A 93,735-nucleotide genomic window follows, 5' to 3' on the forward strand; every position below is an offset into this window, starting at 1 on the left:
GCTGGCTGGACCGCGTGAACCCGGTTTCGTCGAAGCGCATCACTTCGCTATCGGCTTCGACAGGCGCCGGTTCCGGTCTCGAAAACAGCTTTTTCAACAGCCGCCACATAGAGAGTCCCGCCAAGTCTATGGTCCCGCCTGTTTCGCGGGGGAATGGGTTCAGTCTGCCAGAGGGTGGTGCTCCGTGACAAGGCGGTGCAACCGTTCCTCCATGACGTGGGTATAAATCTGGGTCGTTGAAATATCCGAATGACCCAGCAATTGTTGGACCGCACGCAGGTCCGCGCCATTCTGCAGGAGATGGCTGGCGAAGGCATGCCGTAACACGTGCGGCGAGATTGCTGAAGTCACAAGTCCGGCACGAGCAGCCAAGCCTTTCAATTCGCGGGCAAAAACCTGCCGCGCCAGAAAACCGCTTTCGGAGATGGCCGGGAAAAGCCAGGGATTGCCGGCAAGGTTCGGCAGGGCATCGCGCACGGCGAGATAGGTGGTCATTGCCGTGCGGGCCTTGCCGGAGAGCGGGACCATGCGGTCCTTCGAGCCCTTGCCGCGCACCATCAGAAAGCGGTGATCGGAGCGGGCAACCGTCACCGGCAGCCCGACCAGTTCGGAAACGCGCAAGCCCGTCGCGTAGAGAATTTCCAGCAGCGCATGCAGGCGCAGGGCGCGCAGATGATCGCCCGCCGGGGCCTCTGCATCCAGGGTTTCCAGTTCGGCCCGCCCCAGCAGTTTCTCGACATCCGCCTCGCTGAGGATTTTTGGCAGCGAACGGTCCTTCCTTGGCGCGTCCAGCGTGCCCGTCGGGTCGTCGGTGCGGATATTTTCCGTATAGAGAAAACGGAAGAACTGGCGCAGCGCGGACAGGCGCCGTGCCTGTGAGGTCGCGGCATAGCCGCGTCCGGCGATATCGTCGAGATAGGCGCGGATTGTTGCGGGCTCCGCCATGGTCAGCTGCACGCCGGCGGCGCTGGCAAAACCCGCGGCATCCTCGAGGTCGCGGCGATAGGACTCGAGCGTGTTCTGCGCTGCGCCCCGTTCGGCGCTCATCATCTCAAGAAATGTCTCTATCGCTGCTGCTGCACGCATGGCTCTACTTTGGATTGCCGGGTTTGACATTGAGCTTTTCCGCGGGAATGCGGATGGTCAGTTCCGTCTGCGTCGGATGCACGAAGGTCACGAGCGCCAGCATTCCCGCATAGACGAGCCCGGCGAGAACCGCGAGGGTGATGATCAATCGGGTCAGTGTGGGCATCAAATCGACTTTGCAAGCTGGCTTTCCATGTTCCATAATCCTGCAACGGAAACTCTTATGAATTGATGAAGGCCAGACATAAGGACAACCCCACACTTTGCTTGACGAAAGCCCGGTTTTCCTGTCGAAACGCATTTATGAACAGCATTGACGATATTCTTGGCACAGCCCAGGTTCCGGAGTTGGCCCGATCCATCCGGGAGCGCCTGGGGCACCGGTCTATTGTGCTCGTCGGTTTGATGGGCGCAGGCAAATCCACCGTGGGTAAAAAACTGGCTTCGCTGGTCGAACTGCCGTTTTTTGACGCCGACAACGAGATTGAAAAAGTCTCAACCATGACCATTCCCGAACTGTTCGAGGCCTATGGCGAAGCGGAATTCCGCGATCTGGAGCGCCGGGTTATCGCGCGCATGCTCGAAGAAGGCCCCATCGTTCTGGCGACCGGCGGCGGCGCCTATATGAACGAGCAGACGCGCGGTGCCATCGCATCCGAAGGCATATCGATCTGGCTGAATGCGGAACTCGACGTGCTGATGAACCGCGTGGTGCGCAAGCAGAACCGGCCGCTCCTGAAAAGCGACAATCCGCGCGCCGTCATGGAACGGCTGATGAGCGAGCGCTATCCGGTCTATGCGCAGGCGGATCTGACCATTCTCTCACGCGAGGAAAAGAAAGAAATCATCGCGCTTGAAGCGATGCAGGCCGTATCGCAGCATCTGGACAACAAGGAATTCCCGCGATGAGCGCCCTGACGACAGTTCCGGTCAAACTCGGAGACCGTTCCTACGACATTCTCATCGGCGCTGGCCTGATCGAGCGCGCCGGGCAGGAGATTGCCGGGCGCACGGGCGCAGGACGGGTGGCCATCGTCACCGACGAGAACGTTGCCGCGTTGCATCTGCAGCGCCTGGTGGACAGCCTGAAGGCCGGCGGCATCGAATCGACGCCGGTTCTCGTTGCCCCCGGTGAAAAGTCGAAAGGTTTTGCCACGCTCGAAACCGTCACCAATGCCATCCTGGCCGCCCGGCTGGAACGGGGCGATATCGTCATCGCCTTTGGCGGCGGCGTGATCGGCGATCTCGCCGGCTTTGCCGCAAGCATCGCCCGGCGCGGCATGGGCTTCGTGCAGATACCGACCTCGCTGCTGGCCCAGGTGGATTCATCCGTTGGCGGCAAGACCGGCATCAACACGGCGCATGGCAAGAACCTCGTCGGCGCTTTCTACCAGCCGCAATTGGTGCTGGCCGACACGGATGTGCTCGACACGCTCAGCCCGCGCGAATTTCGCGCCGGCTATGCGGAAGTTGCCAAATACGGGCTGATCGACCGGCCGGATTTCTTCGCATGGCTGGAGACGAACTGGCAGGGCATTTTTGCCGGCGGGCCGGAGCGGACCCACGCCATTGCCGTATCCTGCCAGTCAAAGGCCGATGTCGTGGCGCGCGACGAGCGCGAAACCGGCGACCGGGCGCTGCTCAATCTCGGCCACACATTCGGCCACGCGCTGGAGACAGCCACGCACTACGATTCCGCCCGTCTCGTGCATGGCGAAGGCGTTGCCATCGGCATGGTCCTCGCCCACCAGTTTTCGGTCAAGATGAATCTGGCGAGCGCCGACGACGCCCGGCGGGTCGAAGCGCATTTGCGGCAGGTCGGGCTGCCGGTTTCCATCGGCGACATTCCCGGTGCCTTGCCGCCGGCGGAGAGGCTGATGGAGTATATTGCCCAGGATAAGAAGGTGACGCGGGGCACGCTGACCTTCATTCTCACCCGCGGTATCGGCCAGTCCTTTATCGCCCGGGATGTGCCGCCATCGGCCGTTCTCAGCTTTTTGCAGGAGAAACACCCAAAATGAACCTGGAACTCTGGATCTTTTGCGGAATCATTTTCCTTCTGATCCTGATGTCTGGTCTTTTTTCAGGATCCGAAACTGCGCTGACCGCCGTGTCGCGCGCCCGGATGCACCGGCTCTCGAAGCGCGGCGATGACCGTGCAACGGTTGTCGAAGGTCTCATCGAAAAGCGCGACCGCCTGATCGGTGTCATGCTGATCGGCAACAATCTCATCAATATTCTTGCGTCATCCCTGACCACGAGCATGCTGCTCAACCTGTTCGGACAGGCGGGCGTTGCCTATGCCACCGCGATCATGACCGTGCTTCTGGTGATCTTCGCCGAGGTGCTGCCGAAATCCTGGGCGATTTCCAGCCCCGACCGCAATGCGCTGGCGCTGGTGCGGTTCGCACAGGTTGCCGTGTTCATCTTCGGCCCGCTGTCGGACCTCATCAACTGGATCGTGCGCCGCATCCTCGGCCTGTTCGGCATCGATCTCGGTTCGGTGAAATCGATGCTGTCGGCGCAGGAGGAACTGCGCGGCGCCGTCGATCTCCTGCACCGGGAGGGTTCGGTGGTGAAGCGCGACCGCGACCAGATCGGCGGTCTGCTCGACCTGCGTGAGCTCGAAGTCTATGACGTCATGATCCACCGGACGGATATGGATTCGATCAACGCCGATGATCCGATCGAGGAGATCATCGGCCAGATTCTGGCGAGCCACCACACCCGCATTCCGGTCTGGCGCGGCGACAACGACAATATCGTCGGTGTCGTGCATGCCAAGGACCTGGTGCGGGCCATCCGCGATTCCAACCGGGATTTCTCCAAGATCAACATCATGAAGGTGGCGACCAAGCCCTGGTTCGTGCCCGATACGACAACCCTGCAGGACCAGCTCAATGCCTTCCTGCGCCGCAAGGCGCATATCGCCATCGTCGTGGATGAATATGGCGACGTGCAGGGGCTGATCACGCTCGAAGACATCCTTGAGGAGATTGTCGGCGATATCGCCGACGAGCATGACATCGACGTTCAAGGCTGCCGCCCCCAGCCGGATGGGTCGGTACTGGTTGATGGCTCGGTTCCGATCCGCGATCTCAACCGGGCGCTCGACTGGAACCTGCCGGATGCGGAGGCCACGACCATTGCCGGTCTCGTCATCCACGAAACCCAGAGCATCCCCACGGAAAAACAGGCATTCACCTTCCATGGCAAGCGCTTCACCGTGCTGAAGCGGGAAAAAAACCGCATTACCCGGCTTCGTATTCGACCTTTGGAGGATGACGAAAAGGGCAAAACCAGTTAAGCTGCCGCCACTGGTTCGATAATTTTAAGATATTGTTTTTTCAGACGCTTTCCTGCGCATAAGCTAGGGGCTGCATGCATATTGTTATTGCCATTTTAAGTGGAATTGCGGCGATTTTTTACTGGATGTTCCGGCTGCAATGGGCCGCTCGTTCCATTCGGGATCTGGACAGAAATACGCCTCGTCTGAGAAACAGGAGCAAGCGGGCATTCGACCGTATCGTTGGTTCGCGCCACAGCCGGATCCGTGATCCACGGCTGGCGGCAACCGTGCTGATGATCCAGCTCGTGCGCACCGGTGCGCCGCTGACCCATGCTGAAAGACGGCAGATCATCGCGCTGTTGGCCGGTCCGCTGGGGATCGGCGATCCGGATGCGATGTTTCGCAAAGCCTGGCGCTATACCAGGCGTCGGGGTTCGTTCCCATCGATGGCTGACGATATGGTGCCGATGCTGCGGGCGCGCCTGAGCGTGGACGAGCGTTTTCAGCTGATCGGCATGCTGTGGCAGACTGCCGCCGCCTATGGCGGGGAGAGCGAGTTGCAGGCGCAGATGATCGCCCGCCTGCAACGGCAACTGATGCAAAGCGATGATGTTTAGGCAGGAAAGCCTCTAGCGGCGTGTCGCTTCGCCGGGAGCAGCCGGTTCCAGTGCGAGCGCGTGGACGCTGCCGGCCAGTTCGTCCTTCAGCACCTCGTTGATCGCCCTGTGCCGCGCGACGCGCGACAGGCCCGCAAAAGCTTCTGCGACAATGCGCACGCGAAAATGCGTTTCACCCGAACCGTCGAATGTGGCATGATGCCCGCTGTCTTCATGATGGTGGCCGGCGTGAAGGTGGCTCTCGTTGATAACGGTCAATGAAACAGGATGAAAAGCCTGCGTCAGTTTGTTTTCGATCGCTGACTGAGTGGACATTTCGTTCTCCTGCGCCCATATGGTAGTTTCATTTGGCAAACCCGTACATGATCACAAATTTACCGCCATTTCAGGCGTTAGGTTGATCCATGGGCAATTGTCAATTCTTGTCTTGTAAACCAATCCGTTGATAATCGTACGCAATGACCTCAAATTCGAAATATTTTGACAGCATCCGCATCCGCCCGAAAAAGGTGGAAGAGGAGAAATCGCGCATTCCCGTGTGCCAGTGGGATGGCTGCGACAAGCCGGGTCCGCACCGTGCACCGGTTGGGCGCATGAAGGAAGGCGAGTTCTTTCACTTCTGCATCGATCATGTCCGTGAATACAACAAAGGCTACAACTATTTTTCCGGTCTCTCCGACGCGGAAGTCGCGCGTTATCAAAAGGAAGCCCTGACCGGCGACCGGCCGACCTGGACCGTCGCAGGCCTGCCGGGCAGCGGCGCTGGCGCCAGCGCGGCGGCCGCAGCGTCTGGCGGTGCGAAGACGTCGCCGGACTTTTCCAAGCTGCGTTCGGGCCGGGCTGCCTATCAGAACCGTTTCCGTGATCCGAACAGCGTGTTCGGTGATGCACGGCCGAGTGCGCGCCTGCGTAAGGCCAAGCCATTGGAGGCAAAAGCGCTGGATACTCTCGGTCTTGATGTGAAAGCCACTGGCGAAGACATCAAGTCGCGCTATAAAGAACTGGTGAAGCGCCATCATCCCGATGCAAACGGCGGTGATCGGGCTTCCGAGGATCGTTTCCGCGACGTTATCCAGGCTTATCAATTGCTCAAACAGGCTGGTTTTTGCTAAGGACCATGTTTGGCTGAATTCGAAGCCTCCCGTCGAGGCTTCATGGGTGTGACTATCTTATTGCGTCTGCGCGTGCAGTCGCGCTGGAGGCATGATGAATAAGGTTGATCGCGATATTGCGAATTTGCCGGATACTACGGTTTCTGCCGCAAAGCTTTTCGGATTTGATACCGACATGATGGTCCCTGCCTACAAGGCAGGCGATGCATACGTGCCGGAGACCGATCCGGATTATCTGTTCGACAAGCAGACCACGCTGGCCATTCTGGCCGGGTTTGCCTTCAACCGGCGCGTCATGGTGTCCGGATACCACGGAACAGGCAAGTCGACCCACATCGAACAGGTCGCCGCCCGCCTCAACTGGCCGTGCGTGCGCGTCAATCTCGACAGCCATGTCAGCCGTATCGATCTCGTCGGCAAGGATGCCATCGTCGTCAAGGACGGCATGCAGATCACCGAATTCCGCGACGGTATCCTGCCATGGGCCTATCAGCACAATGTGGCGCTGGTGTTCGACGAGTATGATGCCGGCCGTCCGGACGTGATGTTCGTGATCCAGCGCGTGCTTGAATCGTCCGGCCGCCTGACCCTGCTCGACCAGAGCCGCGTGATCCGTCCGCATCCGGCGTTCCGCCTGTTCGCGACGGCCAACACCGTCGGCCTCGGCGATACAACCGGCCTCTACCACGGCACGCAGCAGATCAACCAGGCACAGATGGACCGCTGGTCCATCGTGACGACGCTCAACTATCTGCCGCATGACAACGAAGCCGCCATCGTTCTGGCCAAGGCCAAGCACTACCAGAACAAGGAAGGCAAGGAGATCGTCTCGAAGATGGTCCGCGTTGCCGACATGACCCGTGCCGCCTTCATCAATGGCGATCTCTCCACGGTGATGAGCCCGCGTACGGTCATCACCTGGGCTGAAAATGCCGATATCTTCAAGGATGTCGGCTTCGCCTTCCGTCTGACCTTCCTCAACAAGTGCGATGAACTGGAACGTCCGATCGTTGCCGAGTTCTATCAGCGTGCGTTCGGCAAGGAACTGCCGGAGTCGACGGCCAATGTGGTCATAGGCTGAGCGTCATCAGAGCATGGCGGGCCCGGGAGACAATTCACGCACAAATCCGAAAGGCCCGGTTGATTCCGAGCCCTTCAAGCGCGCGGTTACGGCCTGCATGCGGGCCATTGCCGGTGATCATGAAATGGAAGTCGGGTTTGGCAATGATCGCCCGGCCCTGACGGGGCATCGGGCGCGTCTGCCCGACCTGCCCAAGCGTCCGACGGCGAACGATATCGCGGTTACCCGCGGCATCGGCGATTCCATGGCGTTGCGCAAGGCGTGCCACAACGACCGCATTCATGCGACGCTGGCGCCGGAAGGCAAGCAGGCGCGTGCCATTTTCGATGCGGTCGAACAGGCGCGCGTCGAGGCAATCGGTGCCCTGCGCATGGACGGCATGGCCGAGAATCTCAGTTCGATGCTGTCGGACAAATATTCCCGCGCCAATTTTCCGGCCATCACCGACAAGGCCGAAGCACCGCTGGAAGAAGCGATTGCGCTTGTGGTGCGCGAGAAGCTGACGGGCCGCAAGGCGCCCGAATCCGCCGGCAATGTCGTCGACCTCTGGCGTGACTGGATCGAGGAAAAGGCAGCGGCTGATCTTGAGCATCTCGGCGACAAGATCAACGACCAGAACGCCTTTGCCCGCGTTGTCCGCGAAATGCTGGCTTCCATGGAGATGGCCGAAGAGCTGTCGCAGGAAAGCGAGCAGGACGAGGACCAGGAAAACAACGAGGACACGCCGGAGCCCGAAGAGAACAACGAGGGCGGTTCCGACGAAGACCAGGGCAGTGACGCATCCGAGGATGATGATTCGGAAAGCTCCAGCGACGACAGTCAGTCGGGCGAGACCGAGGCCGCCGATGCTTCCTCCGACGAGATTGACGACGACGCGGATACGGATGCGGAAATGCCCGGCGAGGCACGCCGTCCGAACCAGCCGTTTTCCAATCTCGGCAGCGAAAGCGGCTACAAGGTCTTCACCCAGGAATTCGACGAAACCACCGATGCGGAAGAACTGTGCGACGATGCGGAGCTGGAGCGCCTCCGGGCTTTCCTCGACAAGCAGCTCGCCAATCTTTCCGGTGTCGTGGGTCGTCTCGCCAACCGCCTGCAGCGGCGCCTGATGGCGCAGCAGAACCGGTCCTGGGATTTCGATCTGGAAGAGGGCTATCTCGATTCGGCGCGTCTCGTGCGCGTGGTCATCGATCCGACGCAGCCGCTGTCCTATAAGCAGGAGCGCGATACGGATTTCCGCGATACAATCGTCACCCTGCTGATCGACAATTCCGGCTCCATGCGTGGCCGTCCGATCACGGTCGCGGCGACCTGCGCCGACATTCTGGCGCGCACGCTCGAGCGCTGCGGTGTGAAAGTCGAGATTCTCGGCTTCACCACCAAGGCCTGGAAGGGCGGGCAGGCGCGCGAGGCCTGGCTGGAGCGCGGCAAGCCTGCCAATCCCGGCCGCCTCAACGATCTGCGCCATATCGTCTACAAGCGTGCCGATGCCCCGTGGCGCCGTTCCAGGCGCAATCTCGGGCTGATGATGCGCGAAGGGCTGCTGAAGGAAAACATCGACGGCGAAGCCCTGATCTGGGCGCATCAGCGTCTGCTGGGTCGGCCGGAACAGCGCAAGATCCTGATGATGATTTCCGACGGTGCGCCGGTCGACGATTCCACCCTGTCGGTCAACCCGGGCAATTATCTCGAACGGCACCTGCGCGCCGTGATCGAAGAGATCGAGACACGCTCGCCGGTCGAGCTGATCGCCATCGGCATCGGCCATGACGTGACGCGCTACTACCGGCGTGCGGTGACCATTGTCGATGCGGAAGAGCTGGCGGGTGCGATGACCGAGCAGTTGGCATCGCTGTTTGAAGAACAGGAACAGCGCCGCGCCGCAGGTAAATCTGCCGCCCGCAGACATTGAGATGAACCGTAGGGCGCTGCTTGGTCGGCGCATGCGGTTCATTCTTCTTCCGGTTCTGCCGCCCGCAGCCGTCGCGGCGGCCGATTCGATCCCGCAGAGAAATCTTTATCTGGAATTCCGGTTGGCCGAATAGATCGCCGGCGCGAAGACGGCAAGAATGGCGCCGTAGGGCACCAGCATCACCACGGCCATGACAATCTTCACCATCAGGTCGCCGAAGCCGAGCGACATCCACAGCGGGATATCCTTGCCGAGGAAAGGCACCAGCATGGCGAGCGATGAGTCGGTGCGACCCGTCGCCAGATCGATCCAGGCGAATTGGGCGGCAAAGGCGATGGAGAAAAACAGCAGTGTATCGAGCAGCGAACCGAACACGGCGGACGCGAACGGCGCTTTCCACCAGGTCAGCTGGCGCAGCTTGCTGAAAACGGTGACATCCAGCAGCTGGGCGCAGAGAAACGCCGAGCCCGAGGCGATGGCGATGCGCGGCGTTGCCAGCCAGACCGACAGAATCACCGCGATGACGAAACCGGCATAGACGACCTTGCGGGCGAATTGCGGTCCGAAACGGCGGTTCGACAGGTCATTGACGAGGAAGGCAACGGGATAGGTGAAAGCGCCGTAGGTCAGGATTTCGTTCAATCCAAGATGATTGAACGGGTACTGCACCAGAATATTGGAGGCAGCCACGACCAGGCACATGGCGAGGACGGGGAAAATGAAATCCGACAGGGAATAGGCGCGCGAAAGCGGCATTTTTTTATCCTGGGTAATGGAACCAGCAACAATAAGGCCAGCATGCGCTGGCCTCAAGCGATTAGGATGTCAGAACCGTGTCGGCCGATCAGGCAGCAACCGGCGCTTCAGCCGACTTCTTGGCGATCTGACGCTTCAGGAGGCGGGCACGCTGTGACAGCTCCTTCTCGTCAGCCTTGTTCAAGAATGCATCCAGACCACCGCGATGTTCAACGGTGCGCAGGGCATGGGCCGAAACACGCAGACGGAAGCTCTGACCGAGAGCTTCGGAGATCAGCGTAACGTGGCAGAGGTTCGGCAGGAAGCGGCGGCGCGTTCTGTTGTTCGCGTGGCTCACATTGTTGCCGTACTGTACCGATTTAGCGGTCAATTCACATGTGCGGGACATTGGGTCTCACCTTCAAAATTCATTACCTATAGCCCGAATGTTCTTGTTACCATCACACGTCGCCGTGCAGCGGCGCGCATATCGGACAGGCGGCCTATTGGGAAGTCGCGTTTCTATAGTGATATGAGCCGCGCGCGTCAAGTGTGCTTCTGCTCCGGTTTTGTGTATTTAACGGACTTGTCGCAATGTTTAACACAACTTTGCCTGCTTTGTACGGTCTCACCACAGGCAATTCACACGTGCGTGATGCAATTTGAAGGAGCGGGACATGACTGGTCTCATTCGGCGGCCCGGCTGCGGATATGCTGCGATTGCCGCAGGGATACTGCTCGTTGCGGGGGCGCTCCCGGCACGCGCCGAGGAAGTCTACAAATCCGATTACCGGGTTTCGCTGCTCGGCCTGACGATTGCCAAGGCAAATTTTTCAACCAGTGTCTCGGGCGGCGCCTATACGGTATCGGGTGGCCTGAGAAGCTCGGGCCTCGTGACCGTCTTCGACGACACCAAGGGCAATATCGATGTCAAAGGCCAGTTTGGCAAAACCGGCCCGCTGCCGAACTCCTATCTGGTCAAGTACCGGCACGGCAAGAAGGACAAGAGCACGTCTATTGCCTTCGCCAATGGCAATGTGACGGAAACCACCAATGTCCCGCCGGTCAGGAAGAAGGACAAATGGGTGGAGCTTGAGCCCGCGGCGCTGCAGGGCGTGACCGATCCGATCTCCGGCGTCATGGTTGCGGCGGACAGCATCGGCCAGGTCTGCACCCAGACCCTGCATCTCTACGACGGACAGACGCGGGTGGATCTCCAGCTCTCGCCATCCGGGAGCCCGCAGCCGTTCTCCACCAAGGGTTTCAAGGGCGATACGGTCACGTGCTCGGTCAAGTTTATTCCGGTCGGCGGCTACCAGGCGGGGCGCGATGCGATCGAATATCTGAAAAACAAAAGCAAGATCAGTCTCACCTTTGCATCCCTCGGCAAGTCCGGTATCTATTCGCCGGTGCAGGCGAAGATCGGCACGCAGATCGGAACGGTGACGGTTTACGCGACCCGTTTTGAAAAGATGCAATAGAAGCGGCGGGGGCGCCGCTCTTTCGAATGGGGGCGGCGCGTGGCTACATCAGTCGGGTTTCTTGCGGTTATCATGTGGGCGATGCTCGCGCTGTTCACCGATGTCTCCGGCAAGGTGCCGCCGTTTCAGCTGACGGCCATGACCTTCGCCATCGGCGCCTGCCTTGGCCTGTTGTCCTGGCTCTGGCGGCCGGGCGCGGCACAGCACCTGCGCCAGCCGGCAAAGGTCTGGGCTCTCGGGGTTGTCGGCCTGTTCGGCTATCACTTCCTGTATTTCACCGCCCTGCGCAACGCGCCGGCCGTTGATGCCAGTCTCATCGCCTATCTCTGGCCGCTGTTCATCGTGGTCGGCTCGGCGCTGATGCCGGGTGAACGCCTGCGCTGGTTCCATGTGCTGGGAACCCTTTTGGGACTGGCCGGTACGGTGCTGATCGTCACCAAGGGCGGCAGTGTCGGCTTCGAGGCGCAATATGCCTTCGGTTACGCCATGGCCGGGCTTTGCGCTCTGACCTGGTCCGCCTATTCGCTGCTGTCGCGGCGTTTTGCCAGCGTGCCGACGGATGCGGTGACCGGCTTTTGTGTCGCGACATCGGTTCTGTCGCTGATTTCGCATCTGGCGCTGGAGCAGACCGTCTGGCCCGAATCGCTGACGCAGTGGCTGGCCGTGCTGGGGCTCGGGCTTTTCCCGGTGGGCGCGGCCTTCTATGCCTGGGATTTCGGCGTCAAGCGCGGCAATATCCAGGTGCTGGGTGCATCGAGCTATGCGGCGCCGCTGCTGTCGACGCTTGTGCTGATCGCGGCGGGGGCCGCCGAACCGACGGTGCGTGTCCTGCTGGCCTGCCTGCTGATCACCCTTGGCGCTGTGCTTGCCGCCAAGGAAATGATTTTCCGGAAAAGGGTTTAGGGTTCCCAGCCCGGTGCGGCCAGCTCGAACTGGGCGAAGTCGAAACCTGGCGCGACCGTACAGCCAACCAGCGTCCAGTCGCCAAGGGATTTGGCTGTCTGCCAGTGTCCTGCGGGAACAATGCCCTGCGGCCGCTCGCCGGCCATGATATCCATGCCGAGCCGGTGGACCTCATGCGGCGCGCCTTCGGTTGCAATGGTCAGTTGCAGCGGTGCCCCGCCATACCAGTGCCAGACCTCGGCCGCGTCTTTCACCCGGTGCCAGGCGGAAACCTCGCCCTTCTCGAGCAGGAAATAGATGGCGGTCGAATGGCCGCGCCCGCCCACCGGCCAGCCGTTCTGGTTGTCGCGAAACATCTGGATATAGGCGCCGCCCTCGGGGTGCGGCTGCAGCCCCAGCGCGGCGCGGATCTGTTCAGCGGTCAACGTCATCAGAAATTGTCCTTACGCTTGCGGATTTCGGTGAAAACGGCTTCGTCGCTGGCGTTCTCCAGCTTAAGGTTGCGGCGGATCGCCGGGTCATGCCAGCGCAGGAACGGGTTGGTTGCCATTTCGCGCAGCAAGGTGGTGGGCAATGTCGGCAGGCCAGCCTCGCGCAGGGCAAAGATCTCCCTTGCGCGTTCCTTCAGCGCCGAATTGTCAGGATCGATCGACAGGGCAAACCGCGCATTGCTTTCGGTATATTCGTGCCCGCAATAGATCTGCGTGTCGACCGGCAGCTTGATAAGGTGGTTGAGCGATCGGAACATGGTTGCCGGCGTTCCCTCGAACAGGCGCCCGCACCCGAGCGAGAACAGCGTGTCGCCGGTGAAAACAACTTTGGCGTCGGGGATATGATAGGAAATCTCGCCGGCGGTATGGCCGGGCGTGGAAATGACGAACACGTCGAAATTGCCGAAGCGGAAGCGGTCACCGTGCTTCAGCGTGCGGTCGATGCCGGGTATATTGGCCTTTTCCGCGTCCGGACCGAGGATTTCGAGCTTGAACCGCTTTTTCAGCGCAAGATTGGCGCCGACATGATCATTGTGGTGATGGGTCGAGAAAATGTGGGTCAGCGTCCAGCCGCGGAGCTTGAGCGCGTCGAGCACAGGCTTTTCTTCCGGGGCATCGATGGAAGCGGTGAGATTGGCATCGGGGTCGTGGATCAGCACGCCGAAATTGTCGCTGAGCGCGGTGAACTGTTCTATCTGCAGATTTGACATGGGGCCTGTCCGGTTTGTGCGTTGCGATCAGGATAGCCAGCTGTCCGGCAGGCGCAACCCGTCTCCAAGCCATTTTCTTGATGTTATGATTTGCCGTGTTAGCTTGAATGCATGCATCTCGATATCATCGACCTCCGTGCCTTTTATGCTTCCACCCTCGGCCACCTGACCGAGCGGGCGATTACCATGGCCCTTGCGCCGATCTGGCCGAAACTGCCGGGCGAACGGCTTGTCGGTCTTGGCTATGTCGTGCCCTATCTCGACCGGTTTCGCGGCGATACGGAGCGGACATTCGCCTTCATGCCTGCCGGGCAGGGCGCGGCGAGCTGGCCGCCGGCGGAAGCGTCGTCGACGGCGCTGGTGTTCGAGGAAGACCTGCCGCTGCCCGACTCTGCCGTGGACCGCATTTTGATGGTGCATGCGCTGGAACATGCGGAGGACCCGCGCGAGACGCTCAAGGAAATGTGGCGGGCGCTTGCCCCGAACGGGCGGCTCGTCATCGTCGTTCCCAACCGGCGCGGCCTGTGGGCGCGCTTCGAGCACACGCCCTTCGGCAGCGGACGGCCCTACAGCCGGGGGCAGTTGATCCGCCTTCTGCGGGAAACCAATTTCACGCCGGGTCCGTGGGCCGAGGCGCTGTTCTTCCCGCCATCGTCGCGGCGCTGGATCATGCGCCCGTCCAGCCTGTTCGAGCGGGTCGGACGGCGTTTCTGGCCGGTGTTCTCCGGTGTTCTCATCGTGGAGGCGCAAAAGCGCATCTATCAGGGCCTGCCGGTCGCCCAGCGGTCATCGCGGCGTGTCTTCGTGCCGGTGCTCTCGCCGCAGGGCACGGCGATGCGGCGGGACGGGCCGGACGAGAATTGAGCGTCAGCGCCGCAGCAGGAACACCGCCTGCTGGCCGAAGAGGTTCCAGAAACCCCAGGGCATGTTGAAGCCGATTCTCTGGCCGAAGGCATTGAGCGCCACGGCCGTTTCCACCTGCGCGCCGATCTCCCTCGTCATGTCGACAAAGTCGTTGATGGTGCAGAAATGGATGTTGGGCGTGTCGTACCAGCTGTAGGGCAGCTCTTCCGTCACCGGCATGCGGCCGTTGACGAGCAGCGAGGCGCGCATGCGCCAATGGCCGAAATTCGGGAAGGAGACGATGGCCTTCTCGCCGATGCGCAGGAGTTCGGTCAGGACATTCTTCGGGTTGCGCGTCGCCTGCAGCGTCTGCGACAGGATCACGTAATCGAAGCCCGCATCGGGATAATATTTCAGGTCGCTGTCCGCATCGCCCTGGATGACCGAGAGACCGCGCGCCACGGATTCGTTGACGCCCTTCTGCGACAGCTCGACGCCGCGTCCGTCGACATTCTTGGTGTTCTGCAGGAGTTCGAGCAGTTCACCGTCGCCGCAACCGACGTCGAGCACCCGCGCGCCGGGGTTGACCAGCGAGGCGATGACGTCGAAGTCGACGCGCGAAGTGGTGTTCACGCTCATGGCTGCAGGAGCCCCCTGGCACGCGCCGCAGAGCGGATGAAACCGTTGATGGCCGAGAACATTTCCGGCTCGTCGAGCAGGAAGGCGTCATGGCCGCGGTCCGTTTCGATCTCGACGAAGGAGACGGAAGCACCGGCGGCATTCAGCGCGTGGGCAACGGTGCGGCTTTCGCTGGTCGGGAACAGCCAGTCGCTGGTGAAGGAGACAATGCAGAACCGTGTCTTCGATCCGGCAAAGGCATCGGCCAGCCGTCCCTCATGCTCCGCTGCCAGATCGAAATAATCCATGGCGCGGGTCATGTAGAGGTAGGAGTTGGGGTCGAAGCGCTCGACGAACGACATGCCCTGATGACGCAGATAGCTTTCGATCTGGAAATCCGCGTCGAAACCGAAGGTCACGTTCTGCCGGTCCTGCAGGTTGCGTCCGAATTTGCGGTGCAGGGCGGTTTCCGAGAGATAGGTGATATGCGCCGCCATGCGGGCCACGGACAGGCCTTTGCGCGGAATGGTACCTTCTTCCAGATAACGGCCTTCCCGCCACTCCGGGTCCGCCATGACGGCCTGGCGGCCCACTTCATGGAAGGCGATGTTCTGCGAGGAGTGGCGCGCGCCCGTGGCAATGGCGACGGCGGCAAAAACCCGGTCGGAATGGCTGGATGCCCATTCCAGAACCTGCATGCCGCCCATGGAGCCGCCGACCACGGCGAAGAGCTGCCTGATGCCGAAATGATCGACCAGCATGGCCTGCGCCCGCACCATGTCGGCAATGGTGATGATCGACAGGTCGAGCGCGTAGGGCTTGCCGGTTTCGGGATTGATCGAAGCCGGGCCGGTCGAACCGAGGCAGCCGCCGAGCACATTGGAGCACAGGACGAAGAAGCGGTCCGTATCGATGGGCTTGCCCGGGCCAACGAGGGTTTCCCACCAGCCATTCTTGCCTGTCACGGGATGCACATTGGCAACATGCTGGTCGCCGGTCAGCGCATGGCAGATCAGGATGGCGTTCGACTTGTCGGCATTGAGCGTGCCGTAGCTCTGATAGGCGATACGGAACGGGGAAAGCACGACGCCGCTGTCGAGATGCAACGGCTTGTCGGCGCCAAACTCCACCACGGGGCTGTGGGGATTTGTCGCTTCCTGGCTTCTCTGATCGGGACTGGCGGACGGGTTGCTGAATTTCGTCATTTTCGCGCGATTTTAGCTTTGTGGGCGGTAGCTATGGTCGCACAACCGGCAAAGTCAATGGTTTCTTTGATTTTCCGGACTTGGCGCCGCAAGTTTGGCTCGACATCGCGTCTGTTGGCGGCTATGCCCCGTGGCTTGAGCCATTGCCTGCGATGACCATCGATTTCAACGATGTTACGGATCTTGTGAATCATGACAACGACATTGAAAGACACGCGCCCCACACCCAAACCCGGTGTTCTCGACATTGCCGCCTACGTCCCCGGCAAGGAATCGGCCCCCGGCGTTGCCAAGGTCTACAAGCTCTCTTCGAATGAAACCCCTCTGGGCGCGAGCAAGCACGCGACCGAGGCCTATCACGCCGCATCCGCACGCCTCGAAATCTATCCCGACGGCCAGGCCACCCAGCTCAAGCAGGCGATTGCCGACGTGCATGGGCTGAATGCCGACAACCTGCTGTGCGGCAACGGCTCGGATGAACTGCTCGGCCTGTTGTGCCAGACTTACCTCTCGCCCGGCGATGAGGCGATCTACACCGAGCACGGTTTCATGGTGTACAAGATCTACATCATGGCGGCCGGTGCGACGCCTGTCGTGGCCAGGGAAAAGAATGAGCAGGCGCACGTCGATGCCATTCTCGCTGCTGTCACGCCGCAGACCAAGATCGTGTTCCTGGCCAACCCGAACAATCCGACCGGCACCTACATTCCGTTCGAGGAAGTGCGCCGCCTGCATGCGGGCCTGCCGAAGAACGTCCTGCTTGTTCTCGATGCGGCCTATGCGGAATATGTGCGCCGCAACGACTACGAAGCGGGTATCGAGCTCGTCTCGTCGTTCGAGAACGTCGTGATGACCCGCACCTTCTCGAAAATCCACGGCCTTGCCGCCCTGCGGATCGGCTGGATGTTCGCGCCGGCGCATGTCATCGACGCGGTCAACCGAATCCGCGGGCCGTTCAACCTGAACTCCGCCGCCATAGCGGCCGGTGCCGCCGCTGTCCGCGACCGTGCGCATGTCGACAAGGCTGTTGCCTTCAACGATACATGGCTGCCATGGCTGACCGAACAGCTGTCGGCGCTGGGCCTGCGCGTCACGCCGTCGGTCGGCAATTTCCTGCTCGTGCATTTCCCGGACGATGCGGCGAAATCGGCCGACAAGGCAGACGCCTATCTGACCAGCAGGGGCTATATTTTGCGCCGTGTTGCGGGCTACGGATTCCCCAACGCGTTGCGCCTTACCATTGGATCCGAGGAAGCCAATCGCGGCGTAGTCGCTGCACTCTCCGAATTCTTGAAGTAAACAATGTCCAAAATCCATTTCGATACCATTGCGCTGATCGGCATTGGCCTGATCGGTTCGTCGCTGGCGCGCGTCATCAAACGCGAGGGCCTGGCAGATCACATCGTCATCTCGACCCGCAGCGAAAGCACGCTGCAGCGCGCCGAAGCGCTGGGTCTGGGCGACAGCTATGTCCTCGACAGTGCGGAAGCGGTCAGGAACGCCGATCTGGTCATCATTTCCGTGCCCGTCGGCTCGTCCGGTGACGTTGCCAGGCACATTGCCGGATCGCTGAAAGCCGGCGCCATCGTCACCGATGTCGGTTCGACCAAGGGATCGGTCATCGCGCAGATGCAGCCGGAACTGCCGGCGCATGTGCATTTCATCCCCGGCCATCCGCTCGCCGGTACGGAATATTCCGGACCCGACGCGGGTTTTGCCGAGCTCTTTGCCAACCGCTGGTGCATCCTGACACCGCTTGATGGCACCGATCCGGTTGCCCTCGACCGGCTGACAAAATTCTGGGAAGCCTGCGGCTCGCGGCTCGATACAATGGACCCGGTGCATCATGACCGGGTGCTGGCCATCGTCTCGCATCTGCCGCACATCATTGCCTACAACATTGTCGGCACGGCGAGCGACCTGGAAGAAGTGACCAATTCGGAAGTGATCAAATACTCCGCCTCCGGTTTTCGCGATTTCACCCGCCTTGCCGCGTCGGACCCGACCATGTGGCGTGACGTCTGCCTGCACAACAAGGATGCGATCCTTGAAATGCTGGCGCGGTTTTCCGAGGATCTGGCCTCGTTGCAGCGGTCAATCCGCTGGGGCGACGGCGATGCGCTGTTCGATCTCTTCACCCGCACCCGTGCCGTCCGGCGCGGGATCATCGATGCGGGTCAGGAAGTGGACGCCCCCGATTTCGGACGCCAGAAGGCGGGTGCCAAGAGCGCCTGACAGCACTGCGCCAGCTGTACTTGCCCTCACAGCGAGGGCAGGCGGCCGATGCTGATGAAGCCGACCGACATCTTGCCGTTCTTGACCGAGACGGGAAGTGTCGGCGCGCCGCTTGCATCCTTCGGCACGAAGGCCATGGCCTGCAGCACGGATGAAATGATCTTGTCCTGACCGGGGAAGATGCTCTTTGCCGTATTGGCAACGCTTTCCGGGTTGCGCAGGGTGATCTTGAAGTCGCCGCTGATGCGTCCGTCGTCCGCCACGGAGAAGGGCCCCGATAGGGCGATGCCGCTGCCGTCGGGCAGGGCGAGATCCACGTTGCGCAACAGGCCGGACTGTCCGCGCAGGATGCTCAGATCACGCTCCGTCTTGCCGATCAGGGCAAAGCCGTTTGCCATCTGGATATCGGCGGCGCCGGTCAGTTCGGGCAGCGGCTTGTCATAGACCGTGTTGTCGGCAACCTTCAGGCTGCTGAAAGACAGCGCGATATCCATGACCGGCTCCATGGCGCGGAAATGCAGCTGGCCGTCCTTCAGGGTGGCAAACGGTGTGCCGGCACCGGACGGGTTGTGCTGGGTGACGACGATATTGCGGCCCTGCACCGACAGGCGTTGCGGAATGGGCTTGTCCAGCCGCACGCTGGATTTCAAATTGTCCCAGTTCAGGTCGAGCGGCGGCATGCCGGGAGCGCTGACGGCAGCCGGGCCGTCGATCTCGCTCACGATGTGGAAGGGTGCATAGACCTGCGCGGCGGAGCGGAAGGCACCGGCACTGACGGAAACATTTTTCGCCTGGTCGACCCATGACACCTTGGAGCAGTTGAGGCCAAGGCGGAAGGGATAGCCGCTGGCCGCCGCATTGTCGCAAGCGGCGTTGATGCCCTTGGCCTGCAGGCCGGCAATATTGGCGGCAACCCGCGTTTCCAGCATGTTGGCCACGTAGTACCACCCGCCCGTATAGAGCAGGCCGACGAGGACGATACCTGCGGCCAGGAAACGGATACGCCGTCCGGCATTGTAAGGTTTGTCGGCAGTGCTTGACGTCATGGTCCGGGTCTCGCTATCGGTCAGGGAAGAAGCTTCGCAATGAAGTACAGCTATCAGGACGGATATGGGCGATTTTTGGGTCTTTGGCTATGGTTCTCTGATGTGGAAGCCAGGCTTTGCACATGTTGAAACCATGCATGCGCGCCTGCACGGCTACAGGCGGGCGCTGTGCGTGCATTCCTACGTGCATCGCGGCACGCCGGAACGGCCGGGGCTTGTGCTCGGTCTCGATCATGGCGGTTCCTGCCTTGGCCTGGCCTTCCGGGTTCCCGGCGAGCTTGAAGACGAGGTCGTCGCCTATCTGCGCGAGCGGGAACTGGTCACCAATGTCTATCTGGAGAAGCGGCTGGCCGTCCGTCTGAGCGATGGCCGCAAGGTCGAGGCACTGACCTATGTGGTCGACCGCAGGCATGTTCAGTATGCGGGGGCGCTGACGGTTGAACAGGCTGCCGCCACCGTGCGCGGCTCGGTTGGCCAGTCCGGCCGCAACGAGGATTACGTGCACAATACGCTTGAACACATGCGCAAGATGAATATCCGCGACCACTGGTTCGAGACCCTGGTCGCCGCCATCGACCGCAATCCCGGCTAGGGATCAGGTTGTAATTTTTCCAGTTGCAGCAGCTGCCGTGCGTGGTTCGACAAGCTCACCATGAGGGAGGTGGTTTAGCTGCATTGCTAATCACAAACGTTGCAGAATGCAGCTCTCTGCAACCCTCACCCTCCCTCATGGTGAGCTTGTCGAACCACGCACTATGGGTGTTGCGGACCCCGGAAATCTCAGACCGTTACCCCGAGCTCCTTCAGCCGCTGCACTGCCGTCGGCGGCAGGGGCGGCGGGTTTTCAGAACGGGCCGCCTCGATCAGCAGTTCATCGCATGCGGCTTCCGTCACTTCCTGCAATTTTTTCAGGAAGCTCTCGGCGTCGAGGCCCGGCTGGATCGGCGGCAGGATGCGGCAGCGGATCGTGCCGGGAAAGCGGCGGAACTTGCGGCGCGGCCAGTATAGACCGGCGACATGGGCGATCGGCAGCACCGGCACGCCAAGCTCGGTATAGATATGCGCCACGCCATATTTATAGGCGGGCGGTGCACCCGGTGCGGTGCGGGTGCCTTCCGGATAGATCATCAGCTGGCGGCCCTGGGAAACGGCGTCCCGCGCCCCCCGGATCGCCGTCTTCATGGCGACCGAGCGTTTGCCCCGGTCGATCGGCACCATCTTCATCTTGAGGATGTACCAGCCGAACAGGGGAATCCACATCAGCTCGCGTTTGAGAATATAGACGGGATCGGCGATCTGCGGCAGGAAGGCATAGGCATCCCAGAACGATTGATGTTTGGGCGCGCAGATGTAGGGACCATCGGGAATGTTCTCGATACCCTCGATCACGTGATCCGTGCCGGCCAGAACCTTCTGCAACCAATGGTTGGACCTTGCCCAGTTCTTCGGCACGCTCCAGGCATTCCTGCGGGAGCTGAGGAAGTAATAGGGCGTGAAGATGATCATCTGGATGATCAGGTTGAGATAGAAGGCGATATTGAAGACAATTGATCGGATGATCGTCATCGGGGTCCCGGTCATGGCGGTTGGTCAGGCCTTCGTTATACCAACTTGCGCGCGCCGTGAACTCCCAATCAGCCGCCCCTGATCCATCGAACGAAGGTTTGTGTCCCCGCCGACAGGCTGTCGGGCAGGGCAGAGCGTATGACCGCGCCGAGATATTTCACATATTCGACGACAAGCACGCGCACCACCTGGCCGCGGGCCAGCCAGTCGCCATTGCGCAGATCGCTGTTGACTATGGGGTAGGGGATGAACTCGATCTCCTGCGAGGCGCGCCGCAGCTCCACCAGTGTCCGGGGCATGTGGTAATTGTTGGTGACGACAATGATGCGCGTGTAATGGTTGGCCTTGGCCCACTTGATGCTCTCGGAGGCATTGCCGATCGTGTCGAGCGCCGAGCGGTCGATGTCGACACAGCATTCAAACAGCGTGGCATCGCCGCGCGTTACCCGCTGCAGCTCGCCGCGCTTGGTCGAGGGATGGACCCCGCTGATGAAAAGCCGCTTGCCACGCTTGTTCTTGAGCAGGTCAAGCGCGCCTTCAATGCGCGAATAGCCGCCCGTCAGGACGACGATGCCATCAGCCGGTTCAACCAGTTCAGGCGTCTGCATGGTGCTGACATGATCGCTGAAGACAATGAACCCGCCGAGGAACAAGCCGAGCGCCAGAACGCCGAGCAGGAAGAACGGGCGGGCAACACGCTTGCGCAATGCAGACGCAAGTCCGCGCGGGCGGGCTTCGGCGCCTGCCGGCGGTTGGTTGCTGCTGTCGTCCGTGCCGTCCATTTTCTGATCACGCGTTGCCTTGTTCGAGAGTCGTGCCACCGGGAGTGTATAAGCCTTGCCGGCAAACCTCCCATGAATTTTATGTCGTCAAATTGAATCGAAATCGCTCAGGTATCGTGACTGTCGCCTGCGCGCCCGTCGACCTGGCGTAAATGCGCTATGACTGTCATTCGTGTTGTAATCATGGTCAAAACACTGACTGCGAGAATGATCAGCACGACCCCGGTATAGCCGCCTGACCCGATGGAAAAATTGCCGAACAGGGCTGTGGCCTGATCGGCTTCCGGCGTTGCCAGATTGCGGGACGACCACCAGCCAATGAGCAGAAAGATCAGGATGGCCAGCGCGCCGCCGCATAATGCGCCTTTCAGGGCGGTCCAGAAAAAGTGCCGTTCGAACTGCCGGGCGACGAATTTCTGTTCCGCGCCGATAAAATGCAGCACTTCGATGATGTGACCATTACCAGCCATGGCGCCGCGCGTGGCAAAAATCACCGTGAGAACCGTGGCGGCGATGACCAGCCCGAGCACCGTCATGCCGATCAGCACGGTGGAACGGGCCATGGACACGAGCCGGTCGACCCAGGTGCGGTGATCGTCGAAACTGGCACCCGGGATGTTCTTCACGAGTTCGCTGCGCAGCAAGGCGAAATCCGGTGGGGAGGCCTCGTCGAGCGTGACGACGACCAGCCGCGGCACCGGCAAATCATCGATGTTGAGCCCGGTGCCGAGCCATGGCTCCAGCAGACGGGCCGTGGCCGCCCGGTCGATGACGCGGGTGGATTTGACCCCAGAAAAGCCCTGTGCAAGCTTGCCGGCCTGAACGAGCAGCGCTTCCATGTCCTGGCCCTCGACCGGACGGATCTGGATGGTGGCTTCGGTCGAAATCTGGCTCTGCCATGTCGCCGCGGTCGACTGGACGAGACTGACCGCCCCGATGGTCAGGCAGGCGAGGAACGTCATGATGGCGATCACGATCATCAGGGCATGGCCGACGACATTGCCGGCGGGCACGATGGGCGCCTGGCCGTTCTTGCCACGCACAAGCTGGATGGCGCGACCGGTCAGATCCGCGGCCAGCTCCCTGAGGCGGGCGGCGTCAATCATAGATGTCGAGCCTCCCCTGATCGAGAATCATGCGGCGCGCATTGACCTGATCCATCAGGGTAAGATCGTGGGTGGCTATGACCACGGCGGTACCGGAACGGTTCAGTTCGCCGAACAGGCGCAGCAAGCGCCGGGCAAGGGGCGGATCGACATTGCCGGTCGGCTCGTCGGCCAGCAGGATTTCCGGCTGGTCGATCAGGGCGCGGGCAATCGCGGCACGCTGTTTCTCGCCGCCTGACAGCACCGGCGGCAGCACGTGCATGCGTTCGCCCAAGCCAACCCAGTGCAGCAATTCCTCGACTTCCGCGCGATAGGTGGCTTCCTCCTTGCCGCGCACCCGCAGCGGCAGGGCGACATTCTGGTAGGTCGTCATGTGATCGAGCAGGCGGAAGTCCTGGAACACCACGCCGATCCGGCGGCGCAGCAAAGGCATTTCCTTGGAGGAGATGGTCGCGATGTCCTTGCCAAAGACGGTGATGAGACCGCGCGTCGGCTTCAGCGTCATGAACAGCAGGCGCAGCAGCGATGTCTTGCCCGCGCCCGACGGGCCGGTCAAAAACTGAAACGAGCGGGGTGAAATATGGAGGCTGACATCACGCAGAACCTCCGGGCCCATCCCGTATCGCAAACCGACATTCTCAAAACGAATCAAGCTGACTTTCCAAGTTTCTTGTCCACGCGTGTTTTATTCAGCGCGGACGGATTTGACCACCCATCAATCGCTGCATCCGTTCGGCGAAACATTAATTATTGGGCGATAGGCTGCCACAATGATTCGGAGGATCATGACTGCAACATGGCAGAACGACCGGAAAACACGTGATTGCACGGTTTAAAACGATGAGCGGCGAAACTGTTTCGCATATTGTCCCGGCGCTCCACTTCGACAAGGGCGGGGCGGAAGACGCAATCTATGAATCCATGTCACCCCCTTCCTCCCGGCAAAGCCTGGACGCACATTTCCCCGTAAACGCGCGCATGACAATTCTCCAAAAGTCGCAGGAGGCGCAGGCGCGCATGCCCGGCTTCGCCTATTGGCTGCTGGTGCTTCTGGTTGCGGCGTCGACGTTCTGGATCTGCGGCGGGCATGTGCTTTTCAGCCAGCGGCATGCCGCCGGTTCCCACATGCCTGGCATGAGCGTGTCCGCGCCCGCAGGCAACGCGATCCGTTGACCGGCGCCGATTGACCGGTCGAAAAAACGCTGAGGTTTTGCTTTTCCGGCCGATATCGGGCTATAGAGCCTTTCAAACAGGAAAGGCTCCAGGAGCCTTGCTTACCGGAAAATCAGGAAGAGTTGCATGCCGAAAGTTGGCGAGAAGAATATCGATGTTCTATTCAGTGCGCAGGAGATCGCCACGCGCAATCTGGAACTGGCGCAGGACATTGTGGCAAAACGGTTTGACAACCTGCTGGTGATCTCGATCCTCAAGGGATCGTTCATCTTCGCGGCGGACCTGATCCGCGCCATGCACGACGCGGGCGCCGAGCCTGATGTCGAGTTCATCACCGTGTCCAGCTATGGCAAGGGCACCGAGAGCAAGGAAGTGCGGCTCCTGCGCGACATCGACAGCGATGTGCACGGCCGCGACGTGCTGTTGATCGACGATATCCTGGAATCGGGCAGGACGCTGAAATTCACCCGCGAACTGATGCTGGAGCGCGGCGCGCGCAGCGTGTCCATCGCCGTATTGCTGGACAAGAGCGTGAAGCGGAAAACCGATATCGAAGCGGATTTCAAGGGCTTCGAATGTCCCGACTATTTCGTCGTCGGCTATGGCATGGATGTCGGGCATTCCTTCCGGCAGCTGCCCTATGTCGGTGTCGTCCGGGACTGAGGCTCTAGTGGAACGAATTTCACATCACGCGCAGCATGCGAATGTCAGAATCGGACGACTAGCCTCAGTTGAATTTCAGCAGGCGCTCCAGATAGTCTTTTTCCATCTGCGGGCTTAGCGCATTGCCGAGCCGCTCGCGGATGGCATCGAGGATTTGCCGGGCGCGCTGGATATCGGCCTGCCCGGGCAGCATGTTCCGGTCCGGCCCGAAATCGGTGCCGCTGTCGGATTTGGACGGCCGTCCCAAGGGGTCGCGGTCACTCTGCTGTGGACCGCCCGGCTTGCCCGCCCGGCCCATGGCCTGCATCTGCTTCATCATGTCCTGTCCGCCCTTGCGCAGGGAATCCAGCGCATTGCTCTGCTGGTCGAGCGCTTGTCCGCCATCAGCCTCGCCGAGGGATTTCTGGGCATCTCCCATGGATTTTCCGGCGTCACCGAAATCCTTGTTGGGCGTAACGCCCTGGCCGTTCAGATCGTCCATCAGCTGCTGCAGGTCGGATTGCAGCTTGCCCTGGCCGTCCTGCAGGCCCTTCAGCGCCTTGGCGATATCTTCCTCTGACATCTGGCCCTGCTGGCCGTCCTGTCCCATCTGGCCGCCGAACTGGCCATTGTCCTGCATCATGCCATTCTGGCGCTGCTGTTCCAGCCTGTGGGTCTCGTTCATCATTTTCTGCTGGCGCCGCATCAGATCGCCGAGCTTGTCCATCTGCTGTTTCATCTGGTCGCCCTGGCCGTTCTTGCCCTGGGCCTGGCGCATCTGCAGATTGTTCAGCATGTCGTTGAGCTGCGAGAGCAACTGCTGGGCCTGCTCCTTCGAGCCCTGCTTGGCCAGTTCCTCGATCTGCTTGAGGATGCGGTCGATATCCTCCTGCCGCAATTCGCGGGCGTTGGGATCGGGCGCCTGCGCCATGTTGGGATTGCGCTGGGCCTGCTGGGCAAGCTCGCGCATATATTTGTTCATGGCCTTGCGCAGGTCGGCCATGCGCTTGTCGATTTCTTCGGGACTGGCATTCTGCTCGATCGCCTGGCGCAGCGCCTCCTGGGCTTCGCGCAGACTGCGCTCGGCGTCGGACAGGGCGCCGTCTTCGATGCCGCGCGCCACCTGCCACATATAGGCGACGACATCGCGCAGCTGGTCATCGCTCTTCGCAAGGTTGAGCCGGGAGCGGATGCTGCGCAGACCCAGATAACGGGCCGGATTCCGGATGGTCTCTTCCGGCCACAGGGTAATGGCATCCAGCATGTTCAGCACATCCGGCTTGGCATTGGCGTTCAGCGCCAGCATGCGCCGCTGCTCCACCACCGCGCGCGCCAGCGGATTGGCAAAGGGACGTTCCGGCATGACAAGGGTTTTGGTCTCGCTCCTGCCTTCCTGCCCGGCATCGTCAACCGCGACAAGCGTCATGCGGATTTCCGATCCGGCCCAGACATGTTCGGTCAGGTCCCGCGTCGTTTTGGTCTCGCCGCCGTCCGCGCCGCGCTTCGGCAGGCTGAGGGGGATTTCCGGGGCCTCGAACAGCGGCCTTGCATCCTTTGCCGGCGGCTGGACCTGCTCGACCTTCGCCTGCGCGCTGGCCGCACCATAATCGTCCCTGATTTCATAGGTCAGTTCCATCGTGCCATTGACGGCGCTCGATGGTTCCCTGGTGAAGCGGATGGTGGGCGGCTGGTCCGGCAACACCGCAAACGCCCATTCGGAATGTACGGTGCCGTTGTTGATCAGTCCCACTGTGGCGTTGGTATCGAGGGTCAGCTCGTAATTGCGCGGCTGGTCTTTTGCCGGGGCGGTGTCGGCCGTCTTCGCGTCCTGCTTGACCGGAACGTCGGCGGGCTTGCCGTCCGGCAGGGTCTGCGTCACCCGTTCGGTTCCGTTGCCGCCGATGATGCGGATGGTCAACGTACTGTTCTGCGGGACGGTGAACTGTTTTTCCTGGTCATTGGCCGCCGAGGTGAGGAAAACCGGCGGGCGGCCCGTATAGCGCGGCGGGGTGACCCAGGCGTCGATGCGGGGCGGCAGCGCATTGCTGCTGCTGTGGCTCTGGAATGCATCGCCGAGACGTCCGCCGAGCGGACTGCCGGAAAAGGCGAAGGCGATGACGAGAAGCAGCCCGATCACGGCCCGCAGACCCCAGGGGTCGATTTCCGGGATGTTTGTCCGGGGCAGGCCGGTTTTCAGGCCTCTGATGCGTTCGGCCATGCGCTTGCGGTGCTCGTCCCACAGGGCCTGGGCAAAGGGATCGTCCGTGCTGGTCGCCAAGATTTCCGACTGGACGGCAATCGGCTGGTGATCGAGCGTGTTGACGTCTTCGATGCGGCGGCTGACATCGGCATGGTCCGGCAGGCGGAATCTCAGCAGAGTGTAGAGGCACACCGGAAGCGACAGGACAAACAGCGTCAGCAGGCCGAGACGGACCAGATCCGGCATCATGCGGAACAGGCCGAACCAGGCGACGATCACGAACAGTGCAGCGACAAGCAACAGCGGCAGAACCCGCGGCCATAACCGCTCGAAGGCCAGGGTCAGCCACGCGGACAAGCGGAGCCGATCGATACTCTTGAAAATATCGAACCTGACCCTTTCAGCGTCCCGCTCATCGGGGTGTTGACCGGTCATCCCTGCTCCATCTCGTCACCCTGCGATTCCATCATGACCGCATTGACGCTGGTCAAGAATACCACTCATCGTGGCAAAGGCGAGGCCTTGGCGCAAAAAGCCGTTCACCGTTCTGTGTGCCGGCTGGTTTCAGAGCCAGTCCGGTATGGAATCGAGACCGATGAGTTCCTCATAGGTCGTCCGCGGGCGCACCACGTGAAAGCGGTCGCCGCTGACAAGCACTTCCGGCACCAGCAGGCGGGTGTTGTAGGTTCCCGACTGAACCGCGCCATAGGCACCGGCCGTGCCGATGGCGATCAGGTCGCCGGGGGCTGGACGCGGCAGGTCGCGGTCAAGACCGAGATAGTCGCCGGTTTCGCAGACCGGGCCGACGACATCGCCGCGAATGCGCGGATGCGACGCTGATGGCTCCTTGACCGGACGGATCGTATGGAACGCGTCATAGAGCGTCGGGCGGATGAGGTCATTCATCGCCGCGTCGACGATGATGAAATTGCGCGCGTCGCCTTCCTTGACGAAGATCACTTCGCTGACCAGGATTCCGGCATTGCCGACGATCAGGCGGCCCGGCTCGAAAATGGTCTTGAGCCCGAGCGGCTTGATATGCCGGGAAACGATCGCCGCATAGGCGTCGGGCAGGGGCGGCGGATTGTTGTCGAAGTGATAGGGAATGCCGAGGCCGCCGCCGAGATCGACATGCTTGATATCGTGGCCGTCAGCCTTGAGGTCGCCGACGAGCTGGGCAAGCAGGGCGAAGGCATCGTCAAACGGCTCCAGATCGGTGATCTGGCTGCCGATATGCATGTCGATGCCGGACACCTTCAGGCCGGGCAGCCGCGCCGCGTGGGCGTAGACGGACCGTGCCTTGGCCAGCGGAATGCCGAACTTGTTCTCGGACTTGCCCGTGGAAATCTTCTTGTGGGTCTTGGCATCGACATCGGGATTGATGCGCAGGGACACCGGCGCAATCTTGCCCGCCGCCACGGCGCGGCTGGACAGGAGTTCCAGCTCCGGCTCGGATTCGACGTTGAAGCAATGAATGCCCGCTGCCAGGGCAAAGTCCATTTCGCCCGGCTTCTTGCCCACGCCGGAAAAGACGATCTTGCTTGCGGGAATTCCCGCGGCCAGGGCACGGCGCATCTCGCCTTCCGATACCACGTCGGCACCGGAGCCAAGACGCGCCAGGGTCCTCAGGACGGCCTGATTGGAATTGGCTTTCAAGGCGTAGCAGACCAGCGCATCCATTTCGGCAAAGGCCGCAGCAAAGACCTTGTAGTGCCGTTCGATGGTGGCCGTCGAATAGCAGTAGAAGGGGGTGCCGACCGCCCTGGCGATATCGGGAATGCTGACGTCCTCGGCATGGAGAACGCCGTCCTTGTAATCGAAATGATTCACGAAAAATCTGCCTAGATGATGGAGTCGAGGAAAAAGCGCTTGTCTTGAACGGGCGGTCTGGCCGGTTTCGGCTCGCCCGGTGCCGGTGCGGTCACCGATGCCGGCGGCAACTCGAGCGGGCCCTTGCGGCCGCAGGCCGACACCGCGCTGACGATTGCAACCGCCATCAGAATTGTCGTGAGGTAAGAACGGCTTGTCATCGATTTAGATCCTGTCGTCCGAAAGTATGTTGTCCTGTCTAACGCATGGAGGAACGCTTTGCATCCCCCATCGTCGGACTTACGATTTCGTGATGCGTTTTTGCCAGAACCTGATCTGCTTGCGCACCTGCTCCGGCGCCGTGCCGCCATAGGATTTGCGGCTGCGCACGGATTTGTCCACGGTGAGGTAGCCGAAGACGGCCTCGGTGATGCCGGGGTGAATGCCCTTGAGGTCATCCAGCGTCAGCTTGCCCAGTTCGCTCTTCTTCTCTTCCGCCAGCGCGACGGCGCGACCGGTGACATGGTGCGCCTCGCGGAAGGGCAGGCCAAGCTCGCGCACCAGCCAATCCGCCAGGTCGGTGGCGGTGGAATAGCCGGAACCGGCGGCCTTTTTCATGGCCGCGGTGTTGATCGTCATGTCGCCGACCATGCCGGTCATGGCGGCCAGGGCGAGCTCAAGGGTTTCGGCCGCATCGAACACGGCTTCCTTGTCTTCCTGCATGTCCTTGGAATAGGTCAGCGGCAGGCCCTTCATGACGGTCAGCAGGCCGACGAGCGAGCCGGTGATGCGGCCGGTCTTGGCGCGCACCAGCTCGGCGGCATCGGGGTTCTTCTTCTGCGGCATGATCGACGAGCCGGTGGAGAAGGAATCGGACAGGCGCACAAAGCCGAACTGCGGCGTCGACCAGATGACGATTTCCTCGGCCAGCCGGGAGAGATGCGTGGCGGCAATGGCGGCCATCGACAGGAATTCCAGGGCGTAGTCGCGGTCAGAGACACTGTCGAGCGAGTTGCGGGTGGGTTCGCGGAAGCCGAGTTCCTTCGCCGTCATGTGCCGGTCGATGGGAAAGCCGGTTCCCGCCAGCGCGGCGGCGCCGAGCGGCGATTCATCCATGCGCTCGATCGCGTCCTTTACCCTGCTGAGATCGCGGCCAAACATTTCCACATAGGCCATGCAGTGATGGCCGAAGGTGACGGGCTGCGCGGTCTGCAGATGGGTAAAGCCGGGCATGAGGGTTGCCGCATGTTCCTCGGCGCGCTTCAGGAAAGCCTCGATCAGCTTTTTCAGTGCGGTTGCCGTGCGCTGGAATTCCTCCTTGACCCACAGGCGGAAATCGACGGCAACCTGATCGTTGCGCGACCGCGCCGTGTGCAGGCGGCCTGCCGGCGCGCCGATCAGCTCAGCAAGGCGGGACTCGACATTCATGTGAATGTCTTCAAGTTTGCGTGAGAAAACGAACTTTCCGCTCTCGATCTCTGACAATATCGTGTTCAGGCCCTTTGCGATCTTGTCGTGGTCGTCCGCCGCGATTATGCCGGTTTTCGCAAGCATGGCAGCATGGGCAAGTGAACCGCGAATGTCCTGGGCATAGAGTTTCTGGTCAAACCCGATGGAAGCGTTGATTTCTTCCATGATGGCGGCCGGACCTGAGGCGAAACGGCCTCCCCACATTTCGTTGCTGTTTTTCTTGTCGGACATTGTAAGCCTTGGGTAAACCGGGGTGGATAGACGGAAAGTGTAAGATATGGACAACGGCAACGAAACACAGAAAACCACTTCAGGCGGCAGCAGGAAAATTATTGTTCTTGCCGCGCTCGCAGGCATAGTCGCCGGTGCGGTTGGGGTATACGTGATGGAGCGGCCTTCTGGCAATATTGTTGCCGGAACAAACACGACCGATCAATGCACTGCCAAGACCGACACGGCGAGGAAGATCGATGCCGCCGCCACGGGCGCCGTTGCGGCCATGCGCGGGGCTGAGAAGCCGCAATCCATGTCCGCACTGTCCTTCACCGGACCCGACGGCAAGCCGATGCGGCTGGCGGATTTCAAGGGCAAGACCGTCCTTGTCAATCTCTGGGCCACCTGGTGCGCGCCCTGCCGCGAAGAGATGCCAGCGCTCGATGCGCTGCAGACCAAGAAGGGCGGCGACAATTTTCAGGTCGTGACGATCAATATCGATACGGGCGACGACCAGAAGCCGAAAGGTTTCCTGGCGGATATCGGCGTGAAATCACTGGCGCTCTACCGCGATCCGACCATGGGTGTGTTCAATGAGCTCAAGCGCAAGAACCTGGCGTTCGGCCTGCCGGTGACGATGATCGTCGACAAGGAGGGCTGCCAGATTGCCGCCATGAACGGTCCGGCGCCGTGGGAAAGCGATGACGCCGTGCGTCTGATCGATGCCGCCATCGCGGCGCAGTGATTGCTTGCAATGCGGCGGGCCGTTGCCACGCCCGCTGTCGCGTCTGGCTGTTGAGAAGGTGGGAAAGACGGGCGGTCCATCGGGAGCGCTGAAGTCTTTGGTTGGTGTTGCGGTTGTTGCGATCCCTTGGACCACCCGCCCCGGCACCCGGTTTCGTCCAACATCGCATCATTGGACTGAACCTTCCCGGCCTGGGGGTCTCCCACAGGCCGAAACGCAGGTCCTTTCCCGACTTTCGAAAGTTTCCGGAAGCATTCCCGCCGGAAAGGACGAGTGGTAGGATAAGGGATGTTTTGGTGTGTTGGATAAGTCGGCAAGATTCTTTTGAATAGGTGGATAGCAGAGCCATTTTTGCGTGGTTCGACAAGCTCACCATGAGGGCGATGGAGGATTGCAGGGAGCCAATTTCTGCTAGATTGCCGCAAACTGCATGTTCCGATTAGCTTTGCAGCCAGCCCCTCTCCCTCATGGTGAGCTTGTCGAACCACGCGCCATGCATGTGCAAAAAACCCGCCGGGATTTTCATCCGCGGCGGGTTCATTGTTCATTCAATCCGAAGATCTGATTATTCCGGCTGACCGGCTGCCGCCTTGCGGGCCTTCTTGGCCTTGTACTTGTCGAAGCCGGAGGGATCGCCGGGCTTGCGCTCCTTGGGCTTCTTCACCTTTTCGGGTTTTTCCGCGGTCCAGCCTTCCGGCTTGGCCTTGGCGGGCTTGGCTGCCCAGTCGGCTTTCGACTTGTCGTCACGCGGGCGGTCGTCGCGGGCGCGGGGCGGCTTACGGTCGTCCCACTCGCGCTTTTCGCCAAAGCTCTTCTTCGGCTTGAAATCGCTGCGCGGGGAGGAGAAGCCTGCGGCCTCGCTGCGGGTGATGTTCACGCCTTTTTCGCCGGTGCCGTACTGCTTGATGCGGGCCAGAAACGCGTCGGCCTTGCTTGCAGTGATTTCGAAGCGGGTTTCGGTCTCGAGAATCTTGATCGAACCGACGTCGGTCTTGGTGATGTCGCCGGCCTTGCAGATCAGCGGCAGCAGCCAGCGCGGCTCGGCGCGCTGCTTGCGGCCGACGCTGAGCGAGAACCAGGCGCCGCTCTCGAACTGTTCGAAACGGTCCGAACGCGGCGCGCGCTCGGCGCGGTCACCCCGGTCGCCACGGCCGGGCCGGTCATCATAGCTGCCCTTGCGGATCGGCTCGAGAACGTGGGCTGGCGTGTTCGACAGTTCTTCGGGTGCAGGACGCGCGGCCATCTGCTGGCGCAGATAGGCAGCGGCAATCTGCTCGGCGGAATGCAGGCCGAGAAGCTCGCGGACATATTCGCCTTCCTCGTCGGTCATGACTTCGGTCAGTGACGGATCGTTGAGGATGCGGTCATGATTGCGCTTGTTGATGGCAGCGGCATCCGGCGGCGGCACCATCGTGGTGCTGAGCTTTGCCATCTGCAGCAGCCGCTCGGCCGAACGGCGGCGCGAAGCCGGCACGATCAGCACGCAGATGCCCTTGCGGCCTGCACGGCCGGTACGGCCACTGCGGTGCAGCAGCGTGTCCGGGTTGGTCGGCAGGTCAGCATGGATGACGAGATCGAGATTAGGCAGGTCGATGCCGCGTGCAGCCACGTCGGTGGCCACGCAAACGCGGGCACGGCCGTCGCGCATGGCCTGCAGCGCATTGGTGCGCTCGGCCTGGCTGAGCTCGCCGGAGAGCGAAACAACGGAAAAGCCGCGATTGGACAGGCGGCTGGTCAGATGCTTGACCGCTTCGCGGGTCGCACCGAAGACGATGGTGTTCTGGGCATCGTAAAACAGCAGCGCATTGATGATCGCATTTTCGCGCTCACGCGGCGCCACCGGCATGATGTGATATTCGATATCGCTGTGCTGGGACTTTTCGCTGGTCGCGGTGATGCGCACCGCATCGTTCTGGAACTGTTTTGCCAGCTGGGCAATCGGTTTCGGCACCGTGGCCGAGAACATCAGCGTGCGGCGGTCCTTCGGCGCTTCGCCGAGGATGAATTCGAGGTCTTCGCGGAAACCGAGGTCAAGCATTTCATCGGCTTCGTCAAGCACCACGGCGCGCAGTTCGGTCATGTCGAGCGAGCCGCGGGTGATGTGGTCGCGCAGACGGCCGGGCGTGCCGACAACGATATGGGCGCCGCCCTGCAATGCGCGGCGTTCCTTGGTCATGTCCATGCCGCCGACGCAGGAAGCGATGCGGGCGCCGGTCTTCTCATAGAGCCATTCCAGCTCGCGGCGCACCTGCAGGGCGAGCTCGCGGGTCGGGGCAATCACCAGCGCATAGGGTGCGCCGATCGAGGTGAAGCGGTCTTCGCCTTCAAGCAGGGTCGGTGCGATGGCAATGCCGAAGGCAACTGTCTTGCCGGAGCCGGTCTGGGCGGAGACGAGAAGATCCGCACCGTCCGCTTCCGGAGCAAGCACAGCTGTCTGCACCGGCGTCAGGGTCTCGTAACCACGGGCTGCCAATGCACCGGACAGCGCCGGGGCGATAGAATCGAAAATAGTCATTAATGAACTTTCAAGTACGTGTTTGGGCTGGTGTTTTCGGCTCGGCATATGTTGGGGCACGAGCGGCACGCATATAGCTTTGTTGCGCTCTCGTAGAGGTTATCGCTCATTTCGTCAATGGCAGGGCATGGGGAGCCAATGCAGGGGAGCCGTGCAAATTCGTTGTGGGTAGGCCGGGCAACCACGCGTCTTGCCCGTGCCCAAGCAATGTCAGACAGCAAATCCGGCCCGTTTCAGGCGGACGATGGCCAGATCCAGCGCGGAGAGAAAGCTCGAGCGGTCCTTGGGCGAAAATGGCCGCGGACCTCCGGTGATCTGGCCGGCCGAGCGCAGTTCGTCCATCAGGTTGCGCGTGGCCAGCGTGTTGCCGATGGAGGCCTCGGTGAACGCGCGGCCGGTCGGCGAGATGGCGTCGGCCCCTGCCTTCACGCAGCGGCTGGCCAGCGGAATGTCGGCTGTCACCACCACATCGCCGCGCGATACCCGTTCGGCGATCCAGTCATCGGCCGCATCGAAACCGTCGCTGACGATGACGCGTTCGATCATCGGATCGCGCGGAATGGTCATGAAGGAATTGGAAACAACGTAGACCTTGACGCCATAGCGCTCGGCAACGCGGTAAATCTCGGCTTTCACCGGACAGGCGTCGGCGTCGACATAGATGGCGATGGTTTTCTGCTCGTTCATGCTCAACCGAAGATGTGGAGGGCGGCCAGACCGACGGAGGCGGCCAGGCCGATGGCAAAGCCGATGGCGAGCGCGGCCACCAGAAAGCCGGTGCCAAGCCATGCGCCATCCTGTTCGCCGAGGCCGATGCTGAGCAGGATGATGCTGAGCGCCGGCAACTGATTGATGAGCGGAACAGGCAGCACAACGATGAGCGCCATGACCAGCGCTGCAAGGCTGACGATCCGCTCCATGACGACCTGCGGCAGCAGCCAGTAGCGCGGGCGGGCCAGCCGTTCGAAACGGATGAGCAGCGGTTCAAGCTTGCCGACAAAACGGCGATAGGTTTCAGTGCGCAGGGATTTCTTCCGCAGGAAGGCCGGAAACCACGGATTTTCCAGGCCGATCAGCATCTGCAGCGAAAGAAGGATCAGGGGAATGCCGAAGATCGTCGAAGACCCCGGCGGCAGCGGCACCAGATTGAGTGCTGCAAAGAGGATCAGCAGCGCGCCGAAGCTGCGTTCGGAAAGCGCGGACAGGATGTCGTCAAACGAAACCCTGTCCGCGTCTGTTTCACCGATCTTGACCAGAATGCTGGACAGACGCCGTTCCGCAGGGTCACCCAAGGGGTCCCAATGATACGGTTTTCCGTCAGCGTTCATTCGTCTTCTCCATCGATGCAATTATGCTTTCGTCGTTGTCTCGGCGATAGAGGGTGTCGAGGCAGGTTTTGCATCTATCGTTAATTCGGGTTCCGGCGCGTCGTTGCGTGTCTTCCAGAGCGAACTGAAAATGCCGGCGGCAAGGATGCCGAGCGTGATCGAGAGTGACCACATCGGCGGTATCTTTGCCAGCCCCAAAGCGTCAGCCACGAAAATCTTTCCGCCGATGAACACCAGTACGAGAGACAGTGCGTATTTCAGATAGACGAAGCGATGGATAAGGCTTGCGAGGGCGAAATACAGCGCACGCAGGCCAAGGATCGCGAAGATGTTCGAGGTGAAGACGATATAGGGATCGGTGGTGATGGCAAAAATGGCCGGGATGGAATCCACCGCGAAGATCACATCCGCCAGTTCCACCATGACGAGTGCCAGAAGCAGCGGGGTAATCCATGTCTTCGACTTGCCCGTATGCGGGTCGGTGCGCCGGATCATGAATTTCTGCCCGTGCAGCTCTTCGGTGACGCGGAAACGCTTGCGCATGAACTTGAAGACCGGATTGGCCGAGACGTCGAACTCGTCGTCGCCGGCCATGAGCATGCGGATGCCGGTGATGATCAGGAACGCGGCAAAGAGATAGAGGACCCACTCATATTGTTCGACAATGGCCGCACCCGCCGCGATCATGATGCCGCGAAGAATGACGACACCGAGAATGCCGTAGACGAGCACCCGGTGCTGATATTGCTTGGGAATGGCAAAATAGCCGAAAATCATGGCGATGACGAAAATATTGTCCATCGCCAGGCTTTTCTCGACGACGAAGCCGGTGAGGTACTGCATGCCGGACTCGCTGCCCAGCTCCCACCAGATGAAGCCGCCGAAGGCGACGCCGAGACTGATGTAGAACGCCGAGAGCAAAAGGCTCTGGCGCATGCCTATATCGTGATTTTTTCGGTTGAGAACGCCCAGGTCGAGGACGAGAAGCACAAGAACAAGGGCAAAAAAGCCAAGCCACATCCATAGGGGCTTGCCCATGGCATCAACAAACAGAAGCTCCATGTGAAAAATGATCCGCCGGCATCGGTTCCAGATTACAGCTCCGACATCACGAGAGAGCCGGTAACTCTCGCCAGAGGGGCCCGGTGCTGCAATTCTGCCTGAATTGGGGAGCGGCAGGGGTCAATGCAAGGGTTTGAATGAAATAAATAATCCGTGGCCGCCGTATTGAACGGCGCTTGGCGCCCTCAGCGGGTCGGAACAGGGTTCTCGCCGCGATAGTCGTAGAAGCCGCGCCCGGCCTTGCGTCCCAGCCAGCCGGCTTCGACATATTTGACCAGCAACGGGCAGGGGCGGTATTTCGAATCCGCGAGCCCATCATGCAGCACCTGCATGATCGACAGGCATGTGTCGAGGCCGATGAAATCGGCAAGCTGCAACGGGCCCATCGGGTGATTGGCGCCCAGTTTCATCGCCGTATCGATGGCTTCGACTGAACCCACGCCCTCGTAGAGCACGTAGATGGCTTCGTTGATCATCGGCAGCAGGATGCGGTTGACGATGAAGGCCGGGAAATCTTCGGAGACCGTAAGCGTCTTGTCGAGGCTGGTAACGAATTCGCGCGCGATCTCGAACGTGACGTTTTCCGTGGCAATGCCGCGAATCAGCTCGACCAGCTTCATCACTGGAACCGGATTCATGAAGTGGATGCCGATGAAGCGCTCCGGACGGTCCGTGGTGGCGGCAAGCCGCGTGATCGAGATGGAGGAGGTGTTGGTTGCGAGGATCGCTTCCGGATTGAGGTTGGGGCAGAGCTGGGCAAAAATCTTGCGCTTGACCGTTTCATCCTCTGTCGCGGCCTCGATGGCCAGATCGACACCGGCGAGGTCTTCGATACGCAGGGCCGGACGGATGCGCGACATGCCCTTGACACGCTCGGCTTCCTCAAGCTTGCCGTGGGAAACCTGCCGGGCCATGTTGCCGTTGACGGTGGCGATGGCCTTTTCCAGCTGGTCGGCTGACTGGTCATGGATCAAAACATCATATCCGGCCAGTGCACAGACGTGAGCGATTCCTCCGCCCATTTGTCCCGCACCAACAATGCCTACAGTTTTGATCGAGCCAGCCATGTTTCCATCCGTTTCTTTTCTTTGTAGCACCAAACTAAATGGCCGGGGTAGCGTTCGTCTACCCCGGCCATGCAGATTCATTTCAATCTTGCGATGAAATTCAAAGCGCTTTTTCGAGTTCCGGCAGAATGACGAAAAGATCGCCGACCAGGCCGTAATCGGCGACCTGGAAAATCGGTGCTTCCTCGTCCTTGTTGATGGCAACGATGACCTTGGAGTCCTTCATGCCGGCCAGATGCTGGATCGCACCCGAAATGCCGACGGCGATGTAGAGATCAGGGGCTACCACCTTGCCCGTCTGGCCAACCTGCCAGTCGTTCGGGGCGTAACCGGCATCGACGGCGGCGCGCGAGGCACCAACAGCCGCGCCGAGCTTGTCGGCCACGGGCAGGATGACTTCCTTGAACTTCTCGTTGGAGCCGAGGGCACGGCCGCCGGAGATGATGATCTTGGCCGAGGTCAGTTCCGGACGGTCGCCGCCGGAAAGCTTGGCTTCGATGAAGGTGGACAGGCCCGGATTGGCGGTGGCCGCAACAGTCTCGACCGGAGCCGAACCGCCTTCGCCGGCGGCCGCAAAGGTGGCGGTACGCACGGTGATGACGCGCTTGGCATCGGTTGCCTGGACGGTCTGCAGGGCATTGCCCGCATAGATCGGGCGCTTGAACGTATCGGGCGCAATGACCTCGATGATGTCCGAGATCTGCATGACGTCCAGCAGGGCGGCAACGCGCGGCAGGATGTTCTTGCCGTTGGTGGTTGCGGCGGCAATGATCGTGTCATAATTGCCGGCGATCGAAACGATCAGCGCCGCAGTGGCTTCCGCCAGGCGGTTGGCCAGATCGTCGCTGTCGGCGAGCAGGACCTTCTTGACACCGGCAAGCTTGGCGGCCTGGTCGGCAACACCCTTGGCGCCCTTGCCAGCAACCAGAACATGCACGTCGGAACCGATGGCGAGCGCTGCGGTCAATGCCTTGGCGGTCTGGTCGGAAAGGGTTTCATTATCGTGTTCGGCAAAAAGAAGAATAGCCATGGTAAATTCCTTTCCTGATCCTTAGAGAACGCCGGCTTCGTTCTTCAGCTTGCTGATGAGCTCGGCAACGTCCTTGACCTTGACGCCTGCCTTGCGGCCGCCCGGCTCCTCGGTCTTAAGAACCTTGAGGCGCGGCTTGGTGTCGACGCCGTAATCGGCTGCGGTCTTTTCATCCAGCGGCTTCTTCTTCGCCTTCATGATGTTCGGCAGCGAGGCATAGCGCGGCTGGTTGAGGCGCAGGTCCGTCGTGACGATGGCGGGCAGCTTGATTTCGATGGTCTGCAGGCCGCCGTCGACTTCGCGGGTAACCTTGGCGGTATCGCCGCCGAGTTCGACCTTGGAGGCGAAGGTGCCCTGGCTCCAGCCAAGCAAAGCGGACAGCATCTGGCCGGTCTGGTTGGCATCGTCGTCGATGGCCTGCTTGCCGAGAATGACCAGCTGCGGCTGTTCGGCTTCGACAATGCCCTTGAGGATCTTGGCAACGGCAAGCGGCTCGACGATGTCGTCGACCTTGACCAGAATGCCGCGGTCGGCACCCATGGCAAGCGCCGTGCGGATGGTTTCCTGCGCCTGTGCAGGTCCGATGGAGACAACGACCACTTCCTCGACCTTGCCGGCCTCTTTCAGGCGCAGCGCTTCCTCGACCGCGATTTCGTCGAACGGGTTCATCGACATCTTCACGTTGGCAAGCTCAACGCCGGAACCGTCGCCCTTAACCCTGATCTTCACATTGTAATCGACTACCCGCTTTACCGGTACGAGGACTTTCATGGGGACTCCCTCTCATAAGAACTGCAGACAGATTTAACTGCCGGGCAATGGCACCCGCTTGCCGGATGCCGACATTGAGGTGAAAAAAACGACACATTAGTGGAACGAATTTGACATTCGCATCCCGTTGGACATCACGCGAGAGATGCGAATGTCAAATTCACAAGTTCCACTACAAGCATACATTTGGCCGTGGTCCTTTGATTCTGACATTTGCTTGAACGGCCTGTATCAAAGGGGTGCAAATGTCAGAATCGGACCGCGGCTGTGTCAGGATCGTGCGGGACCGTAAATATGACTAACGTAAAGGTCAATCATCCAGTTTGCTGTTATTGGGGCTTAAACGATTGAAACTTGCGGGATCAACGGCCCCATCGGGGTGAAGGCGGTTCGGGTGGCGTTTGCGGCGGCTGCTTGTCGACGATAACGGCGCGCGGCGAGACAATCGCCCGGTCAAACAGCGGCACGCTGCGGCGTTTGAACGGGATGAGGAGCAGGGCGCCGGCAATGATGCCGCCGACATGGCCGGACCAGGAAATGCGGTCTTCGCCATGGGTGACGAGCATGACGAACTGGAGCCCGATCCAGAGGACGAGCGGATAGAGCGCGGGGATGCGCAGGGGTATCCGGCCGAAAGCCAGCACCCAAACCCGCACACGCGGATGCAGCATCAGATAGGCGGTGATCACGCCGGCAATGGCGGCCGATGCCCCGATCAGCGGCCCCTCGGAAGACGGATCGAGCGTACCGTGCAGGAAAGCGCCGGCGGCGGCGCAGAGCAGGTAGAAAATCAGGAACCTGATATGGCCCATGGCGTCTTCGACATTGTCACCGAAGACCCAGAGGAACAACATGTTGCCGCCCAAATGGAAGATATCGGCATGGAGGAAGGCGTAGGTGACATAGGTGAAAGCGGGCGGCACGAAATCATATCGCGGCGGCAGCACCGTCATATGGTGCGCCACCGACGGGATATAGCCAAAGCCGATGGAGGCGGTCTTTGAATCTGCCCCGGCAAGGCTCGTCAGGCCGAAGATGATGACATTGAGGGCAATCAGCGCCAGGGTGACATATTGCAGCTTGATGTATTTGAGGCTGTTGGCGTCGTAGAGTGGAATGAACATCGGCGCCGTTCCCCCGTTCAGCGGTTCTTACCGGGCACCCATAACACGTCCTTCGCGCCATTGTCATTGACGGCGCGCGCGGCGACGAAGAGAAAATCGGAAACGCGGTTGATGTATTTGAGTGCGGCTGGTGTGACGACCTCATCAGGCCTTTGCGCCAGCGCCACCATGTGCCGTTCGGCACGCCTTGCCACCGTGCGCGCCAGATGCAGGGCAGCGGAGGCTGCCGATCCGCCCGGCAGGACGAAGGAGCGCAGCGGCGCCAGCTTTTCATTCAACAGATCGATATCCGCCTCGATGCGCGCGACCTGGGTGTCGATCATGCGCAACGGTTCGTATGCGAGCTTTTCCCCGGTATCGGGTGTGGCCAGATCGGCGCCGAGATCGAACAGATCGTTCTGGATGCGGGCGAGCATGGCGTCGATTTCCGGAAACTGCTCCGCCGTATGCAGCCGCGCCAGTCCCACGCAGGCATTGGCTTCATCGACCGTGCCATAGGCTTCGACGCGCAGGTCGTGCTTCAGACGGCGCTCGCCGCTGCCGAGCCCGGTGGTGCCGTCATCGCCGGTCCTGGTGTAGATCCTGTTGAGCTTGACCATGGCCTATCCCGCGGTCAGCTGGCGGCGCGGTGAAAGTAAATCGCGCCGACGATGAGAATGATCGCCACCAGCTGCAGGAAAATGCGCAGCTGCATCATCTTGTTGGAAAAGTTGGCATCGCCGCCCTTCATCATGTTGCGCAAACCGATCAGAAGCACGACGGTGACGGCGGCAATGGCAACGACTGCCAGAAACTTGAAGATGATATCCATGGTTTTTCCTTTTCAGGCCGGAGCGCTTTCAGGACTGGCCGGCAAGCATGCGGTATAGCGCACGCGACGACAGAAATCTGCGGGCAAGAACCGCAAATTTCGCGGGGCGCGTGACGAGATAATGCGGTTTGGGATGCGGATTTTCCAGCGCATCCTTGAGCACGGCGTAGACCGCTTCCGGGCCAAGCTTGGAGCGGGACTTGGTGCCGCCCTGCGACAGGCGGGCGATCTGCTTCTGATAATCCGCCCGATGCACCGAATTCTCGACATCGATATATTTCTCGATCTGCTGCAGCGCATTGTATGTGAAGCGCGAGGCAATCGGTCCCGGCTCGATCAGCGACACGTGGATGCCGGAGCCTTCAAGCTCCATGCGCTGGACCAGCATCAGGCCTTCCAGAGCGAATTTCGACGCGACATAGGCCCCGCGCCACTTCATCGGCACGAGCCCGAGAATCGACGAGCAATGCACGATCCGCCCATGGCCCTGACGGCGCATCACCGGGACGATGTGCCGGGTCAGCTCATGCCAGCCGAAGAAATTGGCATCGAACTGTTCGCGCAAGCCTTCGATGGGCAGGTCTTCCACGGCGCCCGGCAACGCATAGGCGCCATTGTTGTAAAGCGCATCGAGTGTGCCGCCGGTCGCGGCGAGCACATTGTCAACGAGCGCCCGGATGGAATCCGGCTCGCGATAATCGAGATAATGGGCCGAAAGGCCGTCGGCTTGAAGCGCTGCGATATCCTCGGTTCGCCGCGCCGTGGCAAAGACCTGCCAGCCATCCGCCTTGAGGGCGCGGGCGCAATGGGCGCCGATGCCGCTGGAACATCCTGTGATCAAAATCGTTCTGGAACTGGTCATTCTTTTCCGATTGCTGCAAACCGAATGGTAAAATCAAAAAAAGACTTCACATATTCGCCCGCGCCTTGCAATGTCACGAGGGGTCGGACCCGCACTAAAGGGACAAACCATTTTCAATGCGTAGAGTATATGTTTTTCTCCGGCGGGTGACCTTCGACACATTGAGGCATTTCAGCACGGATGACGGCTGGGCTCTCGCCAGCCACGTGGCGCTGTCGGGCATCCTGGCGCTGTTTCCGTTTCTGATTTTCGCCACCTCGCTTGCCAGCTTTCTCGGCGCCAGCGCCTTTACCGATACGGCGGTGCATGTGGTGTTCGACACCTGGCCCGAGGTGATTGCCCGGCCGATTGCGCAGGAGGTGCGCAATGTTCTCAACGTCCAGCGTGGCGGGCTCCTGACCATCAGCGTGATCGCCGCCGCCTATTTTGCCTCCAACGGCATCGAAGCGCTGCGCATTGCACTCAACCGCGCCTACCGGGTGGTTGATACGCGCTCGATCATCTATTGCCGCCTGCAAAGCCTGGGCTATGTGATCGTGGCCACCGTCGGCATCATGGCCATCAGCTTTCTCCTGGTGCTGGCGCCGCTGGCGGTACGGATTGCCAGCAAATGGGTTCCCGAGCTTGACGTTCTGTCCGGCACCATCGGCTTCTGGCGCTACTGCATTGCCTCTGCCGTGCTGATCGTCGGGCTGCTGGTGGCGCATCTGTGGCTGCCGGCGGGGCGGCGCAAGCTCATCGATATCCTGCCGGGCATCCTCGTGACCCTGCTGGCGTGGATCGTCGGCGCATCGATTTTCGCGAGCTATCTCGAGACGTTCGCATCCTATGTGTCGACCTATGCAGGACTGGCCTCGATCATGGCGGCAATCGTCTTCCTCTATATCATCGCCGCAATTTTCATCATCGGCGCCGAGGTCAATGCCGCCATCATCCACTATCGCGAGGGCAGGGTCGCCAAGCGCTTCTGACCGGTCGACAGCGCGACACCGAGGGTTGCCACCACCATGCCGCACAGCTGGAACAGCGTCAGTGTTTCGCCGAAAAGCACATAGGCCATCAGGGCGGTCACGCCGGGTACCAGATAGAACAGCGAAGCAACCTTCGACACGGCGCCCTGATTGATCAGGACCATCAGCAGCAGCACTGCGCCGATCGACAGCACGAAGACCAGCCAGAACAGCGCGAAGCCGAGAGGCGCGGCCCAGATCACCGCGTGGGTTTCGAACAGCAGCGAAAAGATGCCGGTGAGCACGGCCGCGCCGAGATATTGCAGCGTCGTACCCGCCTTCAGGTCGATGGTGCCGACAAAGCGTTTCTGCCAAACGGTTCCAGCACTGATGGCCAGCACCGAAAGGATCGACGCGCCGACGGTTGCCGGCGTGATGCCATCGGCGGAAATCGACAGTTTTGGCCAGAGCACCATGGCGACGCCGACAAAGCCGACCGCCAGCCCGGCCCAATGACGCGGCTGGATTTTCTCGCCGAGAACGGCTCCGGCAATCAGCGCCGTGATCAGCGGCTGCAACCCGACCACCAGCGCCGACATACCAGCGGGCAAGCCTCGGTGGATCGCCCAGAACACAGCGCCGAGATAGACGCCGTGGATCAGGCAGCCGGCGATGATCGCGTGCATGGCGCCGCGCCCGCTCGGCCATTGGTTGCCGGCCAGCACGACCCAGGTGCCGAGAATGGCCCCGGCAATAACAAACCGGATCGTCAGGAACAGGAAAGGCTCCATGTAGGGCATGGCATAGCGGGCGCCGATGAAGCCGGTGGCCCACAGGAGGACGAACAGGGCGGGAAAATAACGGACGGGCATGATGGGGACCGGATCACGGGATGAGTTGTGATGCAGGTTTATACGAACGCCCGTGCTGCAGCCAGATGTTGTTTTAAGGTTGTGGTGTCAATCCGGCCAGGCCGATGATGTCCTCACGTGTCACCCCTGCCGCGCGCAAGGAGCGCAGTGAGGTATCCCTGCGGCTCTTGGACAGCTTTTGGCCGTCGTGATCGAGGATCAACCTGTGATGGTGATAGATCGGCGGTTGCAGTCCGAGAATGGTCTGCAGCAGGCGGTGGATGCCGGTGGCCTGGAACAGGTCCCTGCCGCGCACCACATGACTGACGCCCTGCAGCGCATCGTCAATGACGACGGAGAGGTGATAGCTGGTCGGCATGTCCTTGCGGGCGATGATGACATCGCCCCAATCCTGCGGCCGGGCTGCGATATCGGACCCGCCATCGGCCGTTTCATGCCATAACAAAGGTTCCCCCACATGCGCAAGCGCGCGGTCCATGTGGAGCCGCCATGAAAACGGCTGCCCGTCATCCATACGCCGCTGGCGCTCCCGTTTGGAAATCGTACGGTCGATTGCGGGATAGAGCGCCGCGCCGTCCGGATCGTGCGGCCATACCAGCCCCTTGGCCGTGGCTTTCTGCATTTCCCGTTTGATGTCGCCGCGGCTGAGGAAGGCGGGGTATACCAGGTCCATGCGGATGAGGCGGTCGAGCACATCGCGGTAGACGCCGAAATGCTCGGACTGGCGGCGCACCGGCGTTTCCCAGTCAAGTCCGAGCCAGTGCAGATCCTCCTGCATGGCGGCTTCGAGTTCGGGCGTGCAGCGTTCGCGGTCGATATCCTCCATGCGCAGCAGAAGCCGCCCGCCGGCCGCCTGCGCCATCTGCCGGTTGAGCAGGGCGGAATAGGCATGGCCGAGATGCAGGTGGCCATTGGGACTGGGAGCAAAGCGGAAAACCGGGACAGTCATGAACTGGGATTCTTGCGTGAGGACCTTGTCGATTGATACGGTGTTTGTTCCGAGATGAAAAGTGAACGGTTCCATGCGCAGAATAGACACGCTTGACGATGTTGCGGAAGGGCTGACGGCCCTCCTGGCGGCACACCCCGAACTGGCGGCGATTGCCGAGCGGGCAGGGCCGTTGCCGCTGCGGCGGCGGGCGCCGGGTTTCGAGAGCCTTGCCTCGGTCATCGTCTCGCAGCAGGTATCGAAGGCCAGTGCCGATTCGATCTGGAAGCGGCTGATCCAGCATGTCGATCCGCTGACCCCGGAAAACTACGTCAGGGCGGGGGAGGAGGCCTGGCGTCTGGCGGGTCTTTCGCGCGCCAAGCAGGCGACGCTGGCCCGGATCAGCGAGGCGATCATGGCCGGAGAGCTTGATCTGTTCGACCTGTGCGACCGCCCCATCGATGAAGCCATGACCGTCATGACCAATGTGAAGGGCATCGGGCCGTGGACGGCGGAAGTTTATCTCCTGTTTTCGGCCGGGCATGCGGATGTTTTCCCGTCCGGCGACGTTGCCCTGCAGCACGCCTATGCCCATGCCTATGCCGAATCAGTGAAACCTGATTCGAAATCCCTGCGCCTTTTGGCGGAGCGCTGGTCGCCGTGGAGGGGTGTCGCGGCCCGGCTTTTCTGGGCTTATTACGCCGCAACCCGTGGCCGGGATGGCACACCGGTTGGATGAAGTTGAAATAACGGGGTTTTTCGCAGCCTGAGATGCAATGGCGCTTCACATTCCTGTCACCTCGAGCTTACAATAATGGGGCCTGATGGTTGGACTGGGAGGTGATTCCTTGACAATAGCCGTCTCGCCGGACGGGTTACCGGCCCTGGTACTCAATGCGGACTACCGTCCGCTCAGTTATTATCCCTTGTCGCTGTGGTCCTGGCAGGACGCGATCAAGGCGGTCTTCCTTGACCGTGTGAATATCGTTGCCGAATACGAGTATGAGGTTTCCTCCCCCTCGTTCGCAATGCGGGTACCGAGCGTCGTTTCCCTCAAAACCTACATCAAGCCGTCGCGCACGCCTGCCTTTACGCGATTCAATGTTTTCCTGCGCGACCGGTTCGAATGCCAGTATTGCGGGTCGGAGGATGATCTGACCTTCGATCACGTGACGCCCCGTTGCGCCGGTGGTGCCACGATCTGGGAAAATGTCGTTGCAGCCTGTTCGCCCTGCAATCTGCGCAAGGGCGGCTTGATGCCGGACAAAGCCAAGATGTGGCCGCGGCAGAAGCCCTATGCCCCGACGGTGCATGACCTGCACAACAATGGCCGGCTGTTCCCGCCGAACCATCTGCATGAAAGCTGGATGGATTATCTCTACTGGGATGTCGAACTGGAGCCATAGGACCCCAGTTCCATTGTATCCGGCAAAGGCGGCGTCAGGCCGCCTTTTTTGCGCCGCGAAAGGCGATGAGCGCGAGGATCAGGCTGGCAATCGCATTCCAGCCGGCAAAGGACAGGCCAAGCACACGCAGGGCCGCCGTATCGCATGCGGGCGGATGGATCGCATTCATGTCATTCAGGAGGTTTCCAGCATTGGTGGTGATCGACATGCTGACCGCCGTGCAATCGGTCGGTCCCGGCCAGAACTTCCATTCGACACCGGAGTGGAACACCGCAAGGCCGAGCCCGATCAGCATCAGGATGCCGCCGAGCGCCAGAAGCATGCGCGTGAGAGCCGCAGGCCAGCGAAAGGCCGCCGCAAGCACGGCGAGTGCCATCAGCGGAATGCCCGCATAGTAGGGAAAGCGCTGCTCAAGGCACAATTTGCAGGGGAGATAGCCGCCGATATACTGGAAGCCAAGCGCCGAGCCCACGGTGACGATCATGGCAAGGAGCAGGAAAACCGCTGTCTTGAGATGCGGCGAAGAGCGGGTCGTCGTCATGATGGGTCTGACATCCTCATTCAGGTTGGATCGTTCAGGAGCTGTAATAGTGCAGTATGGCGTAAAGCAGGATCAGCACGGCCGCCGCCGCCGCCGCGATCAGGCCCAGGCGCTTTTCGATGAAATGGCGGATCGGTTCGCCGTAACGGCGCAAAAGCCAGGCGAGAAAGAAGAAGCGGGCGCCGCGTGTGATCACTGCGGAAACGATGAACAGCCAGATGTTGACGTTGGCCGCGCCGGACAGGATCGTTACGATCTTCATCGGCGGCAAATGGGCAAGGCCGGATGTGATCAGCAGCAGGAGGATCATGTCGGCGCTGGTCGAGCCGCGCATCTGCTCGAAGGCGTCGAGCTTGCCGTAGAATTCGAGCACGGGCTTGGCCAAGGCTTCATAGGCGTAATGGCCGAGAAACCATCCGGCGATACCGCCCAGCACCGAGAAGATCGTGGCAACAAGCGCGTAGCGGTAGGCGCGTTCAGGCCGTGCCAGCGCCATGGGCAGGTAGAGCACGTCGGCAGGAACGACGAAGACCGAGCTTTCGACAAAGGCAATGAACGCCAGCCAGACCTCAGCCGATTTGCGCGCGGCCAGTGACATTGTCCAATCATAAAGTCTGCGCAGCATGGCGTGATTCCTGTGGGTGTCGGTTCGATAAAGCTGGCGATCCTTACCCCATGCCCGGGAAAAACGGAATCGTTTCTATGGAAATTGTGTGCGGTTGACGATCTGGCATGCTGCGGCCGTGCTTTCCGGGCTGCAAATCGGCTGTAGCGGGCGGTGTCCGCCTTCGCAACACACAGACATGTTATCCCGGCAGAAAACGTTGGAATGGTGTTGACCGGCGTGGGGTCTGCCTGTATTTGGCTTTGACGGCTGTGGTTCGCCCGCGGCCGGTGCACATTGCGGCCCCCTTGGCGGAATTGGTAGACGCGCCTGACTCAAAATCAGGTTCCGAGAGGAGTGCTGGTTCGATTCCGGCAGGGGGCACCAACAAAGGCTTAAACAGCCAATCAGCAATTGATTTCATTAGACAATTCGTCCTTTTGGTACTGTCCGGGGTACTGACCAAGGACCAGAAATGAAGACGATTATCTTGAAATACATGACCCGAACGAAGACAGGTAGCTTCGAATATAGGCGGCAAGTGCCTAAGGAATTGCGGGATATTGTCGGCAAGTATGAATTTAAGAAGGTGCTTGGCCTTACTGAGACAGCGGCAATCAAGGCATGGCCGACGTATAATTCATGGGTAGAGCGGCAAATTGCCGATGCGAGAAAGCCGAAGACAGCAACCGCTGAGGCCATCAGCACAGCGAGAGAAGACTTTAGCGAAGCGCTTACCCGTCTCCAAAAGCTAGGCATTGACCCCACGGAACCTCTCTATAGGGAACCGGGTGAGCTTATTGAGGCTGACATAGTTGCTGAAAACTTCCAAGTCGCTGACAAGATCGACAGCTTGGCCGTTGGTATGTTGAACGGCAGCGGGAACGTTCGCCCACCGATGGCGACCTTCGAAGATGCAAAACGTCTTTACATCAAGGCAAAGGTTGAGGGGGAGGACAACGAGAAGATAAAGCTTCAACGGGTGGGCAGGGTTGCCGATTATATGCAGACGGCATTGGGTAAAGATTTGCCACTGGACAAACTGACCAGATCACACGCCCGTGAGGTCATAGCGCATATGCTTAGTTTGGGCATTAGTCCCGCCACGGTTCACCGTTACGCCAATGATATTCGGGCAATCATCAACTACGGCATTACCGAGTTTGAATTGGGGAATGTCGCTTTCAATCCATTCATAAAGATTGAAATTAAAGGCCTCAAGACGACAGGCAAGAGCGACCGCGATGAGAGGAACCCTTTCTCACCAAAGCAGCTTGAGCAGACCAGAGCGCGGGTTATAGAACATGCTGGTGCTGACCTTGGAATTATATGGCGCTTGCTAGAAGGAACCGGCGCGAGGCTTTCGGAGATAGCGGGCCTTGAGGTGCAAGATGTTGTCGTGGACGGCACGGCGACGCCCCACATTGACATACGTTTCAACGCTCTGAGGCGGCTCAAGAATAACGCAAGCGTCAGGAAAGTTCCTTTGGCAGGGGACGCACTGGCCGCGGCAACGGAAGCCTTGAGCGGTAAAGTCGATGGGCCATTGTTCAAGCGATATGGGCGGGACCGTGGTGGGGACGCTGCCTCAGCCGCCTTGATGAAATCCGTTCGGAAGATTGTCAGCGATAAGCGCGTTACCGTCCATTCCCTGCGGCACAACATGCAGGATCGAATGATCAAGGCCGGTGTCAGCGAACATGATCGAAAGTTGATCCTAGGTCACGCTATAAACGGCGAGGGTAATCGGTACGGTTCCGACGCGGCTCGATTGGAGGTCACAACAGCGGCCATGCGGTTGACCGTGGGCGTTACTCAGTAGCAGAGCAAGGAAAATCTTCCTCAATGCGGTCCGGCAATCTTCGAAACGGTTGTGTTTCGTCTCTAACCTTCGCCCTATCGAAACGTGTTCTTTACGCGTTTAGAAATGAGAACGTAGCAAATGCCGATGATACATATTGTCGTGTTGAAAATAGCCTTGACTAAGACCGGATAGATAACATGACGTTTGGTGGCATAATCGGACGAAAGCGAGGCCAATTCAAAGGCATTGTAGACATCCGATGCCCTTGAGATTAGTGCCAAGACCATAAGACCGACGAGTAGTTTCGGTGCCCTGCGGTCATTATCAAAGAGCAATTTCAGGCTCCAAGACCCCACAATCAGCCAAATCAAATTAATGAAAACGCCCACGATTATTTGTTGAACGATAAGAGCATATCCAACACCAAATCGTTGAGGCCCGATTTCCGACCTAAGAACAAGAGTGCCCCAACTAATCAAATCAAACCCCGATTTGACGACAGCATAAGAAAAGATAGCGATTACCGGAACCAACCACCCTCCAATCTTGAGGCGCGGGAGGGCCGGAGAAGATTGGGTCAACACTATTTCGTCTGTCAATTCGGCATTGCCCCTGTTCAACGCTTCCAAATGGTCGGGGTATCATGTCGCGGCTTTGCGTGAATTTGCAAGGCGGTTTGTCTCAGCCCATAAACCCTGCGCTCTTCAATACCGCACCCACTACAAACACGGTGAAACCAACGGCCACCCATATGCCAAGGTCAGTCCGTTCTTTCCAAATGACATAGATAAACCATGCAGCGATAGCCAACCCTAGGCAACCAGCGGCAATTTCGATGATATCAAATATCGTGTCCATTCAGCCCGCTATCACTTGGTTACCTTGGCTGTCCATAGCGTTGATTATGCTGGCATTAGTTGTCGAATGTTTTGCTGTAGAAATCTCAGGTGGTTTGATAATAGATAAAGCCGCCGCCAGAAATCCTCTGTAACCCCTCGGTTTCCTTTGGCGTGGATGATAGGTCGCGCTCTGTCCGTCGTAGATATCCACATGGTGTATCCAAGTCATGACAATGATGCTCTTGGACAAGACTTTTACATTTACTTTCGGGTAATCGCCCCTAAACTGCTTTTATTTCGTGGCGCTATTTTTACAAGTTTTGGGGGGATAGATTGGCATTCATTAGAGCGACCTGTCCGCGATGCGATACCGTCAATTCTACTTTCGAGGTGCGGGGACAGAATTATCTAGGTAAATATCAAAGCAATTGGCAACGTTCGTTTGAAGTATTCAGTGTTTGTGGGCACTGCCATAAAGCCATGATCCATCTTGTGGTGCAAACATCATATGCCTACGAGCATTTTTTTGCTAACGAACTCAATTGTCTTACGGCATTTGGCGGGTACATCAACGATATTGTTGATTACGAAGGTTACGTTAATTTATCAGATTTAGCGCAACAACAGCCACCCGAGCATCTCCCTGCTGATATCATCATTGCTTTTCAAGAGGCCGCCACGTGTCAAAGCGTGCAATGTTGGAACGCTTCCAGCGCGATGTATCGGGCCTGTCTAGATTTAGCCACGAAACCGCTAATGCCACCAGAAGGTGAAGAGCCTAATAGGAACATTCGGCGGTCCCTAGGTCTAAGGTTAAAGTGGCTGTTTGAAAACGGAAGGATGGCGAAATCTCTTGAGGAATTATCCCATTGTATTCAGCAGGACGGTAACGACGGTGTCCATGACGTCAATCTAACGCAAGCAGTAGTTGACGACATCGCTGATTTCACCGTTGAAGTGCTTCAGACACTCTACACTGTTCCGGCGCGGTTGAGACTTGCACAGGAGAGACGTGAGCAGCGTAGACAGACTAATGTCAGCTAGTGGTGCACAAAGAAGGCGTAGCAGGACCAAAATAGCTCATGCGGGTTGCCGAATGTTTTGCTGTAGAAATCTTAGGTGGCATCATGAGAAAAGACTGCTGGGATTTACCCCCGTGCCACCCGCCACTCCTTGCAGTAAACAATAGACCGCCCTTGCCGGAGTAGCGCGCCGCTTTCGACCGCGCCGTACGGGCCAAAGCTGACGAGGGGTCCGGCGCTGGGGTGGCCGCATGAGCGCCGCCAACATCTTCAAATTCAACACATCTCAAATCCGCGCAGTGGATATCAAGGGTGAACCTTGGTTCGTAGCTACTTATGTTTGTAAGGTCCTCGGCATGGCCAACCCAACAATGGCGCTGAGGCCTTTAGGTCATGACGAGAAATGCCTCAGTTCTTTTGAGACAGTTCGTGGCACCTACCAGATCAAACAGCTTCGCACGGATGAAAAGGGTATTACTGAAACTAACACCCTTGGCGGAAACCCTAACTCAAATTCAGGGTCAGAGACGGCTAAATCAGATTTAGGGTTAGCGAGCCGTGTGTGGACTGTCATACTAGGTACGAACCCCGGCAAGGCCATTCTCTTGACCACTTCAGTCACGCATTTGCTGACCATACGCCACGGTCACAACCACAACGGGGATCGCAGGACAACCGTTCTCTACGACCTCACCGGTAAGCCCGCCTGTACGACGCTCGCCGGACACTTGAACCGCCATGCTGTCGAGGCCTCGCTGCAATGGTTCCGCAACAACGATATCAACCGCAAGGGTAAATTAGCATGACAACGCGTAGCCCTGTCAGCATCTTCAAATTCAATACCTCTCAAATCCGTGTAGTCGATATCAAGGGTGTTCCTTGGTTCGTCGCGGCTGACGTTTGTAAGGTTCTCGGTATGACAAATACCACGGTGGCGATACAGCCCCTAAGTTCGGATGAGAAGGGACTAAGTTCAACTGAGACCCTTGGTGGAAACCAGCGGCTAAACACAGTTTCAGAAAGCGGCCTCTACAAGCTAATCTTGCGATCAAGAAAGCCGAACGCTGCGCCCTTCCAAGATTGGGTCACCCGCGTAGTCCTCCCGGCCATCCGTAAGGACGGCGGTTACATCCTAGGTGAGGAGAAGGTTGCCACTGGCGAAATGTTTGAATTTGCTAGCGCGTTGGTGTTCCTTGATGAAACCGACGCTTCCACACCCTGTTAATACGGATGGGGTGGCACGAGGATATCTTGTGGAACGCCTTGTCGATTTACGTTTTCTTTCGGTTAGCAAGCACGATTTCTGCCGTGCTTCGAATGTATGTCTGCTCCATACGCTGTTCAAATCGCAAATGCTGCTCATACGTGAGGGCAGGCTCAACGGTACTCATTGAGGCGCGTTTCTCTTGAGAGCACGATGGTTGAATAACCGTTGCTACTACAAGCGGATTTGTCGTCCCGTCATCATAGGTTTTTACGGCCTTGCTTATGCAGTCCAACCAAGCTTTAAGGGTTAAGTCTTGTCTAGCTTTAGTCTCCGGTGTGGTTTGAGAAGCACAAGAACTCAATATTAATGCAAGCGAGGTGAATGTTATAATTCTGAATATATTCATTTTTTGCCTCGCGATAATTGAAATTTATTTCACTATGTTCTCGACGTTATTGCGCATGGACCCGCGTACAGTGGGTGGTTCACGTTCACGTTACTTTATACTTGATCTTCTCATAAGTCTTGAGACCAGAAAAGGGGCGATGATATCGCAGGAACCTGCTTTATGTCTCGAAATGTATACCTCTGAGACTTTTTGTTGAGAGCCATTATTGACTGTGTCTCATCTATGTCTCATAAGTGTGTTCTCACAAATACTAAGACCTTGGAGACATGCGAGATGACTTTGGTAGCCTATGCCCGTGTATCGTCTACGGGACAATCGCTGGACGTGCAGCTTGAGAAGCTAGAGGCACTGAACCCGAGCAAGGTGTTCCAAGAGAAGGTCTCGGGAGTTGACCGTGATAGACCAGAGCTAGCTAAGGCTATCGAATATTGCCGCGAAGGTGATACTTTCGTTGTCACGAAGATTGACCGTCTGGCCAGATCGACACGCGACTTGCTCAACATCATTGATGAACTGGCCGCGAAAGGCGTGGAATTTAAAGTTCTGGATCAGAGCATCGACACGACCACGCCCACCGGTAAGCTTACCTTGCAGATATTGGCCAGCGTTGCGGAGTTCGAGAACAACATCCGTAAGGAGAGACAAGCGGACGGGATCGCCAAGGCCCGGAAGGACGGAAAGCAGTTGGGCCGTTACCCAAAGATGACCGATGACACCATAGGGCAGATTAAGGCGCTGAGAGGTCAAGGCGTTTTGATCAAGGACATCATGGTACAGACTGGTATGTCGAAAGCCTCGGTATATAGAGCCTTGCAGCCCGAACAGTGAGTAGTATTAGATTAGGTGCCGTCCTAGCCTGACACATCAGACCGCCCCATTTATCTCCGCTCCGCTGATACCCACCGTCACCACTTTATGGAACCGTAGCCAACCACTGTGGGCTCAAGTGGGCGTTAGGTTGTCGCCTAGCTTTATATCTCGCAATCGTTCCTTTCGCAGGACCGTAGCCGACCGTTGCGGACAATAGCGGGCGTTAGGTCGCCCCCTAGCATCATCATTTTTTGAAATGTTGACCTTAGCGCTCCCGTCAGAACTGCCGTTGCCTCCCGGTGGAACGATGGTCGAGCGCTGAGGTGAGCCTTTCTAGATCGTTCAGCCGAGTTACGGGCTAATCCGATTGGTTCATGTCTTCGGTCGTTTGAAGTTCGTGTTTCGCTATCGGTTCCGCAGGGACGTGAGCAAGACCGCCCATCAACAACTTAGGAGGACAATGCCGTTTGACTGCACAGCCATCGGAAAGGGCTACCTTCCGCGACCTAAACACCGCCCACGTCACTTTAGCAAGGACCGTGGAGCCGCAAGAGAAACCGGCATATTGTTACCAAGGCTACCCGGAGCGGCATCAGTATAAGACCATATCGCACTACTGGACTGCCCGTCCGGGAACCGAAGTGCTCAATCGCGCAACCGGAGAAATCACGGTTGTTCCTGAATATTTATTCGCTTCTGGCAAGTCCCTGACCATCTCGAAATTTGCAACGAAGCTTGGAAAAGGCCCACGGGAAACCAGAGCAATCCTTGCGGAACTTGGCGTGCTCCATTCGGAAATCAGAGTGAAAATGGTCCCCGCTGTAATCGCCTTCTGTAACGGTTCCCCTGAAATGTGGGGGCAGTCTGCGCAATCCAAGCCGAAGTATGAAGAGACCCTGCGGTTGTCCGAATGGGCGGTGAAGATGAGATATGGCTGTCGGGTCCCTACGGTTACGGGGCATGACTGCGATATCCTAACCGCGTCCGGAATGAAGTGGATTGAAGAAATTGTCAGTCTTGTAGATCGGCAGACAGAACCCAAGCCCCCAACTAAAGCCGCCGACATCATCGAGGGATTGCTCAAGTTGGACCCCGCTGTAACTCCGGTTGCCATCATCGAGAAGACCGGGCTTCCTAAGATGACCGTATATCGGAATTATAAGAAGCTCAGGGAAATGGCCTGAGTACCACTTTCTGTCCTTGCCCATATATAACGAGCGTTACACCATGGTTTGCCTGACAACCAGCCAGAACAATGTCCTTCGGGGAACCATAGCTTCATTCGCGAACCTCAATCCATTTCTTAGGTTGCCTACGGTGGATCGAATGTTTCTATGGCGGGACCATGGTCAAGGGGACTAGCCCTGAAAGGGGACCCCCTTTGTAAGGTCATCTAAACGATCAGCCAAACAACGTCCTTCGGGGAACCGTAACCCTTTGTGTCGCAACGGGCGAAGGCCCCTTTGGTCTGGCCATGGTCAAGGGCTGCGCCCGTACAGAATTGGGGTCTCAATAATTCAGACCTACCAACATTGGCGGTAGTCTTACCTTAGTGTGCCGGTCCCCGGATTGGCTAAGGGCCACTACCGTTCCACCTAAAGATAAACGCATCAAGCAATCATTGGCTCGAAGCAATTCGGGCCTTTTCTATTTGAAAGGAGAATTAAAACAATGAGAACCGACACCCGCTCGCACATAGACGCGACGGTCCGCAGAACACAGCCTAACTGGTTCGTTGAGTGTCTAAGGATAGGCGTGCCGCTGGCAGCATTACCGGAAACACCTCCCCACGACGCACCTTACGCCGACAAGTGTCGTTACACGTGGAAACTTCGGAAACTATGGGAGCAGCGGGCAGGCCGCAGGATCGAACGTCTGACGCCTCCCGGCTACCATGACAAGCTTACTACAAAGCGTAAGGCGACCAGATTTAACGAGCGCAGCATTGCCCAGGAACATAAGGAATAGCATGAGCGAAACTAAATCAGCCCTAGACGTCATTAAGGGTTTCGAAGGTTATTCAGATAAGGCCTATTGGGATGTCAATCACTTCCGCGCCGGTTACGGTTCCGATACGACAACCCTAGCAGATGGCACAGTACAGCCAATCTCCCGTGAAAGCGTTGTCAACCGTGACGACAGCGAGCGGGACCTTGCCAGACGGGCGGCCGATTTTGCTAAAGGCGCGTCTGACACTATCGGCGCTGATAAGTGGAACGCCCTCCCCGGCAATGTACAGGCGGCGCTAACGTCCACCGCGTACAACTATGGTTCCCTGTCGAAGGTCCCGGCAATCGTCCGTGCAGCACAGGCCGGTGACATTGAAGGCATCGCGCAGGGTCTTGAAGGTGTCAAGGGTCATAACGACGGTATCAACTCTGGCCGTCGTCAGAAGGAAGCCGACATCGTTCGTGGTGCTGGTGGAACCGGTGCCGACTATACCTACACCGCAAGCACCGAAGTCCCCCTTACGCCGACCGCAGCCGTCGCCGGTACTCCTAGGGTTACGCCTGAGGAAGGCCCCGGTTGGGTTGATACCGCTATCGACGCTTGGCAGCAGAACAGCCCTACGGCGAACATCCTACGCTCTAGCCCTCTTGCCGATGACCCCAATTGGCAGAAGCCGAACGTACAGAAGCTAGAGGCTGACCTGAAGGCCGCTAATCTCGACCCGGAACGCTATGCTAAGTTCCTTGGCAGTTCCACTTCAGAGGCCGGTTATATGCGTCAAATCCAGTACGCACAGGCCGACCGCGACCGTATGGAACGGCTTGCTCAAGCAGGTCTCAAGGGTATTGTCTTGGACTTCGCTACTCAGGCTTTGGACCCCGTTAACATCGCCATTGACGGCGCAACAGCAGCCGTAGCCCCTGAGGTCATCCTAGGGAAGTATGGCTACAAGGTTGGTCGTGTATTGAGTGCCGCCCTCGCCGGTGGTGCCGCAGGTCTCGCACAGTCGGCGGTAAACTATGGTTTCAACCCCAACTCAACTCAGGAAGACCTTCTGATGGGAACGGTTGTTGGCATGGGCCTTGGTGCGGTCGTAGGTCGCCTCAAGTCCAACCCCGCGACAGCTAGAGAGGGCCAAGGTCTACAGGACATCGGTCACCAGATAATCGCAGAACATGAAGGTGTTGCTTATGTTCCCCGTGGCTCCATGGGTGCAGCCTATAAGGGTGATGGTAAGTTCTACATTGACCATGACGCCTTGAACGCCCTTGAACATGGCGACATCCCCACTACAGCCTTCCGGGCCGTTCGTGGTGACTTGTCTGCCCGTGGTGACGCCTCAATCAACCCCGGTACTCGTGCAGTTATGGGCGGTCTCGTTCAGGACGGCACCGGTAAGGTTGGTGGCGCAATCAACGGTATGGCGGCATCTGAGGACAAGCTGCTCCTCGAAAGCGAACACATGGCGGCTTTCCATCGGACCTATCAGCCCATGCGCAAGCAGTTCATTGACGCGGGTGGCACTAAAGACGACTTCAATAGTCGTGTATTTAGCTACATTGAAGACCGCCGCATCAACCGCAATGACTTCTATCCTGAAGAGGTACGGAAGGCCGGTGATGCCTTTGCCACGGTCCGCGCAAGTGAGCTTAAGCTGCAAAAGAACGCGAGGGTCCGCGAAGGTGGCGAAGCCCGTCCTGTACAGGGTGCAGACCTTACGCCTGAGAACAAGAACTATGTCCCACACGAATGGGACACGGTGAAGGTCAATCTGCTCAATGAACACCTAGAGGAAGACGCCGTCCGGCTGACCCTGAAGGGTGGATTGCGCAAGGCCAACCTTAACGCGGACGAGGCCACGTTGGACCGTATCTCTGCCGGTATGCTCAAGACGCTGTCCGGGCGTGGTGCTGGTATCGATAAGAACGACTTCATAGCCCGCGTATCGGGTGCCGACGTTGAGGACGCCCTGAAGGCACTGGTTGAACATCACGGTATCTCTGAGGAAGACAGTAAGGCGTTCTTCGCAGCATTTAAGAAGCAGAAGGCCGCTAAAGACGACGCCGGTAACCCAACGCCGTTCAAGACCCGTGCGCTTATTGACGTTGATTATAAGCTACCCTACCGGCCTAAGGTCCGCGATACGGGTGTTGAATGGGATCGAGACTTGACCCTCAAGGACTTGCTCAACACGGACATTGAACACCTCAACAACAAGTACACCAACCGCGCGGCGGGCAACATCGCCTTGGCGCGTATGCACATCATCAATCCGGCCACCGGTGAGACGATTGTAAACGGCGTGACGTCTAATGCTGAATGGGCTGGATTGCTGAGGGACCTTGCTAAGAAGGGTGCAAACAGTGGTCAGACAGAGGCACAGATCGCCATGGACGCCAAGCGACTTAACTACGCCTACGAAATGATCAAGGGGACGTATCAGCATGATATGTCAAGCAATGGCTTCGGTAAGTTTCTCCGGGTAGTCCAGAAGTTCAACTTCATTCGCGTTATGAACCAAGTGGGTCTCGCACAGATACCGGAACTTGCGAACAACGTGGGCAGTGCCGGACTTACGGCGACCATGCAGCAAATGCCGGGGTTCCGTCGCATCGTTGGGCGTGACGGTGTCATGCACCTTAAGGATGGCTTTGGGGATGACCTAGAGGCTGTCTTCGGTCACGGTTTGGATCATTGGACACGCACCGCTGAAGAACGACACGACGCCGCATTAGATGCCATTAAGGCGTCGAGGGGTCAGACGTTCGAGGCTCGCTACCAGAAGCTTAACGGCATCTTGGATAAGGGCGCACGGATCACAAACATGATGTCGGGCATGCACGGTATCGACACCATGTCGCGCCGTTGGGCCTACAAGGCAATCGTCCAGAAATTTGCTAATGCCGCCGCAGGTCGCGCAAGCTTTTCCGAGAAGCGTTTAGCAGACATGGGGTTGTCCCCGGAAATGTTCACTCGGGTTAAGGTCGAACTTAAGAACGTCGATAATGTTTCCATGGACGGTAAGAAGGTGACCGGCCTTAATCTCGATAATTGGCAGGACAAGGAAGCCTCTGAAGCTTTCCGCCGCGCTGTCCATCGCAAGGCAAACGAGGTCATTCAGAAGAACGACATTGGCAACATGGCTATGTGGATGGGTACGCCGCTCGGCAAGACGCTTATTCAATTCCGCTCATTCATGGCAGCTTCCTACGTGAAGCACACCCTGAAGGGCCTGTATATGCATGACCCTGAAGTCATGATCAATGCCGCTATTGGTATGGCCGTGGCGGCGGGTGTTTATGAAGTGCAGACCCGCATCAACGCTGTTGGACGTTCGGACGCCGATAAGTACCTCAAGGATCGCTTGTCCCCCGATAAGATTGCCCTAGCGGCCTTCTCAAAGGTTGGCGTGTCGTCGGTTGTTCCTATGCTGGTCGATACCGCGATCACGCCTATGGGATACAAGCCTCTATTCTCCTATTCCCGTACATCTGGTCAGGCGTCAGACTTGTGGTTAGGCAACCCAACCAAAGGCTTTGTTGACGACATTGGTATGGCCGCAGGTGCCGCCCGTGGTATTGTTGCGGGCAACCCATCGCAGCAAGAGCTTCGTTCTCTCAATAAGCTTATGCCTTTCAACAATGCCTTCGGCTACCTTCAGCTATTCAACGCTAGTTTCTCGGGCTTTTCAGAGCGGACCCCGAGTGACCGCCGCAAGCAAACTGAAATCTTCCAATAATCAAATCTATGGTGGGGCTTAAGAGCCCTGCCATTCCTAGAGTCATACAGCGCCGTTTGCAGTGAGATGGGGAATTATATCATCCTTCCCGCTGAACGCGCCCCTACACCCCAAGGGGAGAGAAATAGTACACATGAGCATTGAATTAACGGGGCGGTATATCCTCGTCCATACCGACGGTTCCTGTATCGGCAATCCCGGTCCGGGTGGTTGGGCCGTCGTCCTGCAATCCATGGACGGCAGTCTGCAATTGAACCAGAAGGAACTCTCAGGCCACGTTCCTGATACCACGAATAACCGCATGGAGTTGAGTGCAGCCATCGCAGCTTTGGAGGCCATCAAAAACAAGGAACTCCCCGTCATCATCCGCACTGACAGTTCGTACCTCGCGAATGGAATGACCAAATGGCTCGAAGGCTGGAAGCGTCAGGGCTGGAAGAACCGAGACGGAAAGCCAGTACCAAATTGGGACCTATGGGAACGTCTGGATATTTTGAATGACAGCCGCGTTCATTGGCAATGGGTTAGGGCGCATGACGGAAACGAGCTTAACGAAGTAGCCGACAAACTAGCCAAAGCGGCGGCGCACAGCGCTCCTTAAGTGGCGGGCTTCGCTGGAAAATGAAAAAGGCCACGGTCTGCATCACCGTGACCCTTATTCAAACCCTCTAGCACAAGGGGGCTTCCGGTCGAAAGGCTGGAAGCTTCCCGCATATTATCCTAACTACCGGCGACGACGCAAGGCTATTTCTTGTGTGTGGTGAAGATTTATTATTCTGTCTTCCGGAATATTTGCGCTATTGCAATAGTTCTACTTTGGTAACAATTGCGGAAACGCAAGTAAATAACATTAACTCATGTGTAAATTACTATTGACGACTTGGCGCAAATCAGCGCATGACGCCTGTGTATGTAAGTCGTAGTTAAAAATCACATGGAAGGACTTAGAAATGCTCTTCAAGACTGCTCGCTTTGAAATCGAGATTAGCCGCTATGACCTATACCTCCGGGTTCGCCTGTTCGGCAGAACCTTTGCGACGTTTCGCGATTGGTCGGGCCAAGGGCTTAGCTCCTCAGACGTAACAAAATAACGACCAGCCACGGGGTACTAATTTCTATCAGCTTGAGGTACTGTACCAACGAACAGACAGAGCGGGCGGATTGCTCTAATAGATTGATATTGCGGTAGTTTCGTCGCTTGCCGGATAGGTTCGATTAATGCGATCTGGACCGGCAGGGGGCACCATCCCAAAAATCACCCATTGTTTTTACCGCGTTTTTGAGTTGGGCTTTTGGAAGCCTCGTTTTCCTCCAGCATAAGCTGTGCATCTGCTTTCCCACAAGCAAGGGTTGTTTTCCCAAATCCAATGGGGCCGGCAAACGAATTTCGATAGCAGTCCATAAGTAGTCGTACGCATAGAAAGCTTGTGATTTCCGTGGTTATCTTGACTTGCATCCTCATATTTTTTTATGCGGCTGTGGCGATGACAAGGAGAGGTATTCTTATGCGCGCGTTGACCGAAGCTGAAATTGAAATTGTTTACGGTGGTTGCGGCCCTGGAGGATCACCGACAAAAGACACTGCCGCGACCTGCCAAGGTGTTTATGGTGCAAGAGCGGGGTTCAGTGGTGCTACTAAAGGCGGCCCAATTCCGACCGCATACCCAGGGACACATAGTATCAGCCCACGCGAGGGTGTTGCGGGAATAGGAGTAGCTGCGGGAACGGCAGCATCTGTATTGGTTGGTTGGCCAAAAGCTGTGGCAACAGGCATCGCCTTAACAGCAGCGGCTGTTGCAGCGGGCATGGGTAAAGGTGGCTGAATGCCTTTCGGCTTTAGTTGAAAGGTTCAGTTCATTGAAATTATCGGGCTTGATATGAAATTCAACGTCATAAGAATAGCTTGTGAAGTGGCGAGTATTATTTGCTATATTTTGTTAATATTGCTATTTGGCGGTACGTGGCAAATGATAATATTTAAGATAATTATGTTGCCTCTATGTGTTATGTCTGGATTATATTTGCAGTATTTTAAAAGTTTACCACATTATTCCAATATTTATTATGCGGTAAAATCGATTTTAAATTCACTTTTAGCTACATGTGTACTTTGTATTTTTATTTGGAATCCAAGTGTGTCTGTTGTTGATATTCTTATAATAACATTTATGTCACTCGCAATTTGTTTTACATTGTCAATGATATTTCAAATTGACATGATGAAAAAGTAATCACTCCTCACATCTCATAAATATAATCGTTGCGTCGAGCAAACGTGAAATTGTTTGATTAGTCCGGCGATGGTTGTTCTAACGATTATCCATCCGTTGCAAGATGCAGCCAGGACAATGGAAGTATATTGCATGCAGGAACCACCCGCAGAGAAAAGTGATAACGAGAAACAAAATCGTATAATCAATGGAATTGGCGGGGGCGTAGGTGCACTGGTGGGCAGCCTAAGCGGATCTTTCATTTTTCATAATCTGATGATTGGCATCGCAGCAGGCGCCCTGGTGGGCTGCTGCGTCGGTATCGTTCTTAATTGGGTATGGCGTAGATAGATAATGACAATGCGCGGGCTGGCAGCGGTTCTTAACGTGTCAACCGAAACAAAAAGACGACGAATAGCTTCTGCAGGGGCAAGCATTGGTGCAGGGGCTGGGAACATCATGGGTAGCGTTGGTTACGGGTATCTCACCATCATGGTGGTCGCCGTCAAAACTGCGGCCACTGCCCATTTCCTCCTGTCTGTATTGATCTCTCAAAAATGGCCCATACGTCTGCCCGGTTCTGTAGATTGACCGGAGCAGACGATAAGTCTCATAGCCAAAATCACTGACGTGGCATGTCTGCGTCCCGCCGCTTCATCGTCATAAATACAAAGTGAAACGTCACGGAATTGTTGCACCCGGCGGAATATGGTTAGGTCCGCAGGCGTCGACCGGACGTTGAACTTTGGCTCGGCGTGCCATTTTTGATTGCTTTTTGAATCAAGGGAGAACGCTGATGCCACAGACTCCGACAATCATTCTCGTGCATGGATTTTGGGGTGGGGCCGCCCACTGGAGCAAAGTCATTGTAGAATTGAAGCGGCTTGGCCATGCATCGCTGAAAGCCGTTGAATTGCCATTGACGTCCCTGGCGGATGATGCCGAGCGCACCCGCAAGATGATCGCGCAGGAAAGCGGTCCGGTGCTGCTGGTGGGCCATTCCTATGGCGGGGCCGTCATCACGGAAGCCGGCAACCATCCCAAAGTGGCGGGCCTGGTCTATATCGCCGCCTTTGCGCCTGATGCCGGTGAGAGTCCGGGCGGGATCACCCAGAAGAATCCGCCGCTCGGCGCCGCCAATCTCGCACCCGACAGCGACGGCTATCTCTGGGTAAAGCAGGACAAATTCCACGAAAGCTTCTGCCAGGACCTGACGGCGGATGAGGGGCTGGTGATGGGTGTAACCCAGAAGGCGCCGCTCGCCAGCACCTTCGGCGATGAAATCACCAATCCGGCATGGAAGTCGAAGCACAGCTGGTACCAGATTTCGAGTGACGACCACATGATCCATCCCGCCAATCAGGCGTGGATGTCCGGCCGTCTCGGGGCGAAGAAGGTGATTACGCTGAAGGCAAGCCACGCATCGCTGGCCTCGAAGCCGGTCGAGGTCGCGGCGCTCATCGATGAGGCTGCAACGTATCAATAGACTGAACTGTCGCGCGTGCCAGCCTCCGCATCCCCGTCGGAATGCGGAGGCTTTTGCATTCTATGCACGGCGCTTGCAACCCCTTATAATCGATGCAAGGACCAACCACATAAGCCTTGGCGTTCCGATCTGGCGGCCGTGCCGTGGTGTCGTCATTCCAGGTCGTGTGCAGACGTGATCATGACGGGGTATTGCAATGCAATCTTTGGTGAATTTGAAAGTGACCTCGCCCGGTACGGGCGGCGGCACCTGGCCGGCTCAACGCAGTGAACTGCTCGACTGGCTGATGATCGAGACGCGCAATCAGCGCTTCATCGACAATATCCTGGTCGAGATGGGCGAACGGCTCGTGGATGCGGGCGTGCCCGTTGCCCGGATGTCGCTGCATCTGAGGATACAGCACCCGCAATGGCGCGGCGCCCGCATCCTGTGGAGGCGCGGTGCCGCCGAGGCGGAAATCCGCACATTCGAATATGGGGCCGAGCAGACTGCCGAATATCTGAACAGCCCGCTCAACGACATTTCCGAGGGAGCCGATGAAGTCCGGTTGCACTTTGACCAGGCCGGCGACACCGGGCAGGAATATTCGGTGGTGGGCGAACTGCGCGCCGAGGGGCTGACAGACTACGTGGCCTGGCCGCTGGAGCACACCCTTGGCAAGCGGCATGTGGTGACCTTCGCCACGGACCGGCCGGGTGGCTTCGGCGATGATCATATGGCTGTTCTGGCGGACCTGCTTCCCGCTCTGGCGCTGGTCAGCGAGATCCGGCTCAAGAACCGCTTCGCCCGCACGCTGCTCGAAACCTATGTCGGGCCGCATGCCAGCGAGCAGATTCTTGCCGGTGCCACCACCCGCGGCAGCGGCGTCACCGTGGGCGCAGCGATCCTGATCTGCGACCTGCGCGATTTCACCGCGATCTCGGACGCCTGGCCCCGCGACAACGTCATCGAGCTGCTCAATGGCTATTTCGATGCGATGTCGGAGCCCATCGAAAAATATGGCGGGGAAATCCTCAAATTCATGGGCGATGGCCTGCTGGCCATCTTCCCGCTGAGCAATCCGAAGGCCTGTACCGATCTGCTGCATGCTATCGCCGAAGCGCAGGCGGCCATGACCGCGTTGAATGCCGACCATGTTAGGGAAGGGCGCAAGCCGTTGGGTTACGGCATCGGCGTTCACGTCGGGGATGTCATGTACGGCAATATAGGCTCGCGCAAGCGGCTGGATTTTACCGTCATCGGACCCGCCGTGAACATTGCCTCGCGCCTGGAAAGCCTGACCAAGCAGGTCAAACGCCCGGTTCTGCTGTCGAAAGCCTTCGTCGATTTGGCCGAGGTCGAATGCAACATGGAGAATCTGGGCTCCTATGCGCTCCGCGGGCTTGATGAACCCATTGATGTCTTTGCGTTCTCCGGTGATTGCCTTACTGTGGCAGAGATTCCAGCCTGATGTGGTGATTGGACATAACGAGGAGAATGCACATGGCCAATCCCCCGCGCCGACCGGTAAACCCGATGGCAGCCGCCGAAGCACTGTTCAAGCCGGTTGCCAAGAAAATTGTTCTCCCTGTGCGTGAGACACCGGCAGTGCCCCATGCCAAGGAGCTCGTTTCGATCCGGATCGATCGCGCCGTGCTGGAACATTTCCAGGCGGATGGGCCCGGATGGCAGGATCGCATCAATGATGTCTTGCGGGCTGCCATTCAGAAGAAGACCTGAAGCGGGTACGCGGTACGCGCCAAACTGCCAAACCGGATATGCCAAGGTGAGATGATGAATGACTTTTATATTGGCCAGAAGGTCGTTTGCATCGATGACAAGTTTAAGAATGTCAGCATCGATCAACTGATCCGCAAAGGCCAGATTTACACGGTACGCTGGGTCGGCATGTACAAGCACTATGTCGATGGCGAGTTTGTCGGCATCAAGGTCGAGGAAATCCATCGCGGCAATGATGATGGCCCGGAGGGCTATGGCGCGGCCGACATGCCCTATCGCGCGACGCGCTTCCGGCCGCTGGTCAAGGACAAGATCGGTTCCCTACGCAAACTTCTGGCGCCCAAGCCGGATGCACCGGTCGAACCGGAAAAGCCTGCGCCCGTGAAAAAGAAGGAAAAGGTATAGGCCTTACGCAGGCCTGCATCATTTCCGTCCGGTCAGTCCGCGCAACCGTTCGCGGACGATACGGGCAATGTTCTGGGTGCGCCGGTAGAGATGGATCTGCGAGGCGGCCTGGCGGGCAGCGCGATCCGATGCCGGGGTCAGGCCGATCACCAGCGTGCCGATGCTTTCGCGCTCCTGAAACAGGCGGGATGCGACGGGATGATCGGGAACGGCGCAGGAATCGGTGCGATCGATGTTCGGATCGTCCAGATGGTTCTTCAGCATCTCGATCATCAGGAGAACGCCGGGCGAATAGGCGGCAAGGTTTTCATCATAGGCCGTTTTCCAGGTCCACGCCTGTCCGGCCTCGACGAAGACCACCAGAACGGCAATCGTCCGGCCATCCAGCTCGAGTGTGTGGATGCGGGCGAGATCGCGGCCCGCGAGATTGTTGACGGCTTCGCGGGCGAATGCCGCGCGGAACCGGTCGACCGCCATGGCCGAGCCGCGCTGGCCTTTCCAGCCGCTGGCTTCCACCGCGAGGAAATCCTCGAGCCGTGCGCGGATATCGTCTTCCGTGCGGCTGACCGTGTAGGTCAGCTTGCCCTGCTCCGCCAGACGCCGCCACAACCGCCTGTATTCCTTGGCGTGCCGTGTTCCCAGCGCTTCGCGCAGATAGGCGTCGCCCTCCTGCGTGCTTTCCAGAAATGGCCGCTCCACAGTGCCAATGGTGGTCGTGGGCAGGTTGCGGTCAAGCGCGACCGAACGGAAAAGCTGGGCGACGGGACGATTGAGGAGAAGATCGGGCAGCACCAGAACTTCCGGAAACTTGAGATGCTTGCGCGCAAGCATATCGAAGAGGTCGTTGAGGACGCCGACTGGGTCGTCGCGGTCGATCAGCGGGGTGCCCTGCGGCCCGAACGGCGTTGCCCAGGCCCGCAGGATCGATGCGGAAAAGGTAAAGCCGGGACGCTCGATCGTATAGGGCATCAGGAAGCGCAGGCGGCTCTTCACGTCATTCTCGTCGCGCACGACCATGAACCGCACCTGACGGTCATCGAGGCGGGGCATGGCAGGCGCCAGGAAACGCGGATTGAAGAAGACGTTGGGTTCGATGGTCCGGTAGGCGAGGTGTTCCAGCTCCTCCGAAAGATCGAAACCGGCGGAAGCGGAATAGACGGACAATTTGCGCGGCACGCCGCGGCTTCCCAGGGTTTCCTCGATCTGCTTGGCCGCATCGCGCGATTCAAAGCCGGCCAGCTGCGAAATGATCTGCGAGGACGGGCCGCCGGCCAATTCTTCGAGAAGCGGTATTGCAGCCATCAGATCTCTTCCTTGGCAGGATTCCTGCCGGCGAAAACAAACATTGTGATGTTGAGACGGTTGTAAACGGTCAACGCCAGAACAAGCGCTTCAAACACCATCGAGGCGGCCGTGGCGCAGGCTGCGCCTGCAAGGCCGTATCGTGGTATCATAAAAATGCTAAGGCAAATATTAACGACCAGGGTAATCGCGTAAACGATGGCGCAGATTTTCTGTTTTCCCGCCATGTTCAAAAGACTTTCGGCCGGTCCGACCGAAGCGCGCGCCACCACGCCGATCACCATGATGAACAGCAGCGGATAACCTTCGGTGAACTGTGCACCGAAAAGCCAGAGCAACGGCTCACCCAGAACCAGCAGGACAATGGCCATGGCCAGCGACGGCCAGAACGTCCAGCGCGCCGTGTCGCGGGCAAACTGTTCGAGCCGGGTATGGTCGAAATTCTGCATCAACTCCGAGTAGCGCTGGGCCGCGCCCGCCTTCACCGAGAAGTAGACGAAATGCACCAGGGCAAGCAGCTTGACGGTGGCATAATAGGTGGCGACCTTGTCGGGATCCATGTAGCGCCCGACCATCAGGACGTCGGCATTGGTCAAAAGAAAAAAGAACCCCTCGACCAGAAAGATCGGCAAGGACACGGCGAGCCAGTCGCGGAAATGGATGGCGCGGGGCCCGGGCGGCACGACGCCGCCGAAGCGCTTGCGCACGGCAAAGAACTGCAGAACCGACGTCACGTAGGTCGCAATAACGGCGGAGCCGAGAGCCGTCATGGCCGTCGGCGCCAGACCGCTGATATGGGCGATGCTCATGACTACGAGGGTGAGGACGGGACGGATGATATAGGTCGGGGTCAGGGCAACCAGCACCCATGAGCGCGAACGCGCCGTTCCATCAAGCGTATCGCCGAGGGCAATCATGGGCAGGCATATCAGCCCGACGAGGAACGGCGCGATGTAGTAGGTCTCGATCAGGTCACGCAACGCGTAGATGAGAACGGCACCGGCGAGCGCAATGCCGGTGGTCATACTGACCGCAAATGTCTTGCTGGTGAACAAAATCCCGCGCAAAAGGTCGTATTGCCTGCGCTCCAGATATTCCGGCACGAAGCGGATGACGGTGGTTTGGAAGCCGAGGCAGGACAGGTTCCCGAGGATGACGACCGTCACCCATACGAGAACGAAGATGCCGTATTCGAACGGGCCCATCCAGCGGGCAAAGATCACCTGGGAAATCAGGGCAATGCCGGCGCTGATCACGCGGACGAGGAAGGCAATCAGGGAGACGCGCTGGGCAACGGCGTGTTCGTTCGAGCCGTCAAGCAACTGATCCAGGCGTGATAACCAGGGACGAAGACGCAGTGACAGCTTTTCCGGTAAAAATCGGTCTGCAGTCGTTACCGCAGAAAATCGCACGCGCAGCTCCACCTGTTGGCATTCCAAGGAGATATAGTCCGTAAACGTTTAAAAAACGTTCGGCCAGACCGACAGTTGCAACGGGTTCGAAAAAAGCAAAAGGCCGCGTCGTTGAACGCGGCCTTCCGTGGGTGTGTCAGGCGAACGAGCCGTGACAATGCTTATATTTTTTACCCGATCCGCAGGGGCAGGCCTCGTTGCGGCCGATCTTGCCCCAGGTCTTCGGATTGTTCGGATCGCGTTCCTCCGGGCTCACGACGCGCAGGTCTTCGAGCACGGCCGTATCGCCGAAATCATCCTCGCCGGTCAGGCCGTCAAAATGATGGACTTCCATGGGCGGCAGTTCCGGCGACGGCGCGTCGGCAGCCTCGCGCACGATCTCGACGCGCATCAGCTGCGTCGTCACGTTCTGGCGAAGATTGGTCAGCATCGTCTGGAAGAGTTCAAAACCTTCGGTCTTGTACTCGTTGAGCGGATCGCGCTGCGCGTAGCCGCGGAAGCCGACGACCGAGCGCAGGTGGTCGAGATTGACCAGATGTTCGCGCCACAGCGCATCCATCGTCTGCAGGATGACCGACTTCTCGACATAGGCCATAATTTCCGGGCCAAAACGTTCGGCACGGTCGCCAGCAGCCTTTTCGACGGCTTCAAACAGCCGTTCGCGCAGGTCGTCCGGGGCAATATTGTCTTCGTTCGCCCACTCGGTGATCGGCAGGTCGAGATTGAGGATGGTGCGGACATCCTCATCCAGCTGCTTCACGGTCCACTGTTCGGCATAGGCGCCTTCCGGGGCATGGCGCTGGATCAGGTCATCGACCACGTCTTCGCGCATTTCCGCGGTGGTCTGGCTCAGATCCGTGCCGTCCATCAGTTCGAGACGCTGTTCGAAGATCACCTTGCGCTGATCATTCATCACGTCATCGTATTTCAGCAGGTTCTTGCGGATGTCAAAGTTGCGGGCTTCGACCTTCTTCTGCGCCTTTTCCAGGGCCTTGTTGATCCAGGGATGGACGATGGCCTCGTCTTCCTTCAGGCCCAGCTTCTGCAGCATGCCGTCCATACGCTCGGAACCGAAAATGCGCATGAGATCGTCCTGCAGCGACAGGAAGAACTTTGACCGGCCCGGATCGCCCTGACGGCCGGAACGACCGCGCAGCTGGTTGTCGATACGGCGGCTTTCATGGCGCTCGGTGGCCAGCACGTAGAGACCGCCGGCGGCAAGCGCCTTCTCCTTGAGGCGGGCGATATCATCGCGGATGGCGGCTTCCTTGGACTTGCGCTCTTCGCCCTCGGCCATATCCGCCAGCTCGTGCTTGACGCGCATCTCGAAATTGCCGCCGAGCTGAATGTCGGTACCGCGGCCAGCCATGTTGGTGGCGATGGTGATGGCGCCGGGGACACCGGCCTGGGCGACGATATAGGCTTCCTGCTCGTGATAGCGGGCGTTCAGGACCTGGAAGTCCTTGAAGCCTTCCTTGCGCAGGCGCTCGGCCAGCTGTTCCGATTTCTCGATCGACGTGGTGCCGACGAGAACCGGCTGGCCCTTGGCGCGGGCTTCGTGGATGTCACGAACGATCGCCTTGTATTTTTCCTCGACCGTCCGGTAGACCTCGTCATCCTCGTCAATGCGCTTGACCGGATTGTTGGTCGGGATTTCCGTGACTTCCAGGCCGTAAATATTGCCGAATTCTTCCGCTTCCGTCGATGCCGTACCGGTCATGCCGGCCAGCTTGTTGTACATGCGGAAATAGTTCTGGAAGGTGATCGAGGCCAGGGTCTGGTTTTCCGGCTGGATCGTCACATGTTCCTTGGCTTCCAGTGCCTGGTGCAAGCCTTCCGAGAAACGGCGGCCCGGCATCATGCGGCCGGTGAACTCGTCGATGATGACGATTTCGTCGTTGCGGACGATATAGTCCTTGTCGCGCTGGAACAGCTTGTGGGCGCGCAGGGCATTGTTGACGTGATGGACCACGGCAACGTTCTCGATGTCGTAGAGACCTTCGCCCTTCAGATGGCCGGCGGCCTTCAAAAGGTTTTCCAGCTTTTCCGTGCCTTCTTCGGTGAAGATCGCGGTCTTCTGCTTCTCGTCGATTTCGTAATCGGCCGGTTCAAGCGGCAGAATGAACGTGTCGATGAGATTGTAGAAATCCGAGCGGTCATCGAGCGGGCCGGAAATGATCAGCGGCGTGCGGGCTTCATCGACAAGAATCGAATCCACTTCGTCGACGATCGCGTAGTTGTGACCGCGCTGCACCATCTGCGCGCGCTCATATTTCATGTTGTCGCGCAGATAGTCGAAGCCGAGTTCGTTGTTGGTGGCGTAGGTGATGTCGGCAGCGTAGGCGGTGCTGCGCTCCTCGTCATCGAGGCCATGCACGATGATGCCGTAGCTGAGCCCGAGGAAGTTGTAGAGCTGGCCCATCCACTGCGCGTCGCGGCTGGCGAGATAGTCGTTGACCGTGACGACGTGAACGCCCTTGCCTTCCAGCGCATTGAGGTAGACCGGCAGGGTCGCAACCAGCGTCTTGCCTTCACCGGTGCGCATTTCCGAGATGCCGCCGCCGTGCAGAACCATGCCGCCGATGAGCTGCACGTCGAAGGGGCGCATGCCGAGAACACGCTTGGCCGCTTCACGCACAACGGCAAAGGCCGGCACGAGCAGATCGTCAAGCTTGGTTCCGCCGGCAAGGCTTGCACGGAATTCCACCGTCTTTGCTTTCAATTCATCGTCAGTGAGTGACGACATTTCGGCTTCGAGCGCATTGATCTGTTCAACGCGCGGCTTGAAGCCTTTGACACGGCGCTCATTGGAAGAGCCGAAAATCTTGCGGGCGAGGCCGCCGAAACTGACCATCCCTGGTCCTCTCTTGTTCGTTTCGCTAGGAAAACCTAGCTTTTAGGGTCCGAAGCCCGGCATGGAGAATGCCTGATACAATACGGACACTGAGTCAAATGTATAAGCCTATCTGTTGCCAAGCTATCTGGACGCAAAGCCGATGGACAGATAAGAGGGGGCTCGAATGATGTCAATGTTGAAGCAGCACGCAGTTGATCGCTTCGTCAAGGCAAAATTCTGCCGTAATCATAGCCCGTACCGGTCCTCCTAAGGAGAAATTGACCTATGAACCAATTGCGTAAAACCCTTTCATTCATGACTGCTGCTGTGTTTTTGACCGGTGTTTCCTCCGTGGCCATGGCCCAGGATGCCGGTAAAGCCGGTGCTGCAAAACCGGATGCCGCCAAGGCGGATGCCGTCAAGGCCGATCCGAACAAGGTGCTGGCCACGATCAATGGCGACAAGATCACCTCCAAGGACGTCGACCAGATTTCCGCCGATCTCGATCCGCAGTTCGCCCGTCTTCCGGACGAGCAGCGTCGTTTGGCCGCTCTGGCCGCCATCATCGACATCAAGGCCCTGGCCGCCAAGGCGGAAGCCGAGAAGCTGGATGCCACGCCGGAATTCAAGGCACGCATGCAGTTCCTGAAGGATCGTGCCCTGCACAATGATTTCTTCAAGCAGCAGGTTGTCGACAAGATCACCGACGCCGATGTGCGTGCCCGCTATGACAAGGAAATGGCAGCAATGCCGCCGCAGAACGAAGTTCGCGCCCGTCATATCCTGGTCAAGACCAAGGAAGAAGCCGAAGCGATCATCAAGCAGCTCGACGGCGGCGCTTCCTTCGAAGACGTTGCCAAGGCAAAGTCGACCGACGGATCGGCAGCACAGGGCGGCGATCTCGGCTATTTCTCCGCCGGACAGATGGTCCCGGAATTCGAAAAGGCGGCAATGGCGCTTGATGTCGGCAAATACACCAAGGAACCGGTCCAGACACAGTTCGGCTTCCACGTCATCAAGCTGGAAGACAAGCGCGTGCAGCAGCCGCCGGCATTCGATCAGGTCAAGGATCAGGTGAAGTCGATCCTCATCCGTGAACGCTATGTCGAGCTGGTCAAGAAGGAACGCGCCGACCTGAAGATCCAGTACACCGATCCGGAAACCGAAAAGGCCATGAAGGCCGCTACGGACGCCCAGGAACAGTAATATCCTGAATATCCTGGCCCGGGATTTCGGTCCCGGGCCTTGACCCCTTTGAAAATGCCACCGCACTGAACCTTGTCAAACACCTTTTCGAGGTAACCGATGTCCACGTCTGTCTCTCCCCTGGCTCCCAAACATGTCCCGGCCATGCCCGAAATTCGCGGCGTCCGGATCGCGACCGCTGAAGCGGGAATCAAATATAAGGGCCGAACGGACGTTCTCCTGATCGTATTCGACAAGCCGGTGGCGGTGGCCGGTGTGTTTACCCGGTCCAAATGCCCGTCAGCGGCGGTGGATTTCTGCCGTGACAGCCTGAGCGGCGGCAAGGCCCGCGCGGTTGTCGTGAATTCCGGCAATGCCAACGCCTTCACCGGCAAGAAGGGCCGCGAGTCGACCAAGGCGACGGCGGCCGCTGCCGCCAAGGCAATCGGCTGCAAGCCCGGCGAAGTGTTTCTCGCCTCCACCGGTGTCATCGGCGAACCGCTGGATGCCGGCAAGTTCAGCCATCTGCTCGAGGATATGGCCAAGAGCGCCACGTCCGAACGCTGGCAGGACGCGGCCAGTGCCATCATGACAACCGATACATTCCCTAAAGTTGCAACCGAAACCGTCCTGCTTGGCGGTGTGCCGGTGACCATCAACGGTATTGCCAAGGGTGCGGGCATGATCGCCCCCGACATGGCAACGATGCTGTCCTTCGTGGCCACCGATGCGCCGATCGCCTCCGATATCCTGCAGAAACTCCTGTCCAAGTCGGTGGGCAAGAGCTTCAATTCCGTGACGGTCGACAGCGACACCTCCACATCCGATACACTGCTGCTGTTCGCAACGGGCACCGCTGCCGAACGCGGGGCGGAACCGGTGACGAAGGAAAAGGACAAGCGCCTGAAAGCCTTTGCCAAGGCACTCGACCGCGTGTTGAAAAACCTGGCCCTGCAGGTCGTGCGCGACGGCGAGGGCGCGCGCAAGATGCTCGAGATCACCGTGACGGGCGCGACGTCCTCGCGTTCGGCCAAGCGTATCGCTTTGTCGATCGCCAATTCACCGCTGGTCAAGACGGCAGCGGCCGGCGAAGACGCCAATTGGGGCCGCATCGTCATGGCGGTCGGCAAGGCCGGCGAGCCGGCGGACCGGGACCGTCTTGCCATCTGGTTCGGCGATATCCGCGTTGCCCGCCATGGCGAGCGCGATCCGGACTATTCGGAAGCCGCGACATCCGACTACATGAAAAACGAGGATATTGCCGTCAAGGTTGATATCGGGCTCGGCAAGGGCAAGGCCACGGTCTGGACCTGCGACCTCACCAAGGAATATGTGACGATCAACGGCGATTACCGCAGCTGATGGATTTGGATCGGAGCACGATGCCGCTGGCCCAGATCCGGCAGATCGAGGCTGTCGGGTTCAGGGCCTGGCCAGCCGCGTCGGTTCACTACGACGGCAGCTGGGCGATCCGCATGACGGCATGCCACCCGTCCAAACGCCTGAACTCGGTCAATCCGCTCGATCCGGGCGACACGGACAATATGGAACAGCGTGTTGCCCGCGCTGTTCAACGTTTGCGCGCCTATGGCCGTCCGCCGGTGTTTCGGCTGTCGCCGCTCGCGCCCGCGGTGCTGGATGCCTATCTCGATGCGTCGGGCTGGTCGCGCTTTGATGAGTCCCTCGTCATGGTGGCGGATCTTGGAAACATCGATCTGTCCGATGCCATCGATCAGATTCCCCTGCGCGATACCGGCCGGTACGTCGATGCCGCGGTTGCGGTGCAGCAGGAAAATCCATCGGCCAAGCCCGGCCTGATTGAGGTGATCAATGCCATTCGTCCGGCCAAGGGCCTGTTTGTCGTCGAAGAGGACGGCGAGCCGGTTTCGACCGCGATCTGCGTGCAGGATGGTCTGCTGGCAGGACTGTTCAACATCGGCACGCTGGCGGCGAGCCGCCGCAGGGGGCATGGGCGGATGATCGTCAAGTCGGCCATCAAATGGGCCGCGCAGCATGGCGCCAAGCGGGGCTGGCTGCAGGTGGAAGCCGACAACGCCGGTGCCATTGCACTTTATGAGAAGATCGGCTTTGCCGAGGCATATCGTTACGCCTACCGGCAGGCGCCAGACGCATGAGCGATGCACCCAAACACCCCATCCTGCTTGTAACGGCGTGTGCGCTCGTCGATGCCGACGGGCGGGTGTTGCTGACCCAGCGGCCAGAGGGCAAGTCGCTGGCCGGCCTGTGGGAGTTTCCCGGCGGCAAGGTGGAGCCCGGCGAAACGCCGGAGGAAAGCCTGATCCGCGAACTGCGGGAAGAACTGGGAATCACAGTCAAGCCGGCATGTCTGGCGCCGCTGACCTTTGCCAGTTTCACCTATGAGACATTCCATCTGCTGATGCCGCTGTTCATCTGCCGCCGCTATGAGGGTATTCCGCGCTCCATGGAAGGCCAGGCACTGAAATGGGTGCGGCCGAAAGACATGCGCGATTACCCGATGCCGCCTGCCGATATCCCGCTGATCCCGTTCCTGATCGACCTTCTCTGACAGCAAATCGTGGTTAAGATTTCATCACCGTCAAATTAACCCAAATCGTTAATCGATCCTTCACGCGAATGGGCGACTTTTAATCAAGGACGGATCAATTTTTCCAGGTGGTGCATGGGGTATAAATTCGACAATCTCGACGAGGCTGCAGCGCAGACCAGGACATTCCTGGGTGCGGGAACTGGCATCTTGCGCATAACCCTTTTATTCGGTTCTGCTGCAATCGCACTCGCACTGGTTGTTGCACCGCTTGCCGACCGCAAGTCGAAATCCGTGGTGGACTACGCGTCGAGCCGATCCATCGACACGATGTCGACCGGCTCGATCAAGAAGGCGGCGCCGTCCGAATACACGATCCGTCGCAGCGTTTTGCAGAAATCTCCCGATTCCGTCTGCATCATCAACAGCAACGGCAGCAAAAGCGGCGACTGCTGAGCCTGCCGGCTATTTCTTTTCCAGGGTTTCGACGTCTTTGAGGAAATCGGCGAGCGACGCCTTGGCTGAGCCGGGTTTCAATGGCTTCTGCTGCGATTCATGCGCCGCCCAGCCGGACATCCAGATAAATGAGAACGTTGCCCGGATCCGGCCATCCGGATCGCTGAAGCGTTCCGCATAGATTTCAGCCGCTCGCAAGAAGAAGCGGCGGGTCAGCGGCTTGCGCGACCGCCCGAAGAGAATGTTCTGCATGCCCATAGCGCGCAGATCGCGCATGAGTGCGAACAGGGAATCGTAGCGCACGGTGTAGGTTTCGATATCGGTCACCGGCAGGGTAAAGCCCGCGCGCTGCAACAGGCCGCCGACATCGCGTACATCGGCAAAGGGTGCGACGCGCGGCGACGCCCCGCCGCTGATTTCGCTTTCGGCGGCCAGCAGAACCTCACGCAGCTCCGATAGGGTGGCCTCGCCGGCCATGGCGCCGAGGAACAGGCCGTCCGGCTTGAGCGCGCGCCTGATCTGCAGCAGCGTGCCGGGTGTATCGTTGGTCAGGTGCAGCGACAACAGCGAAACGATCAGTCCGGCACCCGCCGGTTTCAGGGGCAGCATTTCCTCATCGGCAACGACGGAGGGAAACGCCGCATCGAGAAAGCGGGCATCCTGTTCGATACGGATGATGCTGCCGGCCTTGCCGGAACGTTCGATCGCCTTGGCTGCCAGTCCGGTGTGGCTGGCAAGATCGACGGCGATGTCAAAACTGCGCTCGACCGCGGACAGGCGCTCTTCCAGATCATCGGCGGCACGGGCAAGCAGGAAGTCGCCCGTCATCCCGTGCTGGCGAAGCGCGCGCAGGCGCCTTTGCCGAAGCAAATTCCGATCGAAGATCCTGTGCTGATCCATTCCGAATTTCTCTGATCAATGTATAGTTCTTCCCGCTAAATGCGTTGCCCCGGATGGAATTGCAATGGAAACCGCCCGCGCTTTTGCGCGCATCGTGACAAATCGCCTGTTCATGCTGCTGTTTCCGCCGGTTTGTGCGGAATGCCAGAGTCTTGTCTGCGAGCCGGGCAGCCTTTGCGCGGCCTGCTGGTCAAAAGTCCGCTTTATCGAAAAACCCTATTGTCCGGTGCTCGGCATTCCCTTCAGCCATGATCTCGGCGCGGAAATTCTCTCCGCCGAGGCGATCGCCGATCCGCCGCCGTTCCGCCGTGCGCGATCGGTTGCCGTCCATGAGGGGGCGATCAGCACCATGGTGCGCCAGCTGAAATACAGCGACCGGACCGACCTTGGCCCCTGGATGGCCCGGTGGATGGCGCGGGCCGGCAGCGAACTGCTGGCCGAATGCGATGTCATCGTCCCGGTTCCCCTTCATGCGCGGCGGTTCTGGCTGCGCCGGTTCAACCAGTCCGCCGAACTTGCCCGCCATCTCAGCGGGATCAGCGGCAAGCCGTTCGAGCCAGGCGCCCTGAAACGGGTCAAGCCGACCCGACAGCAGGTCGGACTTGGCGCCGCGGAGCGCGCGGTGAACGTCAGGGGCGCGTTCAAGGTGCCGGACAACCGGGATATCAGGGTGCGCGGACGCAGGGTCCTCCTGATCGATGACGTCTACACGACCGGCGCAACGGTGAAGGCTGCAACCCGCGCATTGCTGCGCGGCGGCGCTTCCAGCGTCGATGTCTTGACCTTTGCACGCGTTCTGTCGAAAGAATTATCTGTCTAACAGTTGTTTTGCGGAAAAAACGGGTCTTTGCGCTTTGATTGCGGACGCCTATATAGACTTTATAGTGGAGTATGATGATGGTCGATGTCACAATCTATACGCGCGATGGCTGCGGCTATTGCACGGCTGCCAAGGGCCTTCTGGACAAGAAGGGCGTGGCTTTTGTCGAACACAATGCAACGGCGCAACCCGATGCGCGGCAAGCCATGCTGGCGCGCGCCAATGGGCGCACGACCTTTCCGCAGATTTTCATTGGCGCCGTGCATGTCGGCGGTTGTGATGACCTTTATGCGCTTGAGCAGCAGGGGCGTCTTGACCCGCTGCTGAAGACCGGCGCACTGGCGTAAGGAACGGACAATGAGCTCATTTCGTGCAGCGGCCATCCAGATGCGCTCCGGCGTCGATCCCCAGCGCAATGCGAACGATCTTGCCGGTTATGTGGCCGATGCGGTCGGCCAAGGCGCCGTCTACGTGCAGACCCCCGAAATGACGGGCGCGCTGCAGCGCGACCGCAAGGCGCTCGCCGATGTGCTGCGCGCAGAAGAGGACGACGTCATCGTGCGCACCGCGTCGGAACTGGCGGCAGAACACGGCATTCACCTGCATATCGGCTCGACCGCCATTGCCCGCGAAGACGGCAAGATCGCCAACCGCGCCTTTCTGTTCGGGCCGGATGGCAAGATCATCACCCGCTATGACAAGATCCACATGTTCGACGTCGATCTCGACAATGGCGAGAGCTGGCGCGAGTCGGCCGTTTACGCGCCGGGTTCGGATTCCGTCGTCGCCACGCTGCCCTTTGCGCGGCTGGGCTTTGCCATCTGCTATGATGTGCGCTTCCCGCAGCTGTTCCGCGCCCAGGCCCTGGCCGGTGCGTCGGTTCTGACAGCCCCTGCCGCTTTCACGCGCCAGACCGGCGAGGCGCACTGGCACGTCCTGCAGCGCGCCCGCGCTATCGAGAACGGCGCCTTTGTCATTTCGGCGGCGCAGGGCGGCGTGCATGAGGATGGCCGCGAAACCTTCGGCCATTCGATCATCGTTGCGCCGTGGGGCGAGGTTCTGGCGGAAGCCAGCCACGCGGACCCGGCCGTGATCGTTGCCGATATCGATCCATCCCAGAGTGCGGCGGCCCGGTCGAAGGTCCCCAATCTTAAAAATGCCCGTCCGTTTGGTCTGGTCATTCAGTCGGATGACGGCCAGAGCGAGAGGCAATCGGCCGCGTCATGATCCGCTTTTCGCTTCACTGCGCGCAGGACCACGAATTCGAAGGGTGGTTCCGCAGCAATGATGATTTCGACGACCAGTCGAACAAGCGGTTGGTCATGTGTCCAGTCTGCGGTTCGCACAAGGTGGAAAAGGCGTTGATGGCTCCTTCCGTGACCACGGCACGGCAGAAGGAGAAGATGGCTGTTGCCATGAGCAAAATGGTCAGCGAGCTGAAGGAAGTCGCGCGGAAGGTGCGCGAGAATGCCGATTATGTCGGCGCTGATTTTGCCGAGGAAGCACGAAAGATCCATTTCGGCGAAGCGGAGCAGCGCGGGATTTACGGCGAAGCCTCGGGCGAGGAGGTGCAGTCGCTGCTGGAAGACGGCGTCGATATCATGCCGTTGCCGACCTTCCCTGAAGACCACAATTGAACTTGCCACTTTAACGCGAACGTCTAAGCTGCCGCAGTCTTCACAGTCCTGCCGGATGCATCCATGCCATTTCTGAATTCCGCTCCCGCGCTGCTCGTCCTGACCGGCGCCTTCCTCGGATTGACGCTGCCGTTCGGCAAGCTGGCCTTTGGCGCCGGAATAACTCCGGCGGTCTGGGCCTTCGTGATTTCGACGGGTGCTGGCGTCGTGCTCCTGCTGGCGTTTCTGGCTATGGGCAAGCGGCCGCTGCTCAACGGGCGCATGGCCCGGTATTATCTCGTCACGGCGCTGATTTCCTATGCCATCCCCAATCTGATGACGCTGTCGGCCATTCCGCATCTCGGGTCAGGCTTTACCGGCATCATGTATACGCTCTCGCCCGTCTTCACCCTGTTGCTGTCGATGCTTTTCAAGATCAAGCGGCCGAATATGCTGGGATTGCTCGGCATTCTCACGGGATTTGCCGGGGCGGTGCTCGTCGGCTTCACCAGGGGGCAGGTGGGCCAGCCGGCCGAACCGTTCTGGGTTGTCGTCGGCCTGCTCATTCCGGTCCTGCTGGCGCTCGGCAATGTCTACCGTACCGTCGACTGGCCGCAGGGTGCCGATCCGACCGAGCTTGCGGCGGGCAGCCACCTGACGACAGCCCTGTTGCTGATTCCGGTTATTTTCTATGCCAGCGGCAGTTTTGCCGTCGGGCCGCTTGGCAATGTGCCATGGCTGGTGGTGGCGCAGGTTCTCGCTTCCACCTGCATGTTTGCGCTGTATTTCCGCCTGCAGGCCGTCGGCGGTCCGGTTTATCTCAGCCAGATCGGCTATGTCGGCGCTGCGGTGGCGCTGATCGCCGGAACGCTGTTCCTCGGCGAAAGCTATCAGCTGGCAACATGGGCCGGGGCCGTCATCATCACGATCGGTGTGCTGATGACCACCAGGGCGCAGCGGATGATGACGAAGGCTACGGCCTGATTGCCAGCACCATGTAGTTGACGTCGGTATCGGTCGAACGGTTCCAGCTGTCGGCGAGCGGATTGTAGGTGACGCCGACCTTCTCCGTGATTTCAAGCCCGGCCTGTGTCAGCGGCCCCTCAAGCTCTTCCGGTCGCACCAGCTTTTCGTACTGGTGGGTGCCGCGCGGCAACCAGCGCAAGACATATTCGGCGCCGAAAATGGCAAGGCCGAGCGCCTTCAATGTGCGGTTGATGGTGGCGACGAAGGTCACGCCGCCCGGCTTGACCATCTGCGCACAGGCGGTGAGATAAAGCTCCACATCGGCGACATGCTCGACCACTTCCATGTTCAGGACGATATCAAACTGCTCCCCGGCCTCTGCCAGCGCTTCGGCTGTCGTGGCACGGTAATCGATATCGAGGCCGCTTTGGGCCGCATGAATTTTGGCCACTTCGATATTGGTCTCGCTGGCATCGGCACCGACAACAGCAGCGCCAAGCCGGGCCATCGGCTCGCATAGCAGGCCGCCGCCGCAGCCGATGTCGAGCAGGCGAAGGCCGGCAAACGGCCGCGGGCTGTTCGGATCGATACCGTAATGGGCGCAGACCTTTTCCTTGATGTAGGCGAGGCGCGTCGGGTTGAACTTGTGCAGGGGGCGGAACTTGCCCTGCGGATTCCACCATTCGGCCGCCATGCGCGAAAAACGGTCTACTTCGGCGGCATCGATCGTGCTGCGTTGGGCTTCGGTCATGGCAACGTCCTTTTTGCTGCCTCTGGAGTGGCCCCTTCCGGCAAAAAATGTCAAGACGCAAATTCCGCTTCCCGGGCATGTGTGTTATCCATTAGTATCTATTGTTATCAAATGATGCACCAATTATGGTCGCAACAGCGTTGAGGAATGGATGCCATGACAAGCATTGCACTCGGGGACCATTATGAGCGTTTCATCAAGAAACAGCTCGAAACCGGTCGCTATAACAATGCCAGTGAGGTTGTGCGGGCAGGTCTGCGTATGCTGGAAGATTTTGAAGAGGCGCGGGAAAACTGGCTGCGCAAAGAAATTCCCAGTCGGCTGGAGGAACTGCAGAAGGATCCGGCCATGGGTATTCCTGCCGAGAACGTGTTCGCTGCTCTCGAGGCACGGGGCCGTGGCGCGAAAGCCAGGTAGCCATTGATTACAAGGTCGTATTTCATCCACGGGCCGAGCAGGAACTGGTTGAACTTTACGACTATATCCGTGCCAATGCCAATCCGGAGCGTGCGCAAGCGTTTCTGGCCGGTATTCGGGACTGTTGTCTTGGGCTCGCGACGTTTCCCAAACGCGGTAGCATTCGGGACGACATCATGGCGGGCGTGCGCATCATCGGGTACAGGCGCAGCGTCAGCATCGCGTTTGCGGTGAGATCGGACCGTGTGCTGATTTTGGGCGTTTTCTATGGTGGGCGCGACATCACCGCCGATCTCTTGCAGAATCGTGATTGAATTTCACGTTTCTTTTGTCCGAGGACCAAGATTGACCTTCAACGACAGGCTGCGTCCAAAAACCTGACGGGCTTGATCTCGCGTTCTTGCAGTTGCGTCATAATTTCGTTATGGGAAACCGCGCTCCGCTTTCGACAGGGCGGATCGTTTTCGATCCCATTTTCAAGCCTTTCCAGAATGGTATTTCCCATGGCACGCATTGTGATGAAATTCGGCGGCACTTCGGTGGCCGATATCGACCGCATCCGTAATGTGGCCCGGCATGTCAAACGTGAAGTTGATGCAGGGCACGAAGTCGCGGTCGTCGTTTCCGCAATGGCAGGGAAAACCAACGAACTCGTCGCCTGGACCCGCCAGACCTCGCCGATGCACGATGCCCGCGAATACGATGCCATTGTCGCCTCCGGCGAGCAGGTGACGGCGGGATTGCTTGCAGTTGCCCTGCAGCACATGGGCGTGCACGCGCGGTCCTGGCAGGGCTGGCAGATTCCGATCAAGACGGACAATGCGCACGGCGCGGCACGCATCATCGACATTGACGGCTCTTTTCTGATCGAGCGTTTCAAGGAAGGCCAGGTTGCCGTCATCGCCGGTTTCCAGGGCATCGGCCCGGACAACCGCATTTCGACGCTCGGCCGTGGCGGTTCGGATACAAGTGCCGTGGCGATTGCCGCCTCGGTCAAGGCGGATCGTTGCGACATCTACACGGATGTCGATGGCGTCTATACCACCGACCCGCGTGTCGAACCGAAGGCCCGCCGGCTGTCACGCATTTCGTTTGAAGAAATGCTCGAGATGGCGTCCCTTGGGGCGAAAGTTCTGCAGGTGCGGTCCGTCGAGCTTGCGATGGTGCACAAAGTGCGCACATTTGTGCGATCCAGTTTCGAAGACCCCGATGCGCCGGGCATGGGTGATCTGATCAATCCGCCCGGTACACTTATTTGCGACGAGGAAGAAATCGTGGAACAGCAGGTTGTAACAGGAATTGCCTACGCCAAGGACGAAGCTCAGATTTCCTTGCGCCGTGTTGCAGACCGTCCCGGTATTTCCGCCGGCATTTTCGGCCCGCTGGCCGAAGCGCACATCAATGTCGACATGATCGTGCAGAACATCTCCGAGGACGGATCGAAAACCGACATGACCTTTACGGTTCCCTCGGGCGATCTCGACAAGGCGCTGGCTGTTCTGGAAAAGGTCAAGGCAGAGATCGGTTGTGACATCATCCAGTCGGAAGCCGGCATGGTCAAGGTCTCGGTGATCGGCATCGGTATGCGAAGCCACGCGGGCGTTGCGGCGACTGCATTCCGCGCATTGGCGGACAAGGGCATCAACATTCGCGCCATCACCACCTCGGAAATCAAGATTTCCATTCTGATCGACGGTCCCTATGCGGAACTTGCGGTTCGGACTTTGCATTCTGTCTACGGTCTGGATAAGCATTAATTTACCGTCTAAGACAGAGATTCTGTTTGTCGGTGAACGTCTCGACTGACATGATGAATCAAAGAGTTGATTGGCAAGACCATTCCGGTCTTGCCAATAATAATATGGAGCAGATGGGTGCCCACGCGCGAGCAGATATCAGGTCCTCGTGTCATGCTGAAGCGTCTCCGCGAATTGATGGCGGAGGCTCTTGAGCCGCAGGAGAGGCTTGACCGGATCGTTCGCGAAATCGCGCAGAACATGGTCGCGGAAGTGTGCTCGTTTTACGTCCTGCGCTCGGATGGTGTTCTCGAACTCTATGCAACCGAAGGTTTGAATCCGTCCGCAGTTCACTTGGCGCAGTTGCGGCTTGGCCAAGGTCTTGTCGGTACGATCGCCTCGAGCGCCCGGCCACTCAACCTGACGGATGCCCAGACCCACCCGGCCTTCGCCTACCTGCCGGAAACGGGTGAAGAAATCTACAACTCCTTCCTCGGCGTGCCGATCCTGCGGGCCGGGCGGACGCTTGGTGTTCTCGTTGTGCAGAACCGGACCAAGCGCGTCTACCGCGAGGATGAGGTTGAAGCGCTCGAAACCACGGCGATGGTCCTGGCGGAAATGGTCGCCGCGGGCAGCCTGACCCGACTGGCGCGGCCGGGTGTCGAGCTGGATCTCGGCAAGCCCATGAGCTTTTCCGGCAGCGCCTTCAACGATGGCGTCGGTCTTGGCCATGTCGTGCTGCACGAGCCGCGCATCGTCGTCACCAATCTCTTCAACGAAAACATCGATACGGAAATCGACCGGCTTGAAACCTCGCTGGGTTCGCTGCGCATTTCCATCGATGACATGCTGTCGCGTCGCGACGTGGCCTTTGAAGGTGAACACCGCGAGGTCCTGGAAGCCTATCGCATGTTCGCGCATGACACCGGCTGGGTGCGGCGTCTCGAAGAGGCAATCCGCAATGGCCTGACGGCAGAAGCAGCCGTGGAGAAGGTCCAGAGCGACACGCGTGCGCGGATGATGCATCTGACCGACCCCTACATGCGCGAACGGCTCAGTGATTTCGACGATCTTGCCAACCGGTTGTTGCGCCAACTGATGGGCCGTGACGTGAAGACCATGGCCGGCTCGCTGGCCAAGGACGCCATCATCATAGCCCGCTCCATGGGTGCTGCCGAACTTCTTGATTATCCGCGCGAACGCCTGCGCGGACTGGTTCTCGAAGACGGTGCGGCGACCAGCCATGTGGTGATCGTCGCCCGCGCCATGGGTATTCCCGTCGCCGGCCAGGTCAAGGGCGTCGTCTCCATGGCTGAAAACAACGATGCGGTCATTGTCGATGGCGATGACGGCCGGGTGCATCTGCGACCGCAGGCGGATGTCGAGGCGGCCTATTCGGAAAAGGTCAGGTTCCGCGCCAAGCGGCAGGCGCTCTACCGCGAATTGCGCGACAAGCCTTCGGTGACCAAGGACGGCGTGCCGATCGCGCTGCTGATGAATGCCGGGCTGCTCGTGGACTTGCCCCAGCTGACCGAAGCCGGGGCGGCGGGCATTGGCCTGTTCCGCACGGAACTGCAATTCATGGTGGCGTCGACCTTCCCGCGGGCCGAACAGCAGGAGCGGCTCTACCGTTCGGTGCTCGATGCGGCGGGCGACCGGCCGGTGACATTCCGCACGCTCGATATCGGCGGCGACAAGGTGCTTCCCTATTTCCGTAGCAATGTGAACGAGGAAAACCCGGCGATGGGCTGGCGGGCGATCCGCCTGACGCTCGACCGTCCGGGCCTGCTGCGCACACAGGTGCGCGCCCTGCTGAAGGCAGCCGGCGGGCGTGAATTGCGCCTGATGATTCCGATGGTCACGGAAGTGGCTGAGGTGCGCAAGGCGAGTGAACTGATCAACCGCGAAGTGCAGCACCTCTCGCGCTTTGCCCACAACCTGCCGACGCGGGTGAAGATCGGTGCAATGGTCGAGGTGCCGTCGCTGCTCTGGCAGCTCGACGAACTGATGTCGGTGGTGGATTTCGTTTCGGTCGGCTCAAACGATCTGTTCCAATTCGTCATGGCGGTTGATCGCGGCAACTCGATGATCACCGACCGGTTTGACAATCTGTCGGTGCCGTTCCTGCGGGTGCTGCGCCAGATTGCGCAGGCTGGCGTCCGCAACAATACGGACGTGACGCTGTGCGGGGAAATGGCAGGCAAGCCGCTTTCGGCCATGGCCCTGATCGCGCTGGGTTTCCGCTCCATTTCCATGTCGCCGGCCTCCATCGGCCCGATCAAGGCGATGCTGGGTACACTCGATGTCGGTGAATTGCATGCGCAGCTGACCGATGCCATCGACAATCACGGCGACACCGGTTCGCTGCGGCATGTCCTGAACAAATTCGCAGAGCGAACAGGCGTTGCGCTGTGAAATCTGCAGAGGTAATGAACTAAAATGATGTCCATTCCGCAGGATCGTATGGATCAGCTGCTGAAGCGGTTTTCCATGATTGAAACGCAGATGGCGAGCAATCCGGATTCCGACACCTATGTGAAGCTTGCATCGGAATATTCCGAGCTGGAACCGGTGGTTGCCAGGATTCGCGATCTGCTGGCATCGCGCAGCGAAGCCGACGATCTGAAATCCATGCTCAACGATGCGGCGACCGACAAGGATATGCGCGATCTCGCCGAGGCGGAACTGCCTGATATCAATGAACGTATCGAAGCGCTGGAACAGGACATTCAGGTTCTGCTCCTGCCGAAGGATGTCGCCGACGAGCGCAATGCCATTCTGGAAATCCGCGCGGGAACGGGCGGCTCGGAAGCTGCGCTGTTCGGTGGCGACCTTTTCCGCATGTATGAACGCTATGCGTCGGCCAACGGCTGGCGGGTCGAGCTGATTTCGGCCAGCGATGGTGAAGCCGGCGGCTACAAGGAAGTGATCGCCATGGTTTCGGGCAGGGGGGTTTTTGCCAAGCTGAAATTCGAGTCGGGCGTGCACCGGGTGCAGCGCGTGCCGGATACGGAAGCAAGCGGCCGCATCCATACCTCTGCCGCCACTGTTGCCGTACTGCCGGAAGCCGAGGAAATCGATATCGATATTCGCGCCGAAGATATCCGCATCGACACGATGCGTGCGTCGGGTTCGGGCGGCCAGCACGTCAACACAACGGACTCGGCAGTGCGCATCACGCATATCCCCTCGGGCATCGTCGTGGTGCAGGCGGAAAAATCCCAGCACCAGAACCGCGCCCGCGCCATGCAGGTGCTGCGGTCCAGGCTGTTTGACATGCAGCGGCAGAAGGCCGACAGCGAGCGTTCGGAAGCGCGGCGCAGCCAGGTGGGCTCCGGCGACCGTTCGGAGCGCATCCGCACCTATAATTTTCCGCAGGGCCGCGTCACCGACCATCGCATCAACCTGACGCTGTACAAGCTCGACCGCATCATGGAAGGCGATCTGGATGAACTGATCGGGGCGCTGATTTCCGACCATCAGACAGCGCTTCTCGCCCAGATGAATGACGGGTATTGACGGCATGGTTGAAGGTGGTTCGCGCCTTGCTGATGTCCACATTCAGGCCCGTTCTGTCCTCAACAAAGCTGGCATTGAAAATGCGGAGCTTGATGCGCGCCTTCTCGTTGAATGGATCACCGGCTTTGACCGGCTTGAAACGATCCGCAATCCGCACAATGAGGTGGCGGCGGACGTCCTGACCCGGCTCGACACGGTGCTTAACCGGCGAATCAACGGCGAATCAGTGCACCGGATCATTGGCCGGCGCGCCTTTTTCGGGCTGGAATTTTCACTGTCCGCCGATACGCTGGAGCCCCGGCCCGACACGGAAGCGCTGGTCGAACTTGCCCTGCCATTTCTGCAGCAACGCGTGGCGGAGAACGGCGTTGCCGATCTCATCGACCTTGGAACGGGCACAGGCGCCATCGCCATTGCCTTGCTGGGTCAGGTCCCGCATCTTCGGGCGATCGGCGTGGATATTGCGCCGGGCGCTCTTGTAACGGCGCGCGACAATGCCCATCTCAATGGCGTGTCCAATCGGTTCGCCGTGCTGCATTCCAACTGGTTTGCTGAGGTAACTGGCGGATTTGACATGATAATTTCCAATCCGCCCTATATCCGGTCGAAAGACATAGTGGATTTGCAGCCCGAAGTGGCAATGCACGATCCGGTTCTGGCGCTGGATGGCGGCGCGGATGGCCTTAAGCCCTATCGCATCATTGCGGAACAGGCGGACAGGCATCTGCGCGTGAACGGCGCAATTGCCGTGGAAATCGGCTATGATCAGCGGATGGATGTCGAGGCGATTTTTGCAAGATCAGGCTTCGCCTTGAAGGGTCTGCAGACGGATATCGCCGGGCACGAAAGAGCAATGTTGTTCATGAAGCTGTAAAATTATTGAAAAAAGGCTTGGAATTTGTCGCGAAGGCGGCTAGTTTCCAGTCACCGCTCTAAACCGAACAAGTCTGGTTTTGCCTATCAAGAGATTGATACGGAATTTTCCGGGTGTTTGATTTCTCCTCGGAATTGTTCTTGGAGGGATGGTTTTAGCGGAAGCACAAAAGTTTTATGAACTTTGGATGCGATTGAAGCGCGGGGCGCGCTTCAGGTCGGCACTTGAGAAGCGAAGCTTTTTGACTCAAATGGTGAGCAAATGAGCGCCCCTGATTTTCTGAAAAGAGATAAGTATGAGGCCAGTACAGCAGAATAGGCGCATGCGCGGACGCGGTAACAACAACCGCAAAGGTCCCAACCCACTTTCCCGTAACTACGAGAGCAACGGTCCCGACGTTAAAATCCGGGGAAATGCTCAGCACGTCGCCGAAAAGTACACCACTCTGGCGCGTGACGCACAGAGCAGTGGTGATCGCGTGATGGCAGAAAACTATCTCCAGCACGCCGAACATTACAATCGAATCATTCTTGCTGCTCAGGCTCAGGCACCCGTTCAGTATCAGCGCGATGACCGCGATGACCAGGACGATGATGGCGTCTACGATGATGACGGCAACGAACAGCAGCAGGACCGTCCGGTCCAGCACCAGCAGATCAATGGCAGCGGACCGCAGCCGGTGATCGAAGGAACGCCTGCGGAAGTTGCCTATGGCGAAGAGCCGGTCAGCCAGCGGCAGCCGCATCAGCAGCGCAGGCAGTATAACCAGGCTCCGGTTGCCGAAGAGAACGCCTCCAGTGATGAGGGCGAAACGGAAGCGGAATCCGGCGAATCCCAGGAAGCGGCTGAAGCAAAGCCGGCACGCCGGGCACCGCGTGGCCGCAGGCCAGCGCGTCCGCGTGAGCCGCGCGTAACCGAGGAAAATGCAGCGCCTGCTGCTGCTGCTCCAGATACCGCCAATGATCTTTCCCCGGCCAGCATCGTGGCCGAAGTGAAGAAACGCCGGGCAGCTGTCGAATCCGACGTCTGACCCACGTCAAACACCTGATTTTGCAAACGGCGCGGAATAGTTTCCGCGCCGTTTTCTTTTTTCAAATTCCTGCTTTGGGAGTATCTTGCGGGCGCAGGAAAGCATTCCCATATGAGCTCTGACCGTATGGATCTGCCTCTTGCAGGGGATCCGTCACCAGAAGACTCCAGGATGCCGCTTCAGGGTTCTGGGGAAAAGGAGACAAAGAATGAATCTTGAAAAATACACTGAGCGCGTTCGCGGCTTTATCCAGTCTGCACAGACCTTCGCACTTTCTTCCAACAACCAGCAGTTTGCACCGGAGCATTTGCTCAAGGTTCTCGTTGATGACGAGGAAGGCCTTGCCGCATCGCTGATCGAGCGGGCGGGCGGACGTATAGCCGATGTGCGCCTGGGGTTGCAGGCCGCGCTCAATGCGCTGCCGAAAGTCACCGGCGGCAACGAACAGCTGTATCTTGCCCAGCCGCTTGCCAAGGTTTTCGCCACGGCGGAAGAGCTTGCCAAGAAGGCCGGCGACAGTTTTGTCACGGTTGAACGGCTGCTGACGGCGCTTGCCATCGAGAAGTCGGCAAAAACATCGGAAATCCTGAGCCGCGCGGGCGTGACCGCCGCGGGCCTCAATGCGGTTATCAACGATATCCGCAAGGGCCGCACCGCCGATTCGGCTTCCGCTGAAAACACCTATGACGCGTTGAAGAAATATGCGCGCGACCTGACCGCCGATGCGCGGTCGGGCAAGCTCGACCCGGTGATCGGCCGCGACGACGAAATCCGCCGGACGATCCAGGTCCTGTCGCGCCGCACCAAGAACAATCCGGTTCTCATCGGTGAACCCGGCGTCGGCAAAACGGCGATCGCCGAAGGGCTGGCGCTGCGCATCGTCAATGGCGACGTGCCGGAGTCCTTGAAGGACAAGCAGCTGATGGCGCTCGACATGGGTGCGCTGATCGCCGGTGCGAAATATCGCGGCGAGTTTGAAGAGCGCCTGAAGGGTGTGCTTTCCGAAGTGCAGTCGGCCAATGGCAACATCATCCTGTTCATCGACGAGATGCACACGCTGGTCGGCGCCGGCAAGGGCGAAGGGTCGATGGATGCATCGAACCTGCTGAAACCTGCCCTGGCACGCGGCGAACTGCATTGCGTTGGCGCGACGACACTCGACGAGTATCGCAAACACGTGGAAAAGGACCCGGCTCTGGCCCGGCGGTTCCAGCCGGTGTTTGTCGACGAGCCATCGGTCGAGGATACGATTTCGATCCTGCGCGGATTGAAGGAGAAATATGAACAGCACCACAAGGTTCGCATTTCCGATTCGGCCCTGGTTGCCGCCGCAACGCTGTCGAACCGCTATATCACCGACCGCTTCCTGCCGGACAAGGCGATCGACCTGATTGACGAGGGCGCGGCGCGCCTGCGGATGCAGGTGGATTCCAAGCCGGAAGAACTCGACGAAATCGACCGCCGCATCATGCAGCTGAAGATCGAACGCGAGGCTCTGAAGGTCGAGAAGGACGATGCATCAAAAGATCGTCTGGAGCGGTTGGAAAAGGAACTTGTCGAACTTGAGGAACAGTCCACGGCCCTGACCAACACCTGGCAGTCGGAAAAGCAGAAGCTCGGGCATGCGGCTGACCTGAAAGGTCAGCTGGATGAAGCGCGCAATGCCTTGGCAGCCGCGCAGCGCAACGGTGAATTCCAGAAGGCGGGCGAGCTTGCCTATGGCACGATCCCGCAGCTGGAAAAGCAGCTGGCGCAGGCCGAGCAGCAGGATGGATCGACCTCGATGGTCGAGGAAATCGTCACACCTGATCATATCGCGCAGGTTGTGTCCCGCTGGACAGGTATCCCGGTTGACCGGATGCTGGAAGGCGAGCGTGAAAAGCTGTTGCGTATGGAAGACGAACTGGCCAAGCGGGTCATCGGACAGGGTGAAGCGGTTCAGGCCGTTTCCAAAGCCGTGCGCCGTGCCCGTGCCGGTCTGCAGGATCCGAACCGGCCGATTGGCTCGTTTATTTTCCTCGGACCGACCGGTGTCGGCAAGACGGAGCTCACCAAGGCTCTGGCCGCGTTCCTGTTCAGCGACGAAACCGCCATGGTTCGCATCGACATGTCCGAATATATGGAGAAGCATTCGGTCGCGCGTCTGATCGGTGCGCCTCCCGGCTATGTCGGCTATGAGGAAGGCGGAGCGCTGACGGAAGCGGTCCGGCGCAGGCCTTATCAGGTTGTCCTGTTCGACGAGATCGAAAAGGCGCATCCGGATGTGTTCAACGTGCTGTTGCAGGTGCTCGATGACGGGCGTCTGACGGATGGTCAGGGCCGGACGGTGGATTTCCGCAATACGCTGATCATCATGACGTCCAACCTCGGTGCGGAATATTTGACTGCGCTGCGCGAAGACCAGGATGTGGAAAGCGCCCGCGAGGACGTGATGAACGTGGTCAAGGCCTCGTTCAGGCCGGAATTCCTCAACCGCGTGGACGAGATCATCCTGTTCCACCGCCTGAAGCGGAACGAAATGGGGGCGATCGTGGCGATTCAGATGGAGCGTCTGCAGTCCTTGCTGGCGGATCGCAAGATCACCATCAAGATCGACGAGGATGCAACCCACTGGCTGGCGGACAAGGGCTATGATCCTGCCTATGGTGCACGGCCATTGAAGCGCGTGATCCAGAAGCAGGTGCAGGATCCGCTGGCGGAGAAGATTCTGCTCGGTGAGATTCTCGATGGTTCCACCGTCAAGATCACCGCGGGTTCCGATCGGCTCAATTTCAGGTCGGTCAAATCCGCGCCCGATCGGGACAAGAGCGAAGCCGCTTGAGCCCTGTTCCGGCAAAGAAGCGAAGAATCGGAATGGCCGCCGCATGGCGGCCATTTTCATGTCTGCTTCATGCTGTAGATGCGACGATAAAAGCGCCGCATTAACCATAAAGACAGGAAAGTCGGTCATTTATGCTTAAGAGTGCGTTAGCAGAAACCGGAAGTTGAAAATATGGCGTTTCGTCATTTGATTGTGTTTGCATTGCTTTTTGCCGCCATTCCGGCGGTATCGGCGCCCATATCGCCCGTGCAGGCGGCAAGCCTCACGGCAAGCGCCCAGGCGAATCAGGCGCCCTTTGCCGTTGCGCAATTGTTCGAATCGGACCGGCGGCCGCGCCGCGGCGAATACCGCGTTTATTTCGATGAGTATAACCGCCGGGTGACGGTGGATCGCCGTGGCCGGGTGGTTTCGGTCGAAGAGCCGCGCAATGATGCCAATGACGGCCGCGGCATCGACTATTTTCCCGATGCGCCGCAGGATCCCTACGATACCGGATCAATTCCCGAAGATCCCTATGCGAATCGCCCGAACGACCCGTATCGGGGGCAACCATCGCAACCGTCCGAGCGCGACTATCGCACGGTCGAGCGCGCGCCGCTGCCGCCGGCCAACAATCAGCCGGATATTGCGCCGGCGTCTCCCGGTCTGATCGATCCGGAAATGCCGGGCGAAAATCTGGCATCGCCACCATCGCAGGAAGCCATCCCGGCACATCCCAATCCGGCGCCCACCGTGCAACTGCCCAAGGGGCAGGGTGCCAAGAGCAAGATTGCTGCCATCCAGGTGCTCCTCGACCGGGTCGGCGTTTCGCCCGGCGTCATCGACGGCCGCAAGGGCGGCAATGTCGACAAGGCCGTGGCGGCTTTCGAGGAAATGACCGGCCAGAAATTCGACCCGCTCAACGAAGCGGGAATCAATGCCTCGCTCGAACAGACGGGCGGGCCTGCCTTCGTTGCCTATACAATAACATCGGAAGATGCGGCCTATCCCTTCGTTGCTTCGATCCCCGAGGATTACAGCCACAAGGCCCAGCTCGAGCGGATGGCGTTCACCTCTGTTCCCGAGATGCTGGGCGAGCGCTTTCACATGGACGAGGCTTACCTGAAGGAAATCAATCCGGGCGCGGATTTCAATCGCCCCGGCACGGTGATCCAGGTTGCCAATCCCGGCCAGAATGTCGGCGGTTCGGTGACCAAGATCATCGCCGACAAGGGCCGCAAGCAGGTGCGCGGCTATAATGCCGAGGGGAGGCTCATCGTGGCCTATCCCGCGACCATCGGCTCGACCGATACGCCGTCGCCGTCAGGGATCGTGCAAGTGGAGCGCATAGCGATCAACCCCAACTACACCTACAATCCCAAGCTGAACTTCAAGCAGGGCGAAAACAACAAGGTGCTGACCATTCCGCCCGGTCCCAATGGGCCGGTGGGTACGGTCTGGATCGCACTGTCGAAGCCGACCTATGGCATCCACGGTACGCCGGAACCGTCAAAGATCGGCAAGACCAACAGCCATGGCTGCGTCCGCCTGACCAATTGGGATGCGACGGAATTGTCGAAGCTGGTGCAGAAAGGCGTGACCGTGGAGTTTCAGGAGTAAAACCTGGAGCAGCGGTCAGCCGCTGGCGGCAACCTTGGGTGCGTTACCGTTATCGTCCTTCAGCAGTTGATCAATGCGCTCACGCTCGCGCTTGAAGGCGGTGAGATCATCGCCGCCAAGGGCCCGTCCGCCGGGCAGGCGGATGCGCATCGGGTCCACTTTCGACCCGTTGACGATGACTTCATAATGCAGATGCGGACCGGTCGACAGACCGGTCGAGCCGAGATAGCCGATCACCTGGCCCTGCCGGACCTTGGCACCCGGTGTCACACCGGCCGCAATGGCGTTCTGGTGCGAATAGCTGCTTTCATAACCGTTGGAATGCCGCAGGACCGTCTGGTTGCCATAGCCGTTGGTCCAGCCGGCGCGTTCGACCACGCCGTTGCCGGCCGCGATGATCGGCGTGCCGCGCGGCGCGGACCAGTCGACGCCCGTATGCATGCGGGAATAGCCGAGAATGGGGTGGCGGCGCATGCCGAACGGTGAGCGGAACACACCATTGGGCACGGGATTGCGCAGCAGGAACTGTTTTGAGCTGCGGCCGTTCTCGTCATAATAATCGGTCGAGCCGTCGGCCGAATGGAATCGGTAGAATTTGCGCAGGTTGCCGCCGAAATTGGCGGCGACATAGAGTATCTCCGATTCCTCGCCCGCTCTTTCCGAATCGGCCGGCAGCGAGAAGAACGCTTCCAGCTGGTCGGTCGGGGCAAGCTGCGCCTGGAAATCCACATCCGACGCCAGCATGCGGATCAGCTGCTGGATCATCGTGTCGGTCATGCCATAGGCGATGCCCGCACGATAAATGCCGTCATAGACCGTGGGAAGATCGCCGGGCTGGCGCGAGGCGGGCGGGTTGTCGTCAAAGGCAAGCTGCAGTCCCGGTGTCATCTCCGGTTCGTCGGCCGGCACATACTGGTCCTTGTCGTTGAGGGCGATGGTCAGAATGTGCGTGGTGCCGTTGTAGACGCTCGACCGCATGATCCGGTCGACACCGTCGTGCGATTCAATCCCCAGACGCAGGACACTGCCGCCCTTGAGGCGCGGCGAGTTGAGAAGTTTCGCGATCGCTTCGGACATGCCGGTGGCATCCTCGTCCTCGTAGCCCGCTTCATTGAAGGCGCCGAGGATGTCCTTGTCGTTGCGGAACGGGATCAGCTCTTCCGAGTAGCCATGGCTTTCGGCATCTTCGCCCATTCGGGGCGAGACGCTGACATTTTCCTGGATGATCTTGACCGCAAGCGGATTGCGCAGGTTGAAAGGATCCTCGTCGGCGCCGAAGCGCAGGGGATCCACGTAGTGCAGCGAGGCCACCTGAACCGCGCCGTCGGTCAGCAGCGCGCCGGTGTTGCGGACAACGTCTTCCACTTCGTCGGCGCTCAAATCGTCCGACGGATCGAACTGTGCGGTGGCGAGGGGAAAGTCCACGGTGCGCAGGCTGACTTCACTTTCCACCTTGGCGCCGTAGATCATGCCGGTCTTGGGGGTGGGGTCGGTTCCTTCGTTGGCCTCGGCAAACACATCCAGCGGATTGAAGCCGGGATATTTGCGGTTGCTGCTGTGGACAGAGGCAAGCGCGATGCGGACATATTCAAACGGTGTGGAGCGGATGACGTCGCGTTCGCCTTCTTTGAAGACCGTGGAGACATCAAGACGGCGGCGGTCGCGGTTGCGGCGGACCGGCGTGGTCGCGGCAACGCGCGTGCCCTTGGCCACGCTGCTGTTGTCCCTGGCGGTAGGGACGATGGTGCGGGCCATCAGTTCCGGCGGCGTCGCCAGCTGTTCGCGGCCATCAAGCGCGGCAAACAGGGCCACACCCATCAATACACTGGAGGTAATGCCGGTCAGAAAGGTCCCGGCCAGCCATCGTGCCGATATTTCACGGCGATCGGGCGGGCCGCGACGCCCGTCTGTAATCAACGGCGGTTCGTTGCCCGGATCGATGGATGAGTGCCCCTCGTACTCTTTCATGCTTCTCAGTGTCGATCCTGTCGCCGTTATTGATGCAGGCTTATTTGATTTTTCGGCGCGTGCCGACCAGCCATTTACTGGTACGAAGTCAACAAGGCCGCAGTTTTGCCCTCGCAGCTTCCATCTGTCAACGCGCCGATCGTGAAGAGTGCCTATATAGAGAGATACCCGTCATGATCCCCGGAAATGAACCCGCGCATGCGAGCCAGCGCTAGGGTTTGAATCCGGCATGTTTGTGGCCGCGGCCATCACAATACGCTTCGGCGGCTTATTTGCCGGCGTTTCGTCCAGCAAATACGGGGCTGTGGATAAATCGTGTCACATTTTTGATAAAAAACGCAAAAGGCGTGTTGACAGTTTTGGTTGGTGGGGTCTATATACCGACACAACGAGGGCGGGGCGCCGCTGGCGGTTGCTGAATGCGCCCTAAAGGAAGCTCTCAAGTGGTTTTCGGATTGT

At 59.1% G+C, this 93,735-nt stretch carries 92 protein-coding genes and 1 tRNA gene (1 of these 93 only partly in view); 51 read left to right on the top strand and 42 right to left on the bottom strand.

What is annotated here, in order from left to right; all coding sequences use genetic code 11:
- The 3 genes in view from ACP7B1_RS03070 to ACP7B1_RS03080 are tightly spaced (at most 35 nt apart) and all read right to left on the bottom strand, a layout consistent with a single transcriptional unit that may run on beyond the window.
- Window positions 1-124, bottom strand: partial view of a hypothetical protein gene (locus tag ACP7B1_RS03070; RefSeq protein ID WP_346305801.1) — the 5' portion only. The gene continues 422 nt to the left of window position 1, outside the view; only the first 124 of its 546 coding nucleotides appear in the window; its start codon is at window positions 122-124; its stop codon lies off the left edge, out of view.
- 35 nt (window positions 125-159) lie between these two features.
- Entirely contained in the window at window positions 160-1,086 is a 927-nt protein-coding gene (xerD, locus tag ACP7B1_RS03075) for a site-specific tyrosine recombinase XerD (protein WP_346305800.1), read from the bottom strand.
- 4 nt (window positions 1,087-1,090) lie between these two features.
- Window positions 1,091-1,252: a histidine kinase gene (locus ACP7B1_RS03080; RefSeq protein ID WP_223613573.1), complete on the bottom strand. Its 162-nt coding sequence runs from the start codon at window positions 1,250-1,252 to the stop codon at window positions 1,091-1,093.
- A gap of 137 nt (window positions 1,253-1,389) precedes the next feature.
- Here ACP7B1_RS03080 and ACP7B1_RS03085 point away from each other — a divergent pair, with 137 nt between their 5' ends.
- The 4 genes from ACP7B1_RS03085 (at window position 1,390) to ACP7B1_RS03100 (ending at window position 4,992) form a co-directional block, all read left to right on the top strand.
- The gene (locus ACP7B1_RS03085; RefSeq protein ID WP_346305799.1) at window positions 1,390-1,995 is read left to right on the top strand and encodes a shikimate kinase; all 606 of its coding nucleotides are present in this window, start codon (window positions 1,390-1,392) and stop codon (window positions 1,993-1,995) included.
- Window positions 1,992-3,107, top strand: a complete 1,116-nt coding sequence (gene aroB / locus ACP7B1_RS03090) for a 3-dehydroquinate synthase (protein WP_346305798.1) — start codon at window positions 1,992-1,994, stop codon at window positions 3,105-3,107. The genes ACP7B1_RS03085 and aroB overlap by 4 nt, the downstream gene beginning before the upstream one ends.
- Window positions 3,104-4,393, top strand: a complete 1,290-nt coding sequence (locus ACP7B1_RS03095) for an HlyC/CorC family transporter (protein ID WP_223613570.1) — start codon at window positions 3,104-3,106, stop codon at window positions 4,391-4,393. The genes aroB and ACP7B1_RS03095 overlap by 4 nt, the downstream gene beginning before the upstream one ends.
- A gap of 74 nt (window positions 4,394-4,467) precedes the next feature.
- A complete protein-coding gene (locus tag ACP7B1_RS03100; RefSeq protein WP_346305797.1) occupies window positions 4,468-4,992 on the top strand; it encodes a TerB family tellurite resistance protein in 525 nt (174 codons plus the stop codon).
- A gap of 12 nt (window positions 4,993-5,004) precedes the next feature.
- Here the strand turns inward: ACP7B1_RS03100 and ACP7B1_RS03105 are convergent, their stop codons facing one another.
- Entirely contained in the window at window positions 5,005-5,307 is a 303-nt protein-coding gene (locus ACP7B1_RS03105) for a BolA family protein (RefSeq protein ID WP_223613568.1), read from the bottom strand.
- A 143-nt stretch (window positions 5,308-5,450) separates the two neighbouring features.
- On the opposite strand from ACP7B1_RS03105, the gene ACP7B1_RS03110 reads away from it, so the two are divergent.
- From ACP7B1_RS03110 to cobT, 3 genes are all read left to right on the top strand, one after another.
- Entirely contained in the window at window positions 5,451-6,104 is a 654-nt protein-coding gene (locus ACP7B1_RS03110; RefSeq protein ID WP_105734507.1) for a J domain-containing protein, read from the top strand.
- Between the two features lie 94 nt (window positions 6,105-6,198).
- Complete coding sequence (gene cobS / locus ACP7B1_RS03115) at window positions 6,199-7,185, top strand: cobaltochelatase subunit CobS (RefSeq protein ID WP_223613566.1); 987 nt, start codon at window positions 6,199-6,201, stop codon at window positions 7,183-7,185.
- Window positions 7,186-7,198: 13 nt separating this feature from the next.
- On the top strand, window positions 7,199-9,097 hold the full coding sequence (cobT, locus tag ACP7B1_RS03120) for a cobaltochelatase subunit CobT (protein ID WP_346305796.1): 1,899 nt from the start codon (window positions 7,199-7,201) through the stop codon (window positions 9,095-9,097).
- A gap of 105 nt (window positions 9,098-9,202) precedes the next feature.
- Here the strand turns inward: cobT and ACP7B1_RS03125 are convergent, their stop codons facing one another.
- A complete protein-coding gene (locus tag ACP7B1_RS03125) occupies window positions 9,203-9,853 on the bottom strand; it encodes a VUT family protein (protein ID WP_346305795.1) in 651 nt (216 codons plus the stop codon).
- 88 nt (window positions 9,854-9,941) lie between these two features.
- Window positions 9,942-10,241: a 50S ribosomal protein L28 gene (rpmB, locus tag ACP7B1_RS03130; RefSeq protein ID WP_091879976.1), complete on the bottom strand. Its 300-nt coding sequence runs from the start codon at window positions 10,239-10,241 to the stop codon at window positions 9,942-9,944.
- A gap of 268 nt (window positions 10,242-10,509) precedes the next feature.
- Between rpmB and ACP7B1_RS03135 the strand changes: the two genes are divergently transcribed.
- Window positions 10,510-11,313, top strand: coding sequence for a DUF3108 domain-containing protein (locus ACP7B1_RS03135; RefSeq protein WP_346305794.1), 804 nt, complete (start codon window positions 10,510-10,512; stop codon window positions 11,311-11,313).
- A gap of 72 nt (window positions 11,314-11,385) precedes the next feature.
- Entirely contained in the window at window positions 11,386-12,216 is an 831-nt protein-coding gene (locus ACP7B1_RS03140; protein ID WP_374042722.1) for an aromatic amino acid exporter YddG, read from the top strand.
- Here the strand turns inward: ACP7B1_RS03140 and ACP7B1_RS03145 are convergent.
- Together ACP7B1_RS03145 and gloB are read right to left on the bottom strand one after the other, a co-directional pair.
- The gene (locus ACP7B1_RS03145) at window positions 12,213-12,647 is read right to left on the bottom strand and encodes a cupin domain-containing protein (protein WP_346305793.1); all 435 of its coding nucleotides are present in this window, start codon (window positions 12,645-12,647) and stop codon (window positions 12,213-12,215) included. The genes ACP7B1_RS03140 and ACP7B1_RS03145 overlap by 4 nt on opposite strands.
- On the bottom strand, window positions 12,647-13,417 hold the full coding sequence (gloB, locus tag ACP7B1_RS03150) for a hydroxyacylglutathione hydrolase (protein ID WP_346305792.1): 771 nt from the start codon (window positions 13,415-13,417) through the stop codon (window positions 12,647-12,649). Before gloB ends, ACP7B1_RS03145 begins: the two co-directional genes overlap by 1 nt.
- A 111-nt stretch (window positions 13,418-13,528) precedes the next feature.
- Here gloB and ACP7B1_RS03155 point away from each other — a divergent pair, with 111 nt between their 5' ends.
- Window positions 13,529-14,281 (top strand): class I SAM-dependent methyltransferase, encoded by a 753-nt coding sequence (locus ACP7B1_RS03155; protein ID WP_346305791.1) that lies wholly within the window; start codon window positions 13,529-13,531, stop codon window positions 14,279-14,281.
- Between the two features lie 3 nt (window positions 14,282-14,284).
- On the opposite strand, the gene metW is transcribed toward ACP7B1_RS03155, so the two are convergent.
- Entirely contained in the window at window positions 14,285-14,899 is a 615-nt protein-coding gene (gene metW / locus ACP7B1_RS03160) for a methionine biosynthesis protein MetW (RefSeq protein ID WP_223613559.1), read from the bottom strand.
- Window positions 14,896-16,083, bottom strand: a complete 1,188-nt coding sequence (gene metX, locus ACP7B1_RS03165) for a homoserine O-acetyltransferase MetX (RefSeq protein WP_346305789.1) — start codon at window positions 16,081-16,083, stop codon at window positions 14,896-14,898. The genes metW and metX overlap by 4 nt, the downstream gene beginning before the upstream one ends.
- A gap of 192 nt (window positions 16,084-16,275) precedes the next feature.
- Here metX and hisC point away from each other — a divergent pair, with 192 nt between their 5' ends.
- Both hisC and ACP7B1_RS03175 read left to right on the top strand, forming a co-directional pair.
- On the top strand, window positions 16,276-17,382 hold the full coding sequence (hisC, locus tag ACP7B1_RS03170; RefSeq protein WP_346305788.1) for a histidinol-phosphate transaminase: 1,107 nt from the start codon (window positions 16,276-16,278) through the stop codon (window positions 17,380-17,382).
- 3 nt (window positions 17,383-17,385) lie between these two features.
- Entirely contained in the window at window positions 17,386-18,318 is a 933-nt protein-coding gene (locus ACP7B1_RS03175) for a prephenate/arogenate dehydrogenase family protein (RefSeq protein WP_426136451.1), read from the top strand.
- A 26-nt stretch (window positions 18,319-18,344) separates the two neighbouring features.
- On the opposite strand, the gene ACP7B1_RS03180 is transcribed toward ACP7B1_RS03175, so the two are convergent.
- The gene (locus ACP7B1_RS03180) at window positions 18,345-19,364 is read right to left on the bottom strand and encodes a DUF2125 domain-containing protein (protein ID WP_346305786.1); all 1,020 of its coding nucleotides are present in this window, start codon (window positions 19,362-19,364) and stop codon (window positions 18,345-18,347) included.
- A gap of 64 nt (window positions 19,365-19,428) precedes the next feature.
- Between ACP7B1_RS03180 and ACP7B1_RS03185 the strand changes: the two genes are divergently transcribed.
- Complete coding sequence (locus ACP7B1_RS03185) at window positions 19,429-19,956, top strand: gamma-glutamylcyclotransferase (protein ID WP_346305785.1); 528 nt, start codon at window positions 19,429-19,431, stop codon at window positions 19,954-19,956.
- 188 nt (window positions 19,957-20,144) lie between these two features.
- On the opposite strand, the gene ACP7B1_RS03190 is transcribed toward ACP7B1_RS03185, so the two are convergent.
- The 4 genes from ACP7B1_RS03190 to ftsE all read right to left on the bottom strand — a co-directional run bounded on the left by ACP7B1_RS03190 (window position 20,145) and on the right by ftsE (window position 23,434).
- On the bottom strand, window positions 20,145-20,930 hold the full coding sequence (locus tag ACP7B1_RS03190; RefSeq protein ID WP_346305833.1) for a lysophospholipid acyltransferase family protein: 786 nt from the start codon (window positions 20,928-20,930) through the stop codon (window positions 20,145-20,147).
- Window positions 20,931-20,998: 68 nt separating this feature from the next.
- Entirely contained in the window at window positions 20,999-21,712 is a 714-nt protein-coding gene (locus tag ACP7B1_RS03195) for a YdcF family protein (RefSeq protein WP_426136453.1), read from the bottom strand.
- Window positions 21,713-21,819: 107 nt separating this feature from the next.
- On the bottom strand, window positions 21,820-22,818 hold the full coding sequence (locus ACP7B1_RS03200; protein ID WP_223613552.1) for a cell division protein FtsX: 999 nt from the start codon (window positions 22,816-22,818) through the stop codon (window positions 21,820-21,822).
- A complete protein-coding gene (ftsE, locus tag ACP7B1_RS03205; RefSeq protein ID WP_245421113.1) occupies window positions 22,811-23,434 on the bottom strand; it encodes a cell division ATP-binding protein FtsE in 624 nt (207 codons plus the stop codon). Before ftsE ends, ACP7B1_RS03200 begins: the two co-directional genes overlap by 8 nt.
- Before the next feature lie 224 nt (window positions 23,435-23,658).
- Between ftsE and ACP7B1_RS03210 the strand changes: the two genes are divergently transcribed.
- Complete coding sequence (locus tag ACP7B1_RS03210; RefSeq protein ID WP_426136456.1) at window positions 23,659-23,991, top strand: hypothetical protein; 333 nt, start codon at window positions 23,659-23,661, stop codon at window positions 23,989-23,991.
- Window positions 23,992-24,117: 126 nt separating this feature from the next.
- Entirely contained in the window at window positions 24,118-24,654 is a 537-nt protein-coding gene (hpt, locus tag ACP7B1_RS03215; RefSeq protein WP_223613550.1) for a hypoxanthine phosphoribosyltransferase, read from the top strand.
- A gap of 64 nt (window positions 24,655-24,718) precedes the next feature.
- On the opposite strand, the gene ACP7B1_RS03220 is transcribed toward hpt, so the two are convergent.
- The 4 genes from ACP7B1_RS03220 to argH all read right to left on the bottom strand — a co-directional run bounded on the left by ACP7B1_RS03220 (window position 24,719) and on the right by argH (window position 30,343).
- Window positions 24,719-27,268: a TIGR02302 family protein gene (locus ACP7B1_RS03220; protein ID WP_346305782.1), complete on the bottom strand. Its 2,550-nt coding sequence runs from the start codon at window positions 27,266-27,268 to the stop codon at window positions 24,719-24,721.
- Window positions 27,269-27,397: 129 nt separating this feature from the next.
- The gene (gene lysA / locus ACP7B1_RS03225; protein WP_346305781.1) at window positions 27,398-28,663 is read right to left on the bottom strand and encodes a diaminopimelate decarboxylase; all 1,266 of its coding nucleotides are present in this window, start codon (window positions 28,661-28,663) and stop codon (window positions 27,398-27,400) included.
- Between the two features lie 11 nt (window positions 28,664-28,674).
- Window positions 28,675-28,863 carry an LPS translocon maturation chaperone LptM gene (gene lptM / locus ACP7B1_RS03230; protein ID WP_223613547.1) on the bottom strand — a complete coding sequence of 63 codons (189 nt, stop codon included), beginning with the start codon at window positions 28,861-28,863 and terminating at the stop codon, window positions 28,675-28,677.
- A gap of 79 nt (window positions 28,864-28,942) precedes the next feature.
- Window positions 28,943-30,343 carry an argininosuccinate lyase gene (gene argH, locus ACP7B1_RS03235; protein WP_223613546.1) on the bottom strand — a complete coding sequence of 467 codons (1,401 nt, stop codon included), beginning with the start codon at window positions 30,341-30,343 and terminating at the stop codon, window positions 28,943-28,945.
- Between the two features lie 46 nt (window positions 30,344-30,389).
- Between argH and tlpA the strand changes: the two genes are divergently transcribed.
- Entirely contained in the window at window positions 30,390-31,070 is a 681-nt protein-coding gene (tlpA, locus tag ACP7B1_RS03240; protein ID WP_223613545.1) for a thiol:disulfide interchange protein TlpA, read from the top strand.
- Between the two features lie 565 nt (window positions 31,071-31,635).
- Here tlpA and ACP7B1_RS03245 read toward each other — a convergent pair.
- The 11 genes from ACP7B1_RS03245 to ACP7B1_RS03295 form a co-directional block, all read right to left on the bottom strand.
- Complete coding sequence (locus ACP7B1_RS03245; RefSeq protein ID WP_346305047.1) at window positions 31,636-33,585, bottom strand: DEAD/DEAH box helicase; 1,950 nt, start codon at window positions 33,583-33,585, stop codon at window positions 31,636-31,638.
- 210 nt (window positions 33,586-33,795) lie between these two features.
- Window positions 33,796-34,272 carry a YaiI/YqxD family protein gene (locus tag ACP7B1_RS03250; RefSeq protein WP_346305046.1) on the bottom strand — a complete coding sequence of 159 codons (477 nt, stop codon included), beginning with the start codon at window positions 34,270-34,272 and terminating at the stop codon, window positions 33,796-33,798.
- Window positions 34,273-34,274: 2 nt separating this feature from the next.
- Window positions 34,275-34,913 (bottom strand): exopolysaccharide biosynthesis protein, encoded by a 639-nt coding sequence (locus ACP7B1_RS03255; RefSeq protein WP_223613542.1) that lies wholly within the window; start codon window positions 34,911-34,913, stop codon window positions 34,275-34,277.
- Between the two features lie 21 nt (window positions 34,914-34,934).
- Entirely contained in the window at window positions 34,935-35,975 is a 1,041-nt protein-coding gene (locus tag ACP7B1_RS03260) for a TerC family protein (protein WP_346305045.1), read from the bottom strand.
- A gap of 185 nt (window positions 35,976-36,160) precedes the next feature.
- On the bottom strand, window positions 36,161-37,042 hold the full coding sequence (locus ACP7B1_RS03265; protein ID WP_223613540.1) for a 3-hydroxybutyryl-CoA dehydrogenase: 882 nt from the start codon (window positions 37,040-37,042) through the stop codon (window positions 36,161-36,163).
- Between the two features lie 100 nt (window positions 37,043-37,142).
- Window positions 37,143-38,072, bottom strand: coding sequence for an electron transfer flavoprotein subunit alpha/FixB family protein (locus tag ACP7B1_RS03270; RefSeq protein ID WP_426136462.1), 930 nt, complete (start codon window positions 38,070-38,072; stop codon window positions 37,143-37,145).
- Window positions 38,073-38,093: 21 nt separating this feature from the next.
- Window positions 38,094-38,843, bottom strand: coding sequence for an electron transfer flavoprotein subunit beta/FixA family protein (locus tag ACP7B1_RS03275; RefSeq protein WP_346308220.1), 750 nt, complete (start codon window positions 38,841-38,843; stop codon window positions 38,094-38,096).
- 362 nt (window positions 38,844-39,205) lie between these two features.
- Window positions 39,206-39,967 carry a rhomboid family intramembrane serine protease gene (locus ACP7B1_RS03280; RefSeq protein WP_223613537.1) on the bottom strand — a complete coding sequence of 254 codons (762 nt, stop codon included), beginning with the start codon at window positions 39,965-39,967 and terminating at the stop codon, window positions 39,206-39,208.
- Window positions 39,968-39,984: 17 nt separating this feature from the next.
- The gene (locus ACP7B1_RS03285; RefSeq protein WP_346308219.1) at window positions 39,985-40,566 is read right to left on the bottom strand and encodes a cob(I)yrinic acid a,c-diamide adenosyltransferase; all 582 of its coding nucleotides are present in this window, start codon (window positions 40,564-40,566) and stop codon (window positions 39,985-39,987) included.
- A 14-nt stretch (window positions 40,567-40,580) separates the two neighbouring features.
- On the bottom strand, window positions 40,581-40,778 hold the full coding sequence (locus ACP7B1_RS03290) for a twin transmembrane helix small protein (RefSeq protein ID WP_105734544.1): 198 nt from the start codon (window positions 40,776-40,778) through the stop codon (window positions 40,581-40,583).
- 28 nt (window positions 40,779-40,806) lie between these two features.
- Complete coding sequence (locus tag ACP7B1_RS03295; protein WP_346308218.1) at window positions 40,807-41,640, bottom strand: SDR family oxidoreductase; 834 nt, start codon at window positions 41,638-41,640, stop codon at window positions 40,807-40,809.
- Between the two features lie 116 nt (window positions 41,641-41,756).
- On the opposite strand from ACP7B1_RS03295, the gene ACP7B1_RS03300 reads away from it, so the two are divergent.
- A complete protein-coding gene (locus tag ACP7B1_RS03300) occupies window positions 41,757-42,611 on the top strand; it encodes a YihY/virulence factor BrkB family protein (RefSeq protein WP_223613534.1) in 855 nt (284 codons plus the stop codon).
- Here the strand turns inward: ACP7B1_RS03300 and ACP7B1_RS03305 are convergent.
- Both ACP7B1_RS03305 and gluQRS read right to left on the bottom strand, forming a co-directional pair.
- Window positions 42,578-43,462 carry a DMT family transporter gene (locus tag ACP7B1_RS03305; protein WP_346308217.1) on the bottom strand — a complete coding sequence of 295 codons (885 nt, stop codon included), beginning with the start codon at window positions 43,460-43,462 and terminating at the stop codon, window positions 42,578-42,580. The two genes, ACP7B1_RS03300 and ACP7B1_RS03305, sit on opposite strands and share 34 nt — an antisense overlap.
- 73 nt (window positions 43,463-43,535) lie before the next feature.
- Window positions 43,536-44,411, bottom strand: coding sequence for a tRNA glutamyl-Q(34) synthetase GluQRS (gene gluQRS, locus ACP7B1_RS03310; RefSeq protein WP_346308216.1), 876 nt, complete (start codon window positions 44,409-44,411; stop codon window positions 43,536-43,538).
- Between the two features lie 73 nt (window positions 44,412-44,484).
- On the opposite strand from gluQRS, the gene ACP7B1_RS03315 reads away from it, so the two are divergent.
- Complete coding sequence (locus tag ACP7B1_RS03315) at window positions 44,485-45,129, top strand: DNA-3-methyladenine glycosylase (protein ID WP_346308215.1); 645 nt, start codon at window positions 44,485-44,487, stop codon at window positions 45,127-45,129.
- A gap of 109 nt (window positions 45,130-45,238) precedes the next feature.
- Window positions 45,239-45,796 carry an HNH endonuclease gene (locus ACP7B1_RS03320; protein ID WP_346308214.1) on the top strand — a complete coding sequence of 186 codons (558 nt, stop codon included), beginning with the start codon at window positions 45,239-45,241 and terminating at the stop codon, window positions 45,794-45,796.
- Between the two features lie 34 nt (window positions 45,797-45,830).
- Here ACP7B1_RS03320 and ACP7B1_RS03325 read toward each other — a convergent pair whose 3' ends face one another.
- Both ACP7B1_RS03325 and ACP7B1_RS03330 read right to left on the bottom strand, forming a co-directional pair.
- Window positions 45,831-46,337: a disulfide bond formation protein B gene (locus tag ACP7B1_RS03325; RefSeq protein WP_346308213.1), complete on the bottom strand. Its 507-nt coding sequence runs from the start codon at window positions 46,335-46,337 to the stop codon at window positions 45,831-45,833.
- A 34-nt stretch (window positions 46,338-46,371) separates the two neighbouring features.
- Window positions 46,372-46,962, bottom strand: a complete 591-nt coding sequence (locus ACP7B1_RS03330) for a YqaA family protein (RefSeq protein WP_105734551.1) — start codon at window positions 46,960-46,962, stop codon at window positions 46,372-46,374.
- 281 nt (window positions 46,963-47,243) lie between these two features.
- Here ACP7B1_RS03330 and ACP7B1_RS03335 point away from each other — a divergent pair.
- Both ACP7B1_RS03335 and ACP7B1_RS03340 read left to right on the top strand, forming a co-directional pair.
- A tRNA-Leu gene (locus tag ACP7B1_RS03335) sits at window positions 47,244-47,328 on the top strand.
- Window positions 47,329-47,416: 88 nt separating this feature from the next.
- A complete protein-coding gene (locus ACP7B1_RS03340; protein WP_346308212.1) occupies window positions 47,417-48,763 on the top strand; it encodes a tyrosine-type recombinase/integrase in 1,347 nt (448 codons plus the stop codon).
- 74 nt (window positions 48,764-48,837) lie between these two features.
- On the opposite strand, the gene ACP7B1_RS03345 is transcribed toward ACP7B1_RS03340, so the two are convergent.
- Window positions 48,838-49,344, bottom strand: coding sequence for a DUF2569 family protein (locus tag ACP7B1_RS03345; RefSeq protein ID WP_346308211.1), 507 nt, complete (start codon window positions 49,342-49,344; stop codon window positions 48,838-48,840).
- Between the two features lie 82 nt (window positions 49,345-49,426).
- Window positions 49,427-49,603 carry a hypothetical protein gene (locus ACP7B1_RS03350; protein WP_346308210.1) on the bottom strand — a complete coding sequence of 59 codons (177 nt, stop codon included), beginning with the start codon at window positions 49,601-49,603 and terminating at the stop codon, window positions 49,427-49,429.
- A gap of 314 nt (window positions 49,604-49,917) precedes the next feature.
- Between ACP7B1_RS03350 and ACP7B1_RS03355 the strand changes: the two genes are divergently transcribed.
- From ACP7B1_RS03355 to ACP7B1_RS03405, 11 genes are all read left to right on the top strand, one after another.
- On the top strand, window positions 49,918-50,628 hold the full coding sequence (locus ACP7B1_RS03355) for a DUF4145 domain-containing protein (RefSeq protein ID WP_346308209.1): 711 nt from the start codon (window positions 49,918-49,920) through the stop codon (window positions 50,626-50,628).
- Between the two features lie 229 nt (window positions 50,629-50,857).
- A complete protein-coding gene (locus ACP7B1_RS03360) occupies window positions 50,858-51,412 on the top strand; it encodes a BRO-N domain-containing protein (RefSeq protein ID WP_346308208.1) in 555 nt (184 codons plus the stop codon).
- On the top strand, window positions 51,409-51,831 hold the full coding sequence (locus ACP7B1_RS03365; RefSeq protein WP_229490863.1) for a BRO-N domain-containing protein: 423 nt from the start codon (window positions 51,409-51,411) through the stop codon (window positions 51,829-51,831). Before ACP7B1_RS03360 ends, ACP7B1_RS03365 begins: the two co-directional genes overlap by 4 nt.
- 664 nt (window positions 51,832-52,495) lie before the next feature.
- On the top strand, window positions 52,496-53,050 hold the full coding sequence (locus tag ACP7B1_RS03370) for a recombinase family protein (protein WP_229490864.1): 555 nt from the start codon (window positions 52,496-52,498) through the stop codon (window positions 53,048-53,050).
- 449 nt (window positions 53,051-53,499) lie between these two features.
- Window positions 53,500-54,216, top strand: a complete 717-nt coding sequence (locus tag ACP7B1_RS03375) for a hypothetical protein (protein ID WP_229490866.1) — start codon at window positions 53,500-53,502, stop codon at window positions 54,214-54,216.
- A 785-nt stretch (window positions 54,217-55,001) separates the two neighbouring features.
- The gene (locus tag ACP7B1_RS03380; RefSeq protein ID WP_229490868.1) at window positions 55,002-58,721 is read left to right on the top strand and encodes a glycoside hydrolase family protein; all 3,720 of its coding nucleotides are present in this window, start codon (window positions 55,002-55,004) and stop codon (window positions 58,719-58,721) included.
- A 133-nt stretch (window positions 58,722-58,854) separates the two neighbouring features.
- Entirely contained in the window at window positions 58,855-59,322 is a 468-nt protein-coding gene (rnhA, locus tag ACP7B1_RS03385) for a ribonuclease HI (RefSeq protein WP_229490870.1), read from the top strand.
- Window positions 59,323-61,727: 2,405 nt separating this feature from the next.
- Window positions 61,728-62,417, top strand: a complete 690-nt coding sequence (locus ACP7B1_RS03390) for an alpha/beta hydrolase (protein WP_346308207.1) — start codon at window positions 61,728-61,730, stop codon at window positions 62,415-62,417.
- A gap of 196 nt (window positions 62,418-62,613) precedes the next feature.
- Complete coding sequence (locus tag ACP7B1_RS03395) at window positions 62,614-63,867, top strand: adenylate/guanylate cyclase domain-containing protein (protein WP_346308206.1); 1,254 nt, start codon at window positions 62,614-62,616, stop codon at window positions 63,865-63,867.
- 32 nt (window positions 63,868-63,899) lie between these two features.
- A complete protein-coding gene (locus ACP7B1_RS03400) occupies window positions 63,900-64,136 on the top strand; it encodes a BrnA antitoxin family protein (protein ID WP_346308205.1) in 237 nt (78 codons plus the stop codon).
- A gap of 51 nt (window positions 64,137-64,187) precedes the next feature.
- Window positions 64,188-64,541 carry a CAP-Gly domain protein gene (locus ACP7B1_RS03405; RefSeq protein WP_105734556.1) on the top strand — a complete coding sequence of 118 codons (354 nt, stop codon included), beginning with the start codon at window positions 64,188-64,190 and terminating at the stop codon, window positions 64,539-64,541.
- Window positions 64,542-64,559: 18 nt separating this feature from the next.
- Here ACP7B1_RS03405 and bspF read toward each other — a convergent pair whose 3' ends face one another.
- The 3 genes from bspF to secA form a co-directional block, all read right to left on the bottom strand.
- Window positions 64,560-65,843 (bottom strand): type IV secretion system effector crotonyl transferase BspF, encoded by a 1,284-nt coding sequence (bspF, locus tag ACP7B1_RS03410; RefSeq protein WP_223613524.1) that lies wholly within the window; start codon window positions 65,841-65,843, stop codon window positions 64,560-64,562.
- Window positions 65,843-67,255, bottom strand: coding sequence for a lipopolysaccharide biosynthesis protein (locus ACP7B1_RS03415; RefSeq protein WP_346308204.1), 1,413 nt, complete (start codon window positions 67,253-67,255; stop codon window positions 65,843-65,845). Before ACP7B1_RS03415 ends, bspF begins: the two co-directional genes overlap by 1 nt.
- 136 nt (window positions 67,256-67,391) lie before the next feature.
- Window positions 67,392-70,109: a preprotein translocase subunit SecA gene (secA, locus tag ACP7B1_RS03420; RefSeq protein WP_346308203.1), complete on the bottom strand. Its 2,718-nt coding sequence runs from the start codon at window positions 70,107-70,109 to the stop codon at window positions 67,392-67,394.
- 267 nt (window positions 70,110-70,376) lie between these two features.
- On the opposite strand from secA, the gene ACP7B1_RS03425 reads away from it, so the two are divergent.
- From ACP7B1_RS03425 to ACP7B1_RS03445, 5 genes are all read left to right on the top strand, one after another.
- On the top strand, window positions 70,377-71,297 hold the full coding sequence (locus ACP7B1_RS03425) for a peptidylprolyl isomerase (protein WP_374042751.1): 921 nt from the start codon (window positions 70,377-70,379) through the stop codon (window positions 71,295-71,297).
- A gap of 99 nt (window positions 71,298-71,396) precedes the next feature.
- Window positions 71,397-72,638: a bifunctional glutamate N-acetyltransferase/amino-acid acetyltransferase ArgJ gene (gene argJ, locus ACP7B1_RS03430; RefSeq protein ID WP_346308202.1), complete on the top strand. Its 1,242-nt coding sequence runs from the start codon at window positions 71,397-71,399 to the stop codon at window positions 72,636-72,638.
- A 20-nt stretch (window positions 72,639-72,658) separates the two neighbouring features.
- On the top strand, window positions 72,659-73,411 hold the full coding sequence (locus ACP7B1_RS03435; protein WP_346308201.1) for a GNAT family N-acetyltransferase: 753 nt from the start codon (window positions 72,659-72,661) through the stop codon (window positions 73,409-73,411).
- Window positions 73,408-73,824, top strand: coding sequence for a (deoxy)nucleoside triphosphate pyrophosphohydrolase (locus ACP7B1_RS03440; protein WP_346308200.1), 417 nt, complete (start codon window positions 73,408-73,410; stop codon window positions 73,822-73,824). The genes ACP7B1_RS03435 and ACP7B1_RS03440 overlap by 4 nt, the downstream gene beginning before the upstream one ends.
- A gap of 114 nt (window positions 73,825-73,938) precedes the next feature.
- The gene (locus ACP7B1_RS03445; RefSeq protein WP_346308199.1) at window positions 73,939-74,259 is read left to right on the top strand and encodes a hypothetical protein; all 321 of its coding nucleotides are present in this window, start codon (window positions 73,939-73,941) and stop codon (window positions 74,257-74,259) included.
- A gap of 9 nt (window positions 74,260-74,268) precedes the next feature.
- Here ACP7B1_RS03445 and ACP7B1_RS03450 read toward each other — a convergent pair whose 3' ends face one another.
- On the bottom strand, window positions 74,269-75,159 hold the full coding sequence (locus ACP7B1_RS03450; protein ID WP_346308198.1) for a methyltransferase domain-containing protein: 891 nt from the start codon (window positions 75,157-75,159) through the stop codon (window positions 74,269-74,271).
- Between the two features lie 64 nt (window positions 75,160-75,223).
- On the opposite strand from ACP7B1_RS03450, the gene ACP7B1_RS03455 reads away from it, so the two are divergent.
- From ACP7B1_RS03455 to ACP7B1_RS03475, 5 genes are all read left to right on the top strand, one after another.
- Complete coding sequence (locus ACP7B1_RS03455; RefSeq protein WP_403180915.1) at window positions 75,224-75,979, top strand: ComF family protein; 756 nt, start codon at window positions 75,224-75,226, stop codon at window positions 75,977-75,979.
- Between the two features lie 77 nt (window positions 75,980-76,056).
- Window positions 76,057-76,326, top strand: a complete 270-nt coding sequence (grxC, locus tag ACP7B1_RS03460; protein ID WP_346308196.1) for a glutaredoxin 3 — start codon at window positions 76,057-76,059, stop codon at window positions 76,324-76,326.
- Window positions 76,327-76,336: 10 nt separating this feature from the next.
- Window positions 76,337-77,206 (top strand): carbon-nitrogen hydrolase family protein, encoded by an 870-nt coding sequence (locus ACP7B1_RS03465; RefSeq protein ID WP_346308195.1) that lies wholly within the window; start codon window positions 76,337-76,339, stop codon window positions 77,204-77,206.
- Window positions 77,203-77,616, top strand: coding sequence for a DUF1178 family protein (locus ACP7B1_RS03470; RefSeq protein ID WP_346308194.1), 414 nt, complete (start codon window positions 77,203-77,205; stop codon window positions 77,614-77,616). The genes ACP7B1_RS03465 and ACP7B1_RS03470 overlap by 4 nt, the downstream gene beginning before the upstream one ends.
- A gap of 63 nt (window positions 77,617-77,679) precedes the next feature.
- A complete protein-coding gene (locus tag ACP7B1_RS03475; protein ID WP_346308193.1) occupies window positions 77,680-78,579 on the top strand; it encodes a DMT family transporter in 900 nt (299 codons plus the stop codon).
- On the opposite strand, the gene ubiG is transcribed toward ACP7B1_RS03475, so the two are convergent.
- Window positions 78,569-79,312: a bifunctional 2-polyprenyl-6-hydroxyphenol methylase/3-demethylubiquinol 3-O-methyltransferase UbiG gene (ubiG, locus tag ACP7B1_RS03480; RefSeq protein ID WP_426136476.1), complete on the bottom strand. Its 744-nt coding sequence runs from the start codon at window positions 79,310-79,312 to the stop codon at window positions 78,569-78,571. The genes ACP7B1_RS03475 and ubiG overlap by 11 nt on opposite strands.
- 156 nt (window positions 79,313-79,468) lie before the next feature.
- Here ubiG and ACP7B1_RS03485 point away from each other — a divergent pair, with 156 nt between their 5' ends.
- The 9 genes from ACP7B1_RS03485 to ACP7B1_RS03525 all read left to right on the top strand — a co-directional run bounded on the left by ACP7B1_RS03485 (window position 79,469) and on the right by ACP7B1_RS03525 (window position 91,308).
- A complete protein-coding gene (locus tag ACP7B1_RS03485; RefSeq protein WP_346308191.1) occupies window positions 79,469-79,729 on the top strand; it encodes a type II toxin-antitoxin system ParD family antitoxin in 261 nt (86 codons plus the stop codon).
- 2 nt (window positions 79,730-79,731) lie between these two features.
- Window positions 79,732-80,043, top strand: coding sequence for a type II toxin-antitoxin system RelE/ParE family toxin (locus ACP7B1_RS03490; protein WP_346308222.1), 312 nt, complete (start codon window positions 79,732-79,734; stop codon window positions 80,041-80,043).
- A 189-nt stretch (window positions 80,044-80,232) separates the two neighbouring features.
- Window positions 80,233-81,486, top strand: coding sequence for an aspartate kinase (locus ACP7B1_RS03495; RefSeq protein ID WP_182552176.1), 1,254 nt, complete (start codon window positions 80,233-80,235; stop codon window positions 81,484-81,486).
- A gap of 153 nt (window positions 81,487-81,639) precedes the next feature.
- Window positions 81,640-83,880 carry a phosphoenolpyruvate--protein phosphotransferase gene (gene ptsP, locus ACP7B1_RS03500; RefSeq protein WP_346308190.1) on the top strand — a complete coding sequence of 747 codons (2,241 nt, stop codon included), beginning with the start codon at window positions 81,640-81,642 and terminating at the stop codon, window positions 83,878-83,880.
- 24 nt (window positions 83,881-83,904) lie between these two features.
- A complete protein-coding gene (prfA, locus tag ACP7B1_RS03505) occupies window positions 83,905-84,984 on the top strand; it encodes a peptide chain release factor 1 (RefSeq protein WP_346308189.1) in 1,080 nt (359 codons plus the stop codon).
- 4 nt (window positions 84,985-84,988) lie between these two features.
- The gene (gene prmC, locus ACP7B1_RS03510; RefSeq protein ID WP_426136513.1) at window positions 84,989-85,858 is read left to right on the top strand and encodes a peptide chain release factor N(5)-glutamine methyltransferase; all 870 of its coding nucleotides are present in this window, start codon (window positions 84,989-84,991) and stop codon (window positions 85,856-85,858) included.
- Window positions 85,859-86,153: 295 nt separating this feature from the next.
- Window positions 86,154-86,888 (top strand): DUF4167 domain-containing protein, encoded by a 735-nt coding sequence (locus ACP7B1_RS03515; protein ID WP_346308187.1) that lies wholly within the window; start codon window positions 86,154-86,156, stop codon window positions 86,886-86,888.
- A 208-nt stretch (window positions 86,889-87,096) separates the two neighbouring features.
- On the top strand, window positions 87,097-89,709 hold the full coding sequence (clpB, locus tag ACP7B1_RS03520) for an ATP-dependent chaperone ClpB (RefSeq protein WP_426136480.1): 2,613 nt from the start codon (window positions 87,097-87,099) through the stop codon (window positions 89,707-89,709).
- Between the two features lie 171 nt (window positions 89,710-89,880).
- Window positions 89,881-91,308, top strand: a complete 1,428-nt coding sequence (locus ACP7B1_RS03525; RefSeq protein WP_346307781.1) for a L,D-transpeptidase family protein — start codon at window positions 89,881-89,883, stop codon at window positions 91,306-91,308.
- 15 nt (window positions 91,309-91,323) lie between these two features.
- On the opposite strand, the gene ACP7B1_RS03530 is transcribed toward ACP7B1_RS03525, so the two are convergent.
- On the bottom strand, window positions 91,324-93,276 hold the full coding sequence (locus ACP7B1_RS03530; RefSeq protein WP_346307782.1) for a M23 family metallopeptidase: 1,953 nt from the start codon (window positions 93,274-93,276) through the stop codon (window positions 91,324-91,326).
- Between the last annotated feature and the right edge of the window lie 459 nt (window positions 93,277-93,735).

This window comes from Phyllobacterium sp. SL163, from assembly GCF_049896885.1.
GTDB classification, from domain to species: Bacteria; Pseudomonadota; Alphaproteobacteria; order Rhizobiales; family Rhizobiaceae; genus Phyllobacterium; species Phyllobacterium calauticae.

Bases quoted from the DNA above. Each gene is read 5' to 3' on its own strand.
- ACP7B1_RS03435 (WP_346308201.1), top strand. From the start codon at position 72,659: ATGCCGCTGGCCCAGATCCGGCAGATCGAGGCTGTCGGGTTCAGGGCC.
- ACP7B1_RS03125 (WP_346305795.1), bottom strand. From the start codon at position 9,853: ATGCCGCTTTCGCGCGCCTATTCCCTGTCGGATTTCATTTTCCCCGTC.
- ACP7B1_RS03145 (WP_346305793.1), bottom strand. From the start codon at position 12,647: ATGACGTTGACCGCTGAACAGATCCGCGCCGCGCTGGGGCTGCAGCCG.
- ACP7B1_RS03085 (WP_346305799.1), top strand. From the start codon at position 1,390: ATGAACAGCATTGACGATATTCTTGGCACAGCCCAGGTTCCGGAGTTG.
- rnhA (WP_229490870.1), top strand. From the start codon at position 58,855: ATGAGCATTGAATTAACGGGGCGGTATATCCTCGTCCATACCGACGGT.
- aroB (WP_346305798.1), top strand. From the start codon at position 1,992: ATGAGCGCCCTGACGACAGTTCCGGTCAAACTCGGAGACCGTTCCTAC.
- ACP7B1_RS03380 (WP_229490868.1), top strand. From the start codon at position 55,002: ATGAGCGAAACTAAATCAGCCCTAGACGTCATTAAGGGTTTCGAAGGT.
- ACP7B1_RS03220 (WP_346305782.1), bottom strand. From the start codon at position 27,268: ATGACCGGTCAACACCCCGATGAGCGGGACGCTGAAAGGGTCAGGTTC.
- cobT (WP_346305796.1), top strand. From the start codon at position 7,199: ATGGCGGGCCCGGGAGACAATTCACGCACAAATCCGAAAGGCCCGGTT.
- ACP7B1_RS03340 (WP_346308212.1), top strand. From the start codon at position 47,417: ATGAAGACGATTATCTTGAAATACATGACCCGAACGAAGACAGGTAGC.
- ptsP (WP_346308190.1), top strand. From the start codon at position 81,640: ATGCTGAAGCGTCTCCGCGAATTGATGGCGGAGGCTCTTGAGCCGCAG.
- ACP7B1_RS03105 (WP_223613568.1), bottom strand. From the start codon at position 5,307: ATGTCCACTCAGTCAGCGATCGAAAACAAACTGACGCAGGCTTTTCAT.
- ACP7B1_RS03475 (WP_346308193.1), top strand. From the start codon at position 77,680: ATGCCATTTCTGAATTCCGCTCCCGCGCTGCTCGTCCTGACCGGCGCC.
- ACP7B1_RS03465 (WP_346308195.1), top strand. From the start codon at position 76,337: ATGAGCTCATTTCGTGCAGCGGCCATCCAGATGCGCTCCGGCGTCGAT.
- ACP7B1_RS03485 (WP_346308191.1), top strand. From the start codon at position 79,469: ATGACAAGCATTGCACTCGGGGACCATTATGAGCGTTTCATCAAGAAA.
- ACP7B1_RS03290 (WP_105734544.1), bottom strand. From the start codon at position 40,778: ATGGATATCATCTTCAAGTTTCTGGCAGTCGTTGCCATTGCCGCCGTC.
- clpB (WP_426136480.1), top strand. From the start codon at position 87,097: ATGAATCTTGAAAAATACACTGAGCGCGTTCGCGGCTTTATCCAGTCT.
- argH (WP_223613546.1), bottom strand. From the start codon at position 30,343: ATGTCCGACAAGAAAAACAGCAACGAAATGTGGGGAGGCCGTTTCGCC.
- ACP7B1_RS03370 (WP_229490864.1), top strand. From the start codon at position 52,496: ATGACTTTGGTAGCCTATGCCCGTGTATCGTCTACGGGACAATCGCTG.
- ACP7B1_RS03250 (WP_346305046.1), bottom strand. From the start codon at position 34,272: ATGAACGAGCAGAAAACCATCGCCATCTATGTCGACGCCGACGCCTGT.
- secA (WP_346308203.1), bottom strand. From the start codon at position 70,109: ATGGTCAGTTTCGGCGGCCTCGCCCGCAAGATTTTCGGCTCTTCCAAT.
- ACP7B1_RS03255 (WP_223613542.1), bottom strand. From the start codon at position 34,913: ATGAACGCTGACGGAAAACCGTATCATTGGGACCCCTTGGGTGACCCT.
- ACP7B1_RS03245 (WP_346305047.1), bottom strand. From the start codon at position 33,585: ATGACTATTTTCGATTCTATCGCCCCGGCGCTGTCCGGTGCATTGGCA.
- ACP7B1_RS03135 (WP_346305794.1), top strand. From the start codon at position 10,510: ATGACTGGTCTCATTCGGCGGCCCGGCTGCGGATATGCTGCGATTGCC.
- gluQRS (WP_346308216.1), bottom strand. From the start codon at position 44,411: ATGACTGTCCCGGTTTTCCGCTTTGCTCCCAGTCCCAATGGCCACCTG.
- ACP7B1_RS03525 (WP_346307781.1), top strand. From the start codon at position 89,881: ATGGCGTTTCGTCATTTGATTGTGTTTGCATTGCTTTTTGCCGCCATT.
- ACP7B1_RS03440 (WP_346308200.1), top strand. From the start codon at position 73,408: ATGAGCGATGCACCCAAACACCCCATCCTGCTTGTAACGGCGTGTGCG.
- ACP7B1_RS03140 (WP_374042722.1), top strand. From the start codon at position 11,386: ATGTGGGCGATGCTCGCGCTGTTCACCGATGTCTCCGGCAAGGTGCCG.
- ftsE (WP_245421113.1), bottom strand. From the start codon at position 23,434: ATGGGCCCGGAGGTTCTGCGTGATGTCAGCCTCCATATTTCACCCCGC.
- rpmB (WP_091879976.1), bottom strand. From the start codon at position 10,241: ATGTCCCGCACATGTGAATTGACCGCTAAATCGGTACAGTACGGCAAC.
- ACP7B1_RS03395 (WP_346308206.1), top strand. From the start codon at position 62,614: ATGCAATCTTTGGTGAATTTGAAAGTGACCTCGCCCGGTACGGGCGGC.
- ACP7B1_RS03110 (WP_105734507.1), top strand. From the start codon at position 5,451: ATGACCTCAAATTCGAAATATTTTGACAGCATCCGCATCCGCCCGAAA.
- ACP7B1_RS03280 (WP_223613537.1), bottom strand. From the start codon at position 39,967: ATGTTCATTCCACTCTACGACGCCAACAGCCTCAAATACATCAAGCTG.
- argJ (WP_346308202.1), top strand. From the start codon at position 71,397: ATGTCCACGTCTGTCTCTCCCCTGGCTCCCAAACATGTCCCGGCCATG.
- bspF (WP_223613524.1), bottom strand. From the start codon at position 65,843: ATGGCTGCAATACCGCTTCTCGAAGAATTGGCCGGCGGCCCGTCCTCG.
- ACP7B1_RS03350 (WP_346308210.1), bottom strand. From the start codon at position 49,603: ATGGACACGATATTTGATATCATCGAAATTGCCGCTGGTTGCCTAGGG.
- ACP7B1_RS03180 (WP_346305786.1), bottom strand. From the start codon at position 19,364: ATGACGTCAAGCACTGCCGACAAACCTTACAATGCCGGACGGCGTATC.
- xerD (WP_346305800.1), bottom strand. From the start codon at position 1,086: ATGCGTGCAGCAGCAGCGATAGAGACATTTCTTGAGATGATGAGCGCC.
- ACP7B1_RS03270 (WP_426136462.1), bottom strand. From the start codon at position 38,072: ATGGCTATTCTTCTTTTTGCCGAACACGATAATGAAACCCTTTCCGAC.
- ACP7B1_RS03400 (WP_346308205.1), top strand. From the start codon at position 63,900: ATGGCCAATCCCCCGCGCCGACCGGTAAACCCGATGGCAGCCGCCGAA.
- ACP7B1_RS03265 (WP_223613540.1), bottom strand. From the start codon at position 37,042: ATGGCTGGCTCGATCAAAACTGTAGGCATTGTTGGTGCGGGACAAATG.
- ACP7B1_RS03425 (WP_374042751.1), top strand. From the start codon at position 70,377: ATGAACCAATTGCGTAAAACCCTTTCATTCATGACTGCTGCTGTGTTT.
- ACP7B1_RS03450 (WP_346308198.1), bottom strand. From the start codon at position 75,159: ATGGATCAGCACAGGATCTTCGATCGGAATTTGCTTCGGCAAAGGCGC.
- hpt (WP_223613550.1), top strand. From the start codon at position 24,118: ATGCCGAAAGTTGGCGAGAAGAATATCGATGTTCTATTCAGTGCGCAG.
- ubiG (WP_426136476.1), bottom strand. From the start codon at position 79,312: ATGACCGAAGCCCAACGCAGCACGATCGATGCCGCCGAAGTAGACCGT.
- ACP7B1_RS03325 (WP_346308213.1), bottom strand. From the start codon at position 46,337: ATGACGACGACCCGCTCTTCGCCGCATCTCAAGACAGCGGTTTTCCTG.
- ACP7B1_RS03330 (WP_105734551.1), bottom strand. From the start codon at position 46,962: ATGCTGCGCAGACTTTATGATTGGACAATGTCACTGGCCGCGCGCAAA.
- metW (WP_223613559.1), bottom strand. From the start codon at position 14,899: ATGAGCGTGAACACCACTTCGCGCGTCGACTTCGACGTCATCGCCTCG.
- ACP7B1_RS03100 (WP_346305797.1), top strand. From the start codon at position 4,468: ATGCATATTGTTATTGCCATTTTAAGTGGAATTGCGGCGATTTTTTAC.
- ACP7B1_RS03360 (WP_346308208.1), top strand. From the start codon at position 50,858: ATGAGCGCCGCCAACATCTTCAAATTCAACACATCTCAAATCCGCGCA.
- lptM (WP_223613547.1), bottom strand. From the start codon at position 28,863: ATGACAAGCCGTTCTTACCTCACGACAATTCTGATGGCGGTTGCAATC.
- ACP7B1_RS03095 (WP_223613570.1), top strand. From the start codon at position 3,104: ATGAACCTGGAACTCTGGATCTTTTGCGGAATCATTTTCCTTCTGATC.
- ACP7B1_RS03175 (WP_426136451.1), top strand. From the start codon at position 17,386: ATGTCCAAAATCCATTTCGATACCATTGCGCTGATCGGCATTGGCCTG.
- ACP7B1_RS03445 (WP_346308199.1), top strand. From the start codon at position 73,939: ATGGGGTATAAATTCGACAATCTCGACGAGGCTGCAGCGCAGACCAGG.
- ACP7B1_RS03260 (WP_346305045.1), bottom strand. From the start codon at position 35,975: ATGGAGCTTCTGTTTGTTGATGCCATGGGCAAGCCCCTATGGATGTGG.
- ACP7B1_RS03185 (WP_346305785.1), top strand. From the start codon at position 19,429: ATGGGCGATTTTTGGGTCTTTGGCTATGGTTCTCTGATGTGGAAGCCA.
- metX (WP_346305789.1), bottom strand. From the start codon at position 16,083: ATGACGAAATTCAGCAACCCGTCCGCCAGTCCCGATCAGAGAAGCCAG.
- ACP7B1_RS03295 (WP_346308218.1), bottom strand. From the start codon at position 41,640: ATGACCAGTTCCAGAACGATTTTGATCACAGGATGTTCCAGCGGCATC.
- ACP7B1_RS03195 (WP_426136453.1), bottom strand. From the start codon at position 21,712: ATGGACGGCACGGACGACAGCAGCAACCAACCGCCGGCAGGCGCCGAA.
- ACP7B1_RS03315 (WP_346308215.1), top strand. From the start codon at position 44,485: ATGCGCAGAATAGACACGCTTGACGATGTTGCGGAAGGGCTGACGGCC.
- ACP7B1_RS03405 (WP_105734556.1), top strand. From the start codon at position 64,188: ATGATGAATGACTTTTATATTGGCCAGAAGGTCGTTTGCATCGATGAC.
- ACP7B1_RS03155 (WP_346305791.1), top strand. From the start codon at position 13,529: ATGCATCTCGATATCATCGACCTCCGTGCCTTTTATGCTTCCACCCTC.
- ACP7B1_RS03455 (WP_403180915.1), top strand. From the start codon at position 75,224: ATGGAAACCGCCCGCGCTTTTGCGCGCATCGTGACAAATCGCCTGTTC.
- ACP7B1_RS03390 (WP_346308207.1), top strand. From the start codon at position 61,728: ATGCCACAGACTCCGACAATCATTCTCGTGCATGGATTTTGGGGTGGG.
- ACP7B1_RS03190 (WP_346305833.1), bottom strand. From the start codon at position 20,930: ATGACGATCATCCGATCAATTGTCTTCAATATCGCCTTCTATCTCAAC.
- ACP7B1_RS03495 (WP_182552176.1), top strand. From the start codon at position 80,233: ATGGCACGCATTGTGATGAAATTCGGCGGCACTTCGGTGGCCGATATC.
- ACP7B1_RS03080 (WP_223613573.1), bottom strand. From the start codon at position 1,252: ATGCCCACACTGACCCGATTGATCATCACCCTCGCGGTTCTCGCCGGG.
- prfA (WP_346308189.1), top strand. From the start codon at position 83,905: ATGATGTCCATTCCGCAGGATCGTATGGATCAGCTGCTGAAGCGGTTT.
- ACP7B1_RS03305 (WP_346308217.1), bottom strand. From the start codon at position 43,462: ATGCCCGTCCGTTATTTTCCCGCCCTGTTCGTCCTCCTGTGGGCCACC.
- prmC (WP_426136513.1), top strand. From the start codon at position 84,989: ATGGTTGAAGGTGGTTCGCGCCTTGCTGATGTCCACATTCAGGCCCGT.
- ACP7B1_RS03530 (WP_346307782.1), bottom strand. From the start codon at position 93,276: ATGAAAGAGTACGAGGGGCACTCATCCATCGATCCGGGCAACGAACCG.
- ACP7B1_RS03365 (WP_229490863.1), top strand. From the start codon at position 51,409: ATGACAACGCGTAGCCCTGTCAGCATCTTCAAATTCAATACCTCTCAA.
- tlpA (WP_223613545.1), top strand. From the start codon at position 30,390: ATGGACAACGGCAACGAAACACAGAAAACCACTTCAGGCGGCAGCAGG.
- grxC (WP_346308196.1), top strand. From the start codon at position 76,057: ATGGTCGATGTCACAATCTATACGCGCGATGGCTGCGGCTATTGCACG.
- ACP7B1_RS03275 (WP_346308220.1), bottom strand. From the start codon at position 38,843: ATGAAAGTCCTCGTACCGGTAAAGCGGGTAGTCGATTACAATGTGAAG.
- ACP7B1_RS03300 (WP_223613534.1), top strand. From the start codon at position 41,757: ATGCGTAGAGTATATGTTTTTCTCCGGCGGGTGACCTTCGACACATTG.
- cobS (WP_223613566.1), top strand. From the start codon at position 6,199: ATGAATAAGGTTGATCGCGATATTGCGAATTTGCCGGATACTACGGTT.
- ACP7B1_RS03285 (WP_346308219.1), bottom strand. From the start codon at position 40,566: ATGGTCAAGCTCAACAGGATCTACACCAGGACCGGCGATGACGGCACC.
- gloB (WP_346305792.1), bottom strand. From the start codon at position 13,417: ATGTCAAATCTGCAGATAGAACAGTTCACCGCGCTCAGCGACAATTTC.
- ACP7B1_RS03515 (WP_346308187.1), top strand. From the start codon at position 86,154: ATGAGGCCAGTACAGCAGAATAGGCGCATGCGCGGACGCGGTAACAAC.
- ACP7B1_RS03470 (WP_346308194.1), top strand. From the start codon at position 77,203: ATGATCCGCTTTTCGCTTCACTGCGCGCAGGACCACGAATTCGAAGGG.
- ACP7B1_RS03210 (WP_426136456.1), top strand. From the start codon at position 23,659: ATGAGCGGCGAAACTGTTTCGCATATTGTCCCGGCGCTCCACTTCGAC.
- hisC (WP_346305788.1), top strand. From the start codon at position 16,276: ATGACAACGACATTGAAAGACACGCGCCCCACACCCAAACCCGGTGTT.
- ACP7B1_RS03200 (WP_223613552.1), bottom strand. From the start codon at position 22,818: ATGATTGACGCCGCCCGCCTCAGGGAGCTGGCCGCGGATCTGACCGGT.